The sequence below is a fragment of the Nitrospira sp. MA-1 genome, assembly GCA_032139905.1.
GTDB lineage: Bacteria > Nitrospirota > Nitrospiria > Nitrospirales > UBA8639 > Nitrospira_E.
This window is the reverse complement of the sequence record JAQJDB010000006.1, coordinates 288,358-403,700: the sequence shown is the minus strand read 5'-3', so window position 1 is coordinate 403,700 and position 115,343 is coordinate 288,358. Positions and strand designations below refer to the sequence as shown.

The following is a 115,343-nucleotide window of genomic DNA, read 5'->3' as shown; positions in this document are numbered from 1 at the left end:
TTATGAATTGGCAGACCGAGTGCTGGAGGGAGCCATCCCAAGTCGACAGGAAGGCTTGGCCATTCTGGACACCCCGCAGGACGAGCTTCTCGACCTGGTGAATGCGGCCTATCGGATTCGGTCACGATATTTTGGCAACACCGTCCGCCTACAAATGTTGCTCAATGCCAAAAGTGGGGCCTGCCAGGAGGATTGTCACTATTGCTCCCAATCAACCATTTCCACCGCCCCCATTGAGCGGTACTCTCTCCTCTCTCCTGAAAAAATGCTGGAAGGTGCCAGACGCGCCGCACAAGCCAAAGCGCAGCGGTATTGCATCGTGATCAGCGGCCGCTCCCCATTACAATCAGAACTCACACACATCACCAGCGCCGTCAAACAGATTAAAGAAGAGCTGCCAATTCAAATATGTTGTTCACTCGGCTTATTAAACAGCGAACAAGCCAGCCTTCTAAAAGAAGCAGGGGTTGATCGCATTAACCATAACCTCAATACCAGTGAAGCCTATCACCCCTCTATTTGCACCACCCACACCTATCAAGATCGAATCGATACATTAAAACATGCCCGCGCGGCGGGATTAGAACTCTGCAGCGGCGGGATTGTCGGAATGGGGGAAGGGAATGAAGATCTGGTAGATCTGGCTTTGGCGTTACAGGACGTCCAACCTGATTCTATCCCCTTAAATATGTTGTACCCGGTCGAAGGGACGCCCTTTGACGAAATGAAAAACCTCACACCGATCCGTTGCTTGAAAATTCTCTGTCTCTTCCGGTTTTTTCACCCAAAAACTGAAATCCGGGCGGCCGGTGGACGGGAAAAAAATCTCCGCTCGCTCCAACCCTTGGCACTTTATGTCGCCGACTCCCTCTTCGTGGATGGCTATTTGACGACCCCTGGCCTTGCTCACCAGGAAGTCTGGAAGATGATCGAAGACCTCGGCTTTACGGTGGAAGTGAAATACGAAGGAGCCGAAACGGAAAAAGCCGAAATCTGCTCACACTGAACCTCTTGTCACATTGTCTTAAGACTTTTTTCAGCACGACCATTCACACATTTCATTCATACCTTAAATCTTCAGCAATCGATTGACGGCTGGCCCATCTGGCCGGCCCCCACGCGCCTAGAAACGCCGCCAACAACGCCACGAGCACAGCCATCCCCAACGTTTCCCATGGCAGTGTGAATTGAATGGTCCAGCCAAATGATTGCTTATTGATTACGTTGATCAGTAGCACCGACAGCGCCAATCCCACCAGAATTCCTAAGCCGGCACCCAACCCAGCCACATAGCAGGATTCCCAAAAAATCAGGCCTTGGATTTGTGGGCGACTCACACCCAACGCTCGTAGCGTGGCCAGTTCCCGCCGGCGTTCCGCGATGGCGGTCATGAGGGTATTGATAATCCCCAGCACGGCCACGCTCAGGGCAATCAACTCCAACACATAGGTAACTCGAAACGTCCGATCAAAAATTTCCAGAATCTCTGTCTTCAGTTCCCCGTTACTGATCGTGACGATGGGGATGGCATTTTTTAACACCTGTTCGATTTCACGTCGCACAATCGGGAGCGCCTGACCGGCCTTGAGATACACCGCAAAGATGGTCGCGTCGGTCTCCCCCCAATGCCGACGAAAGAGTTGGTCGTGCATGACCACTTTTCCCCCATCGGTGGCATAATCATAAAAAATGCCCTTTACGGGAAAGGCCTGTTGTCCTAAAGGCGTCTTCACGTCTAAGTGGCTTCCTACCGCCAACCCCAGCCGCCCGGCTAACACTTCAGACACGATCACGCCTTCATCTTCGATCGTTTCTTGTAAAATGGGAGTGGAATCACCTGTCACAAACAGATATCGGCTGCGCTCGGCATGAAGGGCCATGTCGCGTGCGACCAATGACACCGCCTGCCCTGAAACCTCCCCCACGGTTTCCGTGTAGGGATCAACCGCCTCAACTCCTGGTATCGACATGACCGTTTTGACCAGAGTCAACGGCAGACCCGTGGTATTATTCTCGACCTCTTGTTCCCCCAACCATGACACTGGAGCCACGATGATATCCGCCAGCATCGTTTGCTCAATCCAAATTTCTACGGTGTGCCGGAAACTTTGAATCATGATGCCCACTCCAACCATAATGGACAACCCGACCACAATCGCCGCCATAGTCACACTGGTCCGACCGGGATTGCGGCTGAGCTGTTCTGCCGCAAGGGACGGCAAGAGGCTCCATTGCCCGCTTTGCCATGTGCCCCTCCCCTCATGAATTAACCCGCAGAGTACAGGTCCCAGAGCGGTTCCGCCCACCAGTAAACAAAATGCCGCAGCATACCCTCCGGCCGGAATGCCATCCAACGGGGCCATAGAACCCAAGGCCACACTTGCACCAAATGCGAATATCGCGATCCACCCTGACGTCCTGTACGAACCGGTTTCTTCATCTTCTGAATGGCCTACCGTTAAGGCTTGAACCGGGGCTATCGTGCTGGCATCCCAGGAAGGACGGAGCGCTCCGAGGAGGGAAACCCCAGACCCAATCGTTATCGCCTCCGCTAACAGCCAGGGATGAATCTGCGAGACAGCCAAAGATGTCACGCCATATAATTCCCCAACACTCTGCCCTATGAGCGTCGTCAACCCGCTGGCCAGAAAGACCCCGAACCAACAGCCCATGACTCCCCCCACAATGCCGAGCAGACTCGCCTCCAAGAGAAACAATCCCGTGATGGCTCGCCGTTCCATGCCGAGTGCCCGAAGAATGCCAATCTCCCGACGATGATGTGCCACCGAAAATGCCATCGTGTTATAGACCAAAAACACCCCCACTAATAGCGCTATTCCACTAAGCATGGTGAGATTAAACTGGAAGGCCTTCAACATCGATTCCACTTGCCCCGTCCGTCGCGAGGACTGACTGATTCGAATATCCGGAGGCACCACGGCCTGCAAGGCTTGGATGAGCGTGGCCCCCCCCACACCCAACTCAGGAACCACGGCAATGGAATGCAGACGTCCCAACCGACTGAACAACCATTGGGCTGCAGCAATATCCATGATCGCCTGTCGTTCGGTTCCTTGCAGAAGAGCATCAGACGATCCCAAAAGGCCTCCCACGACCAGATCATGGGAGACGCCCTGACCCGTCACGGTCAGCGTCTGCCCTTCCCTCATCCCTAATTCTTTGGCAAATTCTTTCCCTAAAAAAACCGTCTGCGGAGAAAACAGCTGTTTCCACCGATTGTCCGGAATCGATGGGGTCGAATCCTCTGATAGCCTGACTTTCTCATAATTCAGAAGATCTACCCCCCAAATCACGAGCGTCTGACCCGTGGAGAGGCCTTCTTGTTGGATTGTGACAACAATTTTAAGAATAGGATGAGCCGATTTGACCCCAGGATGACGTTGAATCAGCTCGATGATCGCTTCATCCATCCCTTCTGTGCCTCGGGACAGGGTGATAGACGCCTTTCCCACGACGGAGTCTACCGACTGTTCAAAGGATTGATAGACTTCCCCATTGGCCAGACGAATGGCCAACCAGGCCGAGACTCCAATTGCTACCCCGACCACCGTGAGAAAGGCTCGAAAAGGCCGATGGCGAACATGGTCAAGGACCAATAGGAGAAGGATTCGTATCATGAGAGCGGTTGTCGGAAGTAAGGGACGTATGTTAAATTTACTAGAAAAATATGCGTGGGGTTGTGACTCAATATGCCAAAAGGGAAAGTGACTGAATCCGAATCAACAGAAGAACTCTTGGAACCCAATTCCGAGGGCCAATCTCTCACCGCCCGACAAAAGGAAATCCTGAGCCTGGTGGCTCAAGGCTTTACTAATCGTGAAATTGGCGAACAGCTAGACATTAGCGTGCGAACAGTCGAAGTCCACCGCTTCAACTTGATGCGGCGTCTACGGGTCAGAAACGTAGCTCAGTTACTCCGGCAAGCCATTGCGCTTCGAATCATTCCCAAAGGCCCACCAACCCCGACCACAACGGCCTAGATGAGGCATCTCTCGCCTATCCTGTTATAAAAATGTCAAGAGCGCAGTAGCTGTAGCTCATTTTGACTTTACCTATTCAGGCAGATCAAAATTCGTACTTTTTCAATCCATCTCCCGTAATTTCCCTCGACATGCCATTAACGACGGATAGCCTTTCCGTTGCAAGCAGTCAGCAATTTCCCGTTCGAGCCTTGCAAACACCTCGCAGCCTTCCTCAACCAGCACCGTGCCTATCTGAACTGCTGAGGCGCCACACAACACATGCTCGAACACATCCACTCCATTCTCCACCCCGCCTGTACCAATAATAGGAATCCGATCACCCCAGATCTTCCAAAACGCGCGAACATTGGCCAAGGCTACGGGCTTAATCATCCTACCACCCAATCCGCCAAATCCCCCTTTGGGCTTAATCACCACCATTTCCCGTTCCGGATCAACGACCAGGGTATTCCCCACTGAATTGATGACCGTCACAAAGGCCACGCCACTTCGCTGAAGCACCTCGGCAATTTTCTGATGATGGATCGGATCAAAGTATGGCGGGAGTTTCACGCCGAACGGCACGGTCAGCAGCGCACGGATCTCAGTCAATAACCGTTCTGTTTCCTCAAAGTCATACCCGATTTGTGGCTTACCGGGAATGTTGGGACACGATAAATTCACCTCCACCAAATCCGGTTGAGCGGTCTCCAAGGCCTTCGCGCCTTCGAGAAAATCATCAGGATGAAGACCGGCCAGGCTGGCGATGACGGGTTTCCCAAACCGCTTCAACTCTGGAATCAGTTTCGCATAAACGGGGAATCCTAAATTGGGAAGGCCCATCGAGTTGATCGAGCCTCCGTCAAAGGCCACATACCTCGGTTGGGGATTGCCCTCACGGGCATGAGGTGTCATGGATTTGGTCACAATCGCGCCGGCATGTGACCTGCCAAGTGCCTCCAGCTCTTCCGGCGTCACGCACAAGGCCCCTGACGCGTTCATTACTCCACATGGAAACGATACACCGGCAATTTCTGTTGAAAGATCCATTGCGTATTACTCCAATTGTCCGTCTCGAATCGCGACGATCCGATCCGCCGCCTGAGCGGCGTGTAATGAATGGGTGGCCAAGAGCACCGTCTGGCCGAATTCCTTCGCACATTGACGCAGCAACGACACAATGCTCGCCCCGGTTTCACCATCTAAATTGCCGGTGGGTTCATCGGCCACGATCAGTCGAGGGCGATGCACAAAGGCACGGGCAAGCGCCACCCGCTGCTGCTCTCCTCCGGATAATTCATGCGACCGGTGACCCAGCCGATGACTCATCCCCACCCTCTCCAACATGTCGGCTGTCCGGGTTCGCACCGACCCGGATACCTCACCTCGTAAACGCAAGGGAAGCGCTACATTTTCTTCAATCGTCAATCCCGGGATCAGATGAAAGGCCTGAAACACGACCCCAACCTGTTCCCGACGCCATCGGGTCCATTCCTGATCACCAAACGCCAGGCAGGATCGCCCGTCAAGCAGGATGTCGCCGGATGTCACCCAGTCCAGCCCCGCCACCAAATGCAATAGCGTGCTTTTTCCGCTCCCGCTGGGTCCCATGATCGCACAAAATTCTCCTTGCTGAATGTCCACACAGACATCCCGCAACGCCACAACCGGAGTGGATCCGCGCGGGTATTCCTTATAGACATGTTGAAACTGAATCATGGGCACCCATCCGGAAATGCTGCAGTCAGGAACACACTTGAATCATGGTATATTTGCTACCCCTCCTATATCATACCGAAGGTAAATGGACCAAGGCGCCCCACGAATATTAGGCTTACATCCCTGTCGGCCTCAGCTCTGAAAGTTCGCCTCCATGGCTCCACGACTTACCTCGACTCGCCTTCTCCGATCGCTCCTGCATGTCATTTTTCCCACCGCCTGTGCCGGCTGTCAGAGTCCCTTATGCGACGATCCCGTTCCATTTTTTTGTCGCCGATGTTGGGATGGGCTCAAACCTATTCCAGACCCCGTTTGTCCGCGATGTGGACGCCCTTTTGCTTCTTCCATTGCCCTCCTTCATAGCCCCGCCCATCAGTGCGGAGCCTGCCGCGCACGACCATTGGCCCTCACGCAAGTCTGGAGTCTCTTTCCCTACCAATCCCCACTCAAAGAAGCCATTACCCTATTCAAATACCGTGGAAAACTGTCGTTGACTCACCCACTCGCCCAAGCCATGATTGAGGCGCTGCCCGCTTTACCACCCTTAGATGCCATCATCTCCGTCCCCCTTCATCCGCAACGATTACGGGAACGTGAGTACAATCAATCCCTGCTGCTAGCCAACGAACTCCATCACGCCACTGGGATTCCTCTGTTACTGGGATGCCTGCTCAGGATCCGACCCACGGTCCCCCAAACTTCATTATCAAGAAAAGAGCGACTCACGAATCTGCGTCGAGCCTTTTCCGTGGCCAAGCCTGCCCACATTCAAGGCAAACGAATTTTATTGGTGGACGATGTCTTTACCACTGGCACAACCTTGCATGAATGCGCGAAGACGCTTCGGCGTGCCGGATCAGGCCCGGTGTATGGGCTGACACTCGCTAGAATGGTGTAGGGGAATTAATTCCCAATACCTGCATCAAGGCGAAGAGGTTTCCAGTAAGGTTCTTCTGCTGGTTGTTTTATCTAAATGAATCTGCAGATCCTTTTCTTCTCCCTTTCCCTCACCTTTCTCAACAGCCCTTTTGACCATCTTCTTATCTTGAGACTTCCCAGAATGAGGGAGAGGGATTCGCTCTATTAAATCATATGAGATCTTTCAATTCTCAGAAACCAAAACCCCACTCTTCCCAAATGGCCGGGTTTGCGATATATACAGCCCGTACATTGCGATCAGAAGGAGAACGACTCGATGCCCATTTATGAATACCGTTGTCAGGATTGCCGGAAACGTAATTCCTTTTTAATCCTCACCTCAAACGCTCCAGTCCCATCCTGCAAGCATTGCCTGAGTGCCAATCTGGAACGCATCATGTCCCGCTTTGCTGCACCCAAATCGGAAGAAGCCAGAATGGAAGCCTTGGCCGATCCCAGTAACTTCGGGGACCTGGACGAAAACGATCCACAGAGCATGGCCCGCTTAATGAAAAAAATGGGAAAGGAGATGGGGGAAGACCTGGGAGATGACATGGACGAGGCCATGGACACGATGGATACCGACGATATGGATATGGGGATCCCTACCACAGAAGACGACTAGCTCGACTACTCAAGCAAAACTACTTGACTTTTCTTAAACATTCGTTAAGCTACACTCACAGATAGGACGTTCAAGAGATCCAAGGAACATTTTGCATGTTTGCTGGGCAATATTACTGTAAAATTGACGAAAAAGGACGATTTGTTGTCCCGAGTCCTATTCGTGAAGAAATCGAAACTCACGGGAATAGCCTGATGTTCCTCAAGGGGCAGGATATGCCCGTTTCCGCCTACACCAACCCGGAATGGGCCAAGATCTTAGAAAACGCCAAACAATCTCTCGATGAAGACCAACGACGCCTTTTCATGTATCACATGGTCTCGGAAGCCTCAGCTTCAGAAATGGATAAAGCCGGTCGCATCTTAATCCCTGGCCGATTTCGCAAACTGGTCCCGGTCGATGAGGATCAGGAAGTGGTGTTAGTCGGCATGTTTCATCGCCTTGAAGTCTGGAATCCATCAGAATGGCGACGTTTTGTCCATATAAACGAAGACACATTTGAACACAGCATGAGCAAAATTCAGAGCCTCCTTTAACTGGCCATCCTACTCGTCCCACGACCAACGCCACACCCCCTATAGAGTCCCATTGAGAACTATTCGTATCCCTTCCCTTCCCAAGCTTTTGCAGTCAGAAGTGAGGGGTGGCCTTGTACTCCTCTCCGGCCATAGGAAACTAAATGCTAAGACCGCAGGATCCCAAATGCATTGGGAACATCTTGGAGGCGATACTCTATCACCTTGCGAACTCTTGGTTGTCTTACCCCTGCCACCCAGCGTTAATCATCAATATGCCACCGTCAACGGGCGAAGAGTTCTGGCCTCCACCGGGCGACTTTACAAAAAGGCCGTGGCTAGCCACTTACTCACTGTGTTGCGGCAATCTTCTCATCGAACCGAATTTTTATCGAAATTGGAGACTCACGCCCTCAGCCTTTCCCTCCGCTTCTACTTCAAAACGGCTCTGCGGCGGGATCTCGATGGCGGTCTCAAAATTGCGCAGGATGCCATTTGCCAGTCCATCGATTTAAATGACAACCGCATTACCGAAATTCATCTGCACAAGGACCTCGATTCGGTTCGGCCACGCCTGGAATGTCTCTTAGCCATTCAGGAACCCATTACCCGTTCCACGCGTGCTTCTAGATCTCTCTCGATGGTGCCCAAGACAAGTCACCGCAATTCCCCTCAATCCTAAGCAGCCCGCAACATACGCCCAAAGTGGGCCATGCTGGCATTCTCTATCCTCGGGGAATCCATAAACAGTTTCCCATCAACCTTCCTTTCCCACGACTTCACGCCTCCTCAAGAACCTAAAGTTAGGTGCTTTTAGGGATGGCATGGTGGACCAGGAAGACCCATTTTGTCGTTTTGCTCGGTATTAGATGAATACTCGCGCACGGTTAGGAATATGGCTGAATTGGAAAGAAAAGAATGTTATCGAGAGGTGACTGCGCGGGAGAGAGAATGTAGAACTATGGTGAGTGGGTGCTTGGCCCCTCTTGTGGGATGATTGGTCAGGGCGGGGAACAAAAATCCAATCTTTTGGCCCTTGCAATGCCGGACAAGCCCAGGCAACCAAATACTGTCACCGAGGTAATGCAGCTTGACGGACACCTGGGTCCCTCTCAGCACTGGAGGAATTTGATCGTCGGGAAATTCAACGAGCATGCCTTGATGACTGAGATTAAGCACACGACCCTGACACACCGTGTCTGGTCCACAACGAATGGCTACCGGTAGCACCTGGTGGGGTTTGACGAACATCCGTCGAAAAGATCGTCGATTTTTTTGGGGGATGGGTAACGGTCGACAGACATCTTGTTTTAGTGCGGTCGATGTTCCCATCGTCACGGCTCCGATGAATGCTCTTTAGTAGATTCAAAGGTCTTCAAGGCTTCATCTTCGCTGGGAAAGATAGGGATCCATTCCCCAATTTCAGTGATCTCCAGGACATCGCGAACAAATCCTATCGGAGAAATGATGGCAAGCTTGCCCCCAATTCGCTGAAAACGCCGTTGAGCAAGAACCAACCACCCGAGTGCGGCACTGTCAATAAATGACACGGCCACCATATTTAACATGACAAACCGATAACCTTGCAGAATGGCATGATCAATCCGCCATTTAAAATCCTGTCTGGCATGTTGATCAAACCGACCTGCAAAAGTTTCCACGAGGGTATCGTGATTGAGACTACGTTCGGAAATAACCATAGAAGACTCTTTCGGTATGATATCCGTTAGTGTCTTCTTTTATCGGTTTTCCTCGCTCCACTCTTAACCCGGGAGGCAGGCAATGGAAATCCTTTTTTTCAAAAAATCAAAGGACCCCTTATGGTTGGGGAAAGAGTTCCACCATGACATCATCGACAAACTGAACCGGCGCCGGCTTGCCGGCACCGCTCTGAAAGGGGCGGGTCACGCGAAGCTGGATGGAATGACGACCTGCCGCCACAGGGACTTTTCCACTGAATAGCTGCTGAGCCGTGTCACCATCATCCACCGGACCGACATCGAGATCCGCTATGACTTGATCATCAACAACCCATTCAAACAATCCCCCGTTCAGATTCCTTTTATAATCTGGAGAATGGTAGGTCACCCCCACATGGGCTGAGAGCTGCATGAGGCCGGAATTAGTCATTGTGGTGAGCCCAATCCCTCCACCTTGCTGCAACTCACCGGTAGGATCGTAATGGAGCTGTCCCACTTGGATCTGAAGACAATAAGACGGAGAGACCGGGGTCCCATGATTACACAAGTCGACCGTAGGAAATCCCTTTCCCCCTAAAGTTCCATTGGAGGTAGAAAACACGGTCCAGCCAGAAAGGTTCCCAGATTCAAAATCCGTGGCCAAAAGGACTTCGGCCGAAACAGGGTAATTTCCAATCGACAACATGCCAATGAGAAAAGCGAAACCCCATCGTTGAGCACAGTGTAACCACCATTCCATTTTTGAGAATACCGCAATATTTTCTTCCATGATCTGCCCCTTTTCATCTTCCATATTTTTTTCAGACTCGAATGCCTGTCCAGTATAGGTGAAAATGAAAAATGGAGTCTGTCCCAGGATTCTTCGTATGAGTCTCTCTCCAGACCACAAATTCCCCACTTAGAACCCTTTTGCTTCGGTCCTTGCGATGATTTCACGAGAAGAATGGATTCGTGCCCGACACATTTCATTTTTTGAGTCACCCGAATATCAAAGGCCGTACAATACGAGCACCTTGTTCACACCTCTGTTCGTCTTTGGCAAATAGTCTGAAGAATTTTTTATCTGAGGGGACGAATAGGGATTTTAATAATATTCCCAATTGACCAACCCGGAATCAGGCAACTCGTGAGGTTGATTACGAAAGGTCTCGGGATTAAGAGAGACTTATCGGAAGCTAATACGGATAAAAATATCCATATGACTCAAGTCTAAAGTGAAAAAGCGGAGCCAGTCTCTCAAACTGGCCCCCCAGCAAATCTGCACATGGGGGATTTGGAAAAATATGTGAGGGGTTCTAAAAATGAACAACCGAAGATGGTGCGCCCGGCAGGAGTCGAACCGGCAACCTCTTGATCCGTAGTCAAGTGCTCTATCCATTGAGCTACGGGCGCTTTTACTGTATTTTCAATGAGTTAGGTGGGTTCGTCAAGCAGTACCATCTGCCTGGCATGAAATAAATGCTACCCCAGCAAAACTATCACGCTCATGGTCTTAATGAAATGCACTTTACCATTTATTATCTTTTCATGTCTTAATTTTTGGTGCGATAATTTTTAAATCCGTTAGGTGGGCAATCTCTTTCCATCCTGTAACAACCAGCCTTATACCGGTTCTTTCCTAAACGCGTCAATTCGGTGGGTACGAAGAAGTGGACCCCGATTTCTGGACAGGGCGCTAAGTGAAACTTCTGCTGGGCATTATGCCGCCTTCGTTGCCATTGGACCTGCCCAATATACGGTATCCGGTGTCTGTCGATTCAAGGACTGGTGACGGCGTTCCGTGTTATAGAACGTGAAATAGCCAGTCAGCCCAGCCCGTAGCGCTGCGGGCGTCTCATAGGCTCGCAGGTACACGTCCTCATACTTCACACTGCGCCATAGTCGTTCGACGAATACGTTGTCGACCCAACGCCCCTTACCATCCATACTGATTTGCACCCCACGATCTTTGAGTGTCGCGGTGAATGCCTCACTGGTATATTGGGCACCCTGATCCGTATTGAAGATCTCTGGCGCCCCATAGCGCAAGAGGGCTTCTTCCAGCGCCTCCACACAGGCATCCGTTTCCAGCGTATTCGAAACGCGCCACGCCAACACCCGACGTGAGTACCAGTCTATGATGGCGGTGAGATACATGAACCCCTTGGCCATCGGGATATAACAGATATCACTCGCCCACACCTGGTTTGGACGTTCAATTCTCAGGCCTCTTAATAAGTAGGGATAAATTTTGTGCCCCAGTCCTGGTTGACTCGTTCGCGGCTTCGGGTAAATCGCTCGGATCCCCATCTTGCGCATCAACCGTTGAACGCGTTTACGATTCACTCTATGGCCCTGTTGTTGAAGCTCAACACACAGGCGACGGCTGCCATAGAACGGCCATTTCAGATAGAGCTCGTCGAGTTGGCGCATCAAAACAAGGTCTGCCGCTGAGACATCCTGGGGCCGTGCATAGGCACTCGAACGCGGCACGGCTAACAGCTGACATTGACGAGTCACCGAAAGTCCTTGCTGGGCCTTGAGCATCGCTTTGCGCTCAGTCATCGGCCGGGTCCGAGCGCGGTGGCTAAAAAATCCTTCTCCATGGTCAGCTGGCCAATCTTGGCATGCAGCTTCTGCTGGACCTGTTCATGGTCGGCAGCAGCAACGAGACTGGCGCCAAAAACATGTTCTGCCTTGCTCAGCAGCTGCTTCTTCCAATCTTGGATCTGATTCGGATGTACGTCAAACTGCTCGGCCAATTCCGCCAACGTGCGTTCGCCCTTGACGGCGGCCAAGGCCACCTTGGCCTTAAACGCTGGGGAATGATTCCGTCGGGATCGTCGTGCCATCTTCTGCTCCTTTCGTTGCAAACAAATATAGCGCAGAAGATTTCACTTAGCATCCTCATTATTCTGTCCAAGGACTGGGGACCACTTCTCGAATAAGACCAACCGTCCCTTGTAAACTCTTATGCTTTAAACATCCGGTTGGTATTAAGATGGTCGTGAATAGCAAGAAGGCTCGGATAGGAGAATTCTTGTGTGAGGGGCCACAATTTAATAAATGAAGGTTGTCGGATCTTCTTGTCTGGAGGTTCATTATGGTGTGAATGATTAATTTTTCGCCTGAGATGATTCTTCGCTTGTTCCGCGGTTAATCCGCCTCATCCCCCGCCGCCACCGCCTGACCTTCAAGCCTCGAGGCTGGAAACGCAAAAATCCTGCTCAAAAAATTTAGACTCGCCGCACATAATGGGTCCCTTCTGACCATCTGATGGCACCCAGGTTATTTGCCATATCCCCTATGAGGAAAACGAGATTTCTACGAAAAACCAGCTTTCCAGATGCTTCGTTCAACAAGAGATTTTGCGTTGTGACGGGTCTTTTCAACCAGGACGCTGAGCTCCAACCTAACAAACGGGCAATTTCCCATTAAATTGGCACATGGGTTAGTCCTTCCATCTCTAACCAGATTAGGGAGACGGGAAAATTCCCATGTAGTTCAGCGAGCGGACGGAATGCCATTTTTAAACTTAGCCGAATTCCATGGCTTTTCATTGCTGAAGCTTCCCATGACATATACGTATTTCATTTTAACCTGTCTGGGGAATTGATGCCCCTCTCCCCGGAGCGTCAACTGTTCAAGAAAAGGCAAACAAGATCTATTCACTATCAGCAGCCCAGAAGTCAGTAAAATCGGCCAACTAATTTCCGCTAAACCTAAGGGAATCGAAAAAGAGGGAGGAGGAACCCATGCTTGCCGTTAGAGAGCATTGTCAGCAGAACACAAAAATACTGGACCTCTCAGGAAGTTTTGATGCCAGTTCCAAGTTAGGCCTTGAAGTCGCCATCCTCGGAGCAAAGGAAATGGGCTGTCAACATATCATCCTGAATTTTGCTGAGATTACCTGGATTGATTCGATGGGACTTGGACAATTGTTCCTTTGGTATCACAAGATGAGGCCCAATCACGTTCACCTCAGCATCGTCAGCCCGCAACCTACGGTCAAATATCTCTTAGAATCGACCCACCTCTCAGAGATTGTTCCTATCTATCAATCTGAAAAAGAAGCCGTGGAGGCCCAACCGCAGACTTCTCTTACATGAACAACACCATATTCAGGCTCTCAGAAAGGGGGGGCGGAACTTCCCTTGAGTTACGCGCCCCACTTTTTTGGTATAGGTATTTCCCCTCCACTTGATTTTACTGATCAAGAAACTTGAGGACATTTCATGCGGCCAGCAGAAGTGAGCCATCCACTTTCCCGGTTGTTATCCAGCGACCCCCCGGACAAATTCACTGAACGGCTTTGTTACAGATATTCCAGGGAAAAGGTTTAAAACCCGCTAATAGAATTCTCGATTTTAATAGGTATGATCAATCGGAAAGAAAGGACATTCATGATGCACCTGCATTCCTCTTCCCATTGGACGGATGTATGGGAAATTCCAGAACTTGAGACACCAGACCCAGCACATTGCACCTTAAATATCACCTAAAACCAGCCGTATATTTTGGTGGTTGAAGATGATCCTTCAGTGGCAGGGTTACTAAAAACTGTCCTTGAAGATTCGGAATATCACGTGTATGTGGCAGGAAATGGACGGGAAGGCCTGGACGTGGTGATGAATTATAGGGTCGATGGAATTTTGTTGGATATGCATATGCCCGTGATGAACGGGCGAACCATGCTCGATGAATTACGATGGTTAGAGTACCAAATTCCTGTGCTGGCAATGTCCGATGCGTTAGATCTCCCAGCCCTTCGTCAGCTTCTATCGGAAGGAGCTCAGGGCTTCTTTTTTAAGCCGTGTAATCTGCAATCCCTCAAACAATCCTGTCATCAGATTTTCAAAAATGATGGAATGTCCGGTTCTTTCCTTCAACCCTTTCATACCGGATAAAACCCAGGTGGGAATGATTTTGTTGTTTGCCTTAATGATCATGACAGAAAAATCGAGTACGACCCTCTTAATGGGGATAGCAAGAAATTAATGGACCGTATTCAACCAGGAAGATGTTAACGCCAACTGTCGTAGCAGATAGGGGGCAGTAGTTGGACAAAGTGGCATGATGGTTTGGACATTTTTTCTACAAAGGCTCCCTGTGCCACAGGTAGTCTTTTCATGCGCCCCATTCTACAAGGGTGCATTTCTACAAGAGATTAACGCCCATGAGAATTGTGTCCTACAAAAGGTTTATTTTTTGCTTATTTCAGACTCAACGGTGGAAAGCAACTGTCAGGGATTCAACAGGAGGCATTTCACATGAAGCTCAAAAATTGGACATATTTACCGGTGATCCTGGGTTTAGCAAATGGATTACTTTTTCTGCCTTTGGCCATAGAGAGCCTGCATGCGGGGACAGTGCCGGATATTCGAGGCACCTGGACAGATGGCCCCAGTAGCAGCTCAACAACGGGATGTCAGGATCCAGATGATAACGGTCCCGACAACGATCCTGGAGGGGATACTTACACTATTACCAATCAAACTGGCGCCAATTGGGGCCTCACACAGGTGGATACCGTGGTTGATAACGGATTTTCAGCTGTACAAACAGTGACCTGCTCAGGCTCCGTTTCACCTGATGGGACGGTGAGCGCCTCATGCCCCTATGTGGTTACCCTCAACGGCGGGTTTTGGTTTAGCGGCACATCCACTTTAACGGGTTCCCTTGCGGGCAATACCTTGACCTACTCGTTTGCTGGTCGGGATCTCGTTGGTGATACCTGTCAGTGGACTCAGACGGGAACAGATACCAGGAGTGGACCAGTCCCTCCTCCAATCATGTTGCCCACGAATTCCCCATATGATCTCAATGGGGACGGGAAAGCCGATTTATTATGGCGTAACGCGACTACCGGGAGCACGGCCATCTGGCTGATGAATGGGACCGTCCGGACCTCGGTCGGCTTCCCGGGTGGGGTGCCGCTCAACTGGCAGATCGCGGGAATCGGCGATGTAACAGGGGATGGCAAGGCCGATGTCATCTGGCGCAATAGCACCAACGGCACGGTGGCGATCTGGCTGATGAACGGCGCGACCGTCACGTCCACGGGTTTTCCCGGCAGTGCGCCGACCACCTGGGTCATTCAGGCCGTCGGGGACGTCAACGGCGATGGCAAAGCCGATTTGATATGGCGTAACAGCAGTGACGGTAACACGGCCATCTGGCTGATGAATGGGACTCTCCGGACCGCCGTCGGCTTCCCGGGCGGGGTGCCGCTCAACTGGCAAATCAAGTGGGTCGGAGATGTGACTGGGGATGGCAAGGCCGATGTCATATGGCGTAACGGCAGCAATGGAGCCGTGGCAGTGTGGGTGATGAATGGAACCATAGTGACCAACACGGGCTTTCCCGGCAGCACCTCCACGGATTGGAAGATTGCCGGTATGGGCGATTTCAATGGCGATGGGAAGGCCGACCTTATCTGGAAGAATGACACAAGCGACATCGTGTCCATCTGGCTGATGAATGGGACCTCTATTGCGTCGTCTAAAGTTTTAGGCGGCATCGCCTCGGCGTGGGAGATTGAGCAGGTGGGGGATATGAGTGGAGATGGGAAAGCGGACGTGGTCTTGAAGAATACAACGACAGGTGAGGTGAAAGTCTGGCTGATGAATGGGGTAACCCTGATTGGAATCAGCTCCCCTGACACAGTCTCCACCGACTGGGACATTCAACCCTAAAGTGGTGAAAACCCTTCACTGAAACATTGAGGAAGGATAAGAGAAGAAATCTCAGGCAAAAAAAAACAAAGTTAACTTCAGGTACTTTTCCCAGAGCCTGCCCCGCATCGGGCAGGCTCTTTTTTGTTTGACCCAATTGCTCATTGGGAAAGGCCCATCCCCCAACAGACCCGGCCTCGAATGTAGGTCGGATGTGTAATGGTCAGCATCAACATACCCCTGTATTTTGAAAATCATCAACTGAGGAGATGTGAGATGAATAGACGATTTTACTACCAAAGCGAGGGAGAAAAGTTCTCGTTGAGTGTTCGGTGGTGGCTCATTCTCTTTGCCGCGATTCTTGTGTGGATTGTAAAATAATCCTCACGGTCAATGAAAATCCTATCTTTCTTGACGCCATTAAACTCCCGGCGTATTGCTAAAGGCGTCATAGTTTACCTTCATTTTTACATGATGAGTCTTTTTCATGTGAGCAACTCTTTTCCAATCCCAATAATGAAAGTAAAAAGATCGGACCTACAACCAATTCTTTCCTCTTTGACTCAATAGTCCCTCCTCATATTCATAGCTCTCCTTTCAAATTCAACATGGCACCCTTCTCCTTTTCCTTATGAAACGGAATAGGAAAGAGTCCTCCTGTTTGATCACCTCTACATCTCCTAGTTGGCCAATATTTTGGAGGTCATTCCCCGCTCTTCTGTTGGGGCAAGCAACAACACCGCACCAAGACAACATGTCAATTAGCTACAAATCTTTCCATGCATTTCCTTTACCCTCGAATTTTTGTATGGTGTATGGACCGTTGCTTGATCGGAGTTGGTTCAAGCTCTATGCAGCACACCCAAGAGAGGACCCTGTTGAAAGAAATAGACCAAAGGACATTGTTTCGAGAGAGAAGTCACCATTTCTCCCCCTTAAATCAACGGAAAAGGTACGACTGAAGCATGTCGGAACGAAAAGACCGGCAGAACATCGTCATGCCTGATGGCATTTCTTTCTTGCCACCAATCCCAGTCGGGTATGAAGTCTACTATGAAAACCTTGAGATTCAGGGAATTCAAGATCGGCAGACCATTGTCTGGCAGTTTATCCAAGGTTCCAATCATCTGTTGGACTGGGAACAAGAACCGAGCAATCCCCAGGACCCTCATGCCATCAAAATATTTGGGGTATCGGAGCAAATCTTTTCTACAAAACGGGATATGTTGGGGTATGTTCCGGGTGATGTAGCCAAACAGATTGTGACTGGGGGGATCTGGCCATTTTTGCAACTCAGGCTGGATTACATCTCTGTCGCAAATCAAGGGTTCATTGCCATCCGGTTTCAAATCCTTGGGCCCATCAGGAACACAACCGGTGAAGAGAAAACACTTAGTGGACCGGGCAAAAAGGGGGACCGACGGAACACCCAGGCCACGAGACCAACACTTTTGTTCGGTAGAGAGGCAGAACCTCCAAAAGCGTATCGAAGCAAGTTCAAGCAGTTCCCATTCTTCATCCTAAGGATTATCCTGATCTTACTCGGCACCGCGTTGGCTTTTGTCGGCGGGACAATGGGCACAGCAGCCTGGCAAGCCAAGGGGAACCTCTTTGTATTGATGCTCGTTCCATTGGCATTGATCATGAGTGGAGGCCTGCTCATCTGGACCGGAATTAAACCTTCAAAACCAAAAGAAAAAATCCCTACTTAAAATACTCCTTTGGGCCATAAAAATGCGTTATTCCGACGCTTCTCAACAAATCTGAAAGGTGTATGTGGCAAACACCTATCACCTCTGGTTGGCACCTACTGGTCCGGCCTACGACATTCTCATGGAGGCCATTACCGATTTGAGCAGAGCGTATCACGCTCCAGTCTTCGAGCCGCATGTGACGCTCTTGGGTTCTCTTCCAAGCACAGAAGAGGATATATCCGTTCGGTGCTTGGAACTTGGTGAATCGCTTTCACCTATCGATATTCTTCTAACCGAACCAGGCCTTGCTGATCAGTATTTTCAATGTGTGTTCTTAAAGACCCAGGAAACAACAGCACTCATGAATGCGCATGAACTGGCAAGAAAAATGTTCGTCAAGGATCCCAGCCCCTATATGCCCCATCTCAGCCTGTTGTATGGTCATTATTCCCTTGAACTGAAAGATAGAATCACGTCAACTTTATCTCAAAATTTGCGCATCAACTTTACATCCGACATGATCCATCTTATCCGCTCCAAAAGCGAACATCCCGTTGACTGGACCTCAATTCTGACAGTCCCCTTGAGCGGATAAATTCTCTTTCCCTCTACACGATCCCGAGTGAATGTCGCCTTATGTCTCAAGACCTCCTAGGTCAGGTCTTCGGCATTTCCTGGTAATTCGACGGACTTATCCCGCCATCCACCTGACATTGGAAGTCACGGGCAAATACATTCGCATAAAACTGGAGCTAAACTGATTGAATGCTGAGGTAGACTGCGGAGAAACCTTGGAGGAATCCCGGCCTTATAAGGCAGGGATTGGTTCTGACATTTCGGATGGAGAGATACCCGTGACGATTTGCTCAAGATTATCCAACACTTTTTGAATGTCATCGGAGTTCCCCAAGCTGATTTGGAAAAAGCTGGACATATCAGGAATTCCATCAGCAATTTGTTTGGCGACTTCCACAAGTCCCTCAGGTTCAATATCCAAAAGCTCCTTTGATGATTGGATAGCTGCTTGAATAGCCATCTCCGGCTGTTGGTGGCACCACATATCAGCTAACCGCCCCGAAAGGGCTACACATTGGATAGTTAACCGGGAAACTTCATCGCTACTGGATGCCAAGGAGGGATCATGACTCCCTTTGACGGATTCTCGCAATAATTCTGGCAATTCCCAGGTCTCAGCCAACCATGCCCCGATCTCGCAATGATCCGTTTTCCATCGATCCTGTTCTAACGTCTCCAATACCTGATGATCCTGCGCAGCTTTTTTATATATCAACCCATACTCCATGCCTAAAGCCTCGCTCATCACCAACACGCCCAAGTCCTGCAATAATCCGGCAAGGAAAATTTCTTCTTCGTTCGTCACCCGGACGCGCTTGGCCAATACTTTCGAGGCCAAACTCGCCAAAATACATCGATGCCAAAAATGGGTATGATCAAACGCTCCGCCACCTTTTTTTCGTAAATCCCGATATAACGAAAAACAAAAGGCTAACGTGGCAATAGAATTCATGCCCAATAACGTCACCGCATGGGTGACCGTCGTCACTTTATGGCGACTGCCCCCGTAAAAACTGGAATTTGCCACATTCAACAGTTTGGCGACAAAGGATGGATCTTTACTAATGACGTCACCAATACGTTGAGCGGTAGTCCTCTCATCCCGACACAGTTGAAGTACTTGCAGAGGCAGCGCGGGAATCGCCGGAAGGGTCTTGCAATTTTTTATACGCTGCAGAATCTGGGCATCCATTGTTCGCTACACCTCAGGCCTTTTATCGCCATCCATCACAACGACATTCCTTCGAAAGCCAATCATCCAGACGTAACACGATATAGGCTGGCCTCCATTGCTCGTTTGTATGGGGAGTTTTTTCTAAATGAGCACCAGGAAGTTGAAAGACATTCCGTTCCGCCATGCGACCGGAAATCTACAAGTAATCAAAGGTTTTATCGGACAATGAGCAACTGACTTGAGGTAGAAACCAGCGTACGATTGGGCCGGATTCTCCCAACTAAACACGACGGCAAACTCAGTAAAATTTCAGTTTGGGAGGATTCACACAAAAGGAATCGCAGAAAAATCAGCGATTTAGGGAATGAGGATGGGATAAAGAATTTTGGGTTACCAGAAACCCACAAAATCCATCAGGATTGGGCATGACCATAAAGGGTGGAAGGCGAAGCATCACTGACCAGAACGTGCACCAGGTCTCCTGGTTGGCGGACTTCGTTATCCTTGGGCCAGACAACCGTCACATTGTGGTCGCTATGCCCCATCCATTGCAGATCGGATTTTTTGGAATGCCCTTCCAGCATGACTTCTACCTTGGTGCCGATGAGTTCTTTGTTTTTTGAAAGGGAAATTTCTTTTTGCAATTCGACGATCTGATTCGTCCGAGCCCCCTTCACCTGCTCAGGGACATCATCCACAAATTTTCTGGCCGCAATCGTGTGCTTTCGTTCAGAATATTTAAATACGAATGCCGCCTGATATCCCACCTCTTGGATAAGACGATAGGTCTCCTGGAACTCCTCATCGGTTTCTCCACAAAATCCACAAATGAGATCGGTGGTTAAAACAAGAGGGCCTTTCTTTCGAATGGCCTCAACCAGCTTACGATACTCTCTTTGAGTGTATCCCCGACCCATGCGTTCCAGAATTCGATCATTAGCCGATTGCAGGGGCAAATGGATGGTTTTACAGATGGCGGGATGTTCCGCAACGGCTTCAAGCAGGGCTGGCGGAAAATCTTTGGGATGGGGAGACATAAACCGCACACGCTGAATCCCAGGAACATCCCCAACCGCTATTAACAATCGGGCAAAATCCCACTCTCCCGACCGGTAGGAATTGACATTTTGTCCCAATAAGGTGATTTGCCGAACTCCCTGACTGACCAATTGATGGGCTTCCTGAATAATCCCCTCCGGATCTCGGGAACGTTCTCGTCCTCGCGTATACGGCACCACGCAAAAAGAGCAAAAATTATCACAGCCCCGCATGACCGCAATCCACCCATTAATTCCAACCGGCCGATCCGGAACGATATGGGCATACGTTTCGTATTCAGACAGATCAACGGCCAACCCTCGTTTGCGATGCTCCAACGCATCCATGAGAAGATCGGGCAGTTGTCGGTATCCATCTGGCCCGACGAGCACATCAATGAATGAGCGCGTATCCATCAGCTCTTGTTTCAGATTCTGAGCCATACAGCCTAATACCCCGATAACTAAGCCTCGTTCCTGTTTTTTATTGGTATACCGGGCCAAATGGCCATACACGCGATTATGGGCATTCTCTCGAATGGCACAGGTGTTAAACAAAATAACATCGGCTTCATCATCATACGGAGTAAATTGAAATCCCCGGGTTTTTAACAGAGAACGAACGATTTCCGAATCATATTCATTCATCTGACACCCGAAGGTCTCCATATACACCTGATAGCGCCCTTTATCAGGCAAATGGGTCCGAGCCTTCAAGCTGGTAGGGATCAGTAAAGAGGGTCCGCTCACAACTATCGCCTTTCTATGAAACGCTCACGAGTGAAGAAACAGAATACAGATCCTTTGCCGTGGGAGAGAACTCAGAGGATGGCTCCAGCAATCCCAACGTCGTACCCGACATGATGCCGGTTACGACAACCGGTTGAATGGTATTACGTAGCGGATGTGGAGAACGAACGGCCACTCGAATATAATTATCCGTCAGCCCCGGCCAATAGCCCTCGGCTTCGGCTGCTTCAAATAACACCGAGACTCGTCGCCCTATAAACCGCTGTTGGAAAGCCATTCGCTTGTGATCGGATAATTCCCGCAATCTCCGACTCCGCTCTTTTGTCGTTATTGGAGACACGGCATGTGGCAACTTGGTCGAGGCGGTCCCTGGCCTGGGCGAGTAGCTAAACACATGCAAATACGCAAAAGGAAGATCCCGGATCACCGCTTCCGTATTCGAAAATTCTCGTGAGCCCTCCCCAGGAAACCCCACCAGCACATCCGTTCCAAAGCACAGATCTGGAATCCGCTTCAGAGCAGATTCCATTGCTTCCGAATACTCTCGCACCGAATATCGCCGATTCATGGCCTCCAGTATACGATCATCTCCGCTCTGTAAGGGCACATGCAAATACCGGCACAGCTTGGTGGAACTGCTCATATAGTCCAGAAGACTCTCAGGAACTGTCGTGGGTTCAATTGAGGAAATACGGATCCGCTCCAGGCCTTTAATGGCCTCAAATCGATGAAGGAGCACCAAGAGGTCGGCAGCTCCATCCCGATATTGTCCGATGTTCACTCCCGTCAGCACTAACTCACGATGCCCTCTTTCCACCAATTCCTCGGCCTCACGAACCGCATCCTCCAGAAACCGACTCCGCTCCCGGCCTCTGGCAAAGGGAATCAGGCAAAACGAACACATAAATTGACACCCGTCCTGAATTTTCACATTTGCGCGAGTCGTGGTATAGGCTCCTACGCCTTCTATCAAAAAATTCTCAGGATCAATCCGCCCATGATGCACCAGTGGCACAGGCTGTTTTTTAAGCTGAGAAAATGGTGGAATGATCTCAGGCAGCTGCATTTTGAATTGATTGCCGACAATGAGGTCAATATCGGCCATGCGGCGGAGCACTTCAAGTCCGGTCTGAGCATAACACCCGGTGACCGCCACAAAGGCGTGGGGCGAATGACGGAGGACCTGGCGAACGATTCGTCGGCAATCGACCTCGGCCCCTTCCGTGACAGTGCAGGTATTGATCACAAAAACATCCGTTTCCTGACCAAATTCAACCGGGAGAAACCCGCTTTGCTGAAACCCGTCCTTAAGGACAGCCGTTTCAGCCTGATTGAGTCGACACCCTAACGTATAGAACGTCACCCGTGGTTGGGGTTGTTGGAAATCCTCAGAATTCATAGGCATGTCATTATAAAGAAGGCCTTTCCGCACAACAAGACAACAGGAACCCAGGTTTCCATTGCCGGGCGAACATGCTAGTATTTTTCGATTATCATCATGCAGTCTGGCCCAGTCGGGGATTACCCGAGAGTCATCTATCGTCTTTCAATTTTGTCTCCCACCTCATTCCTATTGTTTCTAACAAAATGGCTGCGCTTGGACATGAACCAAGCCTGGCATTCCTGATGGTTCGAACCAGATGCCCCTATCCGCCCATCCTGATTCACATTCAACCGAACCCCCTTCCCTTACCCAATGAGTGACGGTTTCGGAAAACTCCTGATAGCCCGTTGTGTCGGCTTTCGGTTACTACCTGGCCAGATTGTGGCATCTGCTGCCCTCGGACTCATTCTCTTCGGTGCCTGCCTGCTCATGCTTCCTATCGCCACTCATCCAGGAGTTCACATCTCCTTCCTTGATGCGCTCTTTACCGCAACCTCCGCCGTCTGCGTCACGGGTCTCATCGTCATGGATACCCCACAGGATTTCACCCTGTTCGGGCAAGGAGTAATTCTCGGGTTGATTCAGATTGGAGGATTAGGGTACGCGTTGATGGCCACAATGATTTTACTCATATTGGGGCGTCGCCTTGGGTTACGAGACAGGATGATGCTCAGCGAATCGATGAATACCATGGATTTACAGGGATTAGTCCGGTTCGTGAAACTGGTAGCCATTATTACCTTTGGATTGGAGAGCCTAGGTGCGGTGTTGCTCACGCTTCGCTTTGCCGTCGACTTTCCGTGGTGGACAGCCGCCTATTACGGAATATTCCATGCCATTTCGGCATTTAACAATGCAGGGTTTGCCCTTTTTTCTGATAGCTTTAAAACATTTCAAACAGACTGGACCATCAATGGAATCATCACCATTTTGGTGATCTTTGGAAGCATCGGGTTTTTTGTCTTTGAAGATATTCTCGGCAATATTCGTGGGCAACGTTTTCGTTTACAGACACACACCAAATTGGTATTAGTAACCACCGCCCTGCTTATCGTGGGTGGAACAATAGGGATTACCATATTGGAGTGGAACAATCCCTCCACATTCCAATCCGCCTCCATCGGAAAAAAGCTGACGATTTCCTACTTTCACTCAGTTTCCCGTACTGCAGGATTTACATCGATGGACATCATCGACATGCGGGATGCCACACTCTATTTTCTGTTATTACTGATGGCCATCGGAGGATCACCCGGCAGTATGGCAGGAGGCCTCAAAACAACCACTGCCGCCATCGTCTTTCTGACCATCTTAAGCATGCTGCGTCGAGATAAAGACGTCGAAATCTTTAACCGGCGAATCCCCCAGGATCTCATTACTCGGGCTCTTTGCTTCACCATCCTTGCTTTTGTCATGATTACCGGCATGACCCTTCTGCTGGATTCTACCGAGTCGCAACCGTTTTTATTCCTGATGTTTGAGGTCACCTCGGCCATGGGCATTGTGGGCATGTCTTTAGGAAACGGCGAAGCACTCAGCTTATCGGCACTCTTTACCGATTTTGGGAAAGTCATGATTATGCTATCCATGCTCTTGGGCCGGTTCGGCCCATTGATGATCGGATTATTTGCCATCAAGACCATCGTCAGTAAGCCCTATCGATATGCTAAGGCCCGAGTGATTATCGGGTAAATCTGCTCAGGCAATCCGCCGCTGAAGCCTGAAAATAAAAAAGGCCAGTGTCGGCAGTGGGAACAAAGCAAAGGGCAAGATCCACAACCACACATTTTTTCCCCTCACCCTTGCTTGATCATACATCCAGACAAAGATCCAAATCATTAATAAGACATAGTTGGCCGTAATCCACTGAGTGGTTCGAACATGCAACTGGCTTTCCCCTCCCTCCCCGATCATGAGGAAAAACATTCCCTCCAACAAGACCAACGCCAACACCAACCCGAGAACCAAGGGTTTACTCCACACATACATGATTCGGCTCCTTCTTCAAAAAATAGGCCTCCTAATCTCCCATGGACCATATCTGATCCACCTGCCACAAACCCATAAGGTGACATAGGATACCGCAGCAAATCAAAATGTTCGCACAGAGACTTACTGCCGATCCCGTCGTGACTGCTTTCAATCTGAACACATTTTTTCCTCTATCACTTTCCTGATTATTCATGTTTTACGAATGGTCGTGAGAACCATAAAAGGCCATCTGAAAATTTTTATTAATTTTTTTCGTCTTGAATAATCTTCGTGTGCATAACTTGTTGGGCTAGAATTTCAGGCTGTTGATAACCATGAAAATTCATTCGGAACTCCGCACGAAATATTAGGTTTTTTGAACTCACATGTTCTGCACAGAAATCCCCATCAAGTGGGCACCAGTCACAACATTTAGTATTGACATTTTATTCTATCCGCTATAGATTGTGGGGCATTGGTTTATACCAATTATTTCTTCCGGTTTTATTTTTCCTATTTTCCTTGATGTGTGCAGGCATTTGGCATAAGCCAATTCTTCCCTGCTAGAGGCCAGTCATTCGCCGATATACTGCATTGATGGCTTCTGGTTGCACTGCTTATTGTATGAACTTCACGTTCCGTGAGACCATACTTGGCAGTAAAGAGGCACAATTCTAGTGCGCCCTCTTTGGAAGACAGGAATGCCAGATGAGGCGGAAAAAATGACCGAAGAATTACCCCTCAGGTTTGCAGTCTCTTCCAAAGGAGTCCTACATGAAAATTGACCGTCGATTCACAAAAACGGGTGAAAGCCCTTATCAGGCCATCCCATTCTCAACCCGATCCTCAGAAATCCGAAACCCGGATGGCTCAGCCGTGTTCCATCAAGACAATATTCTGGCCCCGGAACATTGGTCCCAACTGGCAGTGGACATTTTGGCCCAAAAATATTTTCGTAAAGCCGGGGTTCCCCAATTTGACGACCAGGGACATCCACTCCTCAATGAGAAAGGCGGCCCACTGCTGGGAGGGGAACGTGATGCCAGGCAAGTGTTCCATCGACTCGCCGGTTGTTGGACGGAATGGGGCAAAACTCATCACTACTTTGATACCCCGGAAGATGCCGAAACCTTTAAAGACGAACTGAGTTACATGTTGGCCTGGCAAATGGCCGCGCCCAACTCTCCCCAATGGTTTAACACCGGACTCCACTTTGCCTACGGCCTGTCTGGACCTTCACAAGGACATTTCTATGTTGACCCGAATACCCACCGGGTCAAACAGGCCCGCAACGCGTATGAGCGCCCTCAAGTCCATGCCTGCTTCATCCAATCGATTTCTGACGATTTGGTCAATGAAGGCGGGATTATGGATCTGTGGGTTCGGGAAGCTCGCCTGTTCAAATACGGGTCTGGAACCGGTACCAATTTCTCCAAGTTACGGGCCGATGGAGAATCCTTATCAGGAGGCGGTCGCTCGTCAGGACTCATGTCCTTTCTCAAAATCGGCGATCGGGCCGCCGGTGCCATTAAATCGGGAGGCACCACTCGCCGCGCCGCGAAAATGGTGTGTCTGGATTTGGATCATCCCGACATTGAAGAATTTATTGACTGGAAAGTCATAGAAGAACAAAAAGTCGCGGCCATGGTCACCGGATCGAAAGTCTGCGCACGTCATTTGAATGCCATTTTAAAGGCCTGTCACGTCCCACGTCAGGACGGGACCACGCAAGTCGATACCAATCCCCGGGATAACCATTCCTTACGTGAGGCAATCCAAGCCGCACGGGAAGCCGCCGTGCCGGAACCCTATATTCACCGGATGTTCAGCTATGCCCAGGAAGGGTTTACCCATTTCGTGTTCCATGAATATGACACCAATTGGGATAGCAAAGCCTATCAGACGGTCTCCGGGCAAAACTCGAATAATAGCATCCGAATTCCGAATGAATTTTTTGAGACCCTTCAGGCAGGCGGGGATTGGAAGTTGACCAGGCGCACCGACGGTGCGGTCTGCAAGACCATGCCGGCAAAAGAATTATGGGATCGAATCGCCTGGGCAGCCTGGATCTGCGCCGATCCCGGCGTGCAATACGACACAACCATTAACGAATGGCATACCTGTCCCCAGGATGGTCGGATTAATGCCTCGAATCCTTGCAGCGAATACATGTTTTTGGATGATACCGCGTGCAATCTGGCCTCCATCAATTTAGGGCGATTTCTGACATCGGAAGGACAGTTTGACATAGACGGATTTCGACATGCCGTCCGGTTGTGGACAATTGTCCTGGAAATTAGCGTGCTGATGGCAGGATTCCCGGGCCGCGCAATTGCTGAAAAAAGCTTTGCCTATAGAACGCTCGGCCTTGGCTATGCCAACTTGGGTTCCATTCTGATGAAAATTGGGATTCCCTACGATTCGCCGCAGGCCTTAGCCTGGAGCGGGGCCATTACGTCACTGATGACCGGGGAATCCTATGCCACATCCGCAGAAATGGCTAAAGAATTAGGTCACTTTAACGCCTATCCACGTAATGCCGAAGCCATGCTTCGAGTGATGAGAAATCATCGCCGAGCGACCTACAATGCCTCGGCGGATGAATATGAAGAGCTCACAATTCCCCCAATGGGCATTCAACCGGACCAATGTCCCCAACCCCTCTTACAAGCCGCGCAAACATCCTGGGACCGGGCATTGGAACTGGGTGAACAGTACGGGTATCGAAACGCACAAGCCACCGTCATCGCGCCAACCGGCACAATCGGCTTAGTCATGGATTGCGATACCACCGGAATCGAACCCGATTTCGCCCTGGTCAAATTCAAGAAACTGGCCGGGGGTGGCTACTTTAAAATCATCAATCAAAGCCTTCCTCCGGCTTTACGGCATCTGGGATACAGCTCAAGCCAGATTCAAGATATCATCACCTATGCGACGGGGACCCGAACTCTTAAACAAGCTCCATTTATCAACCATGACACGTTGCTGGCCAAGGGATTCGACCGCGAGGTGCTGGAACGCATGGAGGCCACGCTGGACGGAGCCTTTGATATTCACTTCGCGTTTAACAAATGGACCCTCACCGAGGAATTCTGTCGTGAAAAATTAGGTCTGACTGAATCTCAACTTCAGAGTCCTCAATTAAATATTCTCAAAATTCTCGGATTCACTCAGGAAGAAATTCTTGCGGCAACGGACTTTTGCTGTGGCACCATGACCGTTGAAGGCGCTCCACATCTCAAACCGGAACATCTGCCAATTTTTGATTGTGCCAACCGGTGCGGGCGCATAGGACAACGATTTATTTCTCCACCGGCCCATATCCGGATGATGGCAGCCGCTCAGCCATTCATCAGCGGGGCCATTAGCAAAACCATCAATATGCCGGCCGAGGCGTCCGTGGAATCGGTTAAGGAGGCTTATATGCTGTCCTGGACTTCCATGGTCAAAGCCGTAGCCCTGTATCGGGACGGGTCGAAACTCAGCCAACCGCTGAATACCGTCAGCGAATGGGGCGATTTATCTGCCTCAAATGAGCAAATTGCCTCCGTGGCGAAACAGGCCGCTTCCCGCGTATTGGTCCGTTACCTGGCGAAACGCCGTCCCCTCCCAACCCGTCGAGGCGGTTATACCCAAAAGGCCATTGTCGGGGGCCACAAAATCTATCTCCGAACCGGCGAATATGAAGACGGCACCCTGGGCGAAATTTTCCTGGATATGCATAAAGAGGGAGCCGCCTTTCGAAGCTTGATGAACTGTTTCGCTATTGCGATTTCTCTTGGATTCCAACATGGCGTCCCTCTTGAAGAATATGTGGACGCATTTGTGTTCACTCGATTTGAGCCAAACGGGCCGGTCAAGCTCAACGACCACATCAAAATGTCGACCTCGATCATCGACTACATTTTCCGTGAACTGGCGATCACCTATCTGGACCGTCACGACCTGGAACAGGTGGCTCCCGAAGATCTTCGAGTGGATGCCCTCAAAAAAGAAACGGATATGCCGGATGAAGGCGAAGAGGGTTTAGTGGACCCACGCTCACTCAGTTCGACTTCAATTAGTCCCGAAGTATTCCCTTCTCGAAAATCGGTGGGCAACGGAGTTGGGAAAAACGGAGAACATGGGAAAGTCGCCAGAAAAGTGGAAATGAAGCGCGAGACCCTGACCATCACGGAAGTACAAGAGGCCCGGCAAAAAGGCTATGAAGGCGATCCATGCCCGGAATGTAAACAATTCAAAATGGTGAGGAACGGGACCTGTTTAAAGTGCGATAACTGCGGATCAACCAACGGGTGTTCCTAGTCATCATTGGGAAAATGATTAAAGGAAATAATGAAATGCCGCCCAAAAGAAAATGTCAATGCCCTTGTGGTTTTGATTTTACTATCGATCATCATAGATCAGCTTCGTTTTTTGGTTTATTGGTTAAGGATTCCAAAAATAATGATTTGGATAGCACCAATTGCCCTAAGTGCAGGAAAAAGCTTTCATTAAATATTCAAGGATTTAATCCATTAAGCCTTGAAAAATAAGACCTATTGGGAAACATGAGGGTGAGTTCATTTCTCTTAAGTCACACCTAATCCCTAAATAAAAAACAAACTCATAGTCAAAAGATGAACTCTATCCGGCGTCCTTTGAATTCAAATGACGCCGGATGGTCAAAAATTCCATAGATGCATTTAATCTCTAAAGTCATGACCGCAAGGGAAGTGGCAGCTCTTTCGGTGCGGGTTTCTCTTCAGGCTTTCTGACCAGATCCGGTCTGGCCTTCAGTATCCAGGCAACCGCCTGCTCGTTATAGTTTCTGAGCTGGCCGTACACGATCCACCGCATGCTGTGAACGGTATCAATGTAATCATTAAAATGGTCCTGGGTAATTTCTTTTGGGGCCACTTTTAATAAGGTTGGCAGCAGGCAGCTTTCACAACCGGAAGCTTGCTCCTGGAATGAGGGGTATACAAAATGTTTGGCTAAATCAAGCCGGTGACACAAGATGCGCGCGAGTTGGTTGTAATTTCTTTCTTTGTTCTCCTTCCCGGCAACCCCAAGGATTTCTTCCCCATAGAGATAGATCTTTTCCCAGGTCATTGCGTACGGCGCTTTTTCTAGAAGCGTATTGAGTAATTGGCTGTTGGCTCCTAACAGTTGCTCATCAAACGCGGACGTTACTACATGTCTAGCCATTTCAGGACGTTCACATAAGATATCGGTCATCCAGACAAAACACGCTTCCTGGGTGTTTTTATCAAGATAATCAATGATAGATTCGATGAGTTTCATCTCTTCTCTGGTAATGAGCGATCTATCCCTGAGAAGGATCTCTTTGGCTCTTCTGACCCGACTTCTCACGAGTTCATTTTTTGACCCGCCATTCAGCATATACCCATTATCGTAATCAGCCCGCTTTTCTTCGTGACTGAGCACGGCATAGGCTTCGTTGATCCTGAACATCCTTTCCTTGGCGGCCTGTCGTTCCGCTTGTGGGACGACATCCTCATGATTTTCTTTGACAAATTTCCGCCATGCGCTCTGCACTTCCTTCAGGAGTGCATCTTCAGGAATCCCCAGAATTTGGTAATAGTTCAATCCGTCAATCATGATCTTGTTCTAAGAGTAGATTAAAGTTCGATGCGGACCACAGACCATATTCGTGTAAAAATATACGCGAAGGACAGGGCCCCACACCAGAGATGACAGTGCCCTGAATAGGAAATCAGCCATTTTCCCCAATTACTTTAGATGCCGCAATAGTGTTGCCCCATGGACCGTGACACCACAAACCTTATACATCAATGATGGATTTTATTTGGCTTCGCACTCTTTTATTGAACAAAGCCGTCAAAAAAATATTTATCCCCATAATCCACATAGTGAATTCCCTTTTCACAAAGGAATTCGTGATTTCACGGTGAATTTATCCACCATCGTTCACACCTTTTCCACAATTTGTGACATTGACAGGGGTATGTCCCCTCTATATAAGTGGACGCATTCGGAGGAAATTTCACTCTCTTTCATTCTCTTCTTTCTACCCCCATGAATGCACTGCCGGTGCTTTTCCATGGATTTCCTTCAATACGAGTGACTGGCGCATGTCCTTGTCACTTGCATCCATCTCCGCACTTCTTCTTCGGCAGGAATCAATGGCTCCATTGCGGCGATCGCCAGCTTATTCATCGGAATTTTTTATAAGTCTTTTATCCTCTAAGAGGCCTATCATGAAAAGCCACCCCATCATTGATCGCTCAACCGTTTCGAAGAATTGGCATGCTCGTGGATTTTCCTGTGGGGTGTGGATTGATCATTCCGGACGAGAATGGAGAGCCGTCACGCAGGATATGGAAGAAATTTTTATGGCAATGTCAGGAGAATTGGAATTGGAGATAGCGGGAGAGCGGGTTCACCCATCCGTGGGAGAAGAAATTCATATTCCAGGCGGTGCACCCTATACCATTCGGAATATTGGAGGAACAACCGCTCGTTGGCTCTATGGGCAAAAACGAGTCCCTTCCACTCCAATTCAATCGGTTGAGTCACTTCGCGATCTCATCCAAACCCCACGGTAAAAGTTTACCGGGTGCGGCCACTGTTACGAGTAGTCGCACCATCACTTCGTATCCTTGGCACAACGAAATCCGGTTGTTAGGTCCTGAAAATCAACTTCCCCTTTTGAGCGGGCGGTTACCCGTAAGTTTACAGGCTGGTCCTCCCACGAGCCCCCGCGTAATACTTTATAATCGCCTTCCTCCGGCCCTTGAGGATTCTTCTTGGGACTCTCTTCATAATAAAAACGGTCATACCAATCATTGACCCATTCGGCAGCATTCCCTGCCATATTATACAAGCCATAGGCGCTTTTTCCGCCCTGTTTTAAGCCATGACGAATACTCATGCCCTTGGTCCCACTCGTGACCGGCGAAAGGGTCAGTTTATAACTCACCCACCCCGTCGTCCCCTGGTTATAGTTAGCAATATCCACAAAGGGCTGCATGTGACCCCATGGATACCTTCGCCCATCCGTGCCACGGGCGGCTTTTTCCCATTCGGCTTCTGTCGGCAAACGTTTTTCCACCCATTCACAATACCGTTTGGCATCGTTCCAGGAAATTCCCACAGCCGGTCTGATCCCAAATTCTCCCGTGGCAATACCATCATCCCACAGCGGCGGAGGTTCAATACTATAATCGGTATCCAATAATTTCTGGTATTCCGCCATGCTCACTTCGTACCGATCGATAAAATAGGCATCCAGCCAAACCGTATGTTCCGGTCGCTCGTTTCGAGAGCCGTCATTATCTCCCATGAGAAAATCCCCTTCAGGAATGGGCACCATTGAACCCGGCGGGCCATCATCCTGCTCTGGAGCCTCTCCTGGTTTGGACTCTTGAGACCAGGCAGGCTGGCTCAGACCATTTATGATGAAAAGGATTCCAACAATTCCCCAAAACCATGTACGCGTCATACAATCCTCGCCAAAGATTAGGAATGATTAAGAGTACGAGAATCTGTCAGGGACCATCCGCCAGGACAGAAAAAGTTTCGCACCATTAGTGGCATACTCACTTAAGAATTAAGCTCTGGTCTTGTGTTTTACCATATCGAACTTGAGTGGCTGAGTGAAGGGGGCAAAGCCACATTCTTATGAAACCTAATATACCGCATAACAAACCCATACCTCTCAACAAATCTTCAACAGTTTGAGCCTTGGCGTACCCAATGGGATTCAATGAGGGGCGGCATTTTCCGAATATCTTGACGATTACTTATGCTAGGCATAAAGCGGCCTGTTCAGAATGTGGAAAAATTGGGAGTGTTAGGCTCAAGAATCAATATTCCATACATGACTTGGCACAGAATCATGACATTCCGAGTACTCACCATTACAATTCCCTACTGAAGTATCGGTGATCGGAGGAGAGCCAGACAAGAGAGACCAAAAAACTATGCTTTTAAAGTGCCTCCCCAAAAAAATAGCGAGTTCAAGTTTCGTGACCACACGGATTCCCATCACCCCAATCTGCAAAAATCCGGTTCAGTTGAAAATATCAGGGTTGAGGCGGTTAGCTCAAACCGACTATGCCTGTGGCAAGATCATAAACTCCAGCTTCAACCTTTAGTTTGCCGGCCTTAGCAGCATCCCGTATGACTGTAGAGGACGTGCGTAGCAATTCGGCCTGAAACCTTGCATTGGCCTCGATGGCTTTATTGAGATTATCGCCAGACTGTCCCATTTGGCAGAAGATATTGATACAACACGCTGATTTGTTCTGGTACCGTGTCGGGTTTCATCGCAGCTCTTACTGCCCCGCAGCCACTATGACCAACCACAAGAAGAACTTTGAACCCTAGGACAGCCACTCCAAATTCCAGGCTGGCGATAATCTGCGGTGTCACCACATTCCCCGCAACACGTGTGACGAAGATGTGACCGATCGTCTGGTCGAAGACGAGTTCCACAGGTATGCGAGAATCGGCACAGGCAAGTATGGCCGCAAATGGCTCTTGTTTATCAACGTTATGCACTTTCAAGATGGCCAGATCGGGCTCAATCGATGTGAGTTGATCTGCCGCGAACCGCCGATTGCCTGCGAATAATTCCTGCAAGTCTCCATCGGGACTAAGATTGGTCTGGGCGCGAAGATCTTGAAGAGAAACAAAATTGATTCCAGCTTGCGCCGCAACCCCAACGACAGCACCTGAAATAACCCTGTGAAGAAATTGTCTCCGGCCTAATCGGAGTGAGCACCGGAATGATCTGGCATTTCTTGATGGATTCCTCAAAATTACAGGTGAATAGGGCGAAACGGATATTGGTGAGGTATTGTGTAGAACAGAATATCTGTGACGATTCGACTCAGAACAACATTCTTCAGGCACACACGACATACCCCATACTTAGAATTTCAGATTCCTAAGAGCCTATAAATGATTATCCATAGGAGAAGCGTCCTATGAACGAATTGGGAAGATACCACATTAATTTCTGAAAACGGGTGGCGCGTTCCTGAAAGGTCAGGGCAAAGAGCGGAAACTACATGAGGGGACTTGCTACGTTACTGTGCCACGTCCTCAGGGTCTTTAATAGCCTTAAGGGCGAAGGCTTAAACGCAAGCATGAGCTTAATATGCTTGAAATACAAAAGAAACCAGACGATTCAGCAAAAATTCATTTTCTGAATCCTGCCAACATCCTCGTGGGACTAATTACGGAAAAAAATAGGAAGTGGCGTCCCCAACGGGATTCGAACCCGTGTTGCCGGCTTGAAAGGCCGGCGTCCTAGGCCAGGCTAGACGATGGGGACGCAATATTTCAGGATAGGTATTTGGCCTTTTATGAACAATACTGAAGCGATGGACCCGACATTCTATCAATGAGGAAAACACGAGTCAAACCAAGAAGTTATTCTCAACCATTTAGATGCCATCAGCTAACAGAACAATACGTGGCTTAGTCGGTACTATTGTCTCCTCGCATTCGTGAAACCTTTCAGACCATGGCTCATCAATCGGTAAAAAAAACCACCACAATATTTGACAACCACTTAAACCGTAAAGATGGTGAGGGAGTGGGCCTGTAAGCCGGATTCTGTACTGGATGAAACGAGTTTCATCCAATGGTGACCATTTCTCTGGAACCTAGGTTACCCTAGGCTTCAAGCAACCTACCCGAGAACCTCGACCGGGCCGGTCTCTCTCCCGATCCGGGAAGGAATCGCTTCCTTCGGCAAACCGGGAATCGTCCCCCTATTTGGTTTTGCTCCAGGTGACGCTTACCCTGCCACCTGTGTCACCACAGGCGCGGTGGGCTCTTACCCCACCATTTCACCCTTACCTGGCAAAAACCGAAGAATTTGCCATTGGCGGTATATTTTCTGTGGCGCTGGTGTCGGATCGCTCCGCCTGGGCGTTACCCAGCACCTTGCCCTTTGGAGTCCGGACTTTCCTCTCACGGAAAATTCCGTGAGCGGCCACCCGGCCCACTCGCACCATCTATAGCTAGTTATCGTAGGTTGAGAAAAGGATGAAAGCAAGAGACGTGGCGCATATAGAAATAGCTATTCAGTCGTTTCTTCATCAAGATGCCGAGCCAGATAGAGAATGCGGTGGCAATAGGAACAATCCATGAGTTCATCACCACGCTTCACCTCCGCGACCAGTTGAGGAGGAAGCTGAAGCTGACACCCCCCACACGCTCCTTCACGAAGCTGGGCAACAGCATACCCTTTCCTCAATGTTTTTAATCGGTTGTATCGAACCAGCAGTGGCTTGTCCACCAGTACGGAGAGTGTTGTTTGCTGACGGTTTAAATCGGTTAACTCATTCTCCAAATTGGCAAAATGCGTTTCCAGTCTGGCCTTTTCGGTATCAAAAACTTTCTGGGCTTCGGTGCTTTGCTCTTCAAGCTCCTTGATGGCCTGCTCGTTCTGTTCCACCCGCTCCATCATTTCCAGCACATTCTCCTCAATCGAATCTTTTTTCTTTCGAGCTAACTCTATTTCGAAGAGATGCGCCTGGTATTCTTTGTTCGTTTTTAATTCAGAAAGCCGATTTCTGATTTTCTGAAGTTGCTCTTCTTGAGTAGCGAGTTCCCGTTCCGAACTTCGTCGTTGTTTGACGAGAGATTCACCGGTATTTTTAAGGACTTGCAGTCGGGTGAGAATATCTTGAAGCGGAGATTCAGCGAACTTGAGAAGCTCTGGTGCCTTCCGCAATTGGTCTTGAATCTGAAAAATTCGAAGATCAAATTTTTGAAGATTAATCAGGTATTGCAACTGCAAATTCACAGAGTCCTCAATATCCTAAATCACGTTTACCCACCCGGTCATTCAAGTCCGGCCCTCGCTCATGGTGGGCCCACCAGGACTTGAACCTGGGACCAACTGATTATGAGTCAGCCGCTCTAACCAACTGAGCTATGGGCCCGAGATCATAAAGCCGCACACACTCTTTTACCATAAATGGTGCTCAGGAAAAACTACCCCTACGAATTTTATTCCATCAGAGGGTCCAAACTCATGGAGAAGCTGTTAATAGGGACTTTTTCTGGCGTAGCACATTGGACTCCGCGACCAAAGCATCGACCAAGTCCTGGCGTCCTTCCCGTTGCGCAACCTTGAGTTGACTAATCACCTCATCCATAAGACGTTGGATCTGTTTTTCCTTTAAAACACGGAGACATCCGACGACATGAACAAACACTTCCTCACAATAATATTCCGCCACACTCAACCGGGAAATGACCGGCTCATAAGCCGGATCCCCACTGAATTCCGCATGCAGGGCATCAAGGTTCACATTCCCTTCTTCATCCGTATGCTGAAAAGCCTTGCGAAGAATATGGCGATACAGTGGGACAGTAAACGCATCCTCATCGAGTTGACGAATCTGATTCGATTCCAGTCGTCCTTGAAGTAATAACACAATAAGATCCCGTTCCTCCGGCTTGCCTTGAGGAATGGCCAGATTCGTGACAGCTTGTTCCTGTCGCTTAACAGACGGGGCGGCATTCATCGGCCGGGAAAGCGTCGGAAGGCGTTTACTGAGTAAGTCCGGTCGAATACCCAATCGTTCCGAGACCACTTTCAGATATTCTTCTTTTTCTATGGGATTTTTGGTCTTTTGAAGAATCGCAAGTATTTCATCCGCCCGCTTGACTCGATCTTGAATGGAATGCATTTTGGCTTTGTTCAAGACCGACATGATGGCAAAATCCAACAACGTTGCGGCCTTCCCCTCCAACTCACGAAACGCCGACACCCCGTTTTTCCGAATAAATGTGTCAGGGTCTTCGCCAGCCGGAAGCAGCAGCACCCGGACTTCAATGCCGGAATTCATGAACAAATCAAGCGTCCGTAACGCCGCGCCGATGCCTGCGGCATCTCCATCAAAAACAAGCATGACCGACGGGGCCAAGCGGCGTAAAATCTGGACATGATCAGCGGTTAACGCCGTCCCTAATGGTGCCACGGCATTTTCAATCCCGTTTTGGTGAAGAACGATGACATCAAAATACCCTTCTACCAAATAAAACCTTCCGGAAGCGGTGGCTGATTGTCTGGCCTTGTCCATTCCATAGAGGGATCGCCCCTTAAAGAACAAGTCGGTTTCGGGTGAATTCAGATACTTGGGAGAGGCCCCATCTTCCAGGATCCGCCCACCAAATCCCAATACTTGTCCACGCGGATCAGTAATGGGAAACATCACCCGGCCACGAAATCGATCATACGTGGATACCCTGGTGCCGTCCTCAGACTCTTTCCGCGCCAGCAATCCAGCCTGAACCAGTTCTTCAGGCTTAACGGATTGCTGTTCCAGCCATTTGGAAAGGCCATTCCATCCTTCCGGAACGAATCCCAACTGGAATGTGCTCCAGGTTTCCCTGGCAATCCCCCGTCGATCCAAATAATCTCGAGCCACCTTCCCTTCAGGAGTTTCCAGAAGATTGCGGTGATACCAGGATGCTGCCAATTGATACACATGAAAATACCGCTCACGAGATAAGCCTGAAGAGGGCTTCGCCCCTGATTCCCGACGCTCAGGCAGAGCCACTCCTGTCCGTTGGCTTAACTCACGCAGAGCCTCCATGAAATCCATGCCCTCTTGTTTCATCAAAAAGGTAAAGGCATCTCCTCCGACACTGCAGCCAAAACAATAAAACATTTGTCGAACGGGGTTGACCGAAAATGAGGGGGTTTTTTCTGAATGAAAGGGGCACAGCCCTTTAAAGTTTTGCCCCGCCTTGGAAAGACTTACGTAGGTGGAAATGAGATCAATAATATCAATGCGATCTCGAATTTGCTGAAGAATCTCTGGAGGGACCCCTCGTTTTTCGCCAGTCATCTCACTTCTCACCACAAACTGTGTTAGGGACACATCACGAATTTCATTCCCTTGGGATACCAAATATTATCGGAGCGCTTTTTCCCCGGCAAGCCGGCATTAACCCGGAGGCCACGAAAATGTCCGCCCACCCATGACGTGAAAGTGCAAATGAAAGACACTCTGCCCGGCTCCAGGTCCGGTATTCGCAACGACCCGATATCCGCTACCGGAAATTTCCCGCTGTCTGGCCATCTTGGCACAGACGACCATCAAGTGGCCCAATAAGGCAGCATCCGTCTCTTTCGTATCATCCAAAGACACCACATGCCGCTTGGGAATCACCAACATATGCACCTGCGCTTGAGGATTGATATCGTTAAACACGAACGTGTGCTCATCCTCATACAGCGTGTCAGCGGGAATGGCCCCCTTCACGATTTGACAAAAAAGACAATCACCCATGAGTAGGGTCTCCTTCCGGCTGTCGAATTCCTGATTTGCCAAATCGCTTGCCAAGCTCTTGATAAATCTCTTCAGGAGGAATGGAAAAATGCCCGAGCATGATGAGGGTATGAAACCACAAATCAGCCATTTCATAAATAATTTCTTCCCGATCGCCATTTTTTCCGGCGAGCAGGACTTCGCCGGCTTCTTCCACCACCTTTTTCAAAATACGATCGAGGCCTCCTCCCATTAATTTCGACACATAGGAATCAGGACTCGGGTTGGTTTTCCGATCGTCGACCATTTCATACAGGCGTCGAGTAATTCCACCCCAAGCCGTACCGGACAAGATGGCGGCTTTCTCTTCAGAAGTCGAAGAAGGCATGGGAGAAAAAAAACATGAACGGTTTCCGGTATGACACGTCGGTCCAAGGGGTTGGGCTTTCACCAAGATCGTATCCCGATCACAATCCACAAACATTTCCTTCACGAGTAACTCATGGCCGGACGTCTCGCCTTTTTTCCATAACCGTTTTCGGGATCGACTCCAGAAATGAACCCGTTGGGATTCACACGTCGCTTCCCATGCTTGTTGGTTCATAAACCCCACCATCAACACCGTCCCATCCAACCAGTCCTGCACCACACAGGGGAGCAATCCTTGTTCATCAAACTGCAATGGGCTCATCGAAGAGACTTCGCTCATGGGTGGTTATGAAATTGAAACCGGGACGGTTCCCAGGCGAACAGGGATACCCTGTTGAGCCAAATAGGATTTGGCTTGCCCGATTGAATACGTTTGATAATGAAAAATCGATGCCGCCAGCACCGCATCGGCCTTCCCCACATGGAACGCCTCATACAGGTGCTGAAGGGTGCCAGCCCCTCCGGAAGCAATGACGGGAATGGAGACGGACTCGGAAATAGCCTCAGTTAAAGCTAAATCATAGCCGTCCTGTTGTCCATCCCGATCCATGCTGGTCAGAAGAATTTCCCCGGCTCCATAGTCCCTCATCCGCTTCCCCCACTCAATGACATCCAGGCCGGTCGAGTTCCGCCCTCCGTGGGTAAAGACTTCCCAACCGGGTTCACCTCCTTCACACGTGGTCGCCCGTTTCGCATCAATCGCCACGACGATACATTGCGATCCAAAACGATTGGCAGCAGCTTTCACGAATTCCGGGTGCTCCACAGCAGCCGTATTAATGCTGACTTTGTCCGCACCCGCCTCTAATAATCGGCGAATATCCTCAATTGTCCGGATCCCTCCCCCAACCGTGAGAGGCATAAACACCTGCTCCGCCGTCCGAATCACCACATCTAAAATCGTATCCCGCTTTTCATGTGAAGCGGTAATATCCAAAAAACACAGCTCGTCCGCACCTTCACGATCATACACCTGCGCCACGTGAACCGGATCTCCCGCATCACGCAAATTCACAAACGAGACCCCTTTCACGACTCGCCCGTCTTTGACATCCAGGCAGGGAATAATTCTCTTCGTCAGCATGATGTTCGAGACGCTTCTGCAGAGGCCACCATTTCAAGAGCCGCTTTCAAATCCAAGGTCCCTTCATACAAGGCCTTTCCAATAATGATTCCGGAAATCTTGCTTCCAAGGTTCTGAATGGTCTGTACATCCTTCAGTACCGTCACTCCACCAGAGGCAATAACGGGAAACGGCGAGATAGCCACTGCATCCCGTAGAGCTGAAATATTTGGCCCTGCCAACATGCCGTCCCGAGAAATATCCGTAAAGACCATGCCTCCCAAAGGTAAATCCTTTACCGACTCAAAGACCTGTTGTGGGGTCAGACTGGACACGGTTTTCCATCCATGCACCGCAACTAAACCCTGCTTGACGTCAATCCCGATCAACACTTTAGAAGGAAACTCTTTCGCGGCTGCCGCCAAGAACTCAGCATCCTGTAAGGCCGCTGTTCCAATCACCACCCGGTCAACCCCACAGGACAAGTAGGCACGAATTGTTGACGTGTTTCTGATGCCCCCACCGACCTGCAGGGGGATCGCCAACCGTTTGGTGATGGCTTCGATGTGAGACAGATGCTGAGGTGTTCCGGTCACCGCCCCGTCTAAATCCACCACATGAAGGTAGCGGGCACCAAGACCCTGCCAATGTTCCGCCATCGCCACGGGGTCATCGGAATACCTGGTCACCTGATCCATCTCGCCCTGTCGCAACCGGACACATTTCCCGTCCTTCAGATCAATTGCAGGAATCAGTAGCATTAGTCAGAGCCCTCTCTCAAAGACCGAGCAGGGCCAGGATCGGCCAAACCGACCGGAAAGGCCTTCATCACTTTTTGTACCCCCAATTCGGAAAGTTTCTCGGCAGTCACAAACCCTCCACCTTTTTCAAAAAACCCTACCACATCCTGGTTAAGAGGTTTTTGTTCTTCAAAATATTCCCCTGTCCACAAGATGGTTCCATCCGAAGGCCTCACGAGATACACTTCAAAGCCCACCGCCGCAGGGTTAGCCCCAAGGCTACTCCCTTCGCGTTCCCGGTATGTGCTAACGAGCCCCGTCAGGACTCCATCAACCTTTAATTGCGTCCCAACCTCCTGGGCCATGACCGAAAATGACCGCTCACCTTCCTGGCTTCCCCTGCCTAACACGGCGGAGGACTCCTCTGGGCCAATCACCCGTAAAGAAGGCCGGTTGGCCAACACAGAAACTACCTGTGTCGTAATTCGATGTGCAGCCGTGGCAGGCACCACAAAACGAACTTTTCTGGAATCTGCTCCATTCCCTTGATCAGTTCCCGGCAACCGAAATTGTGTACGGATTTCTTCCGGATCCCTCACGCCTCCACGTATCGAGCTACTCCCCAATTGAGGCGTTTTGATCGTCTGAAAAGGAAGGATGGCGAGACTGGTTATACGGGAGGGATCAAATTCAGGAGAAGCCTGAACCTGAACTTTTGAGGGAACACAGCCCACACCGAAACACCACCACCCGATCAGGCTGATGACTAGAAACCTGGCAGGCAACGGTGTTGACCGTCCATTGATCGCAAGACACAATCCCCTCATTGCCAATCCCCGAAATTCTTCAGAACCTGCAGTCCAACGGCCTGACTTTTTTCGGGATGCCATTGGGTCGCAAAGATATTGTCTTTCCAGACACTACTTGCAAAGGGAATTCCATATTCGGTTTCGGTACTGACGAGGGCACCATCAGCCGGTTCAACATAGTAGGAATGCACAAAGTACACATAGGAGTCCGAGGGAATGCCACGTAAGGGCGGAGCGGCCCTGTTGACCTGAACCGTATTCCAGCCCATATGAGGAATCTTGAACGACACTTCCTCACCATCGGACGGACGGGGAATCGCTTTCACCTTTCCTGCAAGGATCCCAAGTCCTTTATGACACCCAAATTCTTCACTTTCCGAAAACAATAATTGATAGCCTAAACAAATGCCGAGAAATGGTTTTCCCGAGGAAATAGAACGATGAATGACGTCCGTCAGTTCAAAGCGAACCAGGTTGTCCATGCAATCCCCAAACGCGCCCACACCCGGTAACACCACATGACTGGCCTGATCAATTACGCGAGGGTCTCGAGTTACGACCGCTTCATGCCCCACACATTCAAACCCTTTCTGCACGCTCCGGAGGTTTCCCATCCCATAATCAATAATGGCAATCATCTTTCGGTCGCTTCCTTCTCTGCCGATCCACTCATTGTCGCCATTTATAACGATCCTTTAGTGGAGAGGACTCCCTGGAGCCTTTCTTCTCGTTTTACGGCCTGGTCCAAGGCTTTGGCAAAGGCTTTAAAAATTGCCTCCATTATGTGATGAGGATTTCTTCCGTAAGGGACATTCACATGAAGATTTAACCCTCCCTGACTCACAAAAGCCTGAAAAAAATCTTCAAACAGCCCCAAATCAAACGTCTTAATATACCTCGCAGGAAGCGCCACATTGTACACAAGGTACGGCCGGCCACTCAGATCGACCGTCACCTGAGCCAACGTTTCATCCAACGGCACCGCTGCCCACCCGAACCTTGCAATACTCTCTTTCGTGCCAAGAGCCTTGGTGAGGACTTGCCCCATGACAATGCCCACATCTTCAATCGTGTGATGGTCATCAATCTCGATATCCCCTTTCGCTTCCACCATCAGATCAAAAAATCCATGTTTACCGAATAAATTCAACATGTGATCTAAAAAGGGAATTGAGGTCTTAATCTGATTATTGCCACTCCCGTCGAGGCCCCATTGGACTCGAATAGCCGTTTCTGCGGTTTTTCGTTCCTGAGAAGCCGTTCTGGGAACAAGATGTTGGTTCATGTCCATCGACTCTCCATTGATCGCCCATGTGCATCCAGGCCTTCCAGCTTAGACAGCCGCATCACTGAAGCATTGGCTTTGCGCAACGCGGCTTGCGAATAGGTCACCACGTTACTGGTTTTCATGTACTCATCCACACCCAAACACGAAAAAAATCTGGCACTGCCCCCGGTTGGAAGGACATGATTTGGCCCTGCCACATAATCCGCCACTGCAGGAGGGGTATAGCGCCCAACAAAAATGGCACCCGCATGACGAATACGGGACACATAGTCTCCCGCCCGATCCACATTTAATGATAAATGCTCAGGCGCAATCCGGTTAGCTAATTCAAAGGCATCATCAAATGTTCGCACAACAAAAGCCAGGGCATGGTTTTGAATTGATCGGGTCGCAATCGCCTGGCGTCCCAACTGTGCGAGTTGGCTGGTCACTTCCGTCACAACCCGTCTGGCCAGAGTCAGAGAAGTCGTCACCAGATAGACACAGGCTTCCTCATCATGCTCAGCCTCACAAAGAAGATCGGCCGCAACATGAAGCGGATTACTGGCGGAATCGGCAATGACCAGCAACTCACTCGGCCCCGCAATCATATCAATGTCGACTTGGCCATAGACTAGACGTTTTGCCGTGGCCACATACAAATTCCCTGGACCCACAATTTTATCCACGGGCCGGATTGTCGAGGTACCAAAGGCCAAGGCCCCAATGGCTTGGGCTCCACCGACCCGATAGATTTCATCCACTCCTGCCACATCCGCCGCCACCAATAAGGCGGGATGGATAATGCCGGTCGGGGTCGGCGTACACATGACGACTCGCTTCACACCAGCCACCTTCGCGGGAATGGCATTCATCAGCACCGATGATGGATACAGTGCTTTTCCGCCTGGAACATACACACCGACGGCATCTAACGACGTGATCCGTTGCCCTAGTTGAATTCCCTCTTTACGATAGACCCAGGATGCCCTTCGTTGTCGACGATGAAAGGTCCGAATACGATTCGCAGCATATTTCAAGGCTTTAGTATCTGAAGACGGAAGTTCGGCATACGCACGTTCGACGTCTTTCGGCGTCACACGAAGACCGTCAGGACTAATTCGGACGTGATCGAATTTGTAGGTCAATCGCTGGAGGGCCTGGTCGCCCTCTTGCCGAACAGCCTCCAAAATTGTCCTGACGACTTTTTCAACTTTGGTATTTTGTTGAGCTCCCCGCTGACATACGCGATCCACCGCCTGCGAAAACCCTTGGTCCTTGTGGGAAACAATTTTCATACGTGGACCTTTTTGGAGCGAGAACGGGAAAGAATTTTCTTCACCCGAGCAATCAGTTCTGTAATCACGGCATGTTTCATTTTCAAGCTCGCCCGGTTCACAATCAATCGGGCGGATGACCAGGCGATGACCTCTTCCTCTACCAGATTATTGGCTTTCAAGGTGCTTCCGGTCTCCACAAGGTCCACAATCCGATCAGCCAACCCGACCAATGGGGCCAACTCGATCGACCCATAGAGCTTAATCAATTCCACAGGCAACCCTTGTTGGTTAAAATAACGTTCGGTGATCGTGGGATATTTTGTGGCTACCCGAAGCTTGGAAGACATCCGTTGTCCAAGCTGTGGCCCGTTCGGCCTGGCGACCACCAGCCGACAGACACCCAAGTTCAAGTCAACCGGTTCATAGACATCCGGGCTCTGCTCCAACAAGACATCTTTTCCAACCACTCCTAAATCGGCGGCGCCATATTCAACATAAGTCGGCACATCGCTGGGGCGAACAATTAAGACCCGGTGCCCGTGCTCAGAGAATTCCAAAATTAATCGACGGTCATCCGCTCGCACATGATATCCCGTATAGCCTGCCTGCCGGAACAATTCAAGAGTCGGATCAAGAAGTTTACCCTTGGAAAGGGCAATGGTAATCACGTCACTCATGCCACCTCGCGAACCCGCTCAATCTTCGCACCCAGGGCCTGAAATTTTTCTTCCAGCCGCTCATAGCCACGGTCTAAATGATAGACTCGAGACACAGTCGTTTCGCCATCAGCGGCCAATCCAGCCAATACCAATCCTGCGCTGGCGCGCAAATCCGAGGCCATGACGGGTGCACCGGTGAGCAACGGCACACCTTTAACCACGGCATGTGGCCCATCAATCTCAATCGACGCGCCCATCCGGTGAAGTTCCGGGACATGCAGAAATCGCCCTTCAAAAATGGTTTCAGAAATCACGCTCACTCCCTCTGCCACCGACATCAACGCCATCATTTGGGCCTGGAGATCGGTCGGGAAGCCGGGATAGGGGAGAGTTTTCATCTCCACCGCTTTGAGCGGACCGGAACGGCAGATTCGTACGCCGTCATGGCATTCGGTTAATTCAGCACCCATTTCCTGTATTTTTTTCAGGACGCTGCCTAAGTGATCCGTCATACACCCCTTCACCATGACATCACCTCCGGTAATGGCTCCGGCCATCAAATAGGTGCCGGCTTCAACTCGATCGGGGATCACCCAATGCCCTGCCCCATGAAGTTCTTTTACCCCTTCAATCGTAATGGTGTCCGTGCCCATCCCATGAATTTTGGCGCCCCGCTTGGTAAGGAATGCGCAGAGATCCGTGATTTCCGGTTCCCGCGCAACATTATGCAAACTCGTGGTCCCTTCCGCCAGACAAGCCGCCATGATCAGGTTTTCCGTTCCCGTGACAGTCGGGAAATCCAGGTCAATTCTTGCCCCTTTGAGACGACAGGCTTTCGCATGGATATATCCATGCTCCACCTGAATTTCAGCCCCCATCATCTCTAATCCTTTAAGGTGAAGATTGACCGGTCTGGTGCCGATCGCACATCCGCCAGGCAGAGAAACCTTGGCTTCTCCCAGCCGCGCGAGTAAAGGGCCTAGGGCTAAAATCGAGGCTCGCATCGTTTTGACCAAATCATACGGCGCTTCAATCGATTGCACCTGAGCCGCATCCAGTCTGATTCTGTCGCCTTCCTCTTGAACCCTCACTCCCAACAAGGCCAGTAATTTCCCCATCGTCATCACATCACGAACGCGTGGAACATGGTCGATCACGCATTCCCCACCCCCTAACAACGTCGCTGCTAAAATGGGCAAGGCGGCATTCTTGGCTCCGCCGATTTCGACGGCCCCCTTTAATGGCAATCCTCCCGTGATTCGAATTTGATCCATTTACAATATTCCGTGTCTACACAAGACGCTGTTGCACGCACACCACTCGTGGAATGCCTTGGGAATCCGGCCGGACCTTTACCGTCTTAAACGCATTCGTGAGTGAAGGATCCCGGCACAGAAGGTCAGCCTGGCCGACTCCCACTTCCATGAGGATAAACCCCTTTGAGGAGACAAGTCCCGGCGATTCATCCAATAACCGCCGGTACACATCGAGCCCATCCGGCCCTCCATCCAACGCCAGCCGTGGTTCAAAATCTTTGACATCCGGAGAAAGGTGTTCCCATTCCGCATGGGAGATATACGGCAGGTTAGCAATAATGGCGGTCACTTTACCTGCTAAATTTCTGGATAACAAGTGGGAAAGGAGGTCACCGGCCACCCACAGGATTCGTTGCGAAACCCCATGGCGAGCGGCATTTATCTGCGCAAGATGCAGCGCCGTGACTGACCTGTCTGATGCAATAATCATTGCGCCAGGAAGGTGGATCGCCAGACTGATCGCCAAACATCCGGAACCCGTCCCGACATCAAGAATCACCGGCCGCGCGTCACCACCCAGAAGCCCAAGAGCCTCCTCCACCAGCAATTCTGTCTCCGGTCTTGGAATGAGCACCCCTGGTTGTACGAGAAAATCCAACCCACAAAAATCTTGGGTTCCCAATACATATTGAAGTGGCTCATGTAACGCACGGCGCTGAAATAAGGCCACAGCCCGCTGACAAACATCCGCCTCTACGGGAGTATCTGGATTCGCATGCAGTTGCAGTCGCGTAATGCCAAGGGCATCCTCAAGAATCCACAGGGCTTCATGGCGGGCATTGGCAATCCCCGCTTGAGTCAGCGTCTCAACCGCACCACGATATAACTGGGAGTAGGAAGTGAAGGTGGGCATCTGAGCCTCAAAAAGCGCACATGCGTTGAACAGGTGAAGGAGAGGGATCGGGTGGTTACACGAAAGGCATCATTGGGCTTTGAGGCCCGCGATTAACCCATCAAGATCGCCTTCCATTACCCGATCCAATTTGTGCAACGTCAGCCCAATTCGATGGTCGGTCACGCGATTTTGTGGAAAATTATACGTGCGGATTTTCTCACTCCGCTCCCCTGTCCCGACTTGGGAACGGCGTTGTTCCGCAATGGAGGCTTCTTGTTTTTCTCGCTCGGCATCGCCAATTCGCGTCCGAAGGGTTCTCATGGCCTTTGTACGATTTTTTAGCTGTGATCGCTCGTCCTGACAAGTTACCACGACCCCCGTCGGGATATGAGTGATCCGGATCGCGGAATAGGTCGTATTGACACTCTGTCCACCAGCCCCTGATGAACAGTAGGTGTCAATCCGTAAATCCTTCGGATCAATGTGCACTTCCACTTCTTCAACCTCTGGCATCACCGCTACCGTGGCCGTGGACGTATGAATTCGTCCATTCGCCTCTGTCGTGGGAACCCGCTGCACTCGATGCACCCCACTTTCATACTTGAAATTCCCAAAGGCTCCCTTGCCTTCAACCAGCAATACCGCCTCTTTGACCCCTCCAAGACCCGTTTCCTGAAATTCCATCAATTCAACTCGTAACCCCTTTGCTTCGGCAAACTTCGTGTACATACGAAGAAGATCGCCAGCAAAAAGTGCCGCCTCACTCCCCCCAGTTCCAGCGCGAATTTCAATGAACGAATTTTTATTATCCCCTTCATCCGCCGGGCAAAGTAACTCAATGACCTGAGCCTCCATGGCTTCGCGTTGACTTTCCAGACTCTGCAATTCTTCGCCCGCCAAGCGACGCATGTCGGGATCCAATTGCAGATCTTCCGTCATCAGCCGAGCCTGAGCAATCTCCTCGACAACCCGTCTGTATCCACCGAATAACTGCGCAATGGGCTCAAGCTCCGCCCGCTCTTTATTGAGCGCAACCAGAAGGGTCGATTGAGACAGGATAGCCGGATCCGATAACTGATCGTTGAGGGTGTCATACTTATTCGCAATGGCCTCCCATTTGCTAAATAATCCGCCCTCTTTCAGCTCTGCTTTAGTAACTGCTGACATATACGTAGCTTAACAGGAAATCAGATTACCCAACAGGTCTCTTTCCTGAACAACCGTGACCGCCATCCTCATGCGAACATTTTCCTGTCAATGGTGGGATTATATCGAGGAACCCTTGTCAGCATTTTGGTGCACCCATGCTGAAAAACCCCGTCTTGTCGACCGCAGATGGAGAAATAAGGGCAGACAGGGCTCCTTCAATACCCTGCACGGACGTTATCCCCTCCAGGATTGTAAAGGCAGGACAATGGAGAAGAGGAAAAAGGCTTTATGCTTTGGCTTTGGGCTTCGTCAATTTGGCGTATTTTTTATTGAAACGTTCTACCCGTCCTTCAGCATCCACAATTTTTTGGGTGCCCGTGAAAAACGGATGACAACTGGAACAGATATCGACCTTCAAGTCTCCCACGGTCGTCCGAGTTTGATAGGTCATACCACATGCACAACTCACATTTGCAAATTCATAAGCCGGATGAATGCCCTTTTTCATACTACCTCCTTCAACGCCATCCCTCGATTCAAAATCTCAATCTTCAAAAGCCTCAACACGAGGCCCCTATTGTGAATTATCGATTCATAGATTGCAAGAACTCATTATTGCTCTTGGTTCCCCCGATTTTGTCCATGAGAAACTCCATCGCCTCCATGGTCCCGAGAGGACTTAATACCTTTCTAAGAATCCACATTTTGTTCAGGCGGTCGCGATCAACCAGTAACTCTTCTTTCCTCGTGCCGGATTGACTGATATCGATGGCAGGGAAGAGCCGTTTATCCGCCAAACGACGATCCAAATGCACTTCCATATTGCCCGTGCCCTTAAACTCTTCAAAAATGACATCGTCCATTCGACTTCCGGTATCAACCAATGCTGTGGCCAGAATCGTCAAACTTCCACCAAATTCGATATTTCTGGCGGCACCAAAAAACCGTTTAGGCCGTTGAAGGGCATTGGAATCCAAACCACCTGATAACACCTTTCCACTGGGAGGAGAAATCGTATTGTAAGCACGTGCCAATCGAGTCACACTATCTAATAGAATGACCACATCCCGTTTATGTTCAACCAACCTCTTGGCTTTTTCCATGACAATTTCTGCCACTTGGGCATGGCGCTGGGGCGGCTCATCAAACGTGGAGCTAATCACTTCGGCGGCCTTGACCTGGCGCTGCCAGTCAGTGACTTCTTCAGGTCGTTCATCGATCAGGAGAACAATTAAAACAATTTCCGGATGATTCGCAATAATGGAACGCGCCACAGCCTGTAAGAGCATGGTCTTTCCCGTCCGAGGAGCCGCCACGATTAATCCTCGTTGTCCTTTGCCAATTGGCGTCGTGAGCTCCATCACTCTGGTGCAATATTCTTCAGGATCAAATTCCAGGTTAATCCGTTCTTCAGGATAGAGCGGCGTGAGATTATCAAACAAAATTTTATCCCGCTGCACCTCAGGCTCGTCATAATTAATTTTTTCGACTTTCAAGAGCGCAAAATACCGTTCTCCGTCCTTCGGCGGACGAATCTGGCCTGAGACAATATCACCCGTTCGCAAATTAAATCGTCGAATTTGAGAAGGGGAAATATAAATATCATCGGGTCCTGGCAGGTAGTTGGAATCCGGTGCTCTGAGAAATCCAAATCCATCGGATAGAGTCTCTAGGACTCCCTCCCCGAATATGACTCCGTTCTTGTCGCTTTGCCCCTGAAGAATAGAGAAAATCAGCTCTTGCTTACGCAAATTTGGCGCACCATCTATTTTTAAGTCGCGCGCGATTTCATTTAATTCTCCAATGGACTTTTGCTTCAATTCGGCAAGATACATTAGGTTACTCCATTCATTGGCCGGAAGGGTTTTCTCGTGGGCTTAGCCTGTTACGAGGGGTGGAAAGAATACGAACATTCTCATAATGGTTGTGCGCTGCAAATTTTGGCGATCCCCGAAAAGGGAACCACTCCTGACTTAATTAAAATAAAAGATTTAGACCGCTGTTGTGTGTTTAGGAAGAATGTTTAGAGAAACTGAAGAACCACACTTGTCAAAACCACCCGTGTTGTCCTATCTACGATTTGAAATATTACGTGAAGTCCGAGAAGTTAATTGGCGGAAATGGATGTTGCTATCAATTGGGCAGGTCTTAAGTAATTATTTATCTCACTCTTGAATGTCTTGTCAATAGGTTCCTTTCGGAAGTTACGACAAGAAACTCAAATTTTTACCCGGACCACTTATGGAAAATTCACCATCTTCTCTCATGGTTGGCACCCTTCTTCTTATTATGGTAAACCATCATGATGGTAATTGAAAGTCAACAAGGAAGGGTCCTCTCCCATGTCTGATTCAGGTTTTCCCTTTTCCAGTGAACGGATTTTCACCCTCTCTGAAGCCAATGGATTGATCCCCGAGCTGGAACAATTTTGGGGCAACATTAAAGCGGGGCGACAAATACTTGTGGACACGAGGGAAGAAGTCAAAAAAGCAAGCGCAAAAGCGTCATTGGGCGGAGGAACCGTCGTGGGTGTCCAATATATCAAAGGGTTACAAGACATCAATGGCAGCCTGCATGCCATTCAAGAACTCGGGGTAGTGATCAAAGACGTCGAAATTGGATTATGTGATTTCCCGTTTCTCCTTAATGACCGCCTGGTATTTTTATGTTGGAAATCCGGAGAAGAACAGGTTCGCTGGTGGCACGACATCGACAGCGGATATGGAAACAGACAACCCATTGAAGACCAGAATCCATAGACCTGCCCCGCATTCGCCTATTCGTTTCAAGTCCATTATCCAGACCACCAGATCTTCTTCCGACGAAAAATAACCATACGATTGCCTTCTGAAAATGATGAAACCCTCATGGCCCTTGCCTTGTAAAGGGGAGGCAATTCATGCGGCTTCGGTAAAGAAACGAGGAAAAAGAATGAAATTCGTGATTCTAGGAAAAGATGGTCCCGAGGGGTCCCAAAAACGCCCACTTTATCGAGACGCCCACCTCAAACGGCTTGAAGCATGGGCACAACAAGGCAAAATTATTTTGGCTGGTCCTCTGACCGATAAAATGGGAAGCCTAATCGTCGTTGAGTCAGAATCACTCGAAGAAGTCCAAGAGTTTGCTAAGAATGACCCCTATACCCTTTTTGGTGTTTTTCAGGAAGTCACCGTTCACCCTTTTTTACAGGTATTTCCCACAGCGAATCATTCACCAAAACCAGGAAAATAGAGGAAGAATTCAGAAAAAACCTTGTAAAAACCCTGAGTAGCTACCTTTTGGCAGGCTCGGTCTTTTTCGAAACAAAATCCAATACTCGTTGCCATTCATCCGGACGCACTGGTTGAACCGAGAGCCTGGAACCTTTACGAAGAAGTTCCATGTTCCCTAGTCCTTTAATGGCTCGCAACTGATCCAAAGGCAAGGCCTGAGGAAACTTTTTCACGAACCGCACATCCACAAGAAACCAACGGGGTGATTCCAGGGTACTGCGCGGATCGAAATATCGGCTCCTTGAATCGAATGCAAATGAATCTGGATAAGCGGCCTTAACCACTTCAATGATTCCGACTATGGCTGGTGGGTCCGTATTGCTATGGTAAAAAAATCCTAAATCTCCAACATTCATGGATTTCAGGAAATTTCTAGCCTGGTAATTACGTACGCCTTCCCAACATGTGGTCTGCCGTGGAGATTTAACAAGATCATCAATGGAAAATGTTGTCGGCTCTGATTTGAACAACCAATACTGTGACATCATGTCTCACTCATGGTTTTGAAAACCACAAACACCCAATTGAATTAATACAAATACCATTGAGCAATTATAAAGTGTATATTTTTCCGAGTACAACCGACTCTTATCTGATGCATCTACCGTAGGATTGCTTAATATGTATGAAAAATGGTTCCAACAATGATTGATCAAATAATTCAGTATGCCGAAACTTGGGTTCCCCGTGAAATCTGGATCGGCATGATCACCTTTTCTTTCATTGCCTTTGTAGGAACCCTCATTGCAATCCCTGCCATATTAATTCGCCTTCCACCGGATTACTTCGATAATCATGGCCATCGCAAGTGGTTTGCCAATCATCATCCCATAATTCGCACCCTTGGGTTGATGGTGAAAAACGGCCTGGGACTCATTTTTCTGGTAGCTGGAATCGCCATGCTGGTTTTACCAGGACAAGGAATCCTCACAATGGTCCTGGGAATCTTGTTTCTGGATTTTCCAGGAAAACACCGGGTCGAACAAAAACTCATTCGGCAACCACAGATTCTCAACGCCATCAACTCCCTGCGAAAAAAAGCAGGCAAACTCCCGTTTGTGTTTCATGAAAAATCACCGACCTAATCACATGTCGACCTGAACACCTCTCCGTCGCCACCCGTTTACACCCTTTTCTCCCATTGCTAGGATGCCCCGCATGTCATTGTGGAATAAGATCGGATGGCTAGGAATCGCCGGACTTTGTGCCGTGGGATTCGGCCATGTGGTGGGCATTATCAATCCTCACGAAAAAGTTAACGGGTTGTGGCTCGTGGTCGCTGCCTCATGTTTTTATGTGTTGGCCTATCGGTTCTATGGCCGGTTTTTAGCGCAGCGAGTCATGAACCTGGATGACCGTCGCCGGACACCTGCGCACAGACTGGAAGACGGCACCAACTTTTATCCTGCCAACAAATACATTCTCTTCGGCCATCATTTTGCGGCCATCGCCGGAGCGGGCCCGTTACTCGGTCCGGTCTTGGCAGCACAATTTGGCTTTCTCCCGGGGTTTTTATGGATTGTCATCGGTGCGGTTCTGGCAGGCGCGGTCCAGGATTTTATTATTCTCGTGGCCTCCATGCGGCGAAATGGTCGTTCACTTCCGGAAATCGCCCATGCTGAATTGGGTCCCATTACCGGCCTGGCCACAGCCATTGCCGTGCTTTTCATCGTGGTCGTCGCCCTGGCCGGGTTAGGACTGGCTGTGGTGAACGCGCTTTACCACAATGCCTGGGGCACCTTTACCATCATCATGACCATTCCCATTGCCGTGTTCATGGGACTGTACCTTCAAAAGTTTCGCCAGGGGCAGGTGGGGGAAATGACCCTCATCGGATTAGGGCTGTTAGTGCTGGCCATTATCGTCGGCCGAACCGTGGCCCAATCAGATTGGGCAGAATGGTTCCTCTGGGATCGCACGACGCTCACCTGGAGTCTCGCGGCTTATGGGTTTCTTGCATCAGTCCTCCCCGTCTGGATTTTATTAGTCCCGCGAGATTATCTCTCAACATTTATGAAATTAGGTGTGATCGCCCTTTTGGCCGTCGGCGTCATTGTGCTCGCCCCCACCATTGAGATGCCTCGCACCACCATTTTTGTGGCCGGCAATGGACCAATCATTCCTGGAACCTTATTTCCTTTTCTCTTTATCACCATTGCCTGTGGGGCTATTTCAGGATTTCATTCCCTGGTCTCTTCAGGGACCACGCCCAAGCTGATTAGTCTGGAATCTCAGGCAATTGTCGGGTATGGCGCCATGCTCCTGGAAAGCTTTGTCGGCGTGATTGCACTCATTGCCGCCTGTCTCCTCATTCCCGGCGACTATCTCGCCATCAACACCAACCTGTCCGCTGAAACCCTGGAAACCATGGGATTTCCGACCGCCCACATTAAGGAACTCTCCGCGCTTGTTGAAGTCGATGTGTCTGGCCGTCCCGGAGGTGCCGTGTCCTTAGCTGTTGGCATGGCCTCGATTTTTTCCAGCTTGCCGGGAATGTCCGGGCTCATGGCTTACTGGTATCAATTCGCCCTCTTATTCGAAGCTCTGTTCATTTTGACCACGATTGATGCTGGCACCCGAGTCGCCCGATACCTGGTACAGGAATTAGGGGGACGGGTCTATGCTCCCCTCAAACAGATCAATTGGTGGCCCGGGGTATTGGGCGCCAGTCTGTTCGTCGTTGGAGCGTGGGGATATCTCATCGGCACCGGATCCATTGCGACCATCTGGCCCATGTTCGGGGCGGCCAATCAATTACTCGGCATGCTTGCGCTTTGTATTGCCACAACCGTCCTCATCAAGATGAACAAAACATCCTATCTGTGGGTGACGGTGATCCCGATGGTGTTTGTTGGGGTTATCACGCTGGCCGGATGCTATGAACTCCTGGTGATCTTTATCGGTCGGGCACTCTCAGCCGATGGGTCGCAAAGCCTGACCATGGCCATCAATGCCTCACTCGTGGGCCTGGTGGCCATACTCGCACTCATTGTCCTCACGGACAGCGCCAGAAAATGGTATGGCTATCTTGTGCACAAACAGCCATTGAACAGCACTGAAGTCATTGAAGGCGAAGGCATTCAACTTCCCGCAGGACGGTGCTGCTGAACCAGGGACCTGCAACAACAACGTGTAAGGAGGCTTATGGCAGACAACTATTCCTTCGACGTCATTTCCCGAATCGACATGCAGGAAATGAAAAATGTGGTAGATCAAACCGAAAAAGAAGTCGGGCAACGCTTTGATTTCAAAGGATCAAAAACCGAGCTCACGTTAAAAGAGAAAGATAAACAATTGGTAGTGATCTCCGATGATGACTACAAACTCAACGCGGTCTTGGATATCCTCAAAGGCAAATGCGTCAAACGCAATGTCTCGTTGAAAGGCCTGACGTATGGGAAAGTGGAAGAAGCGCTAGGGGGAACCGTCCGCCAAACCATTACCATTCAAAGCGGGCTTCCCGAAGAAAAAGCCAAAGCCATCACCAAATCGATCAAAGAAGCCAAATTCAAGGCTCAGGGACAAATTCAAGGGGAACAAGTCAGGGTGCAAAGCAAAAGCAAAGACGAACTGCAAGCGGTTATGAAGCATCTGAAAGAGCAGGACTTCGGACTCGATTTGGAATTCGAAAACTATCGGTAAAACCTGTCCGCGCTTTCTTCTCGATCTGACAAGCCGACCCCAAGAGATCAAGTGCCCGGTCCAGAGCATGTTGACCCGCTTGTGCCCTCAAAATGTCACGGGCGTCTATTGGGGAAGGACGATTTGACCCAATTGGCACATCCAATTGTTCCAAGCTGTCGGTTCCCCGCCCGACTGTCCAGAAGACCATGTGGAAATCCGATACCTGAAGAACTCCTACCTCAGCCAGCGATAAATTTTCTAAGACAGTTCCGCTCATTAGTGTCATCATCGTGGCTTGCCCAATTTTTTCAGGGCCGGCCTGCTCCCGACTTGAAAACACGACCACGATTTCATAGGGAACGTGTAAGCGTTGTCCTTGGACTTTCAGTTCTTCAGCAAGGTTAACCGGATTGGATAACGGTGGAACGACCACGATCTCATGAAAAGCACAATGCTGCTTGAGAAATTTTTCCGTGCGTCTGGTGAGAATTTCAAGATACTCAGAAATGATCGCCGGAGCGGCATTCTGTCCCGTGGCATCGGAAGACACCACCAACCCGATTCTTGACTGCTGTCTCCACTCATTATTCTGAAATGGATGCCCCCCGTCCGCAAAGGCATCTTCTCCGACAAGGTCAATCATCCGGGGTGTGGGACCTGCCCCACATCCCACCAGAATAGAAGTCACCAGACAAATGAACCCTATTCTGAGAAGGATCATCGTGATCAGGAATTCGCCTGGTTCTTTTTCCATAAGATTTCTAAGTGCATCACGGCCTGGGCAATGGCATCCTGCCCGGAAACCCAGCGAAGAGTCTCATACTCCTCACTCTCTGAATTGGGGTAAATAGGTGGTTGATTCTGATACCTACGGACAACGGGATAGACATTAGATTCAAGCGGAACATTTAATCGTTCAAGGGAGGCCCAAGCTTGACCGTCCGTAGAGACCAACGATCGGCCGGTTTGGCCATCAAGCAAGGCTAATTCCACCCGGGCGTAATTTTCGGCACGATAGCCTGGGAGCCCCATACTTCGCAGCCCCCCACCTTGGTTGCCCTGCAACGGAAGATGGGCAAATACTTCCCACTCTGAACTGGACAACACCGCCAAGAGAAGGTAAGGAGCGTTCTGCTCCTTTGCCAATTGAATGAATTGGTCAACAGAGCCATTGGGCTTTGAATCCTCAGGATATACGACGGAAGTGATTTGAATCGGCACTTGTTTCTGAATTTCCGTTTTCAGATGTTCCCCGAGATTTTCCAGCGTCCCACGGCGAAGCACGGGAGCCGATTTTTCAAATCCCGAATCGTTCAGAACCACCAAGATACTAGTCACGCCTTCGGCTGGAATCGCCGTTTTTGTCACGACTCCTTCCTGAGCGGAGGATTGAGGGAGATAAGCCCCCAGACGCTTTGGTGTATTGTCTAACGAACAGCCAAAAGAAGAAACCGAACACAGCAACCCGACAATCAACCAGATGTGACGCCACATGGTGAAGCCTCCAACGGTTAAGGTAACATTTGTAATAACGATTAATTGTCTTCTCCCGGATCAGGAATCGTCAAGAACAAGAAAGTGAGAAACCCAATAGGTGTTGTTTCGAAGAACAACAAAGAGAGCGAGACGCAAGGCGGATTCCAGAATTCATCGTTCCCTCTCTGGATCATTTCTGTTATGCGGAGAGAAGTCCCTTGCCCACTGTCTCATTATCTCTCCGTCTTTCCCAAAGCCTGTTATCCGGAAATTATGTTCGGTGTTTCTTTTCAATTAAAACCCGTCTCGGATTTCAATCAACGGGAAAGACCGCCTACGAGCAAAATGCAGGATCTTGTTGCCATCTTTCAAGATCTTGGGGTAGGGTAGATCTGTGTGCCCAATCATAAATAAAATCTTTCATTACAGCCTATTAGCTGTTTTATTGTCCCTCCTTTTCGCCTGCGACAAAGTTTCCATTCCCCGTTTGACTTTCGACGATCATTCAGAACCAAGAATTCCTTTCCCGATTACCTATGCGTTTTCGCCCAACCTCGTGAACCATACTCAGACGGTGGATGCGTGCGGGTTGCCCTATACGATTCCGGTAGGTGAGATCATCACCAAAACCTTTCTCAAAGTCGGCCAAGATCGCTTCAATGGAGTCAGGGCGGAACCTCCGGTTGGTGATGCCCAAGGCGCTCCTCCCGATGGCTATCGCGTAATCGTAGATCTCAATCAATTTCTTTTTGATCCAGTAACCTTAATGGCGACAGAACCCCGGTACGAAGCCGATGTGGATCTGAAACTTCTTGTTGTCTATGAAGATCCGAAAGGCACCGCCCTGGCTCAAACTCCCTTGTCCTACCACGAGAAGGTCAGCATGTGGGTTCCCGCCCTCTCCAGCTCAGCCAGCTCATGCGCCACACAGCAAATTGATGGAACAGTGGAAGATGCCACCGAAGCCCTAGCCAAGGAAATGGTAAGCGTGATGCCTCGCTTGGGGCAGGTATTGTCCCCGGTTTCCACCAATCCATTCCCCAATGCCGGACCGTCAGGTACCACACCATCTTCTCCCCTTCCTATGCAGAATCCTGCCCAAACAGCCACGCCTCCCAAACCTGCCATAAGCCCTTCCGTCCAATTCCGAACCAAACTGGTCGATGCCAACCGAAATCTCATTTTGGAAGGAGGCGAGGCGGTGATCCTGTTAATCGAAACCACTAATGTCAGCGGATCAACGATTCCTTCTGCCTACGTGGAGCTGCGCGGCACACCCATACTAGTCGAAGCCTTCAAACGTGTGGCTCCTATTCCTATGCCGATCGGGGAATTGAAAGCCGGCGAGAAACGAACGGCTGAAATTCGAGGGCGCATCGGGGAAGTCAAGGAATCCCTAAAAGGAGAGCTGATCATCGGGATTATCCTATCCGAAGGCCTGCCACCCGGAACCCATACCATTCTGACTGAGATTCAACCAAGGTCTTCATTAAAAAGGCCTACCCGGTAAGATCCCTCCCGCCTATAAATAGAATTCCACTATAACGCAGAAGCTTATTGGGAAAGGTGGTGCAGAGATGAGGGAATTCTTTTGCATAAAAATCCTACACACACATGAGTATCGAAAAACCAGAGACTTCACCCCAGGGTCTGGATCAACGGCATTCGTCCCTAAAGATAGCCAGGGAGATGGCTGAATCCCAGCAACTGGCGAGACAACTGGCAACCCAAATGTTGTTCGCCGCCCGGCATACCATTTGGCAACTCAGCCGGAACGAAAATATCCCTGGCTTACGCTGGCGGGATCTGTCGAAGGGGATGAATTGGTCTGGCTAATACCCGGCCTAAGCTCAATGCTATTGCGCATCGCTTGAACACTCGAGGAGAACATGTCTGGACTGGGGGAGGCCCTTGGAGGTGTTTATACAACTGCGCCACCAAACAGTCGCTGCACTTGGAACTTGAATCCGCCGATTTAACTCCGAAATGAACGGAGGGATCATTGAAGAAAATCGAATTATTGTTAGCATAGGTGTATCGATTGAAGTCCTGGTGGTTGCCTGGATTTGGTATGAACACATCCGCTGAGAAAAACCGACCGAGGGTGCGTCGTAGTTGCGAGCTTCATAAAAGTAGAGTCTCATGCTTTCATCCAATTCCTTGCCCGTATTGGCGAATCTATTCCCGTAGAAAATGCAACCAAGTTTTTTCCTACTCCCCCCAGACATATATTTAAGAAAGATTAACCCAAGTATAAACCGAATCAGGGATGATGAATTCAGGCCTGAGATTCATGGGAAAAGCAGAAAAAAGGCCATCCGAAGCAAATAACCCCGCCAGAAAAAAGCCCGGCTGGATTAATCCAGCCGGGCTTTTCAGGATAACGGGGAGGGTTAAGTCCCCCTAAGATATGGATGATTAGAAGTTGATCCAGAGCTGGGTGTAGCCCCAGTTCTGATCGGCGGTGCCAAATCCATTCTTCTTCAAGTAATCGCCAGTAAAGAAGTGGCCGTAGCCCACTTGCCATCCCACTTTATTGTTTTGGAAGAACAAGGTGTACACCACGTCAATTTCACCACCGAGAGACTTCTCTTTATTGTTGGCAGGAGTGTTAAAGAAGGTGGCCTGAGAAGCCGTGTACCAGTTGTCCTTCTCGTTCGCCAATCGCATGATATGCCCGGCAATTTCGAAATGGCTTTCTGCAGTCGGACGCAATTGCAAATTTCCGCCATAGGTCAACATATTCTGCCAGGACATCAAGTCCATGTACCCGAAGTGAATGTGGTTCGTCGGGAACAATTGGCTGAACGTATGTCCACCATTCTTAGGATCGCTACCGGTCGCATAGTTGATTTCCGCTCCGATACGGGGTTGCATGGGAACCGGTAAGGTGATACCACCATCCAAATGCCCCGCCAACGCATTAATTCGCGTGTTACTGGGCTGTCCCGGGACTCCTAACTCTCCGAACTGCCAATACCCTTCACCGGTGGCATCAAACATTCCCTGCTTGAACGCGACACGACCACCGACCGTGCTTCGTTGTTGATTGGATTGCTGACCACCCACTGGGCCCGTGGCCGTTCCTCCAACAGATGTCCCCGGCCCACCAGTGGTCGAACCACCATCTTCATAAATATAGGCAGGCTCTATGGCTACCGAACCAAATTTCATCGGCATTCTCACAAATAAGATATCCCCATCACCCTTCGAGGCCTTGCCATTCGTGCATCCACCGGCATTCGGAACGCAGTTGCCTTCCGCCACGCGCAACCAACCCAATTCCACAGGGAATTGCGCATGGTTATACCGCATGGTCACCCCGTCAAATGCAAACCCGACGTTGTTCCAATCGAATGTACCGAAGATCCGATGATCGCCCCAGGCCAGTAACTGTCGACCGGCCTTCAATGTTAAATTCGGAAGCACGAAGTTTCTGACCATCATATATCCTTGACGGAGAAACAGATCGGTTGCGGTACTACCTGGATTACCTGCACCGGTTATATTTCCGGCGGGATTGTTGCCAGATGGGCTATCACTCCCCCAATTATTTGAAACCTGGGGCTGCAGGAAGAATACGACATCGGGAGAGACATCATAGTTGAATCCTAAGCGGATTAATTGACTGGAGAAAAATGCGTTGCTATCCCCATTGTTACTAAAATTTCCGTTTGTTCTGAACTCTGGTCTCACACGCATGTCACCGGAAAGTGTTAACTTGCTGGCATCGAATACGCCCTTAGGTGGATCAAATGCGGTGTAGGGCACTAAATCGGGAATGGCCCGCGGGATGGCCGCGACATCGGTGCTTTTGTCGGTCGCCGGAGTCGTCTTGGCGGCCAACCCTGGCGCTGCAGACATTGCCACAATCAACGCCGCTGCTGTCAACCTGGTAAAGGTTTGGTAAAAAGTCCTCATTGCACTCCTCCTGTTGGTGAAAAACCCCTGGACTCAAGCGCCAACATTCTGTACCCCAGATTTTTTTCAGAACTGTTGGACTCTCTCATCCGCTTCCTTCTTGACTGCGTAATATTTGCCGTCTCAAGCACTAGGATGCCTTCTGCAATCAAACAGTTCCCTATTCTAGGACTCCTCGATTTTGTTCCTGTTTGCCATTTAGATGCCAAGTCTCCTTATTTGTTGTAAATCATTAAAAAGCAATGTCTTTTACATAACTTTCTTCATGATTTTATTTCTTTGCCCTATCGCTTGAATGCTACGATAGTTGCAAAAGCACAACACGACAGAAGATAGCTGTAGACCCGCCCGCAGTACGTACGATGAACAGTCTGATGACCGTCCGGAAGGAATTCGTGATGACACGAGAGAAATTCTAATAGCTGCAATAATGCCTGAGTACCAACCAACGACTTAGCAATCAACTCCTTCATGGAGCCGCACCTAACCGGGCTATCCCATTTTAGACCCACCGGGCTCTGTGGCTTGTTCTGTCGCCCCTTTGATCTCTTCTTCGGCTTCTTTGATTGACGATTCTAAATCTTGTTCGACCGATTTGAATTCCTGCGTAATCATATTGATCTCCGGCTCAACAGATTGCCGAAGATCTTCAGTGGTTTCTTTAAACCCTTTGACCGCTTTCCCGATCTGCTTGCCAATTTCGGGTAATTCCTTGGGACCAAATAGCATGAACGCGATGACCAGGATGATCAAAACCTCCATCGCTCCTAAGCCAAACATCTTCCCACTCCTCTATGGTCTGCCCGCTAAATGTATACCTTGAGCGTTGATCAGGATTTGGTTCCTGTTGTCTGTCCCGTCGGTGGGCGGTCTTCACCGTATCAGTCTCACCCGAGAATTAACTCTGTTTGGATTGCGTAGATTCCGTTGGCTGCGGCACCCCTTGCGCCTGTGGCGGAGGGGGAACCTCTGCTGTCTGGTGTTGGCTCGGCAGTTGTTCAGGTTGGGGTGGTGGGACCTGTCCACCTTCGCCTTGCTCATTAGGCGTCACGTCCATGGCATCCGCTTCGGCCACAGACTTTTTAAAGCCCTTGATCGCTTTGCCCAAGCCCTCACCAAGCTGCGGTATTTTTCCTGCACCGAAAATAATGAGCACAATGATGAGGATGAGCATAAGCTCCATCCATCCAAACGATCCAAACACAGCAACCTCGTCTTATGGTAAATGAGTGTCTACGTTATTAGAAAAATCCGCCGCAGTATACACAACACATTTAAAAAAATCTACCTGATTGCAAATTTCCTGCATCCGCCATTATTTTTTTCCGATTGGGGATATGCCTTCACAGTATCCACTCCCGCGCGGACAGTCTTTTCAACCCCACCATCATTAACCGCGTTCTGCCTTCATCATTCCAACTCGACAAGAAGTTTCTGGCGGCAGTGAAAAATGATTAGGAACCGTTAGAGGAGAAAAACATGTGGGTGTAATCCACCGGTTGTGGTGGAAGTTGCAACATGTCTTTGATCCCTTCTGAATCGTATCCTAATTTTTGCAAATCGGGCATGGCCTTCCAAATTTCTGATTCCGTGAGATACGCGATGGTATCCGGCACACCATGTGGCGGTAATGAGCGCACCAGATTCTCTAATGCCGCGCGTTCCTGGGCCGGGGTACTTTCAGAAAGAGGAAAATCGATATGGCGTTGGTATGGGCTCACGTAGGTGCGGTTCAGTGCCTCCAGGGTACGAAGAATTAACGCCTCCACTTTCCAGTCCTGGCCTTCCGGCGGCGAAGGATGTGAGGCCAGCAGATCCATGACCGTGAGCACATTGGTCGACAAGCTCCGTCCCATAAAGTCGCGTTGCGATTCGATCATGCCGGTGCGAATATCCACATGTCTGGCCACGTCTAGCAGCAACTGAAAGTTCACCATAAAGCTGAATTGGCCACCCTGTACCGTATAACAGGGCTTTTCCGGGTCATTCAGCACACGAGGATCGACCGTCCCTGCATCAAAACTGCTAAATCCGATTGCATTCGGGGCCAACAATCGCTTGGCTTCCTTGATACTCTGACATGCCCCCACGTTGTAAGGCACGAGGACTTCTTCATCGATGTGCTTGAGAAAATCCGCGACCGTTCGGCGAAACGGAAAGGCTTTGGTCTCAATGGGGCGATATTCCCGCTCCCAGACAAGATCTTCGAGAAACGAGGGTAAGGCGTGAAGCGATTCGATGTCCTGCTGATCAAATGCCTCAACAAACTGCGTCCAATCAGGGAAATCCGCTAACCGCTTTTCGTTCAGATTGGGGCGAAGCTGCTCTTCATGAATTTCACCACCTTTTCGCAAAATGAGCTTCGTTGGCAACTCGCTCCACAATTCATTGCAAATGATCCGATCAATACTTCCATCCGGATAGGCAGACAGGTCCTCAATAGAAACAGGTTCAAACGTGACCCGGTCACGATGCTTGGCCAAATCCGGATTGGCTTTGGCCTGTTCCAACAAGACCGGCTCGCGCTCAATGCATCGATAGCTGATTCTTGGAAATATCCGTTGTTCTTGATCGAGTTCCTGAAGACGATCCAGGAAACAGGCTGCCAGATTTCCATTTCCGGCGCCCCATTCCATCACGATCAATGGTGCGGACGCTTGATCGGCTACTTGCGTCTTCGCTCGTTGTCCACACCGACGCCAATAGTCTTCGGCCAAGGCAAACCCCAACCGGAAATCTGCCGAGGCCACCGTTTGGTAATACTCTCGAACACGACTTCCCCTCAACCCGTAAAATATTCGATTAATGTGGGCTTGCCACATATCTACTGGTTGAAAATCTCCTACGAGTTGCGGCAATGCATCGGGATCAATACTTGATGAAGCACCCATAGTTCTAACCTATTATTCCTTAGACAGAATGAATGATAATGCCTGTGGCAACGAAGTAGATGAAAATGCGTAGAATCGCTCGGAATCTTAGCAAACACCTCCTGGTGCCGCAAGGCAAGAACGAAAGTCCTTGACTCGATGTCGCCATCAAAGGTAGAGAACGTGGACTCATCAGGGACAGCATAAAAAGAATGTTGGAAATTACGAATGTGGAGTCAGACAACCTCTACACCAGGACCAACATGATCCATCCTTTGCCCCTCATGCGGTGGACCTTCCTCTTGGGCACCGTGATCGCGATCGTTCACGTTTCAATGCCCGGCACCGCTTTTTGCGATGATCCTCCCCTCCCGGCCAACTCCCCATCCATGTTGCAGCCAAAAAACACACAACACGGGTTTTTCCAATACGATACTCCTCCCGATCATTTCTCAGATGGTCCGGCCCCTTATGATAGTTACTCGCAATCGCCGCTCCTTCCTTCATTGGATCAAAAACCCGCCGGCGTGTTTCTCAGTTTAGATTTCGCAGAAAGCTTCGAGGTCAAACCCACCACGCGTGGCGGCTATACACACATCCCCGTCAACCCTACCGAGAGGTTCTTGCCACACGTTCCCTCCGTGTACCTGGTGTTTTCTGTCCATGAACATTTGTCGTCCTATCAAATCATTGGCCGCCTGTTCTCTGAATCGGAAACCGTGATGGACTCTCCTCAATGGCTCGACGAAGACATCGTCGATCTTGCCACGGAAGACGAGAGCGGATTTTTAAAGTTTTTTCCACCAGACGGAATCTGGCAACCAGGCCGGTATCGCGTCGAAATCTTCGTGGGGTTCATTGCCAATGACGTCAGCAAAATGGGCACCATGCGATTTACAATTACTCCTCCCCCTTTGGCACCCCCCTCACCCTAAACGCACCCGTGTAGCCACAGGCCTTTCGCATCAGGCTATTTCTTGACTCAACTTCAGCCTTCTTGTAATGTATTCAGGAGTTTACCCTAAGCATATTTTTGGTCAATTCCAACCATCGCGTTGTCCGACCATACCTTGAACAATGAACATTCCAAGCGTTCATGCACAGGCAATTCCCTGATCTCTAACAATCCGCCAGGAGGCAATGGGTGTTAAAAAAGAGTGGGAGCTATTTACTCTTATTTATTTTTATTGGCGGACTGTTAGGCAGTATTTTAGGGGAAATTCTTCAGGTCGTGGCTCCTCAGGGAACCGTACAAAATGTTTTTGTTCAGGCGTTGAACTTGGGGTTAGATCCACCGGTAACCGTCAATTTGGTCTTGATAAAATTCACCCTCGGGTTCCTCCTGAAAATGAACCTCCTCACCGTCCTGGGTATGTTCCTCGGCGCCTACGTGTATAAACACATCTAGCAGGGAGTTAAGAAAGTCCGCCAGCAGCGTTCCCGGCCTTCGTTGGTCCTCCTTCGCCGAAGTAGCTACGCAGGCTGAAAGCGGCTTCATGTCTAGCGCTTCGCCGCGCAAGGGTCCAGGCAGGCTCTTTGTGGGACTCACGTACTCATTTCCACGCTCCACCCACCAAAGTGCCTGCGGCCTTCCCGTCGAAAGACCCAAGGGCAGGTGTAGAATTTTCGAATTAGATACCGACCTGGATCTGCTTTTGTCGGAGAACCCGAATGGTATCCCGTAACTGAGCGGCTCGTTCAAATTCCAAGGCCTTGGCTGCCGCCTTCATATCTTTCTCCAATGCCGTGATGCTCTGTTCCAAATCTTTCTCCCCTCCATAAGCCGCGATAGCTTCTGCCGCCACAGACACATCCACATAATCCGCCTCTGCCAATTGGTACTCCAAATCATGGATACGTTTAATGATCGTCTCAGGGGTAATTCCATGCTCAGCATTGTATGCCAATTGAATCGTTCGTCTACGTCCGGTTTCGTCTAACGTTCTACGCATCGAATCGGTGATCACATCTCCATAGAGAATCACGGTGCCATCGCGATGACGGGCAGCGCGGCCGGCCGTCTGCACCAGGGCACGATACCCCCGCAGGAACCCTTCCTTATCCGCATCCAACACCGCCACTAAACTGACCTCGGGCAAATCCAACCCTTCCCGCAAGAGATTAATACCGACCAGGACATCAAAGACACCACGGCGCAGATCCCGGATGATGTCCGCCCGCTCAAGCGTTTTGATATCCGAATGCAGATAGCGCACCTTTAATCCCTGATCGTGATAATACTCGGTAAGATCCTCCGCCATGCGCTTGGTCAGAGTCGTCACCAGGACCCGATGTCCCTTGGCCACTCGCAGCCGGATTTCCCCGAGCAACTGTTCGACCTGGCCCTTTGCAGGCTTTACCTCCATCACCGGATCAATCAGACCGGTGGGTCGAATGATTTGCTCAACCAGCGCCTTTCCTGCGTGCTTCAGTTCATACGGTCCCGGAGTCGCGGAGACATACACTACCTGATTCATGCATCCCTCAAACTCCGGAAATTTCAAGGGCCGGTTATCCATCGCCGAGGGCAAGCGAAACCCGTATTCGACCAAGGTGTTTTTGCGTGAACGGTCTCCTTCGTACATGCCCCCGAACTGTGGAATGGTGGCATGCGATTCATCCGCTATCAGCAAAAAGTCTTTGGGGAAATAATCCAACAGTGTCGGTGGCGGCTCACCCGGCGCCCGTCCGCTCAGGTGACGGGAATAGTTCTCAATCCCGTGGCAATACCCCATGGTTCTAATCATTTCCAGGTCAAATCTTGTCCGTTGTTCAATCCGTTGGGCTTCAAGCAATTGATTCGTCCGGCGAAAATAAGCAAGACGTTCCTCCAGCTCTGATTCAATGCCGGCAATGGCCTGTTCGTAGCGATCGGGCGCAATCACATAGTGGCTCTTGGGATAGATCGCGATTTTCGGAAGCTTCCGCAAGGCGTTGCCGGTCAACGGATCGATTTCATACAGGGCTTCCACTTCGTCGCCGAACAACTCCACCCGGACCGTATTCGAATCGGACGAAGCCGGATAAATCTCAATGACATCCCCCCGCGCCCGAAACATTCCACGCTGCAACTCCAGGTCATTCCGGGAATATTGAATGTCCACCAGCTTGGCCAGAATGCGCTCACGGCGAATCTCCATGCCGGGTTCCAGATACAACAACATATCGTGATAGACCTCAGGCGATCCGAGGCCATAAATACACGATACGGACGCCACAATAATAATGTCATTGCGTTGCAGGAGCGCCGTCGTGGCCGAATGGCGCATCTGGTCGATAGTGTCGTTAATAGCGGAATCTTTGGCGATATAGGTATCCGTGGTCGGAATATAGGCTTCCGGCTGATAATAGTCGTAATAGCTCACAAAATATTCGACCGCATTGTCGGGGAAATAGGATTTAAACTCTTGATAGAGCTGGGCAGCCAACGTCTTATTGTGGACAACGACCAATGTGGGTTTTTGCACGTTGACGATCACATTGGCCATGGTGAAGGTCTTCCCCGAACCCGTGACCCCCAACAACACTTGATGCTTAAGCCCTTGCTCTAACCCAGCAGTCAACGCGGCAATCGCATTCCCTTGATCACCTTTGGGTGTGTAGTCGGACTTGAGAGAAAAGGTATTGATTGCTTGCATCGTGGCAATGTATCACAAGGCAAACAGGAGGGGCAGGGAGGGATTCACACGAGGTGATTCACCAATCTCTCGACTCCCGCAGTTTTACGGGGCAAGTAAATTTAAATGAACTCAATTCCCAAAGGAAGGACTGCGAACCAGCGAGAGAAGTTCTTCATAGACATTCCGACGCTGCCCTATAAAGATCACGTCAATAGTCCGTTCGTCGTCATTGAGTCGATAAATTATTCGGTAGGACCGCATACGGTAGGACCGATAGCCAAAGAGTTCTTGCTGAAGAGAATGTCCTGTTAATGGTGCATCCTGAAGTGTTCGAATGGCACCCCGGATTTCTTGTTTCACATCAGGATGCAGTTTGCGAATGCGACCGGCAGCCTCTGGGGTATACCGAACACGATAGGGCGTCATTCACTCTCGCCGGCAAAGACGGATTCATGTGTCTCCCAACGACCGGATTGGGCTTGCTTAAGTGACTTCCGTAGGGGACGCATGGTCTTCTGATCACTTAAAATATCAAGGGTTTCCATCAATCCTTCGAAATGCTCCATGCTGAGAAGCACGGCCGTGGGCACCCCATCCCGCGTAATGCCCACCGTATCCTGGCGCTTCTGAAGTTGACGGATGAGATCAAGGAGCTGGGCCTTGGCTTGCGTCACTGACACATATTGATCCACATGCGGCATGAGAAATCCTCCCCTTCAAATGGTTCGATATCTAACCATTATACTGGTCATCCTAAAACCAGACAAGACAATCCGAAGACAATCGAACAATGGGGACAGCTCTTCGGAAGGTTGAATCCTTCCCTTTTTCGAATACTCCCCTCTGTTCACTTCGCTGAAACTTCAAAATTTCCCGGTCGATCATTCATCAACCGTCCATTCCGCCTGATCGGGAAGCACCGCTCTCTTCAAATGGAAAGCGAACAGGGTAGAAGTAAAGAAGGTTTGCGCGGCGACCGAGGAGTAATGCCGTGGATTCTCTTGACGCTTTTATGCTGATCAGTCCAGGATAATTCGAGACCACCGGGTGCCCCCAGCTTATATGAGAGGAGAACCTATGGCCACAACCACTATCGCGAAGTTTATGGGACATGACCATGACCGTCTGGATGAGATATTTAACGAGTTTCACAGAATCAAAAAGCAGGATGCTCAAAAAGCCCTGGCACTGTTTCAAGAATTGTTCAACGGACTGCACCGCCATATCACGTGGGAGGAGGAGATTCTTTTTCCGGTCTTTGAGGCTCAAGCGGACATGGTCAGAGAACATGGGCCGACGGAAGTCATGCGAAATGAACATCGGCAGATCAAGTACTTTCTGGAACAGATTCAGACAAAAGTCGCAGAAGGAGATCTTCGCACCGAGGAGGGGGAAGAAGGCTTGCTCCAGGTTCTCACCGCCCACAATGTGAAAGAGGAAAAAATCCTTTATCCCTGGATTGACAATTGTGTCAGCGACGAAGAGCGGGCTTCCCTGCTCGCCCGGATGGGAAATTGATTCCCGCGGCCGGTTCCCCTTCTGCCACCCACGTTCACGTGCTCCTTTTCAAAACAACCCGACAATGTCTCCCTTTGCGTCAATCCCGATCGATTGACCCGCCGGAACACGCGGCAAGCCGGGCATCGTCATCATATCCCCGGTAAGGACCACCACAAATCCTGCGCCCATGGCGAGGCGAACCTCGCGAACGGGAAGCGTAAATCCGGTTGGGGCTCCTTTTTTGGTGGGATCTGTGGAAAAGCTGTACTGCGTCTTCGCCATACAGATGGGGAAATGACCAAATCCGTGTTTTTCGAGTTCGGCAAAACGGGCGTGGACAGCCGGCGGAATCTCGACATCCTCAGCCCGATAAATCTCTCTGGCAATGATGCGCACTTTTTCTGCCAACGGAATCGTATCAGGATAGAGAACGCGAAAGTCGGCGGGTTCTTGTTCGATCACCTCACGAACCGTTTCGGCTAGGCACAGCGCACCGGCTCCACCCTCAGCCCAATGATTCGCCAGGGCCATTTTGACCCCAAGATCCGCACAAGCCTGTTCCACCAGTTCCAACTCCCGCTTGGTATCACTCGTGAATTGGTTGATGGCCACGACCGCCGGGACACCGAATTTTTTCACATTTTCCAAATGGCGCAATAAATTCGGCAACCCCTGCCGGAGGGCATCCAGATCTTCCTGTTCGAGTTCTTTTTCTTTCGCCCCGCCATGAAGTTTTAAAGCCTTGATCGTCCCGACCACCACGGCACATGCCGGCTTGAGGCCGGATCGTCGACATTTAATATTAAAAAACTTCTCGGCTCCGAGATCGGCGCCAAACCCTCCTTCGGTCACCACATAGTCCGCGAGGGTGAGAGCCGCCTTGGTCGCCACGACGGAACTACACCCATGGGCAATGTTCCCGAACGGTCCGCCATGCACCAGAGCCGGATTATGTTCCAAGGTCTGGACAAGGTTGGGATTGAGCGCCTCCTTGAGTAAAACCGTCATGGCACCCTCCGCCTGGATATCTTTCGCAAAGATCATCTCGTTGTTCACCGTCCGCCCCACTTTGATATTGCCCAAGCGCTGTTGAAGATCCTGGAGGTCCGTCGCCAAACAGAGAATGGCCATGACCTCTGAGGCCGCAGTGATGTCAAACCGTCCTTCCCTCGTAAATCCATTGGATTTTCCGCCAAGCCCTGTGACCACGGATCGCAGTGACCGATCATTCACATCCAGCACCCGCCCCCACGTGACCCGACGGGGATCAATCTGGGGTTTGTGCCCCCAATGCACATGATTGTCTACCAGAGCCGCCAACATATTGTGGGCAGACGTGATCGCATGGAAATCCCCCGTGAAATGCAAATTGATCTCAGTCATGGGAACCACTTGGGCATACCCTCCCCCACATCCACCGCCCTTCATCCCGAAGCAGGGACCCAGACTTGGCTCCCGAATTGCCGCAACCGCCCGTTCGCCGATCTTATTCAATCCATCCACCAGACCGATGAGCGTGGTGGTTTTGCCTTCTCCCGCCGTCGTTGGACTCATGGCGGTGACCAGAATGAGCTTGCTCTCCGGCTTGCTCGGAAATGGTGGGAGTGACGCTAAAGGAATTTTAGCCTTATACCGCCCGAACAATTCGATTTGACTCGCATCCAGTTGAAGTTTTTCCCAGGCGACTTCGGCGATGGATTGCAATGGTATGCGGTTGGCGACGTCGAGATTAATGGAAGAATGACTCATCAGGCTGACTCCTCAAATAAACGTGATGGGAATACGGTCTCAATATTTCATGCATTATGGCATACTCGAAGCGGACATCCGACCTTCTCCTGCCCTGGCGCCTTCTTGCATGAAACCATGACCTCGTATCGACATGCTGTGGTGCCAGCCCGGTGGATTGGCTCTGGAATTCCCGGACAACACAGGAAATACAACCGATCAATTCCCGGTAACTGCGATGGGATCTCGCACAGAGGAAAGAAGAAGGGATATCAGCTCAAGGACTATGACGGAGACTCCAGGTCTCGCTTGGTATTCTCCCTCAAGTTTTGTTAAGTAGAAGGCATGCGTAAACTTTTCATTACAGTCTTTCTTTTCACGTGGTTCACCCTGTGTGGCTGGTCCATCACCTTCGCCCAGGATTTTCAGGTAGGACAATCGGTGATGCTTGAAGCCATGAAGCCTATTGGAGTCCCTCTCCATCGCAACCCGTCACCGAGCTATTTGAAGCATGTTCCGTCGGGGACTTCGGCCACCATTGAACAGACCGCACAGAACGGCCAATGGCTCTACCTGCGGTTCCCTAACGATGACAAGGCCTGGATCCATAAAAAATATCTCAAAGCCGGTTCACCACAGTCGAGACCACCAGCCAATCCCAAAATTCCCCGGACTGCGGAGGGCGGCGAGCATGCCGTCTGGGCCAGCCGGGATCAGTGCGAGGCGGTCGTCAAGCAAGGCAATCGTATGGCTGCGGAATCTTCTTCCAAGATCCGGCTTGCCACATGGAATATACGATGGTTTCCCATCGGCCAGCCCACTGATCAAAGTGAGGATCATGCCGAGCCGACTGATCTCGAATGGCTGATCTGTGCGATCCGTTGGATGCAAATCGATATTCTCGCAGTCCAGGAAAGCTTAGCCACCCCGGAAGCTAACAAGGCCTGGAACACGATCATCACTTCGCTGAATCAACAGACCGGGGACACATGGCGGTGGTATCGCCAACCGTGCGGCCGGCCCGAGGACCATCATGTCGGTCTCTTGTGGAACGACACCCGCGTATCCTTGTCGCAATTTGAAAGCTTATGGCAATTCAATGCGAAAGCTCGATCGGCCACCCAAGCCTGCACCTTCGGATTACGCCCAGGGCAATATGCATGGGTGAAAGCCAGAGAACCCGAGGGAGTCGATTTTCATCTGATCGGGCTCCACTTAAAATCAGGTCCCACCGTATTTGCCGTGGAAGATCGGCATAACGCGTTGAACGGGATTGATGAAGCGATAGGTCCCCTCCTCGCTCGCGATCGGGATGTGGTCATACTCGGGGACTTCAATACGATGGGTGCAGGAGATTGGCAATCAAGGGACTCCGAACTGAAAAACTTGCGCCGGAAAGTTGCCAAGGAAAAACCCGGTTTTACTGACCTGACTTTACATCCGCAATGTTCCCACTATTTTCGCGGACGCGGAGGCTGGCTGGATCATGTGCTGGTTCCACAAGAGATGCAAGAAGTCACCGTCACCACAGTCCAGGTCACCGGCTATTGCGCCGTGGCAGGCTGTGAACGAATTCGAGGAAACTATCCGCTTGCCTACCGTCATCTCTCGGATCATTGCCCTGTGGTGTTGGAAATCGAGAATACAGATAAAGATTAAGCGGTGGGAGTGAAGGGGCAAATCGGCATCCACGGAGCACATGCCCCATACTTGCGCAACCTCACGCACAACAAGGCGTCATGGATTACTCCAAAACTTTCAGAATCCGCCGGGCCTCGGCCTCGACAAACACCCGTTTCACAAGAGGGTGCTTCACTTTAATATCCTTATCCAATGTGGCCACGCCGCGCTCCACCTCTTCGGACGTGACCCCGTCTCGAAAGTCCACACTCAGATTCACCAAAATAAAATTCGGCCCCATGTGCATGGTCAAGACTTCATTCACATGCTCAACGCCTGGGAGTTGTTTCGCCATGTCACGAATACTCTGAACCACTTCCTTATTGGCGCTTTCGCCAATCAACAATCCTTTCGTTTCATACGCAAGCCACATGGCGATCCCGGCCAAAATCAACCCGATGATACAGGTCGCGATGCCGTCAATATAGACAATACCGGTGACCTGTCCCAACCAGATACCGACAAAGGCCACAGCCAGACCCAGCACCGCCGCCGAATCCTCAAAGAGGACCATAAAGATCGTCGGATCTTTTCCCCGTTGAACCGCTTCCAAATACGACCACTTTCCCTTGGCACGGGAAAATTCACGGAATGCCATGTACCAGGCGGCACCCTCAAACAGGAGGGAGAGACTCAACACGATATAGTTGACCATGGGGTTGATAATCGGTTCGGGATACAGAATGTGCAACACACCCTCATACAAAGAGATCCCCGCGCCTAGCGCAAAGACCATAATGGCTACCGCAAAACTCCAAAAATAGATTTCCTTCCCATACCCGAACGGGTAGCGCTCATCAGCCGGACGTTTCGCACGATGGAGACCATAGAGCAAAAGACCCTGATTGCCCGTATCCACCAGGGAATGGATGCCCTCGGCCAACATCACCGAACTGCCCGTCATCGCCGAGGCCGCAAATTTGGTGATCGCAATAAGGCTATTGCCGATCAACGCCGCATAGATAACTTTTTTATTGGATGAGGCCATCAGACATGCAAGCTATTGGTGAAAATCTTCAACGTGAGAATTGGGAACTGTACCCGATATGCCAAATAAAAATCCGGTCTTTGGTCAAGTCGACGGATGAACATGACATGGACGTATTTTCAATTTCCCGACAAAAGGTCTGTACATCTGGGAATGCCCGGGAGCATCCATCGTTCTTCACGCATGCTTATCCCTTTGCCTTACCCACCGGCAGCTTGCTCAGACGATCGGTGATCGCATTTTTGACTGATGTGTGAATGGCCGCGGGAAATTCCACCGGCAATTCGCTTTCAATTGTTTCAATCGCCTTTGGAGCCGTATCAGCCATTTCCTCGATCGCCTCGCGTACAAGGTTTTTCGGGAGCCCTGCCGCTTCTCCGGTTTGAATAAAATGCCGCCAGAGTATTTCGTCAATTCGATAATGACAGCTCGTACCGACCGACATGGCCAGCTTCATCTGCTTGCGTTCGATCTGGTGCGCATCAAGACTCGGCTGAGCGGTCAGCACGTCATATAGCGGGGTCAGGTGAAAACTGCCACCGGGACTGAGAAAGATACTGAAATTCTTGGCATGCCCGTCCGTCGCGCCAATCATCCAGAACAGGATTTGGGCCTTCAGCACAATTTTCTGATCACCGGCCGGGGTATCACTCCCCTTCAGCAGATTGAGAATCTGCACCATTCCCGGCCCCCCGTGACTTTGATATTTCCGGGTGGGCGGTACCGACAGGGCCTGGCAACAATCCTCCTGCGGCAGTCGCAGCAGACGGTTGTCTTTCGTCCAGAGCCGGTCGAACCGCTCAATGACCAGGGCGCGCGTGCTCCCGAACATGGACATGTCGGCCCGTGCGACCGGCAACCCGAAGGCGGCAGCCAGTTGAAGGCAGTAAAATTCATTTTCGACGCTGTTCGAAAGATCGAGGCCGTTCGGTAACCGGCCAATCGGCTTTTTAAAGATATGAGTGGTCGGTGTCGTCCCCTGCGGTTTGTGCCATTGACCTTTATGACGGAGCAGCGCCGTCTTTTCCTGTGCCCCGGCAATCGATATCCGGAATGCATCATCATGGGTTAAACCTAATGGAGCCTGAGCCAGTCCGTTGAGCAGTGTTTCAATGGCGGCATCATTCAGTGCATTACCCCTCATGACGGCGGCATCGCCACTTTCGTGGCCAACATCATCGGCGCTCACAAACTGCAAAGCCCCGACACAGTCGCGGCCAATGGCCGCAAGCAGGCTATAGGCATCCGTCCCGGCAGCTCCCACTTTTTCCGCCACACGTCGGCGAAGCATGTCCGAGTCGGGCAACAGGTTTTCAAACACGGCAACCACGGGCTCTCCTCTAAATGCGTCCTCCCGCAAAGGGAGGGACAGAGAGATCGGGAGCGCATGTTCCCATTCCAACCAGCTGTGATCATACTGAAAACCGATGGCACCGCTCACAGCCTTATGAAGTTGACCGACAAGACGGTTATTCAGAAGCACATGAAGCGGCGGTCGGCGCGGACGGGGCATCAGAAAATATCCTCGATCTCGGCGGAGCCTCCTTTCGACCGTGGCACGATCCGGAACTCCAGATCGAGGGCGGCCAGGACCGCAAGAATCGTCTCCAGCTTCGCAGCCGGATTGCCCGTCTCGATCAGGGAAATCGTCTCCTGCCGCAGGCCGGTCTTCTCGCCAAGTTGACTCTGGCTTAGTCCGAGATTCTTGCGGGTCCGGCGAATCAGGTTGCCGATCTGTTTTGGATTGCGTGCGAGGTCGGTCATCATCACTTCCTTAACCATGATTATGCGACAAAACCGATAAACTTACAATATCGGAATTGGCGTATATTCAAATTTTATGTGACAAAGCCGATAAAAACAAATTATCGGAATCGACACATAAAGCTCATCCTGCCTTGGAATCGGGAAAGTGGGAAAACGCTGTTTTTAAAACCAGAGGCCTATCGTGAATGCAAATAATTTCCAAGCATTCCTGTCTTGGGGTTAAGCCAGTAGAGGTGGCATTGTCATATGATTTTTTTTGTCGTTTCTATTTCTCCCATGATCCGACGCCTGCTGCCCGGCCCTATGGTCGGACGCTCTCATCTCTGGCGGGCCTTGTTTGAGCCCTGCGAGTTGGTCCGCCCTCCTATGCCTTGCGTCCGATCAATCTGATGTGACCGGGCCGGGCGTCACTGGTTTTGAGTCCTTTTCCCGAAAGAAAAGGACTTCGGCTGCCGGGCCGAAACCCGGAAATTTCGTTTTTTTTGATCTAACAATGCGGAAGCTTATGGGAATAACTCTATAGACTGCTCTCCTCCCTTTTCCTTATTTCCTTCCGCTCCTAAGGCTATCCCTGCGCATTCTACCTTGCCATTCTCCCGGTGACTTTTAACACAATCAACCAGAGAACAACGGGTATGCCAATCCACACCAATTCACTGAGGAGCACTCGCATTCCCTCATGGGAAACAAAGGCCGAGATTCCAATTGGCGAGACGGATATAGGTCTCCAGGGAAAGAAATATCTGGTCGAGTCGAATGGTGCAAAAAAGGCAATGCCAAAACCACCATCGGTCAGGGCATCCAGGAACCCATGGGACAGGGTGACGAGAAAGAAATACACGGCAAACAGCCAATACCGCCTGGTTCCATACCGGATGGTGGGGGCAGCCAACCTGGGCACCACCAATCCCAGCAGCATCGCAAACGCAATGGAATGTGTCAGGCCACGATGCCCCAACATATGCTCATACGGAATCCCGAACATCAATCCCAGCACATCCGCATCCGGCAAGAGACAACAGGCCATGGTGAACCACCAAAACCGAGAGGTGTGGAATTGGGAGGAAAGACTTTTGCCCATGGCAAACGCTACTGCGACATGTGCAAATGCTGAGGCCATTACCTTCTCCTTCTCTTCACGCTCTTGCTATCATAAAGCCCATTGATATTTAGAATAGAACATTCATGTCGCTCTTTCGTGTAAGTCTCACCCAATCAATTGGCAGTGGCCACCAGTGTTCGGCAATGTATCGACGCCTGCCGACTGGCCCTCAAAGAGGGACGCCCTTATCTCCCGGCGGGCCTTGTGTGAGCCCTGCGAATTGGACCGCCCTTCCCATAGTCGGCGTTCTTTCTCTATGAATTAAGCCAGACGGGGCGTCAATGGTTTTGGGTCCTTTTGCCGAAACAAAAGGGCCTCGCCTGCCGGGGCGAAACCCGGCAACACGGAAAATCACATTCACACCTGAGTTGTAAAAACTAACACGAGGAAAAACTAACACGAGGCCTTCTCCTCACGACGCGTTTTTACTGGTAAACTCCAAGTTGGATCTCAGATACAAGCCGTCAAGCTCTAAGACCAGAACCAATACTCGTCCACTCCATATGTTCAGAAGAACCCATCTCCGATTCCGATCTGCCAGCCGTTTCTCCTCTCTCCCCACCCCGGGACTTTTCCGCTTATGGGCTTTTCTCATACTTCTCGGGCTGGCACTGCCTGTCTTTTCAGGATGTGCGCCAAATACTGTAGAGCACTCTGACCCGGCGGCAGCCAGCCCGCTATCTTCACCTATAAACGTTGGGGAACCTGGCGGGACATTTCACCGTACCTCGCAGTATCTCACGATGCGGGACGGGGTCAAGCTTGCGGTGGATGTCTATCTCCCCGCCGACCTGAAGTCAGGGCACACCATTCCTACCCTCTTACACCAAACCCGGTATTGGCGGGCAATCGAATATCGATGGCTGGTCTCCGCCTTCAAAGATGACGGTCCACGGGGGCTCATCGGGTCTTATGCCAAACGATTCCTTCAACAGGGCTATGCGTGGGTCGATGTAGATGTTCGTGGGTCCGGGGCGTCATTCGGGAATAGACCGATCGCCTATTCCCCTGAGGAAATCAAAGACGGCGCAGAAATTGTGGACTGGATCATCGCCCAACCCTGGTCGAACGGAAAGGTCGGGGCCATGGGTATTTCCTACAGTGGCGGGACCGCTGAAATGTTACTCATCAATCAGCATCCGGCCGTCAAAGCGATTGCCCCGATGTACTCAGGCTTCGATCTCTATTCCGAAATTATCTTTCCAGGTGGCATCCACCTCAACTGGTTTACCAAAACCTGGAGTGCGATTACTCATCGTCTTGACCACAATCGCCTACCCCACGGTGGCGTCATCGCGAATCTCTTTGTTCGTGGAGTACGACCGGTGGATGGCGATAAAAACCTTGACCTCCTATCACTCGCCCTGCAGGACCACGAGACCAATTGGAGTCCATACCGGGAAGCCTCGGAAATTGTCTTTCGAGATGACCCTCCACCATCGGGACAGGCCGCCAACATCGACGCGCTCAGCACGCAAACCTATGCCGACGACATTGCCAAATCAGGCGCAGCCATCTACAGCTACAGCGGATGGTTCGACGGGGGATATCAACTGGCCGCCATCAAACGGTACCTCCACCACCAACAACCGTCCCACCGGCTCATAGTCGGGCCATGGGACCACGGAGGCAAACGCCGGATCAGTCCCTACGCGCTGGGACCCGCGCCATTCGATCATGCGGCCGAACTGCTGAAATTTTTCGATGTCCATCTGAAAAACGTGGACACCGGCCACCCGCATGATCCACCGATCCGCTACTACACCATGGGCGAAGAACAATGGAAAACATCGACTCGCTGGCCGCCTGAGTCCACTCCGACGTCAATGTATTTCCAACAAGAAGGCGGACTCTCGATGAATGCTCCACCAGCAGCAAACAATCCCGATCGATACCAGGTGGATCTCACCACGGGAACCGGCAAGCATTCCCGGTGGAACACTCTGGTGGGTATTTCTCTGAACAATCCCTACCCCGATCGGAAGGAACGAGATCAAGATTTGTTGCTCTATACGTCTGAGCCCCTTTCAGAGGCCCTCGAAGTCACAGGGCATCCCGTAGCTACCGTCTACCTCTCTGCCACCACCCAAGACACAAACCTCTTTGTCTATCTGGAAGATGTCACACCAGAAGGGGACGTGCACTACGTCACCGAAGGCGAGTTGCGCGCCATCCATCGACGATGGCACCCAAGCGACACCATCTTCACCTCCGCAGGTCCACTTCCCGTTCACACATTTCGCCGTGCCGATGCCGCTCCACTCATTCCAGGTGAAGTAGCGCCACTGCTGGTCGAGTTACTTCCCACGTCCTATCAATTCAACAAAGGGCACCGCATTCGCATCGCCCTAGCAGGAGCCGACAACGATCATTTCCAAAACCTGGATGGACCGGCACCCACATGGGAAGTCTGGCACACACCCGATCGACCCTCACACATTGAACTGCCGGTGGTTCGTTGAAAATTCCCAACCCTAACAGGCTGTTGGAAAAGTGTAATCGAGAAAAGTTGTCATCTTGAGTGAAACGAAAGATCTGAGCCCAGCCAAACTCGCATTCGCGTTTTAAATCGTCGAGAATCCCTCTTGGGTGTTGCCCGTAAATTGTGTTGGCGGGTGCACACATTCACGGTGTGTACGCACTCTCATGTCCTCGTGATGTTCTGTGTTGCCGGGTTTCGCCCCGGCAGGCGAGGCCCTTTTGTTTCGGCAAAAGGGCCCAAAACCATTGACGCCCCGTCTGGCCTTAGGAGAGCGAGTGGACGCCAGTCTTAAGAGGGCGGTCCAACTCGCAGGGCTCAAACAAGGCCCGCCCACTGGGGAGAGCGTCCCTTCCTTGGGCCAGACGGCAGGCGTCGGAGCAGAGGTGAAAAAGATCAATGCCGATCAACCAGACCTGATTGAAAGCCTGCAAGATGCCGGTGAGGCCGAAGAATACTTGAACGCGGTGCTGGAGGAGGGCGATTCCGAATTGTTCCTGCTGGGGTTAAGGAATGTGGCCGAAGGTCAAGGCGGTGTGGCCCAACTCGCCGAAAAGGCCAAGGTCAACCGCGAAAGCTTGTACAAGATCCTCTCCGAACAGGGCAATCCTGAACTTAAAAGCCTCGATGCACTCCTCCACGCATTGGGATTCCGCCTCGCCGTCACGGCAAACCGCTAGGCTTGACTCATTAACCGCGCAAAGATCGCCACGCTCCACGACAAAATTTCTAGACATTGGTTCGAGAAATCTGCCCTCAAGCTTCTATTCGAGTTCCTTACCTTGTCGGATCAATTCAAACAGGGTCATTTCATCCGCATCGCCCTGCGGGAGCCGGCTACGATCATTTCCAAAACCTGGATGGCCCGGCACCCATATGGGAAGTCTGGCTCACACCCAATCGGCCCTCCCATGTTGAATTGCCGATTATTGTTCGTTAAGACCCCCCAACGGCCTTAGTGAATCGATGAGCTAAGAAATTATGCTTTTCTGAGAATTTCGCGCGATCGGCGTTGAAATCGAACAATATCTTCTTTCGCACCAAGTTTTTCAGCGATTTTCAGGCGCAATCCCAACCATTGTGCATTGTCGATGGTGAGTTGTGGTGAGGTAAACCCATCAAGAACGATAGCTGCATGGGAGGCATCGTCCATTTCTAAGTCGATGGCAGCTAGTTCCATTCCATTAATCCAAGTGATCCGGTTGTTTTCCCCCATAACTCGTCGAAACCCATTCAAGCTCTTTTGATAAAGCTCTCGTGCAGGAGAAAGCTCCCCTTGTGCTTGAAGCATGTTGGCGAGATTACTCATGGCAGTGAGGGTACTGGGATGCTCCGCCCCAAAGACGCGTTGACTCAGTTCTAAGGCCTCCCGTTGGAGCGCGCTAGCTTCAGCATACTTACTCTGCGCCAACTGCGTCATTGCGAGATTATTCATGGCGATGAGGGAGTCGGGATGTCCGTCCCCGAGGACGGACTTTCTCAGCTCCAAGACCTGTCGTTGGAGCGCGATAGCCTCGGCATACTCGCCTTGGTCGGACAGCGTCAACGCGAGATTGTTTATGGCTGTGAGGGTACGGGGATGCTCAGGCCCGAGGACACGCTGGCTCAATTCTATGGCTTGTCGTTGGAGCGTGATAGCCTCGGCATACTCGCCTTGGTCGGACAGCGTCTTCGCGAAGTTAACCATGGCTGTGAGAGTAAAGGGATGCTCAGGCCCGAGGACGCGCTGGCACAATTCAAAGACCTGCCGTTGGAGTGTGATAGCCTCGATATACTCGCCTTGGCGATACAGCGTCAACGCCAGATTGCCCATGGCCGTGAGGGTATTGGGATGCTCCACTCCGAGGAGGCCCTGGCTCGACTCTAAGACCTGCCGTTGGAGTGCGATAGCCTCGATATACTCGCCTTGGCGAGACAGCATCATGGCGAGATTGTTTATGGCCGTAAGGGTGTCGAAATGCTCCGGCCCGAGAAGGCTCTGGCTCAACTCCAAGGCCTGTCGTTGAAGCGCGATAGCCTCGGCATAGTCGCCTTGGTCGGACAGCGTCAACGCCAGATTGCCCATGGCCGTGAGAGCAAAGGGGTCCTCCGCCCCAAGGAGGCCCTGGCTCGACTCTAAAACCTGCCGTTGGAGCGCGACTGCCTCGGCATACTTGCCTTGGCGAGACAGCATCATGGCGAGATTGCCCATGGCCGTGAGGGTGTCGAAATGCTCCGGCCCGAGAAGGCCCTGGCTCAATTCCAAGGACTGTCGTTGGAGCGCGACTGCCTCGGCATACTCGCCTCGGTCGGTCAGTGTCAGCGCGAGATTGTTCATGGCGGTAAGGGTACGGGGATCCTCCGCCCCAAGGACGCGCTGACTAAGCTCTAAGACCTGCCGTTGGACCGCGCCAGCCTCGGCATATTGTCCTTGGCGGGACAGCCTAATTGCGAGATTTCCCATGGCCGAGAGGGTATCAGGGTGTTCGTTCCCCAGCGTTTCCTGATTTAAACTGACAAGTTGTTGTAGGGCGAGTTGCTCCATATCTTGCCACCCAGCTTTATTTGCCAATTGAATTATTGTCACAAGCCAGATCCGTCTTTGGCTCCAAATTGCCTGCCAGCGAGATACAAGTTGCTCGAACTCCTTGATCCAGGCCTTGCGTTCGGATGTTCTCAAATCAGCAGGGGAAAGATTTTCGATCCATAGAGTCAGAAGTTGCATTGGTGCAGAGTTGGGAATGGTTGAGGCTACATCTTCACTGTATGAAGACATCGCTCTTTTTAGCCAGTTACTCGAAGAACTAAAATCCCCCTTATAGGCATAAGCAAGCGCCTGTACTAAGTTTGTATCAAAACGCAGGTCAGGTGACAGCAGAGATTGCTGGATCAGCACGGGGTACTCGGCATTTTCGATCACTCCGGAAAGCCGCTTGAACCATTCAAACCATCCTTCGTTGCTTTCCGGAATAGTGTCGACCCCTAAATCATGAAGCCATTCGGAGGCCTGCTGGGCTAGGAGTAGTTCCCCCGGACGCTCCCATGGCTGTGCTCCAGTCACGAGCCAGGGTAAAAACTGCTCGTAGCTTCCACGGAGGGATAAGCTGTCACCTGGTGCCGAGGTTTGGAAACACAAGCGTTCACCATACGAATAGTCTGCGCTGTGGGGTACTTGTATTACATCGAAGTATTCCGCTAGGCGGTGTGGGGCTTCTTTTCCGTCCATCCCAAGAGTGAACTCAAGCACTTCCTGGAAGAGGGGTTGATAGCCTTTCACTGTTCCAAATAATTTATTTTGGGAATCTCCCATCCTCCAGACATGCCTGAAGTGTTCTACCTGATTATCTACTCGAGAAGGAAGCGGATAGACCCGCAACTCGCGAGAGTCCGAGGCGCTCGAACGGTAATCCACGGCCTTTCGAACAAGATGCTCAATGCCGGTCAAACTTTGATTGTTCGGCGTGAATACCACCACCAGGACGTTCGGCAACAGCATAGTGCAAATGCCACTGGTATCGCTGAGGCCCGTGCGCGAATCCACGAATGTAAAACTGTATTCACGTGCCAACCGATCTGCCAAACAGCGGAACACCCCTGGTGCCTTTGCAAACAAGTCTTCCCAATTAAAGTGCGAAAGCCGCTGGGCATATGTGTCGTCGAATTGCCCTGCCATGATCAAGTTCAAGCCGGTGACCGTTGTCTGGATGGTAAATGGCGCCAAATCTAGATTACCGATGATTTCAGCTGTTGTCTCATCATCAAGCCGACGAATTTCGCTCAGCTCAGATTTCGGCAAATCTGACAAATTTCGATCAATTTCCAAGAGCAAAGCAGCGAAGAGTTCGAGTAGGCCTTGTTGGGGCGTGCCGGTTTCGTGTGAAGGGAGAAACGGCGCCAAATAGCGATGGAGTCCCGGTGCCTCAAGGTCAAAGTCGATAAGTAGTAACGGCTTCGCGTCTGTAGGTAAATTCTGAGCAATTAGACCTGCGCAATTCACGAGAGCCATAGTTCGTCCAGTCCCTCCTTTATAGGAATAGAAGGTCACGATATCGCCCCGGTCGGCCAAGCCAGTCCGCACCAACCAGTGACTACCAAATCCCGAGTTTGGATTCGGGCTAGAAATATTCATGGCACGGCACCCATATAAGGAAACGGGTCTGGTGGTGCAGGTTGAGTGCTTGGCATCACAAAATTCGCGCAGATGTTGGCAGCAACAAGTTTGATGTTACGACCGTCACGATGCAGCCAACACCAGTGGTTGTAGACCCGATCGGCAAGCTCTTCCACAATCTTTCGGTACTTATGCGTGCGTCTAACCTTTTCCGGTGAGGCACAGCAATCGAGGAAATCTCGAACATCATATGAATTTAATGCAGGCATCGGTATTTTATCTTTCAGCCGCAATCCTAAAAGCCAGTTGTTGGATCCCAGTTCACCAAGGGCATTAGTCCGTTCGATGATCAGTGCCTCCATACCTTTAAACTCGCTAATGCAGCCTTGACTGCCATTAAAGTAATTGGGAGCGCAAACGGCAATCATCATCGCACTATCGCACAATTCGCGTTGGATCCAGAGAGTCCAGTCGTCACCTCTCCGACGATGTTCACAGCGGTCGTACTTGAAGACCGACAAATTTTTGTCGATGGCTGCAAGCTGTTCGGTAAACTCGTTGTAAAAGTGGTTTGCGAACTGGCTATCCTTACCATTGCCTTTTGGGAAACTGATGAAACACGCGTGTTCGATCGACATAATATGTAGATTCCTGCGTCTCTAAATCGGCATAAATATCCCAAAATTAATGCGAAATACAGAATGAGGATCAGGCATTGAAATCATAATAAAATGAATAACAATTGGGTCAGGAGGTTCTTGACAGGAAGATTAGAATAAAATGCGAAAAAAGGCTACCGCGATTTCAGAATAGATTTAAATCTAAAGAAGTTACTTTGTGGAAGTGTCTTCGACCCTTACCTACCGCACCGCGAGTAGAGGGACCGACCAGGCCCTCTCCCCTTTGTATCGGTTATAGTAAACTTATGGGGTTGAAGCCCAAACGACCGACTTCCAAACAACCTCACCCACGAACGAGGCGCAAGCGGGGGCTCACATTTACTCTGCTCTGGGGTTTCGTGCGCCAGGGGTGGCGTGTGCTCCGCGCGGTCATGCGAGGGGTTCTGGCCTCCCATCCGATCGTTCGGGTGGTCGTGATTCCGACCCTCCTTTTTCTACTGTGGCTTGGCCTCAACTGGGCGTTTCATACGTTCCATAAACCCACCGAAATTTTCTTTCCCTTGGACCAATCCCTCAACAAGAGCCCGGTCCAGACCTGGAAAGAATACGAATCCCTCTTTCGGGAGCATGCGACCGCGGTCATCACACCTGAGTTTCTCGCCGCGCTGGCGCAGGTCGAGGGCGGGGGGAATCCTGTGGCACGGACCTACTGGCGGTGGCAACTGACCTGGAATCCTTTGGAGCTGTTCAAACCGGCCTCCAGCGCGGTTGGCATGTACCAGATTACCGACGGGACCTTCAGCGAGGCTAAGCGCTATTGCATTCACGACAACGTGGTGGTCGAGGACGGCCCTTGGCACGATTGGAAATCGTGCTGGTTCAACAGCCTCTATACCCGCATCCTGCCGAGCCATGCCATCGAGTTGACGGCGGCGCTGCTCGATCGCCAAGTCACTCAGACGTTAGGACCGAAGCGGATCGGCAAGGTCACGCTCCAGCGGAAGCAGGATCTGGCCGCCGTGATTCACCTCTGTGGAGCGGGAGCCGGCCGCGCCTATGCCGCACGCGGACTCAAGTTGACCCGGAATCAACGGTGCGGCGATCACGACGTGAGCAACTACCTGGCACGCATCAATGAGTTGAAGTTCGAGTTTTCCAAGCCGGCGGCAGGAGATAAAACAATCCGACAGGGGCGTTAAAATCCATTATGGGAGAACGATCTACACTTTACCAATCAGACATTGGCGGAAGATATGGGAAGGACACCCCATCCTCAAGCAAAGTCCACAACGGAGGATCGGTGCCCAGGTCGAAAATCTTACTGCTATGCTAGATCCTTCGTTCCACTTAGGATGACAATGTTGTCAGACCTTGGTCTATTGGTATCACACACTTGGCGGGGCTTTTGTTGCTGACCGACGCCTGCCGGATGGCCCAAGGGAGGGACGCTCTCATTCGTTGGCGGGCCTTGTTTGAGCCCTGCGAGTTGGACCGCCCTCTTAAGACTGGCGTCCGTTCGCTCTCCAAAGGCCAGACGGGGCGTCAATGGTTTTGGCCACTTTTCCCGAAAGAAAAGTGGCTCGGCTGCCGGGCCGAAACCCGGCATGTCTCATACAATCAACAAATTCAGGGTTAGTGAAATGTGAGTACAACCCTGAATGTTTGGCTTCGTGTAAAGCGGAAATGTATTGATTTTTTTAGGCACGCCCTCTTCATCATTCTGAACGTGCCCACACATCCCGTCGTTCGTTGATTCTGTGATTCGTTTTATTACCGGCAGGTTTTGAGTGATCATCCCGGGAATTCTACTCCTGCAAAGGGCAGGAGATTCTTAAGACCGGGAGATTCCTTCGTGTTTGCCACTTCCCATTCATGTGCCTTCCGTCGTATTCGTGCAATTAAACCAGCGATTTTTTAGCCTCACTGTTTTCCGCTACGACCACATGAGGGACGTCGGTTAAAGAGTCCGGCTGTCGATCCATGTGACGTTTCCTGATCTGCGTTTCACTTCTTCGTGCATATGCGCCGTACCGCCCTTTCCATCTCCCCCGCCTCCATCCCACAAACAGATGAAGTGCACCTTTTCCACGCCATACGCCAGCGCGGTGTAAAGCAGCCATAGATTGCACCGTTCATACGGATCGACACCTTCGGGTAGTGGGCCAAGGAGCTCGGGAGCGGAGCGGATTGCGGTCGTGAGCCTGGCCTTGGCCGCTAAATACCGATCGCGCCAGGTTTCGCCTCTACAGATGACGGATTTCTGGATGAACTCCGGCTCATTGAACGGCTGCAGCCACTGCATCGTCACATTGCGGTGCTGACAGGCCTCGGTGAACAGGAGATCGCCGCCACAGGCGCCTTGCGTGAGCGCAAGATCATCAGGGCCTGCACTCAGCTCGTCTAGGACAGCACAGATTTTCTGTGCCGCCACGGCTTCTTTCTCTCTTGGGAAACGCGGAGGCTGTCCTCCCGGGGCATCGATCATGTGCCCGCTAAAGAGCAAAACCTGCCGAGGCTGCCACTGATCTTCAGGCTCCACAATCGGGTGTCTTGCAGAGTCAAGATTTGCTTTACCCATGTTTGTCTGATCTACCTTGTCCTGTGCGATTGCCTCTGGATCGGATTTGCTAAGAGACCCGTCAGTGCGAGAAGCCCCTCAGGGAAATATGTCATTGTTGGACTTGCTGTTGCGCTTGGTTGTTTCCCCTTAGGAAGGATTGTGGTTTAATCAAGAATATCCCATCGCGAATGGTCAACAGGACCGCTGAGACCCGCGGCTCGGCATGCACCACTCTATTGAGTTCTTGAATGGCCGCCGTATTGGTATCCGGAGCAGGATGTGTCAGCACATCTCCATTCCACAAAACATTATCAATGAGAATGACGCCATGATCCGATATTAACTCTAATGCCTGACGAAAATAATTCACATAGTTGGCTTTGTCGGCATCGATGAAGATCAGGTCAAATGTTCCAGTCAATGTCGCCATCGTTTCCAAGGCGGGACCGAGGCGAAGATGAATCTTCGTCCCATGAGTGCTTTGAGCCCAATACTGCTTGGCCATAGCCGTGGACTCAGGGTCGATATCACACGTGATGACCATCCCATCATCCGGAAGACATTCCGCCATACAGAGGGCGCTGTACCCGGTAAAGGTGCCGATTTCCAACACCCGCCTGGCTCTCACACTCAACGCCATGACCTTTAAAAACGCGCCTTCCAATGGCCCGACCACCATCTGAGGGCAGTCCATATTCCGATACGTTTCCTCCCGAAGTCGCCGACACACCTCCGATTCCGGCAAGGAGTGTGCTTCGGCATAGGCTTCAATGTGCGGCAGCACCAAGGATTTCATGTTGTTCCCCCTTGCAGTTAATCATCGCCTTACTATGTTCTTCCATCCCACACATTGTCCTTTGCCCTGCTGTCCTCCCGCAACCCATCCCGACTATCATCTTAATTTTTTCTCTCATTGGTTCGGTAGTCTTTGTGTGTCTGAGCAAACGGTCACAGCCTCCCACCATTCGGCATTTCTATTCACTCATCGGCGAAGGCTTCTTGCCAATTTCTTGAGAGCTGCCTTACAGTGGTCCGGTTATCCGCTGAACTTTTTACCACTCTTTGAGGAAACTGCTCATGTCCGCTGACGCTGCTCTTGATCCCCTGAAACAGACCTTGCGACAGATCCATCACCTGCATGATGCCGCAGCCGTGCTCTCCTGGGATCAGGAAACTTATATGCCCTCTGGTGGCGGAGCGGTTCGAGCGGAACAACTGGCCACCCTTCAAACCCTAGCCCATGACCAATTTGTTTCGACTGAGATGGAATCCCGGCTTGGAACCTTTGTGGATCTTTCAACCGGCGCGGTTCACACACAGTATGCATCCGCCTTGGATGAACCCTCACACGCCCTCCTTCGCGAGACCTGGCGGGACTTTTCCCGTGCGAAAAAATTGCCGTCGGCGTTCGTCAACCAACTTGAGCGGGAATGCTCATTAGCTCAACAAGTGTGGGCGGAAGCCAGGAAGACAAATGACTTCCAACGGTTTCTCCCGAATTTGCAACGGGTCGTGAAACTCAAGCAACAAGAGGCAGAATACCTGGGATACACGGATTCTCCTTACAATGCATTACTGGACACCTATGAACCGGGTTCGACCGTGGCGCAATTACGACCACTTTTTGCCATACTGCGGACGGAGCTGATCCGTCTGCTTGACCTCATTCGACAGTCCCCGGTTCAACCCGACACCCAACTCCTGACACAATCGTATGGACATACACCACAGATGGACTTTGGAAAGCTCGTGCTCAAGCACATGGGCTACGATTTTCAACGCGGACGCCTGGATTTGTCCGAGCATCCCTTTACGACGGCCTTCCATCCCACCGATGTGCGGGTCACCACGCGCGTTTTCGAAACGGATCTCCCCTCCTGTCTCTTTAGTTGTATTCACGAAGGCGGGCATGGCCTATATGAACAAGGGTTACCGCCCAAATACTATGGCACACCATTAGGCGAAGCCGTTTCCCTGGGTATTCATGAAAGCCAATCCCGTTTGTGGGAAAATTGCGTGGGACGCTCCCGCGCGTTTTGGCAATATTTTTACCCGAAACTTCAAGAGGTTTTTCTAGCACAGTTGGGAGAGGCCAGTGCGGAAGATTTTTACCTGGCGATTAACCGAGTGGCCCCGTCGTTTATCCGGGTCGAAGCCGATGAACTGACGTACAATCTGCACATTATGGTGCGATTTGAAATTGAGCTGGATATCATTGAAGGCCGCTTGCACGTTGACGACCTGCCGGAAATCTGGAACGCCAAAATTCAGGAATATTTGGGAATCGTTCCGTCCTCCGATGCGGAGGGCGTGCTGCAAGACGTGCACTGGTCCTTTGGAGCGTTTGGCTATTTTCCCACGTACACGCTTGGGAATCTGTATGCGGCCATGCTCTTTCGGCAGGCACAAACGGATCTTCCAGACCTCGACCAGAGCATCAGTCAAGGCAACCTGCTTCCTTTGAAAAGCTGGCTGAATGACCGGGTGCATCGTTGGGGACGACAGTATACGGCAGCCGACTTAATCACACGCGTGACAGGGCAAGCCCTGACACCTGAACCCTTTATTCAAGACCTCAGACAGAAATTCGGCACCTTGTATCAATTTCCGACAACACCCCCTGCCTCCAACGCTGAATAATCCATCAGATTTTATCGGCGTTTTGAATTTCCGAGGCAACCTTTTCGACAGGTTGCCGCTAATTTGTGCACGTCCCTAACCTGGCACTCATTCATTCGTTGCCTGTTCCCATGGGGGTACCACGTGCAACGACGCGTTTCAAACCTTTTCCAAGGAGCGTGTCCCGTGATGCTAAATTCACAACAGGTTTCGGCCTTCCTATTTTCTCTCGTTCTTTCCGTTGGCCTGTTATTCCCCTTGCCCTGGGCAGAAGCCAACGTGAACAAGATCGACATTAACGCTGCCAGTCTGGAACAACTCGAGGCCGTCAAAGGGGTGGGACAGGATATCGCCCACAACATTCTCACCTACAAAAAAGATCATGGAGACTTTAAGTCGTTGGATGATCTGGGGAAAGTCAAAGGCGTGGGGAAAGTCAGGCTGGAAGCGCTGCGGGAAACCTTTACCGTTGGCTCAACAGCCTCTCCTGTCGAGACATCACCTACCAAGTGATTTTAGAATTTTCGATGCACAAGCCCGAGGCCGAACCCGGTTCGGCCTCGTAATTTCGTTGCCTCTCTTAACCGATCACAACCATACCGCAGGGATACACCGTCATCCAAAAGCCGATTGGGCGTTAATACCCCATCGCCGCATTCAAGGTTTTGACTTGTGCGGGTGACAGCGTGATGGCCTCGGTCACTTCTATCCGCGAAGGCACCAGCATGATGGTATGGAAGGAAATATCCCGGATGGCAAGTTTTTGCTCAGGATTATCGGCTGGACCTAATTCCACTGCCTCCACAGCACTCATAATAGCGCTGGTATCCATGGGGCCATATTTCTCAACCACCGTGTGAATAATTTCCATGACCTGTTGATTGGGTTCGGGTTCCTTCATTATCTGATCAACCAAGGTGACGACTCCCTGGGCCTGTTCCGCCACATCAAAATTCTCTATCCGTTCCTTCCTACGCAAGAAGAGTAAGTCATTATCCACATCCTTGCTAAAGGCCCCATAAGGGAACCGGACGAATTCAAAATGTAACCCTTTCAATCCTTTCCCCAACATTTGCAATTCACAAAGGAATAATAATTGTTGAAGCTTGACGTCACTCATCAGCCCCATGGATTCGGTCAAATGCAACGTATAAATGAGCAAAGCGCGGTCACCGGTCACTTCTGAGGGTTTTCTCATACGTTCTCCCTAAATTTCCTCATTAATGCCAAAACAGACAAAATAATTCTTGACCCCTTAGCCCGATTGGGGTTTAATATCTTTCTTCTTTCATTCAGAAAGTTTTTACTATGGCTAAACCAGTCAAAGAACTCGAAACACTCAAGCATCATCTCCAAAAAAACAGTCTCAAACTGACTCGTCAACGCGAGTTAATTCTGACGACTTTCCTCAAAATGGAGCATGTCACTGCCGAGCAGTTATATCATATCCTCGCCAAAAAAGACCCGCATATTGGCCTCGCCACCATCTATCGCACTCTCAAATTATTCTGTGAAACCGACCTGGCGCAGGAACGGCATTTCGGCTCACAAACACAATTTGATAATGTGTCCCACAAGGGTCATCATGATCACCTCATTTGTACCTCCTGCGGAAAAATTGTCGAATTTCAAAATTGCCAAATCGAAAGCTTACAAGAGGAGGTTGCAAGAATTAACGGCTTTACCATTCAAACCCACAAGCTCGAACTTTACGGTCTCTGCCATACCTGCCAATCCGCCTAATTGAGCCGACTTTCCCGCTCCCTTCGTCCACAGCCTTTTCCTATTGATAACGAATACTTCTCATCTAGATTGTTACTCAAATCTATCGGCGCAAAAGCTGAATCACCCACGCTCCCAACTGCTTTCCTCCAGCCGGAGCACAGCCTTATACCAATAGCGTTGCTTGGCTTCATGGCTTTTTTTTAAGATATGTCAGTGATTCACGCACCACATTTCCCCATTCCCGTGTATAATAAGAGCTGGTTCAGGGAACTCACAGATCATGACCTGTCAGCTTATTTCTTCAACCCTAGCTTTTATCCTCATAGCGAAAGGAGGCTGTTCACATGACAATGAAAGGTAGAACCAACCACAAACGAATGATCCCTCTCTGGTCCGGTGTTTTGTCCCTCATTCTGGGATTCCCCGCGATGGGTTTGGCCACAGGGTATGGAGGAGATGCGCACCATTCATCCGGATACAGCTCCTCCCCCCACGGGACCGGAACCTATGGCCATGCCCAGTCTCCGCATGGCACAAGCCTGTCCGGTGTCCATGGCACGGGAGGAAGCTCCCATGCATCAGGCCATGGTCCTCATCAAAGTGCCTCTGAATTTATTGAACACATTTTGAAATTCAAAGAAGGCATGGCCATTACCGATGATCAGGTCGCCAAACTTCAAACGATTAAAACCGATTTTGAAAAATCAAAAATTAAAATGAAAGCCGACATGCAACTGACCAGCTTGGATTTGCACGAGTTGTTGCGGGATGACCAAGGTGATTTGGGCGCGGTTGAATCAAAGCTCAAAAGTCTTTATGAGATTCGTGCCGGGCTTTACCTGGCGTCAGTAAAAGCCGGGCGGGACGCCAAGGCCGTATTAACGGATGAGCAACGCTCTCGCATGCAAGCGGTCCATGACCGGCTCGACTCGTATAAAGAAGGCGGAATGACGAAGGGTCATCCAGGCGGGTATTCCCACCATTCCAAGGATAAACCAAGCTAAGCAGTCCTCTCGACAACCATGCTCAATAAAAAAGGAGGCTTCATGCCTCCTTTTTTTTGATTGATTGAGGTTGAGACCACTGTTACGGGTCAAGGCTCAAGCGCCCCTTCAGACCGGAGGAGACAAGAACCGTTCCTTCCTGATCAACAATCACCCCTTCCACATCCGGCAATGACTCAATGAGGGCCATGCCTTTTTTTGGACCCATGACAAATATGCCGGTGTCCAACCCATCGGCCATCACACCATCTTTGGCTATGACCGTGACGCTTTGACATCCGCGAGCGGGCAGAAGAGTGGCCGGATCCAAGATATGATGATACCGAACGCCATCCTTCATGAAATAGCGCTGATAGTCTCCCGCCGTGGAGACCGCTTCATCTTCCAACTCGATCCGTCCTAAGACCTCCCCCTGTTCTTTTCGAGGATGTTGAATGCCAAAGACAAACCGCTGCTGATCCGGCATGCGTCCGAAGGTTTTAATATCTCCGGACAGGGCAACCACGCCTGCCGTCGCCCCTGCAGCCTGCATTACCCTGGCAGCGAGGTCAGCTGCATACCCTTTTCCGATCCCCCCCACATCAACTTGCATACCCGCCAGCTTTAACCAAACTGTTCGTTTCTTTTTATCCAGTTGAATTTGGGATAAATCAATCTGCGGGCGGAGCGCAACCAGATCTTCCTGAGGTGGAACATGGCCTTCCCCGCTGGCATTCCATGCCTTGACCGCCGGACCAACCGCGATATTGAACCCGCCCTGCGTGAGTTGAGCCATTTCCAGCGATCGCGTTAAGACCTCAAACGTTTCCTGACTCACCTGAATTGATTCACGTCCCGCTGCGGCATTGACCTTCGATAATTCACTGGTTGGAATCCAGGTACTCAGCAACTCTTCCAATCGCCGGATCTCATCGAGCCCCGCCTTGACCGCCCTCTTCGCACTCCTCTCATCTTCTCCAACCGCCGTCACAAAAACCACCGTGCCCATCAACATCTGACTGCGCTTGATGAGGGCACTTTCTGCCAGACAGGCATCCAGAGTTACAAGCGTAAGTGCAACAGAGAAAAAAACAATGGCAAAACGACAGGATAAAGATTGATTCATAAAATTCCTAATAGCCGCCATGCGACTGCTCTAGCATACGATAAAGAAGGGAACAACCGGATCATCAGCGATAAAAGTATGGGACCTTTGGAAATGGAGCCACGACATACATCCTGGCTTTGTGAGTGGTAAGTTCCGGGAACGAGTTCACAACAGATTTGCCTTTCAGGATTGGATCAGCTTCAAAGGCTTCCTCCCAATTCGGATTTCTCTGGGGAACCTCCATCCGGACCATCCGCTGAGTCCGGGGTGTATCAACCTTCAACTGCCATGTGCCTAAGTAGGTCAGTTGATTGGCGGGAATATAAAACCTCATCGTGACAGAGACCTCCGCCCTAAATGGGCCTTCATTAAATTGCAAGCGAATAACCTCATAGTGCCCAGGAAAAAGGGATACCGAGAATGTTTGCGCCTCAGCTTCGACCATGACACGAGTTCGCTCCTGCGTTGAGACATGGATCACATCAAAAAAACGCAACCGAGCAGGAAACTGCCGGGGATTCGGCCCTATGGTTTCGATGTTAATCCCCCCAAATACCAGCGATTGGTCTCGTGGCTCACCGGTCACATTCTGAGCTCCCAATGTGACACAACCTGAAAGGAACATGCTCAAAATCGCAATAAAAAAAAGAACTCTCAACGACCCCCAAACAAGATGACGAGATGTATTGCAACAGGGAAACAATGACTCACCTCCCCTTAGGTTTAAGAACCCGCTGATTGGTCGACCATTTTGGTCCAATCCCCGCATCACCCCTTCCTCATAATGGCAATTCATGTGATGAAATCCCGCCCACGCTTCGACCTTCGCCAAGCCTGTTATATAGCCTATCAAACGGTTCGGGCTTAGCACGAACGGGGTGGGAAACACCTCACCCTCTTGGTGAGTATCCGTTCGCCATACCTACCGCGCCCGGCGCTAGTCATCGGGGTGAGGTGAGAGGACAAATGCCGTATTTAGCATTATAGGCCATATTTGTTACTGAACCCTGAATAAACGGGGCTTGACAAATTGTGGCGAGTGAGATATTACTGCTCCCGCTTTACAGATATTAATAATAGTTATCAATATTATTTAAACGTTTAAACTTTAATCAAATTCATGGAGGTGAGCCAAAATTACACCATGGTCAAAGGGGTCGTAAAAGAATGTTCTGAAGCTCGATGTGAATGTGGTCAGTTGGTCGCAAAAATTGGATCTACCGGGGTTGAGTTGAAATGCAAACGTTGTAAACGCCTTATTCTCATACCTTTCTCTACTCTCTCTGATTCCGAAATCGACATCCAATTGTGCGCGACCTCACCACCTGTCAGCACTCCCTCATAAAGAAACCGGGAGACGCTTGTCCTCTCTATTAACCTGAGGGCCTTTGAGTCCCACACTATCTCAATAACCTCAGAGGACCCTTTGAGTCCCCATCCGTTTGATTGGAGGAAATGCAATGAAGTCAAGATTGCTCATGGGGGCTCTAGTAGCCTTGACATGTATGTTCGGACAGTATGGTTTTCAAAACATCGCCGGAGCCGAAGAACTCACGACAGCGGAACAAGAGGCGATCAACAAAGCCGTTGATCAAAGGGTACAAGAGCTTATGAGGGGAGGCGGAAGCGCAACACAGATGGACGGCGAACCGGTCTCTCCTACAGCCAGGAACGTTCGAGACCTTGGAACCTATTTTGGTAAGAGTCAAAAACCCAATTCTGCCATGCAAGGATCAGGAGGATTGATCTATGCCCGGCCTTTCGTGTCCAGCCCAAAAGCCATCGTGGGTGGATACATGGACATTGAATACTTCAATCGAAAAAATCAAGGAAACAGTAAATTCGACCAACACCACTTAGTACCCTTTATTTATGCAGATGTCAGTGATCGGGTCAAAATCGCAGCAGAAATTGAATTTGAGCATGGGAACGAGCTGACCGTGGAATTCGCCACGATCGATTATCTCATTCAGGAACCCATCAACCTTCGCGCAGGAATCATCCTTGTACCGATGGGTAAATTCAACCTCCTGCATGATGCCCCCCTTCGTGACTTAACCGAACGCCCCATCGTGGACCAACGGATCCTCCCATCAACTCTTCACCAACCGGGTGTCGGAGCCTACGGCACATTCTACCCCTCAGCTCTCTCAAAGCTGGATTACGAGTTCTATGTACTCAATGGTTTCACCAACGCCTTTGGAGGCGAGGACAATCCCAACAACACGTCCAATATCAACCAAACAAACGGACTCCGCTCCGCCCGCTCAAGCAGTACCGAGTTTGACAATAATAATGGTAAATCCGTAACCGGGCGTATAGCCTTCAGTCCTGTTTTAGGAGTAGAAGTCGGTGGTTCCGGATTTTACGGGAACTATGGCACCCGGAAGGGTGATAATTTGGCCATTGTAGCATTGGATTGGACATTCCAACGCGGGCCATTTGAATTAATCGGAGAAAGTGCCTGGTCTCACATCGGAAACAACGACAAAAATCAAGACGGAACGAAGAACGGCAACCCAGAGAAAATGCAAGGGTATTACATCCAAGGGAATTACCATTTCCTTCCTGAATGGCTGAGCAACATGGCCCCGAGCTTCTTCAAAAAGGAAGTCTCCACATTTACCGCCGTGGTGAGGTGGGAAGAAACGGAACTCGGAAAGGATTTAAATGGTGGAGCCAGGAAAACCGGGGAATGGCAACGTTGGACCTTCGGCTTAAATTTCCGTCCCACGGAAGATAGCGTCTTTAAAACCGACTTCCAGTACACGCCTGTAGGCCTGGATGACAAAGGTAATAGGATCCATGACACGGCCTTTGTGGCATCCTGGGCGACGTATTTCTAACATCTTTCGAATTAGAGGCGGGGAAGATCCTAAACCTTTTCCCCGCCTCTACAAATCTGCTAAAAACCAGAATATTATGGAAATACTAAGAAAAATCAGCATAAACATCCACATTGACCCCCTTCAAATTCCACTGGTATAATCTGGTTTCAATTTCTCATAATGAGAATCAAATTCAAATAAATCGAAAGTCATTCTCGTTTTTTAATTTATCAATCTCGTTATTTTTTTAATTTTCATTTATGTTGACTCTATCTCTTGCTTCCCAGCTTCGTGCAATCTCTATTTTGGCATGCACAACATTTTTTCTGGGCTGCAGCTTCCTTACCGGTCAAGACTTGGTTGTCGATCGATACATGGCCTGTCCAATTGATTCCGTATGGGATTCCACCTTGGAAACTCTCAAAGCCTATCCCGTAACGAAGAAAGACAAGTTCAACGGAGTAATTGAAACCGGGTGGAGGGTGGAATATGTGCAAGGCGCCGCGTATGGCCTTTTTCAACGGGAAGGCATGGGCGACAAAGAACGATCTCAACTAACCCTCACGATGAAACCTCTGGAATCCAATACCGTGCGACTGCAAATTGCCGAACGACGGCAACATTGGGGATTCCGTGGTGGCAGCAGGCTTTATGATTGGTATCCGGTTGAGCCATCACAAAAAGCCGTGGATTTTATTATGACCAACTTAATCCAGAAACTCGAGGCTGAAGGATGTTTCGTCGAATCCTGACTATCCTCTTTCTCAACGCACTCCTTTTTCTTGGTCTGACCTCGGGAGGCCAGGCCCAAGACGAGCAAATCTGGGATCAGGACTTGAACCGATACCTCACGCCCCAGGAAATGGTCCAGGAAGACGTCTACCTGTCTCCGGAAGAGGCCGCTAAATTGACATTTCCTGACTCCGACACCATCCGTTTAGAGGTCATCGCCCTCACTGTAGATCAAAAACGCCAAATTGAAGAACGAATCGGATGGCAATTTCCGGAATCGAATTTTGATTGCTTTATTGGAGAAACAAATGGAGAAATCGATGGATGGGCCTTTATCCAACATACAATCGGCAAACATAAGGCGATGACCTATATGGTTGGAGTTGACCCCGATGGGGAAGTCACCAACGTTGAAGTATTGGTATATCGGGAATCACGGGGAAGCGAAGTGAGAAAAAAACGCTTCAACTACCAATACCATGGAAAATCGATTGAAGACCCCATTCGGATCAACCGGGATGTCATCAACATTTCCGGCGCCACCATGTCCGTGCGATCCATGAGTGCCGGCGTTAAGCGCGCCCTCGTCCTGGCCCATGAACTCTACTTACAATCCAAGAGCCAAGCCCCCATCAATACGGCCAGTCAAACGAACAAAGGTTTTTTGGAGTCCCTGCTGGGGTTCTAACCTCCTGCAGTAATGGAATGCGAAATTTTAATGCCCGTTTCCGGCTTCGTGATACCGACCGCCATATCCGCTTAGTCTATACCTGGTTTCTCCTGCTCATGCTCGCAGGATTTATTTTCACCTTCTTCTGGGCTCATAGCATGACCGAGTTAAGCCTTAAAGGCCTTGCCGAACATTATCGAGGATCTGATGCGACCTTTGGTGAACCAATGCCCTTTGGCCAACTGGCGGAGACCACCCACTTTCATCTGTTTACCATGCCGGTCACATTCATGATTTTGGTCCATGTCCTCTATCTCACGATGGTCAGCCCCACCATAAAAGTGGTTACGACATGGATGGCCTTTGTCGGGGTCACCCTGGATCTGGTTTCACCGTGGCTGATTGCCTATGTTTCCCCAATCTTTACCATTGCCATGCTGACCGGAGACGTCCTGATGGTTATTGGGTTTCTCATCATGTTCTTCATCCCCATGTATGAAATGTGGTGGCAAAAATCCGCCTTTATGATGCCGGAGTCGGATGACTGATTTATGTTTTATTCCCAATTAGAAAAATAGGCTTTACCTGGATCCATGCCTAGACACGGGTCACTTCAACCATCCAGTCGGCTTGAAAAGGCTACTGGACTTTATAATGGACCGCGACAAAAACCTTCGCACTCAATCGAACCAGCCGGAAAAATTTTCATGAGAAAGGAACAGACGCTTTGTCCACATCGTGCATCAGCCTGGTCAGGGTTTCCTCACCATAGCTCTGGAACGTGGATAGGCATCAGCCTCTTTTCTGTATTTCTTTCTGCCTGCTCCCCGGAGTTGTATTGGGCAAAACCAGACGCAGGCGAGGGTGAATTCGAACAGGATCTGCGCTCATGTCGGGAAATCCTGATCAATGACGTTCATTCCGAGTCCTCATTGAACCCCTTCAGCAAAGGAATAACCGATGATGCCTTGGCACAATGCATGAACAGCAAGGGCTGGTTTTTAGCTCAAAAGCCATAAATTCTGCCATTTTTTCTGGCTTATGTTCCAGATGTCACCCGTGTTTGTCCTAACTTGGTGACTGGGGATTTTCCAACAGGCATTCGATTTTTCATGATGTTTTTGTACTTATGAATGAAGTGCGGTCGCAAAAGACCGCGTTAATGATTCCAAAGTCTGACGACTAGGTACGTTTCAACACAGATTTAAGGCCAGAGACTTTTAGAGTCCAGAGCCCATGAGCTGCCATTCTACGCTCATGGGCTTTTTTTGTGGCGAAGGAGTGAAATGTTCTGATTCTTTACTTATTCCGAGGATGAATACTCGTGCATTCATCCTCATGTGCGCGAGGGGGTTGGTCTCCTCCTGTGCCCTCCCCTTGCTTCTCCTCAACACATGACGTGTGAGGTTACATTCACCATTCATCCATAAGAGAGAAATCAAAGAGGATTTCTCCGAAAATGAATTCATTTTAAAGTGAGGTGCCCCCATGAACGTCTGTAGAGTTATTATTTTTTCTTGCGCGCAGGTCTTTTGTATTTCCTTACTCACATCAACTCTATCCTTTTTCATTAATGCACCTCTGGTGTTAGCTCAGGAAGCCGAAGAAGCTGATCCTCCGGAAGTTACCAACGGTGAACGGTTATTTCTGGAAACACGATTTGCTCAAATATTTAAAGTTTTTTTAGATGACGGAGGGGATGTCAATGATCCCTTGCCCCAAGGTGATCCCTCCCTAGACAAAGTGACAAATTGGCAACTCCCACCCGATCAATTTGCCATTGGCCCGTTTGCCGGTCAATCCAGGAATTGTCGAAGCTGCCATTTTGTGGATGAACAAGTCGATGTTCCACAATACGGGATGAATACTTATTCGGATTTTGCGCGTCGCAGCCCTCTTCCAGCCCGTGAAGACGGAAAACAGACCACTCTTCGAAACGCGCCCCCTATGGTTAATGCGGCTCTTCCCCGACCGAAATTTTTTATTCATGCCGATGCTGAATTCCCGACGATGCTGGAAAACGTCAAAGGCACACTCACCGGGCGCGACTTTGGATGGCTTCCCGATGAACAGGAAATCGCCATCTCACATATTGCCCGAATCATTCGGGAGGACTCCGGAACGGGAAATCTGGCCCAGGAGTTTGGTGGACTGTCCTACCCTGTTCTCTTCGCTGGAACCGATCCATCTATTCCTCAAGAATTTCTGATCCCTGAAAATTTTCGTGTCGAGGTTTCTACGGCCACTGATCTGCAACTCGTGCAGGCAGTCTCCCAACTCATCTCCGCCTATGCAGACCAACTTTTGTTTTCACAGGATGACGAAGGGAACTACACACTCTCTCCCTATGATGTCTTTCTTGAAATTAACGAGTTGCCACGCCGACCGGATAAATGGGAGTCTCCGCAGTCATATACTCGTCGGTTGCTCCAACAGATTCAATTTCTCGAATCATACGATTCGCAAAATTATTCCCGATGGCCCGCAAATTCTTCTTCCGATAGCCCGTCCCTGCACTTCGTTGAGAAAAATCCCCATACGGCAGATGGCAAGTTTCAATTCCATGACCAACCGTTCACTTTTGGGCCTGAAGAATTAGCAGGGCTGAAAATCTTTTTCGCTGAAAAGGATCAGCGTAAACATCGCCATAGAGGCCGCCATGTTCGGCCCAGTGATTTGGCTCAGGGAGGAATTGGGAATTGCATTGCATGTCATACCCCACCAAATTTCACCGATTTCCGGTTTCACAACACTGGAATTGCTCAGTTGGAGTATGATCGGATTCATGGACCTGGTGCCTTTGCGGGCCTTGTCATTCCCGGGCTGGAAGAACGAAATAGCAACCCGGACGCATTCCTCCCGGCTACCTCACACCATCCCCATGCCCAAGAAATTTTCCGGGCTATTCCCATAGCGGATAACTCGCAATTGACCGATCTCGGGGTGTGGAATATCTTCTGGAATCCCGATTTCCCTGGATCTCAGCTGTCCATTTGGGAAACCCTTTGCGAAGACGTATTGAATGAGCACTTTGGCGTATTTCGTGGATTCCGGGCTTGTCAACCTGAACGGCTCTTACCTAAAGCGATTGCCACTTTTAAAACTCCCGGGCTTCGCGATTTGGGCCATTCGGCGCCATATAGTCATACCGGTATTACCGATACGCTGGAAGGGGTGATTCAAGGGTATATGACAAACTCGGAATTAGCGCGAAACGGAAAACTTCGCAATGGTGCTTCCCAGCTCAAAGACATCGTCTTACTCCCAGAAGACATCCCGGCCTTAACGGCTTTTTTACGATCTTTAAACGAAGACTACGAATAAACGACTAAAATATCGTCGAGACAAGACCTTACACATGTAATCCTAATAACTGGAAGAAACTGAACTTCCTTTAGCCCACGGTGAGTCATTCACCGTGGGCTTGTTTTTTTGAATGCCTCTTCTTGCAAGATGGTTCCTTCCCTCCCACGATTCCGAAAGCAGCGAATTTGAGAAATCACCTGAAGTCATACTACGGGAGGAACTTTCTTTGAAGGGTGATTCATCCCGGTTCGTTGCACTTCCCAATCCAATTCAAACCGATTTTCCTCATTAGGAGTGGTCTATTTTTATAGTGAGACAACTTGCCGTACAAAGTGAGTCGTTCTCGGAAGGAGGGAACGGCATGGAAGAGAAGATGATTCTGAGGGGCTTCACCCCTGACCAGAAGCGTGAGATGTTGCCGACAGAAAAGTTGTTATATGTCCTCCTCGGCTGTCTATGGCCCCAAAAGTAGCATGGCCAAGTCGAGCCCTAGGCTCGGCGTGAGGCTCATGGAAGGAATTGCGCTAAGAGATCCGGGAAAGGAATTCCTTGTGGTACAACGGGTACAACGATTAGATGAAGGTGCGCATCGGGCATGTGCGATGATATCTGCTTACGGTCACTGATCGATCCTCCCGGTTGTTTTTATCCCCTTTTTTCTCTCGAGAACTTTCAAGGAAGTTGTTTTGGTCGAGGTGTTGCCTGTGACCACTACCAGTCAATGATCCTTGCCGATTCTCTCTTTCTATCAACGTCATCAGCCTTATAGACTCCCCGTCCATCCAGTCAAACCGTCTATCCAAATCATGGGCTCACCAGGAGGACCCGTCTCACCCTCGTAAATCACGGTCAAAGCACCAATTATTTCCAGGCCAATGGCTCAGGCTGACTGGGGATGCCTCGACATAAAACCCTCCTGGCTGAAAGGGAATCGCTTAATTTCAGTTATAGACAAAAAACATGGTTTTTCTGTTATTTGAACATGGGCAAAATATTTATTTTTATCTATTATTGAAAACATAAATGATTTTCATTATCATTAAATAACCGATTACAGAGACGACGGATATTCCCAATATAAATTCTCTTAAGATTCCTCTCCAGACCAGTGACGTTATAGGAAATAATGAAGAAGACAATATCCAAACCAACTAACCCTCAACAATCTGATTGGACCTGCCACGGTGGGAGGCCTATTGCCAAACTTCCAATACAAGGCACTGAAGTCCAATGTGGTCGGGGCGCCCAGACCATGAAATGCCAACGAGAACAACAAAATTCACAAGATCACCTGGAAAAGCTGATAGAGGAATTACGCTGTTTGGCGCGAGAAGGGACTCACGTGAAAATCGGGACAAATCCAGTCGAAGAACGATCTTCATTTATTTGCAAAATCCTTCAAGACCTCCTCTCCGGGTTAAAGGATACCCGGGCATTTTCACATTCAACAGCTCAACAGATTCACACCTTCATGATCTCACATCTGCATCAGGGACTTACCCTCAAAGACATTTCCCTCTTCTTGGGGTATTCGGAAAAGTACTGTTCGCAACTCTTTCACACGGTTATCGGTGAATCATTCCGTTTCCATCTCAAAAGACTGCGAATAGAACGAGCTAAATTTCTGTTACAGGAAGGGCATGCCAACCTCAGGGAAATTGCGACAGCCCTTGGGTTTAGCGACCAGTTTGCCTTTAGTCATTTTTTCAAGAATGCGGCAGGTTGCTCTCCCTCAAGTTTCCGGGCTCTGTTTGAGGATGTATCTGAAGTCCAGCCCACACAAAATGCCAATGAACATTAAAAACCATCAATACAAACTATATTTCAGGGCGAGCTACCCAGTACCTGCCCAAAAAGGTTGGGCGCCTTTCCCTCCTCCCGGGCGGCCAACCCATCTTTTCGGTAGGAGGACACACACAAACACAATGGAGGCCATTCCCATGACCATAGGACATTCCACTATTCCACGTATGCGAGTTCCTGCACTACTGAAGGGGAATATGATCGATGTGGACCTAGCCAGTCTGGAGGGACAATGGGGCATGCTATGTTGCCTGCCCCGCCTAGAATTTTGTGATGCCGTGTTTCTCAATCAGTTTCGCAGAGCCGTTCAAAAACAGGGCGCCGCCCTTTTGGGTATCCAACACCCAGCTCACCCGTTTCTCGCTGCCCACCTCCCCAAAGCCAAAATCCTTTCCATCCCTTTATTGACTGACTCCGCACAACGCATAGGTCGAGCCTTGGGCTTATCGAGTGAAGCTCACTTAAACCAATGCCAGAGCTTCATCTTCGATCCAGAGGGAGTAGTCAGAAACAAACTGACTCATTCGTTCAACTGGCATTGCATGACCCTCCTTTTGGGCATATTGAAGCAATGCCAAGTTTTTCATCCTCAGGCCACTCAAGAACATATCGACTTTCCTCCAACCGACAATTTCATATTTGCTGAACAGGGCCTGAATCCAAGCCTCTGCTGACACTCACTAACAAATCAACCTCATACCACTCAGGAGACACCTATGCCACCAAGTCAACAACTCAAATTGAATGTCTGCGATTGCAGTCGAATTCATCTCACCTATAAGTCAGTCACCCTTCATTTTGAAAAAGAAGAGTTCCTCGCCTATGCCATGCAAATGACTAGAATGGCAGCTCAGGTATCAAACACCGCTGGGTTACGAAGGGCACCCGATCTTGTTAACGCAGCAATCTCCAATTGCCATTGAAAAAAATGTTCGTCATCCATCAAGTATGATCATGGAAAACATCCGTCATGCCTCTTAACTGAGTTGACGAAATCAAAGGCACATCTCAAACCATGGGCAAAGCGTGCCGGATCCCCATTTAAGCAGTGAAATCCGAAACGATGCCACATGAATTGGTGATCCTCCGTACTGCCCTGAATCCGGCCAACCTTGCGCGGATGAAGGAGAAGGATAATAAAGGAACTGTCACCTGGCAACAGCAGGAATAATAAGGTACTCCTGGATTCAAGCCGTTATGTCCTCTTCTGTAACGTCCCCGAGCATTACGAAAAAAAATGTATCCTCGTTTCATGTGACAAAAGAACAGGTGTAGGCTCACACAAATCATAACAGCGGATTTCCACGAACAACGGCGGGAGAGAGAAGGGTTCCTCTTCGGAGGCAACGGGACATCACTCTCAAACTAAAATGACAGTTTACTTATGTGACAAGCAAAAAGCCGGTTCATCTCCCTGATGGGCGAGGCGCCTGTTGAATACAGGCACTTCGCCTTATGCAGATATATTGGAAAGCTCGCGGACGGACTAAAAACTACCATCCTCTTTCGCCTGACGCCAAACAATTAACGTCTTACCCCTCATTCTTGATTTGCTCGCTCAAATAATTCTCCAGGCCAATCTGCTTGATTGTTTCCTGCTGAGTTTCAATCCAATCGATATGTTCGTCTTCATCTGCCACCATATCTTCGAGCAGATGCCGCGTCGTGAAGTCTCCAACCTTTGTACAATGTTGGATAGCCTCAGTCAGGAGGGTGACCATCTTTTTTTCTTTCGCTAAATCCGACTTCAGTTGTTCGGGCACGGACTCGCCGATTTTCACCGTTCCCAATCGCTGGACGTTGGGGACGCCTTCAAGATACAGAATATGTTCAATAATTTTGTCGGCGTCTTTCATTTCGCTAAAACTCCGTTCTTTCACTTTATGCTCCAACCGGTTATATCCCCAGTTATCACACATTTTGGCATGGAGAAAATATTGGTTAATAACCGTCAATTCCTCGGTTAAAATTTGATTCAAAAATTCCACAACCCCCTTTTTGGCTTTCATTACACACCTCCCTTTGGTGATTAAATAGAAATGAATTAAAAAAGCGGGGCCTCAAAGGGCTCACTGCCACTCCATGTGATAGCCGCCAGAGTGAGACATTATCCGTCGGATCTTCCACCAACGTCAATATAAATATCTAGGAATAAATACCTATTAATGAGATTCAAAATCAACTTCGATGAAACAAAAACTCAACCTCAGTCCATGCCCTTTAACCCAGCCCGCCTTCATAAGATTCTTATTTCCATTGACCAAATTTTCCCTTACGGAACATCAGAAATTGATGTTGGCCTGAGTTCTCTTTCTCTTAAGTAAATTAATCTGGCTAAGTACCTTCCATCAATACATCTATTTTTATGAAGATGACTGAGCACGCGGTTAAGGAAATGCCTTTCTTAAACATGCATTTTCTAAACATTGGTCATGGTAAGAGGAGCGAGAAGAGTGTTACCTTATTGATATTGAGAGTGAGTTTCACTTAAAGAAAACTCATCGCCTCCCTCTCATCCTGTAGCAAGAAAACCATTTCCAGGAGGATCTCCCATGAACGGGCATTCTTTTATCGTGGAAGGCGAAAAACCCGTGTTCATCAGCTTGTTGATATCACTAGGACTCGTTTTTCTCAGTATCATTGGTCTATGGGCATGGCCCGAATTCATGATGGCCATAGGCCATTAGGAAAGGATTGAAGAATGGGAAAACGTTGGCTGCAGGTCTGTGTGAGTATTCTGATCTATTTGGGTGGCCAGGCCCAAATCGTTCACAGTGTTCAATCAGGAACTCCGGATCATCCCATAGCCTGGGAGCCCCTGCCCAATGGCCTGATTTCCATGGCCTATGACGGCACGGGAGATGGCATCCCGGACCATTTCACTTTACACCCCATTACGTGGTCCGGATGGTCGGCCCAAGCGATCAAAGAAATTGAACATCAAGCCTGTATGGATGACCAATGGGTCTTCATGGTGGAGTATGCCCAGGATCGGTACGTCTACTTTGCCCAGCAGACTCCCGTGTTGGTTGGGGATGATCCCAAACAAACAGGAAGGTGGATGGCTCAAAATGTGAGGCCCACTGACGTGAAAGAATTCCAACACCTCAACCAGACAGCCCATCAACCTAACAATGTAACATGCCCCATTGCCGTCCCCAGGCAACATCAAAAGCCATGACCCATTTCTTTTCCGAGGATTGCCCTGGGTCGTCGTGACGTTGCAAAAAGTTCGCTCTCTTTCTTCACATACATCAATGTCCTTCTTTACCGAACGAACTAACCAAACAAAATAACTTCCGCACCAGCCCACGAGTAAACCATAAGGCAGGAAGAACCCTGCGGCGTTCTACCGCCCCTTCCTCATCAATACCTTTCGCCAGATTCTTTCATAAAACCATTTGGTGAGCATTTAATAAATGCTCATTTTCAACTTCAGTTTCACACAATTTTCAAGATGGAGTGAATGTTTAATGGACGCGAATGTGGGTAGAGAGGAATGAGTGAATCAGCCATTCCAGGCACCGCGGTCATCCCATAACGGTGCATTAATTGGGGGGATTACGTGGATGATCAGATACTTGCAAACCGCCAGGATAATTAAACCCACACATAGGAGGCCACAGCACCATATCCCATTTCAGGAAATACAGGAAAAGCTCTCTCAAGGAAATCAGCTTTTTGAATCTCCAAATCGTGGAATTGGAGGAATAAGGAGGAAAAAGACCGACAAACCTTTGCCCTCCTCTAAATTGATCAAAAAACGAGATGAAAAACACGGGGAGACCGGAATGACTGACGAGAAGCAGAACGCAGCTACTACAACTTGATTGAAAAACCTGACTGCCAGGGGACATCCCATTTAAAAATCAACCCAGAGAGCAGCGTCCATCCAGTGGCACCATTCCTTATATTCATCCAATTATTCTTTCATTCAATTCAAATAAATAAGATGTAACCTCCCGGCAGCCGTCTTTTCCCACTGATCACTTGTTTTCACCAGCCTGTTTTCCACATTAAATGATTCATTTCCAAATGAGTATCCTTGAAATTGACAATACTTGGTGGTTTTATGTACCATAATTTGATATTGATAATGGATCTCAAATTCATATAAATAAGAGTGACCACCTGACTCTACCCAGGATGCCCGTAAGTGCTCAGACACAACATATTCATGGATCAATTTCTCAAACCCGGCATATTTTTCACTGGATACCAAGGAGGAAATAACATGAAGATCGGAACACGTGCTCCAATGTGGAAAACCCCCTGTCTGTTAAAGGGAGGATTGCAGTATCTTCCCTTAACAGCATTTCAGGGATCCCAATTTGTGTTGTGCTGCTTGCCCGCCTTTACTGAAACCGATGCCTGGTTGTTAGAACAACAAGCCGACCGGTTTCATGCAAGTGGGGCCGTGCTCGCGGCCTTAATATCTGACAAAGCCTTACTTGGGAATTCTTGGTGTCGTCCTCCTCGGGACTTTGGTCTTCCGTTATTGACTGATCCTCTCAGGCGCTTGGAACGTTCCCTGCACCTCACCAACTCTTTACCACCCCATCGATGCGAAACATTATTTTTTGACCATCGTTGCTACCTACAATTTCGTCTATTCCATGATCTGAACCTCCGAGGGATTACCACAGTGCTTGAGGTTGCAGAAAGTGATTTCTGCCAGAGATCTGCTCAACCTGTTCTCAAGTCCAGGCTCACCTTCGACCATTCCCCGGCGCATTGTTTACCACTTGAGGCTCCAACGGGATGAATCTCCTCCCTCATTTATCGAATTAGCAGTAACCTTTGAAGGATATACTCTATGATGATTGCACCAGCCTCCACAGTACCCGTTGTTTCAAAAACGCCCTTTCTTTCCGTTCACCAATGGCTGTTTCTCATTTTGTGTCTCATGGTAGGAATGCATGCCGGCCTAGGACATGCTCCTTCTCAATGGACCGATGCCCTTCCAGACATCGTGCTGTTGGGAGCCACCGGCTTGGCAATCGGCTGCATAGGCCTATTGATAGAACGACAACTCATGTCATGCCGCCGCTCCACCTTGATTGGTGGTAGCATAGGACTTATTGTCGCCCTGGCAGGAATCGGTTTTTTATCGATCATGGGAATGGGATCAGGTCTCCTCCAGATGTCTTCCCTCACCCCGTGGATTGGACTCCCTCTGTTTCTTCTCTGTCCCTACATCGGGTTGATTGTCGGTATTCACATCTCCAACACACTGGTGCCGGCCCCTATCGCTGAACAACCAAAAATATCTTCTCCCCACACTTCACTTACCCCATCGAACACCGTTCAAAAATTGCTGGATTCTAGCGCCATTATCGATGGCAGAATACTTCCTCTCTGCACCACAGGGTTTTTGGAAGGTCCTTTCCTGGTTCCCAAAAGTATTCTTCATGAACTCCAAACATTAGCCGACTCCGCTCACCCCTCTAAACGAATTAAGGGGAAGCGTGGCTTGGATATCTTATCTCAACTCCAACAGTTGCCAAACATGGAGGTGGTGATAATTGAGGACTGGGAACCCGAAATATCCGCAGTTGACCATCAACTCATCGCCATAGCCAAAAATCGCGAAGCTAAGATCGTGACCAACGATTGGAACCTGGCAAAAGTCGCATTACTTCAAGGTGTATCTTCCCTCAATGTGAACGAATTAACCTATCAATTACGGCCTTTGGTATTGCCTGGGGAAACGATTCGGGTTTTCATTCACAAGGAAGGGCAAGGGCAAGGGCAGGGGATTGCACATCTAGATGATGGCACGATGGTCGTCGTTGACCACGGTGCCACTCTGGTCGGTCAAGCCATTGAGGTGGTGGTTACCCGATTCATGCAAACCAGCACGGGAAGGATGATTTTCTCAACTCCCCAAACCAACACCTCTTCAATGCTTTTCAATCTTCAACCGCTCCCCAATCGCTCAGAGGCCGCTCAGGAATACTCTCGTAGCCTCGTGGAAGACCAGGGATGAGGATGGACAAATGACCAAATCACCCAAACATGGTGTCGTTAAACGTCCTCAACATTCATTTATCCGGATATCTCCGCTCATCGAACTGCCCGCCTACCCCGGAGAGGACTCTTCCCCTCTCCAAGCTAGTAGGGGACCCATTCGCACTCCTGGGTCCCCTACTTACTTTGATGCTGCTTTTTGACACAATTAGCCTTAAGAAAGGAACCAACCATGCCATTTCAACGCTGCCCAAAATGCCAGAACAGTACACTTGCACCAACCGGAGCCTTTTGGTGTTGTACGAATTGCGGATCTGCAATCACATCCCAGGCACTAGCCGCCATGAAGGAATCCAAAAAAATCAAAAGCCATCGGCATGCCCACCTCGTTCACCAGACACTTTAATGCTATCTAGGACAAAAATGCTTTATCCTATACCGTAAGTTCACCACATCATTAAGTCACGGCAGAACCCTGGTAACCATGAAGGGGGGCAATAACTACACACGCCCCCTCCCGTTATTTGCCCATATCGCCCACCGCTATGGGAGGGTAGAACCGGTTTGGACTAAAGCTACGTTCCCTGACGCCCCTGACCTGTTGGATGAGACGGCTTCTCTATGCCCAATTAGACCTGTTTGTTCCGCTAATCACCAAGAGTGGTTTCCTTAACCCCCTTCTACCGGCATGAGAGAATGTTTACCGGATTTCCCTTCCTTAACATTGGATGAACACCTCAATATTAGGCTAAATCTGATGCCCGACTAGATAAATGTGAGGAGGATGTCAAGCAGTGCCGCCAAGCATTAATATCCAACCCTGACAATAATAAGGGAATTTCCGAAACCCTCTCCCGTGAATTTAAATTTTCTGAAGATGCAGCAATGGTTAATGGCCAAAAATTGGTTTCTAGCTGAAAAGCCGGAGTCTACACCAATGCCCTCTTCCATCACTCACCGTGCCGGTAGATGGTGCATGATACGCAAGAACCACCTACATTATTCATCCAGAAATTGATCAACAGCGGCATGAAGAGTATGTTGAATTTGCTCACAGTTTTCAACGGAAAGAATTTTTTCTCCATGGGAGTCGGTTACATAAAAGACATCAGCCACCTGATCTAACCTAGTCCCGATTCTCGCCATATGAATTGAGAGATCCAATTGAACCAGCGTTTTAGCGATCACAAAGAGTAGCCCTTGCTTGTCATCGGCAAAGATGTCAATCACCGTATAAGCATCGGATACCCCCTGATCAATATGGACTTCCGTGGGATGCCGGCCAGTTGGAAAGGGACGGCCAAAGGCCATGCGCCGTCGTCGTTCAACCAATTGATGCACTGATTGCCTTCCCTCCACGACCTGTTGAATCTCCTTCGCCACCTCCTCTAGGCGACCGACAGATGGCGGCCCTTCATAATCAGAATCGTAGACCGAAAACACATCCCACACCGTGCCATCCTTGAGTGTCATAATTTGCGCTTCCAATACCTGCAATCCCATGGTGGCTAATACTCCCGCCACTTGCATGAAAATTCCCGGCTTGGTCTGTTCCCGCGTGATCAGCACGTACTCCGATACCCCTAACGTTTGATTGAATCTTGCCTCCACTTGGGTCGACTTTACAGGCAGAGATTGAATGGCTAAAAGATACGCAGCCATCTGGCCAACCGGTGTCGATTGAACATACCGACCGGGAAGTTGTTGAAGTGTGGCATTCACCCGTTCCGTCCAGTCGAATTCAGGATAACGTCCTTCGCCTCGATAATTCCTTAAAATCCCGATAAGTTCATTTCGAGCTTCGGGCGAAATATTCTTACTCCAATCACCGGAATTAGATGGACCTGTGTCCCCGGCGAGCTCTGCGTAGGTCAGGGAATACAGTTCACCCAACAGGGACTCCTTCCATTTCGTCATCACCTCAGGTCCCACCGCTGATATATCTGCAATCGTCAGAATGAAGAGCTTCTGAAGGATCCCGACGGTTTTCACAGTTCGAGCGAATGTGACAATCGTTTTCGGATCGTTCAGGTCTCGACGAAAAGCCGTATGAGACATCTGCAAATGGTGGCGAACCAGGAATGCCAGAGCCTGTCGTTCCTTCTCAGACAAATCCAACCGATCAGCCGTTAGGTGGGCAATCTCCTGGCCGACTTCACTATGATCCCCAGGACGCCCTTTGCCTAAATCATGAAGCAACAGTGCCAAATGCAAGATGTCTTTATCAGGGATGTTCCGGTAGACTTCCCCTATTATTCCTTGATGATTCTGGAGGCGCTCCGCTTCCCTCACTGCGAGCAGACTGTGCTCATCAACCGTGTATTTATGATATTGATTGAACTGCATGAGGCCACGTACTCTGGAGAAAGCTGGCACGAGTTTTTCCAGTAGACCGGCCTGATGCATGGCCTCAAGAGTTTGAGCTATCCGACCAGGGGTTGACAAAATGTGTCGAAAAAGTCCACTCACCGATTTGATATGAAACTGTTCATTGGGTAGGGTTCCCATGTGCTGGGACAATTCATTGAGAATGCACGAATCGATGGGGACAGCCTGACGATGAGAGACCATAAATAACTTAAGAAGCAACATGGGGCTTTCCATCACCTCAAGTAATTTATCGGTCTGAATTGTCAACCGATTTTCTAGAATACGGAAATGCCCTTCGATTAATGGGGAAGGGCACCATCGCCGGACCCGGTCAAGCCAAGTTCCCTTTCTGGCTTGATCAAGAAACCGCCGCCCACGGTCAAACAATCCGGTCGTATGACGGAAATACACTTGCATAAATTGCTCAACGGCCAGCAAATGAGGATGATCCACAAATCCCCAAAGTGCAGAGAGCCGAACCTGATCGTCAAACGTGAGGATATCTTGAGCCCGTCCCGCTTCAAAATGTAAAAAACACCGAACTCGCCATAGAAATTCCTGTGCATCCTGCAGAACCTGATAATCCTGAATAGCAATTATTCCCCGATTCGAGAGTTCTTGAATCGTCCCCGCCCCATATCGAGCCTGGCCAATCCATTGCAACAAATGCAGATCACGTAGCCCCCCCTTACTTTTTTTAATATTCGGCTCGAGCATAAATACCGTCTCACCAAATTTGGCATATTCTCTCTCCCGCTCTTGGATTTTATCGAGAACAAACCGTTGCGCTCGCTTCTTGATGATCCGACGTGCGAATTTTCGTTGAAATTCCTGAAACACTGAAGCACTGCCAATAAGAAATCGTGCTTCCATCAGTGAGGTACAGGCAGCGAGGTCGGCCTCTGCGATCGTCAGGCATTCTGCGAGGGACCGCACACTATGCCCAACTTGAAACCCAAGATCCCAAAGCCGGTGAAAAACTCCGGTTGAAAGCGCCTCAGCGACTTCTCCTTGATTGCCCTGAGTGAGAATCATGACATCGATGTCGGAATATGGAGCTAACTCCCGCCGCCCATACCCCCCCATGGCCACTAAACAACACTGCTGCCAGCCAGCGCGTACACCGGCATTGCCTTGCTGAATGACCTCACGAAACCGCGTGATTAGTAAGGCATCCATAAAATCTGAAAAAGCCTGTGTGATTTCACTGCCCATCGCCCCTTCGATTAATCGTTGCCGAAGAAACTCCCGCTGTTCCTGGAGAAGGTGAAGCCCCAGATAGGAGTCCTTGTGTTCCGTTAAACCGGGAGGGGTCAAAGGAAGGTCTTCACTCACAGAAGGTAACTCCACTAAAGCTGATCATGTCAGGCATTCAGGTTAATCTCCCGAAACATATCGGTTCGTAATCGGCATCCGCCGATCTTTTCCTAACGCTCTCGAAGTAATTTTAATGCCCACTGGCGCTTGTCGACGCTTGTACTCGCTGCGATCTACCATCCCCATTACCGTTCGGACAACATGAGAATCATAGCCCATCTTCACAATCCTACTCATTGACTCATTGTCCTCAACATAGGCTTGAAGAATGGCATCTAACACCGGATAGGGAGGGAGGGCATCCTGATCTGTCTGATCAGGCCTCAACTCAGCGGAAGGGGCGCGCACCTGAATTCTTTCTGGAATAATCACTCGATCAAAACAAGAGCCCCTATACTCGCTTCGCCATCGAGAAAGCTGATACACTTTTGTTTTGGGAATGTCTTTGATAACGGCAAACCCTCCAGCCATATCCCCATACAGTGTGGCATACCCCACACTCATTTCGCTTTTATTCCCCGTCGTCAGCACTAAGTATCCGAACTTATTGGAAAGAGCCATCAGCAGGGTTCCTCGGATGCGGGCTTGGAGATTTTCTTCTGTCGTATCAGCCTGACAGCCGTGAAAGGATTTGCCCAACACCCGAAGAAAAGTCTTGAATACGCCTGATATTGAAAGACTCCGCATATCGATTCCTAATTTTTTCCCTAGCCGGCGAGCATCCTCACGACTTTCCTTAGAAGTATAGGGGGATGGCATCATGACACCCATGACATTGGACGCGCCTAAAGCATCTCGGGCAATCAATGCGGTCAAAGCCGAATCAATCCCTCCGCTGATACCGACAAGAACCCTGGAGAAGGCATTCTTCCTCACATAATCTTGCACTCCCAGCACGAGTGCCCGGTAGATTTCTTCCATCTCTCCGATTACCGGTGTGAGCCTTATGACACTTGGAACTCCAGACTTCGGCCACGTTGGTGTCCATCCCATGCGAATCATCGGAATCCGAACCTCATCGGCATCGAATTCAGGTTCTTTTCCAGACCTTTTGAATTTCCCCTTTCGTATTGACGGAATATTGAGGTCGGTAAGCAAGAAATCTTCTTTAAAGGCTTTTGCCCGCGCAAGTATTCGACCGGTGGAATCCATGACGAGACTATTCCCATCAAAGACCAATTCATCCTGGCCTCCAACCATATTGGTATAACTAACCATTACATTGTTAGCCTTAGCCCGAACCGCCAACATGTGTTCACGACTTTGGGTTTTCCCAATGTGATAAGGAGAAGCATTGATGTTTAGGATAAGCTGAGCACCGCCATACGCTGCCTGCTGGCTGGCCGGACCATTGGCAAACCATATATCCTCACAAATATTGATTCCGATACGTAACGGGCCCAGGCAGTAGACCGGACTGGTTCGTCCCGGTTGAAAATACCGTTCTTCATCAAACACTCCATAATTGGGCAACTTTGATTTGGCATATGATCTTTTCACCTGTCCATCGACCAAAACCCACGCCGCATTTAAGGGCTTCCTTCGATCAAGCCCGGAGCCCAGGATGGAATGTTGAGCAGGACGATCAGATTCGATTACGCTTCCCACTACGGCCATAATCCCCTTCGTGACCTTGGCAATACGGTCCCGCATCCGACTTATATTAAATAGAAACTGGGGCATGAGGAGAAGATCTTCTGGAGGATATCCACACACCGCCAATTCCGGAAAGACCACCACATCCGCTTTGGCTTTTTTGGCCTCGCGAATCCATCCGCAAATGGTGCGCGTGTTCCCCTCTAGATCCCCAACGACCGCATTCATCTGCACCATTGCTAATCGAAGCATCATGATAAAAAAAACGTCCTCTGTCCCAGCGGAACCGAGGACGCCATTGTCCTTTGAGCTAACATATACAGGAAGACGTCGTTGTCGCCCTTCAGCGTATTATACAAGTGATGAAGAGTCCGTTCAAAAAACCTTTCCTCAAATTCCTATGTCCATGATGAATCGTCCTAGGGATGCCTACTGAGTCGCCCGTTGAAGTTCCTCCGCGAGGATAATCGCATCTGCAATTTCTCTCATGGATTTTCGAAGATTCATGCTTTGTCGTTGCATAAGACGAAACGCTTCAGGTTCTGACAATCCCCTAGACGCCATTAAAAATCCCTTAGCACGCTCTACCAATTTTCGCACTTCCAGGGCCTCCTGCATCTCAAACGATTTTTCCATAAGCCGAGTGTGCTCTATGGCGACGGCGGATTGATTCGCAATGGCTTGAAGCGTGATCACTTCTTCATCTGAAAACGCATGGTAACTGGAAGTGTATACATTTATCACCCCAATCGGATTTTCTTTCATGAGCATGGGGATGGACAATAAAGAATGCAATCCTTCCTGTTTCGCCAAATCCCGATAAAAATATCCCTCTTCCGCCTTTACATCCGAGACATACACCGGATGGTGATCCTGCACAGCCCGACCACTCATGCTCTGCCCAACCTTCAAGGGTGGCTTCCGCCGGTACGCATCGCTCAGACTTTGAGTGGCAGCAATGCGAAGTTCCCCAGAAGCCTGGTCGACCAGCATGATCGAGCAGATCTTTGAATTCATCAGCTGAGCGGTCATAGTCACAATTAATTGCAGCACATCCTCTATCAGTCGATTAGACGCCACAGTTTCCGACACTTGGGAAAGAGTTTCAAGCCGGCGCGCTTTTTGCCGCATATCATCATACAATCTGGCATTGGCAATGGCTCCGCCGACTTGATTAGCAATGGTCAGTAAGAGGGCTAGCGTTTCTTCGGCATACCGTTTCGGCCGCTTATGCTGAACATTGATGACTCCGATCATTCTCCCCTTACTTGTGATGGGAACTGACACAAACGCCTGAAAACGATCTTCCGGCAGACGATGAAAAAACTTAAATCTGGCGTCATCACTTGCATTGCGGGAAATCACCACTGGAACTTTTTCTCGTGCCACCCATCCGGTAATCCCTTCACCCAGACCAATAGATATCCGCCCGATGAGCCGGGGATGAGGATTTTTTGATGCACGCAGAATAAGTTCGTCTGTTGTTTCAGAGATCAAATACAACAGACAGGCATCCCCCTTCGTCACTTCAACAACCACCTCCACTATTTGCTTTAATACTGTTTCCAGCTCCAAAGAACCACTTATGGATTCGCTGATTCGGTGAAGAATCTGCACTTCACGGCTCCGTTCCCGAACGAGGTGCTTCAGGTCTTCTATGGTCGAAGGACGGACATGAGCCATGTTATTTTTGTTTCCTGGATAGACGTGGACGACTCAATGTCTCTGGAACGGACTTCAATCGTTTCACGCGGGAGGACTGACTGGCAGTGAACCATTGACGAATACGTTGCCGAACAAGGGGCACAACTTGGACATTCCCAATTGAGGTGGGTACCACGCAATTGATTTGGCCCTTTACCACCTTTTTGTCATGTTGCATGGCCCCCCAGAGATCCATGAATGTCATTGAAGGCATAGCAATGGGCAACCCGACATCCTGAATCAAATCACGTTGCCGCTCAACAAGCTCATTAGTACACATCCCTAAAAATTGCGCCATTGCGGCTTCCTGCACCATGCCGATTCCCACAGCCTCTCCATGAATCCATGTTTTATAGCGTCCCCAGGTTTCCAGTGCATGGCCTACGGTATGGCCATAATTCAAAATTCGGCGGCGCCCCGATTCCCGTTCATCTCCACCCACAACTTCGGCTTTAATTTCACAACACCGCCGAATGACGGTAGGGATCACATCCTCTGCTTGTTCTCGTAAGCCATCTATGTTTTGCTCTAAATATTCAAAAAATTTCGGATCGGCAATCATGCCATACTTAATCACCTCCGCTAAACCTGCGACCCATTCACGTTTCGGAAGAGATTGCAACGCCTGCGGATCAACGACAACGACACGTGGCTGATAAAATGCGCCGACCAAATTTTTTCCTATTGGATGGTTGACCCCTGTTTTTCCACCCACGCTCGAATCTACCTGAGCCACCAATGTCGTCGGGACTTGGACGAAGGGAACACCGCGCAGATAGACAGAGGCCGCAAATCCAGCCACATCTCCCACGACCCCCCCACCTAACGCCAACACCACTTCCTGGCGCTCAAGTCGTTGCCTGACCAGTTCATCCAGTATTTTTGACAGCCAATACATAGATTTAGCTTTTTCTCCATCGGGAATCACAACAAAAAATGGAGAAAACCCGCACCGCTTCAAGGACCGGAAAACGACTCGACCGTAGAGCTCATTGACGATTGAATTGGTCACAATGGCAACTTGACCGGATAATCCAACATCCTGAAGCACACGGCCAATCTGAGGCAGAATATGCGGTTGGATAAGAACGTGGTAGCTCCGGTCTCCTAAAGAAACCGGAACGTGTTTCGAGAGTTCAGAGATATTCATCTAGCGGAAATCACCAGAAAACGGTCTCATTACAAGCAACGAAAAAAATCTGCCACGATAGGAGCTCAGGCCAAAGCACTTAAAACGTGCGGACATACTCTTGATAAGCCTCAAAATTTTTTTTCATTTCATCCAACGTATCTCCACCAAATTTTTCAATTAAGGCATTGGCCATTTCATATGCAATCACCGCTTCTCCGACAACACCGGCAGCCGGTACAGTACAAATATCCGAACGCTCCACGGTGGCCTCAAACGATTCTTTAGTTTCAATATCCACACTGTCTTTGGGAGTGTAAAGGGTCGCAATGGGTTTCATGGCCACTCGCAGGACAATCGGTTGCCCATTAGTAATACCGCCTTCCAACCCACCAGCATTGTTCGACTTTCTGATAAATTGTCCTGTGGCTTTATCAAAGTAGATATCGTCGTGCACTTCAGAGCCAAAACGGCGGGCCGACTCAAAACCCATTCCAATTTCGACCCCCTTCATAGCTTGAATACTCATCGCAGCAAATGCCAAGCGAGCACTCAGTCGCCGATCCCATTGAGCATAAGTCCCTAGCCCAATCGGAACGTTCGTCACTACGACTTCAAAAATTCCACCCAAGGAGTCCCCTTTATGTTTGGCTGCCCGAATCTGTTCAA

General features: G+C 49.9%; 103 protein-coding genes, 3 tRNA genes and 1 other RNA gene (2 of these 107 only partly in view). 45 read left to right on the top strand and 62 right to left on the bottom strand.

The genetic code is table 11. From position 1 onward, the window contains the following. A protein-coding gene (bioB, locus tag PJI16_09335) for a biotin synthase BioB (protein MDT3777755.1) crosses the window boundary here: on the top strand, window positions 1-1,006 show its 3' portion. Its footprint begins 11 nt before the window's first position; the window shows 1,006 of its 1,017 coding nt (coding positions 12-1,017); the start codon falls outside the window, past its left edge; its stop codon occupies window positions 1,004-1,006. A 52-nt stretch (window positions 1,007-1,058) separates the two neighbouring features. On the opposite strand, the gene PJI16_09330 is transcribed toward bioB, so the two are convergent. Continuing rightward, window positions 1,059-3,638 carry an FtsX-like permease family protein gene (locus PJI16_09330; GenBank protein ID MDT3777754.1) on the bottom strand — a complete coding sequence of 860 codons (2,580 nt, stop codon included), beginning with the start codon at window positions 3,636-3,638 and terminating at the stop codon, window positions 1,059-1,061. A gap of 72 nt (window positions 3,639-3,710) precedes the next feature. On the opposite strand from PJI16_09330, the gene PJI16_09325 reads away from it, so the two are divergent. Beyond that, window positions 3,711-4,001, top strand: coding sequence for a LuxR C-terminal-related transcriptional regulator (locus tag PJI16_09325; GenBank protein MDT3777753.1), 291 nt, complete (start codon window positions 3,711-3,713; stop codon window positions 3,999-4,001). 102 nt (window positions 4,002-4,103) lie between these two features. Here the strand turns inward: PJI16_09325 and PJI16_09320 are convergent, their stop codons facing one another. Both PJI16_09320 and PJI16_09315 read right to left on the bottom strand, forming a co-directional pair. After that, window positions 4,104-5,033: a dihydroorotate oxidase gene (locus tag PJI16_09320; protein MDT3777752.1), complete on the bottom strand. Its 930-nt coding sequence runs from the start codon at window positions 5,031-5,033 to the stop codon at window positions 4,104-4,106. Window positions 5,034-5,039: 6 nt separating this feature from the next. Then, the gene (locus PJI16_09315; GenBank protein MDT3777751.1) at window positions 5,040-5,702 is read right to left on the bottom strand and encodes an ABC transporter ATP-binding protein; all 663 of its coding nucleotides are present in this window, start codon (window positions 5,700-5,702) and stop codon (window positions 5,040-5,042) included. 154 nt (window positions 5,703-5,856) lie between these two features. Between PJI16_09315 and PJI16_09310 the strand changes: the two genes are divergently transcribed. The 4 genes from PJI16_09310 to PJI16_09295 all read left to right on the top strand — a co-directional run bounded on the left by PJI16_09310 (window position 5,857) and on the right by PJI16_09295 (window position 8,442). Continuing rightward, complete coding sequence (locus PJI16_09310; protein ID MDT3777750.1) at window positions 5,857-6,600, top strand: ComF family protein; 744 nt, start codon at window positions 5,857-5,859, stop codon at window positions 6,598-6,600. Window positions 6,601-6,897: 297 nt separating this feature from the next. Then, a complete protein-coding gene (locus PJI16_09305) occupies window positions 6,898-7,245 on the top strand; it encodes a zinc ribbon domain-containing protein (GenBank protein MDT3777749.1) in 348 nt (115 codons plus the stop codon). Window positions 7,246-7,340: 95 nt separating this feature from the next. Then, window positions 7,341-7,781 carry a hypothetical protein gene (locus PJI16_09300; protein ID MDT3777748.1) on the top strand — a complete coding sequence of 147 codons (441 nt, stop codon included), beginning with the start codon at window positions 7,341-7,343 and terminating at the stop codon, window positions 7,779-7,781. Between the two features lie 166 nt (window positions 7,782-7,947). Continuing rightward, window positions 7,948-8,442 carry a RusA family crossover junction endodeoxyribonuclease gene (locus PJI16_09295; GenBank protein ID MDT3777747.1) on the top strand — a complete coding sequence of 165 codons (495 nt, stop codon included), beginning with the start codon at window positions 7,948-7,950 and terminating at the stop codon, window positions 8,440-8,442. A gap of 239 nt (window positions 8,443-8,681) precedes the next feature. Here PJI16_09295 and PJI16_09290 read toward each other — a convergent pair whose 3' ends face one another. The 5 genes from PJI16_09290 to PJI16_09270 all read right to left on the bottom strand — a co-directional run bounded on the left by PJI16_09290 (window position 8,682) and on the right by PJI16_09270 (window position 12,291). Beyond that, window positions 8,682-9,092: a PilZ domain-containing protein gene (locus PJI16_09290; GenBank protein ID MDT3777746.1), complete on the bottom strand. Its 411-nt coding sequence runs from the start codon at window positions 9,090-9,092 to the stop codon at window positions 8,682-8,684. A gap of 2 nt (window positions 9,093-9,094) precedes the next feature. Continuing rightward, window positions 9,095-9,460: an STAS domain-containing protein gene (locus PJI16_09285; protein MDT3777745.1), complete on the bottom strand. Its 366-nt coding sequence runs from the start codon at window positions 9,458-9,460 to the stop codon at window positions 9,095-9,097. A gap of 118 nt (window positions 9,461-9,578) precedes the next feature. Then, on the bottom strand, window positions 9,579-10,229 hold the full coding sequence (locus PJI16_09280) for a hypothetical protein (protein MDT3777744.1): 651 nt from the start codon (window positions 10,227-10,229) through the stop codon (window positions 9,579-9,581). Between the two features lie 547 nt (window positions 10,230-10,776). Next, window positions 10,777-10,852 (bottom strand) — tRNA-Arg (locus PJI16_09275). 306 nt (window positions 10,853-11,158) lie between these two features. Then, a protein-coding gene (locus PJI16_09270) for an IS3 family transposase (GenBank protein ID MDT3777743.1) occupies window positions 11,159-12,291 on the bottom strand; the annotation gives its coding sequence in 2 pieces (ribosomal slippage) (window positions 11,159-12,027 and window positions 12,027-12,291; 1,134 coding nt in all). Window positions 12,292-13,194: 903 nt separating this feature from the next. Here PJI16_09270 and PJI16_09265 point away from each other — a divergent pair. The 5 genes from PJI16_09265 (at window position 13,195) to PJI16_09245 (ending at window position 18,402) form a co-directional block, all read left to right on the top strand. Then, on the top strand, window positions 13,195-13,548 hold the full coding sequence (locus tag PJI16_09265; GenBank protein ID MDT3777742.1) for an STAS domain-containing protein: 354 nt from the start codon (window positions 13,195-13,197) through the stop codon (window positions 13,546-13,548). Between the two features lie 411 nt (window positions 13,549-13,959). Next, the gene (locus PJI16_09260) at window positions 13,960-14,346 is read left to right on the top strand and encodes a response regulator (GenBank protein MDT3777741.1); all 387 of its coding nucleotides are present in this window, start codon (window positions 13,960-13,962) and stop codon (window positions 14,344-14,346) included. A 363-nt stretch (window positions 14,347-14,709) separates the two neighbouring features. After that, window positions 14,710-16,134 carry a VCBS repeat-containing protein gene (locus tag PJI16_09255; protein MDT3777740.1) on the top strand — a complete coding sequence of 475 codons (1,425 nt, stop codon included), beginning with the start codon at window positions 14,710-14,712 and terminating at the stop codon, window positions 16,132-16,134. A gap of 944 nt (window positions 16,135-17,078) precedes the next feature. Next, a complete protein-coding gene (locus PJI16_09250) occupies window positions 17,079-17,825 on the top strand; it encodes a hypothetical protein (GenBank protein ID MDT3777739.1) in 747 nt (248 codons plus the stop codon). 64 nt (window positions 17,826-17,889) lie between these two features. Continuing rightward, the gene (locus PJI16_09245; protein MDT3777738.1) at window positions 17,890-18,402 is read left to right on the top strand and encodes a hypothetical protein; all 513 of its coding nucleotides are present in this window, start codon (window positions 17,890-17,892) and stop codon (window positions 18,400-18,402) included. Window positions 18,403-18,615: 213 nt separating this feature from the next. On the opposite strand, the gene PJI16_09240 is transcribed toward PJI16_09245, so the two are convergent. From PJI16_09240 to mtaB, 3 genes are all read right to left on the bottom strand, one after another. Then, window positions 18,616-19,575, bottom strand: a complete 960-nt coding sequence (locus tag PJI16_09240) for an HDOD domain-containing protein (GenBank protein ID MDT3777737.1) — start codon at window positions 19,573-19,575, stop codon at window positions 18,616-18,618. A 395-nt stretch (window positions 19,576-19,970) separates the two neighbouring features. Further along, window positions 19,971-21,344 carry a tRNA (N6-isopentenyl adenosine(37)-C2)-methylthiotransferase MiaB gene (gene miaB, locus PJI16_09235; GenBank protein MDT3777736.1) on the bottom strand — a complete coding sequence of 458 codons (1,374 nt, stop codon included), beginning with the start codon at window positions 21,342-21,344 and terminating at the stop codon, window positions 19,971-19,973. Between the two features lie 13 nt (window positions 21,345-21,357). Beyond that, a complete protein-coding gene (gene mtaB / locus PJI16_09230) occupies window positions 21,358-22,743 on the bottom strand; it encodes a tRNA (N(6)-L-threonylcarbamoyladenosine(37)-C(2))-methylthiotransferase MtaB (GenBank protein MDT3777735.1) in 1,386 nt (461 codons plus the stop codon). A gap of 366 nt (window positions 22,744-23,109) precedes the next feature. Here mtaB and PJI16_09225 point away from each other — a divergent pair, with 366 nt between their 5' ends. Further along, a complete protein-coding gene (locus PJI16_09225; protein ID MDT3777734.1) occupies window positions 23,110-24,420 on the top strand; it encodes a TrkH family potassium uptake protein in 1,311 nt (436 codons plus the stop codon). Window positions 24,421-24,426: 6 nt separating this feature from the next. Here the strand turns inward: PJI16_09225 and PJI16_09220 are convergent, their stop codons facing one another. Further along, window positions 24,427-24,717 (bottom strand): hypothetical protein, encoded by a 291-nt coding sequence (locus PJI16_09220; GenBank protein MDT3777733.1) that lies wholly within the window; start codon window positions 24,715-24,717, stop codon window positions 24,427-24,429. Window positions 24,718-25,473: 756 nt separating this feature from the next. On the opposite strand from PJI16_09220, the gene PJI16_09215 reads away from it, so the two are divergent. Continuing rightward, window positions 25,474-29,007 carry a vitamin B12-dependent ribonucleotide reductase gene (locus tag PJI16_09215; GenBank protein MDT3777732.1) on the top strand — a complete coding sequence of 1,178 codons (3,534 nt, stop codon included), beginning with the start codon at window positions 25,474-25,476 and terminating at the stop codon, window positions 29,005-29,007. Window positions 29,008-29,400: 393 nt separating this feature from the next. Here the strand turns inward: PJI16_09215 and PJI16_09210 are convergent, their stop codons facing one another. Beyond that, on the bottom strand, window positions 29,401-30,306 hold the full coding sequence (locus PJI16_09210; GenBank protein ID MDT3777731.1) for a DnaJ domain-containing protein: 906 nt from the start codon (window positions 30,304-30,306) through the stop codon (window positions 29,401-29,403). 620 nt (window positions 30,307-30,926) lie between these two features. Between PJI16_09210 and PJI16_09205 the strand changes: the two genes are divergently transcribed. Continuing rightward, on the top strand, window positions 30,927-31,274 hold the full coding sequence (locus PJI16_09205; GenBank protein ID MDT3777730.1) for a cupin domain-containing protein: 348 nt from the start codon (window positions 30,927-30,929) through the stop codon (window positions 31,272-31,274). Window positions 31,275-31,315: 41 nt separating this feature from the next. Here the strand turns inward: PJI16_09205 and PJI16_09200 are convergent, their stop codons facing one another. The 21 genes from PJI16_09200 to rho all read right to left on the bottom strand — a co-directional run bounded on the left by PJI16_09200 (window position 31,316) and on the right by rho (window position 49,352). Then, the gene (locus PJI16_09200) at window positions 31,316-32,170 is read right to left on the bottom strand and encodes an SUMF1/EgtB/PvdO family nonheme iron enzyme (protein ID MDT3777729.1); all 855 of its coding nucleotides are present in this window, start codon (window positions 32,168-32,170) and stop codon (window positions 31,316-31,318) included. Window positions 32,171-32,919: 749 nt separating this feature from the next. After that, window positions 32,920-33,312, bottom strand: coding sequence for a carbonic anhydrase (locus PJI16_09195; protein MDT3777728.1), 393 nt, complete (start codon window positions 33,310-33,312; stop codon window positions 32,920-32,922). A gap of 619 nt (window positions 33,313-33,931) precedes the next feature. Continuing rightward, window positions 33,932-34,009: transfer RNA gene (locus tag PJI16_09190), tRNA-Glu, on the bottom strand. Between the two features lie 257 nt (window positions 34,010-34,266). Then, window positions 34,267-34,691, bottom strand: an RNA gene (gene rnpB / locus PJI16_09185) — RNase P RNA component class A. Window positions 34,692-34,762: 71 nt separating this feature from the next. Beyond that, window positions 34,763-35,491 carry a C4-type zinc ribbon domain-containing protein gene (locus PJI16_09180; protein MDT3777727.1) on the bottom strand — a complete coding sequence of 243 codons (729 nt, stop codon included), beginning with the start codon at window positions 35,489-35,491 and terminating at the stop codon, window positions 34,763-34,765. 62 nt (window positions 35,492-35,553) lie between these two features. Next, window positions 35,554-35,630 (bottom strand) — tRNA-Ile (locus PJI16_09175). Window positions 35,631-35,720: 90 nt separating this feature from the next. Next, a complete protein-coding gene (dnaG, locus tag PJI16_09170; protein ID MDT3777726.1) occupies window positions 35,721-37,547 on the bottom strand; it encodes a DNA primase in 1,827 nt (608 codons plus the stop codon). Window positions 37,548-37,646: 99 nt separating this feature from the next. Further along, window positions 37,647-37,991: a histidine triad nucleotide-binding protein gene (locus PJI16_09165; protein ID MDT3777725.1), complete on the bottom strand. Its 345-nt coding sequence runs from the start codon at window positions 37,989-37,991 to the stop codon at window positions 37,647-37,649. After that, window positions 37,984-38,661 (bottom strand): bifunctional phosphoribosyl-AMP cyclohydrolase/phosphoribosyl-ATP diphosphatase HisIE, encoded by a 678-nt coding sequence (gene hisIE, locus PJI16_09160; protein MDT3777724.1) that lies wholly within the window; start codon window positions 38,659-38,661, stop codon window positions 37,984-37,986. The genes PJI16_09165 and hisIE overlap by 8 nt, the downstream gene beginning before the upstream one ends. 24 nt (window positions 38,662-38,685) lie before the next feature. Then, complete coding sequence (hisF, locus tag PJI16_09155) at window positions 38,686-39,483, bottom strand: imidazole glycerol phosphate synthase subunit HisF (protein MDT3777723.1); 798 nt, start codon at window positions 39,481-39,483, stop codon at window positions 38,686-38,688. Then, window positions 39,477-40,223 carry a 1-(5-phosphoribosyl)-5-[(5-phosphoribosylamino)methylideneamino]imidazole-4-carboxamide isomerase gene (hisA, locus tag PJI16_09150; GenBank protein MDT3777722.1) on the bottom strand — a complete coding sequence of 249 codons (747 nt, stop codon included), beginning with the start codon at window positions 40,221-40,223 and terminating at the stop codon, window positions 39,477-39,479. The genes hisF and hisA overlap by 7 nt, the downstream gene beginning before the upstream one ends. After that, the gene (locus PJI16_09145; GenBank protein MDT3777721.1) at window positions 40,223-41,029 is read right to left on the bottom strand and encodes a hypothetical protein; all 807 of its coding nucleotides are present in this window, start codon (window positions 41,027-41,029) and stop codon (window positions 40,223-40,225) included. The genes hisA and PJI16_09145 overlap by 1 nt, the downstream gene beginning before the upstream one ends. Beyond that, window positions 41,026-41,649: an imidazole glycerol phosphate synthase subunit HisH gene (hisH, locus tag PJI16_09140; GenBank protein ID MDT3777720.1), complete on the bottom strand. Its 624-nt coding sequence runs from the start codon at window positions 41,647-41,649 to the stop codon at window positions 41,026-41,028. Before hisH ends, PJI16_09145 begins: the two co-directional genes overlap by 4 nt. A 44-nt stretch (window positions 41,650-41,693) precedes the next feature. After that, window positions 41,694-42,296: an imidazoleglycerol-phosphate dehydratase HisB gene (hisB, locus tag PJI16_09135; GenBank protein ID MDT3777719.1), complete on the bottom strand. Its 603-nt coding sequence runs from the start codon at window positions 42,294-42,296 to the stop codon at window positions 41,694-41,696. Beyond that, window positions 42,293-43,576, bottom strand: coding sequence for a histidinol dehydrogenase (hisD, locus tag PJI16_09130; GenBank protein MDT3777718.1), 1,284 nt, complete (start codon window positions 43,574-43,576; stop codon window positions 42,293-42,295). Before hisD ends, hisB begins: the two co-directional genes overlap by 4 nt. Continuing rightward, a complete protein-coding gene (hisG, locus tag PJI16_09125; GenBank protein MDT3777717.1) occupies window positions 43,573-44,235 on the bottom strand; it encodes an ATP phosphoribosyltransferase in 663 nt (220 codons plus the stop codon). Before hisG ends, hisD begins: the two co-directional genes overlap by 4 nt. Continuing rightward, window positions 44,232-45,491 carry a UDP-N-acetylglucosamine 1-carboxyvinyltransferase gene (gene murA, locus PJI16_09120; protein ID MDT3777716.1) on the bottom strand — a complete coding sequence of 420 codons (1,260 nt, stop codon included), beginning with the start codon at window positions 45,489-45,491 and terminating at the stop codon, window positions 44,232-44,234. The genes hisG and murA overlap by 4 nt, the downstream gene beginning before the upstream one ends. A 16-nt stretch (window positions 45,492-45,507) precedes the next feature. Then, window positions 45,508-46,386, bottom strand: coding sequence for a peptide chain release factor N(5)-glutamine methyltransferase (gene prmC / locus PJI16_09115; protein ID MDT3777715.1), 879 nt, complete (start codon window positions 46,384-46,386; stop codon window positions 45,508-45,510). A 69-nt stretch (window positions 46,387-46,455) separates the two neighbouring features. Continuing rightward, window positions 46,456-47,535 (bottom strand): peptide chain release factor 1, encoded by a 1,080-nt coding sequence (prfA, locus tag PJI16_09110; GenBank protein ID MDT3777714.1) that lies wholly within the window; start codon window positions 47,533-47,535, stop codon window positions 46,456-46,458. Between the two features lie 268 nt (window positions 47,536-47,803). Next, window positions 47,804-48,025 (bottom strand): 50S ribosomal protein L31, encoded by a 222-nt coding sequence (gene rpmE, locus PJI16_09105; GenBank protein MDT3777713.1) that lies wholly within the window; start codon window positions 48,023-48,025, stop codon window positions 47,804-47,806. A 76-nt stretch (window positions 48,026-48,101) separates the two neighbouring features. Further along, a complete protein-coding gene (gene rho, locus PJI16_09100) occupies window positions 48,102-49,352 on the bottom strand; it encodes a transcription termination factor Rho (GenBank protein ID MDT3777712.1) in 1,251 nt (416 codons plus the stop codon). 507 nt (window positions 49,353-49,859) lie between these two features. Between rho and PJI16_09095 the strand changes: the two genes are divergently transcribed. Together PJI16_09095 and PJI16_09090 are read left to right on the top strand one after the other, a co-directional pair. Next, the gene (locus PJI16_09095; protein MDT3777711.1) at window positions 49,860-50,276 is read left to right on the top strand and encodes a DUF2203 domain-containing protein; all 417 of its coding nucleotides are present in this window, start codon (window positions 49,860-49,862) and stop codon (window positions 50,274-50,276) included. A 172-nt stretch (window positions 50,277-50,448) separates the two neighbouring features. Beyond that, on the top strand, window positions 50,449-50,748 hold the full coding sequence (locus PJI16_09090) for a YciI family protein (GenBank protein MDT3777710.1): 300 nt from the start codon (window positions 50,449-50,451) through the stop codon (window positions 50,746-50,748). A 40-nt stretch (window positions 50,749-50,788) separates the two neighbouring features. On the opposite strand, the gene PJI16_09085 is transcribed toward PJI16_09090, so the two are convergent. Then, window positions 50,789-51,274 (bottom strand): EVE domain-containing protein, encoded by a 486-nt coding sequence (locus tag PJI16_09085; GenBank protein ID MDT3777709.1) that lies wholly within the window; start codon window positions 51,272-51,274, stop codon window positions 50,789-50,791. Window positions 51,275-51,433: 159 nt separating this feature from the next. Between PJI16_09085 and PJI16_09080 the strand changes: the two genes are divergently transcribed. The 3 genes from PJI16_09080 (at window position 51,434) to PJI16_09070 (ending at window position 54,431) form a co-directional block, all read left to right on the top strand. Continuing rightward, the gene (locus tag PJI16_09080) at window positions 51,434-51,874 is read left to right on the top strand and encodes a PGPGW domain-containing protein (GenBank protein ID MDT3777708.1); all 441 of its coding nucleotides are present in this window, start codon (window positions 51,434-51,436) and stop codon (window positions 51,872-51,874) included. A 73-nt stretch (window positions 51,875-51,947) separates the two neighbouring features. Continuing rightward, window positions 51,948-53,897, top strand: a complete 1,950-nt coding sequence (locus PJI16_09075; protein ID MDT3777707.1) for a carbon starvation CstA family protein — start codon at window positions 51,948-51,950, stop codon at window positions 53,895-53,897. A gap of 36 nt (window positions 53,898-53,933) precedes the next feature. Next, window positions 53,934-54,431, top strand: coding sequence for a YajQ family cyclic di-GMP-binding protein (locus PJI16_09070; GenBank protein MDT3777706.1), 498 nt, complete (start codon window positions 53,934-53,936; stop codon window positions 54,429-54,431). Here PJI16_09070 and PJI16_09065 read toward each other — a convergent pair. Together PJI16_09065 and PJI16_09060 are read right to left on the bottom strand one after the other, a co-directional pair. After that, window positions 54,370-55,167, bottom strand: a complete 798-nt coding sequence (locus PJI16_09065) for a hypothetical protein (protein MDT3777705.1) — start codon at window positions 55,165-55,167, stop codon at window positions 54,370-54,372. The genes PJI16_09070 and PJI16_09065 overlap by 62 nt on opposite strands. After that, on the bottom strand, window positions 55,140-55,907 hold the full coding sequence (locus PJI16_09060; protein ID MDT3777704.1) for a hypothetical protein: 768 nt from the start codon (window positions 55,905-55,907) through the stop codon (window positions 55,140-55,142). Before PJI16_09060 ends, PJI16_09065 begins: the two co-directional genes overlap by 28 nt. Window positions 55,908-56,283: 376 nt before the next feature. Between PJI16_09060 and PJI16_09055 the strand changes: the two genes are divergently transcribed. Continuing rightward, a complete protein-coding gene (locus tag PJI16_09055; protein MDT3777703.1) occupies window positions 56,284-57,399 on the top strand; it encodes a hypothetical protein in 1,116 nt (371 codons plus the stop codon). Window positions 57,400-57,503: 104 nt separating this feature from the next. Next, complete coding sequence (locus PJI16_09050) at window positions 57,504-57,725, top strand: hypothetical protein (GenBank protein MDT3777702.1); 222 nt, start codon at window positions 57,504-57,506, stop codon at window positions 57,723-57,725. A 582-nt stretch (window positions 57,726-58,307) separates the two neighbouring features. Here the strand turns inward: PJI16_09050 and PJI16_09045 are convergent. The 4 genes from PJI16_09045 to PJI16_09030 all read right to left on the bottom strand — a co-directional run bounded on the left by PJI16_09045 (window position 58,308) and on the right by PJI16_09030 (window position 62,701). Continuing rightward, window positions 58,308-59,810, bottom strand: a complete 1,503-nt coding sequence (locus PJI16_09045) for an alginate export family protein (protein ID MDT3777701.1) — start codon at window positions 59,808-59,810, stop codon at window positions 58,308-58,310. A gap of 492 nt (window positions 59,811-60,302) precedes the next feature. Beyond that, complete coding sequence (locus PJI16_09040) at window positions 60,303-60,590, bottom strand: twin-arginine translocase TatA/TatE family subunit (GenBank protein MDT3777700.1); 288 nt, start codon at window positions 60,588-60,590, stop codon at window positions 60,303-60,305. Window positions 60,591-60,708: 118 nt separating this feature from the next. Continuing rightward, window positions 60,709-60,993 carry a twin-arginine translocase TatA/TatE family subunit gene (tatA, locus tag PJI16_09035; GenBank protein ID MDT3777699.1) on the bottom strand — a complete coding sequence of 95 codons (285 nt, stop codon included), beginning with the start codon at window positions 60,991-60,993 and terminating at the stop codon, window positions 60,709-60,711. Window positions 60,994-61,264: 271 nt separating this feature from the next. Next, complete coding sequence (locus PJI16_09030; GenBank protein MDT3777698.1) at window positions 61,265-62,701, bottom strand: SAM-dependent methyltransferase; 1,437 nt, start codon at window positions 62,699-62,701, stop codon at window positions 61,265-61,267. 191 nt (window positions 62,702-62,892) lie between these two features. Here PJI16_09030 and PJI16_09025 point away from each other — a divergent pair, with 191 nt between their 5' ends. Together PJI16_09025 and PJI16_09020 are read left to right on the top strand one after the other, a co-directional pair. Continuing rightward, window positions 62,893-63,615, top strand: a complete 723-nt coding sequence (locus PJI16_09025; GenBank protein MDT3777697.1) for a hypothetical protein — start codon at window positions 62,893-62,895, stop codon at window positions 63,613-63,615. Between the two features lie 209 nt (window positions 63,616-63,824). Beyond that, window positions 63,825-64,088 (top strand): DUF4321 domain-containing protein, encoded by a 264-nt coding sequence (locus PJI16_09020; GenBank protein ID MDT3777696.1) that lies wholly within the window; start codon window positions 63,825-63,827, stop codon window positions 64,086-64,088. A 223-nt stretch (window positions 64,089-64,311) separates the two neighbouring features. On the opposite strand, the gene uvrB is transcribed toward PJI16_09020, so the two are convergent. The 3 genes from uvrB to PJI16_09005 all read right to left on the bottom strand — a co-directional run bounded on the left by uvrB (window position 64,312) and on the right by PJI16_09005 (window position 67,001). After that, window positions 64,312-66,318, bottom strand: coding sequence for an excinuclease ABC subunit UvrB (gene uvrB, locus PJI16_09015; protein ID MDT3777695.1), 2,007 nt, complete (start codon window positions 66,316-66,318; stop codon window positions 64,312-64,314). A 111-nt stretch (window positions 66,319-66,429) separates the two neighbouring features. Next, entirely contained in the window at window positions 66,430-66,726 is a 297-nt protein-coding gene (locus tag PJI16_09010) for a type II toxin-antitoxin system RelE/ParE family toxin (GenBank protein MDT3777694.1), read from the bottom strand. Then, the gene (locus tag PJI16_09005) at window positions 66,723-67,001 is read right to left on the bottom strand and encodes a type II toxin-antitoxin system Phd/YefM family antitoxin (GenBank protein MDT3777693.1); all 279 of its coding nucleotides are present in this window, start codon (window positions 66,999-67,001) and stop codon (window positions 66,723-66,725) included. Before PJI16_09005 ends, PJI16_09010 begins: the two co-directional genes overlap by 4 nt. 376 nt (window positions 67,002-67,377) lie before the next feature. On the opposite strand from PJI16_09005, the gene PJI16_09000 reads away from it, so the two are divergent. Beyond that, window positions 67,378-67,818: a hemerythrin domain-containing protein gene (locus PJI16_09000; GenBank protein MDT3777692.1), complete on the top strand. Its 441-nt coding sequence runs from the start codon at window positions 67,378-67,380 to the stop codon at window positions 67,816-67,818. Window positions 67,819-67,866: 48 nt separating this feature from the next. Here the strand turns inward: PJI16_09000 and PJI16_08995 are convergent, their stop codons facing one another. Beyond that, a complete protein-coding gene (locus tag PJI16_08995) occupies window positions 67,867-69,549 on the bottom strand; it encodes a formate--tetrahydrofolate ligase (protein MDT3777691.1) in 1,683 nt (560 codons plus the stop codon). A gap of 324 nt (window positions 69,550-69,873) precedes the next feature. On the opposite strand from PJI16_08995, the gene PJI16_08990 reads away from it, so the two are divergent. Further along, window positions 69,874-71,187: an endonuclease/exonuclease/phosphatase family protein gene (locus PJI16_08990; protein ID MDT3777690.1), complete on the top strand. Its 1,314-nt coding sequence runs from the start codon at window positions 69,874-69,876 to the stop codon at window positions 71,185-71,187. An 85-nt stretch (window positions 71,188-71,272) separates the two neighbouring features. Here the strand turns inward: PJI16_08990 and PJI16_08985 are convergent, their stop codons facing one another. The 4 genes from PJI16_08985 to PJI16_08970 all read right to left on the bottom strand — a co-directional run bounded on the left by PJI16_08985 (window position 71,273) and on the right by PJI16_08970 (window position 75,083). Next, window positions 71,273-72,196, bottom strand: coding sequence for a cation diffusion facilitator family transporter (locus tag PJI16_08985; GenBank protein ID MDT3777689.1), 924 nt, complete (start codon window positions 72,194-72,196; stop codon window positions 71,273-71,275). A 187-nt stretch (window positions 72,197-72,383) separates the two neighbouring features. Beyond that, the gene (locus PJI16_08980; protein MDT3777688.1) at window positions 72,384-73,709 is read right to left on the bottom strand and encodes a type II toxin-antitoxin system HipA family toxin; all 1,326 of its coding nucleotides are present in this window, start codon (window positions 73,707-73,709) and stop codon (window positions 72,384-72,386) included. Further along, window positions 73,709-73,960 (bottom strand): helix-turn-helix domain-containing protein, encoded by a 252-nt coding sequence (locus PJI16_08975; protein ID MDT3777687.1) that lies wholly within the window; start codon window positions 73,958-73,960, stop codon window positions 73,709-73,711. Before PJI16_08975 ends, PJI16_08980 begins: the two co-directional genes overlap by 1 nt. 583 nt (window positions 73,961-74,543) lie before the next feature. Beyond that, window positions 74,544-75,083: a metal-dependent hydrolase gene (locus PJI16_08970; GenBank protein MDT3777686.1), complete on the bottom strand. Its 540-nt coding sequence runs from the start codon at window positions 75,081-75,083 to the stop codon at window positions 74,544-74,546. Between the two features lie 725 nt (window positions 75,084-75,808). Between PJI16_08970 and PJI16_08965 the strand changes: the two genes are divergently transcribed. Further along, on the top strand, window positions 75,809-77,527 hold the full coding sequence (locus tag PJI16_08965; GenBank protein ID MDT3777685.1) for a CocE/NonD family hydrolase: 1,719 nt from the start codon (window positions 75,809-75,811) through the stop codon (window positions 77,525-77,527). A gap of 373 nt (window positions 77,528-77,900) precedes the next feature. Further along, window positions 77,901-78,224 (top strand): putative addiction module antidote protein, encoded by a 324-nt coding sequence (locus tag PJI16_08960; GenBank protein ID MDT3777684.1) that lies wholly within the window; start codon window positions 77,901-77,903, stop codon window positions 78,222-78,224. Window positions 78,225-78,523: 299 nt separating this feature from the next. Here PJI16_08960 and PJI16_08955 read toward each other — a convergent pair whose 3' ends face one another. After that, window positions 78,524-81,652 carry a tetratricopeptide repeat protein gene (locus tag PJI16_08955; GenBank protein MDT3777683.1) on the bottom strand — a complete coding sequence of 1,043 codons (3,129 nt, stop codon included), beginning with the start codon at window positions 81,650-81,652 and terminating at the stop codon, window positions 78,524-78,526. Further along, window positions 81,649-82,272 carry a hypothetical protein gene (locus PJI16_08950; protein MDT3777682.1) on the bottom strand — a complete coding sequence of 208 codons (624 nt, stop codon included), beginning with the start codon at window positions 82,270-82,272 and terminating at the stop codon, window positions 81,649-81,651. Before PJI16_08950 ends, PJI16_08955 begins: the two co-directional genes overlap by 4 nt. 197 nt (window positions 82,273-82,469) lie before the next feature. Here PJI16_08950 and PJI16_08945 point away from each other — a divergent pair, with 197 nt between their 5' ends. Next, a complete protein-coding gene (locus PJI16_08945) occupies window positions 82,470-83,453 on the top strand; it encodes a transglycosylase SLT domain-containing protein (GenBank protein ID MDT3777681.1) in 984 nt (327 codons plus the stop codon). Window positions 83,454-84,211: 758 nt separating this feature from the next. On the opposite strand, the gene PJI16_08940 is transcribed toward PJI16_08945, so the two are convergent. Both PJI16_08940 and PJI16_08935 read right to left on the bottom strand, forming a co-directional pair. Further along, window positions 84,212-84,832 carry a hypothetical protein gene (locus tag PJI16_08940; protein MDT3777680.1) on the bottom strand — a complete coding sequence of 207 codons (621 nt, stop codon included), beginning with the start codon at window positions 84,830-84,832 and terminating at the stop codon, window positions 84,212-84,214. Between the two features lie 91 nt (window positions 84,833-84,923). Next, window positions 84,924-85,610 (bottom strand): class I SAM-dependent methyltransferase, encoded by a 687-nt coding sequence (locus tag PJI16_08935; GenBank protein ID MDT3777679.1) that lies wholly within the window; start codon window positions 85,608-85,610, stop codon window positions 84,924-84,926. 281 nt (window positions 85,611-85,891) lie between these two features. Here PJI16_08935 and PJI16_08930 point away from each other — a divergent pair, with 281 nt between their 5' ends. Together PJI16_08930 and PJI16_08925 are read left to right on the top strand one after the other, a co-directional pair. Then, window positions 85,892-87,454: a carboxypeptidase M32 gene (locus PJI16_08930; protein MDT3777678.1), complete on the top strand. Its 1,563-nt coding sequence runs from the start codon at window positions 85,892-85,894 to the stop codon at window positions 87,452-87,454. Window positions 87,455-87,622: 168 nt separating this feature from the next. Then, complete coding sequence (locus tag PJI16_08925) at window positions 87,623-87,946, top strand: helix-hairpin-helix domain-containing protein (GenBank protein ID MDT3777677.1); 324 nt, start codon at window positions 87,623-87,625, stop codon at window positions 87,944-87,946. A gap of 124 nt (window positions 87,947-88,070) precedes the next feature. On the opposite strand, the gene PJI16_08920 is transcribed toward PJI16_08925, so the two are convergent. Beyond that, the gene (locus PJI16_08920; GenBank protein ID MDT3777676.1) at window positions 88,071-88,631 is read right to left on the bottom strand and encodes a hypothetical protein; all 561 of its coding nucleotides are present in this window, start codon (window positions 88,629-88,631) and stop codon (window positions 88,071-88,073) included. A gap of 110 nt (window positions 88,632-88,741) precedes the next feature. Here PJI16_08920 and PJI16_08915 point away from each other — a divergent pair, with 110 nt between their 5' ends. Both PJI16_08915 and PJI16_08910 read left to right on the top strand, forming a co-directional pair. Beyond that, window positions 88,742-89,176 (top strand): transcriptional repressor, encoded by a 435-nt coding sequence (locus PJI16_08915; protein MDT3777675.1) that lies wholly within the window; start codon window positions 88,742-88,744, stop codon window positions 89,174-89,176. 326 nt (window positions 89,177-89,502) lie between these two features. Further along, window positions 89,503-90,162: a Spy/CpxP family protein refolding chaperone gene (locus PJI16_08910; protein ID MDT3777674.1), complete on the top strand. Its 660-nt coding sequence runs from the start codon at window positions 89,503-89,505 to the stop codon at window positions 90,160-90,162. Between the two features lie 82 nt (window positions 90,163-90,244). Here PJI16_08910 and PJI16_08905 read toward each other — a convergent pair whose 3' ends face one another. Then, on the bottom strand, window positions 90,245-91,267 hold the full coding sequence (locus tag PJI16_08905; GenBank protein MDT3777673.1) for an FAD:protein FMN transferase: 1,023 nt from the start codon (window positions 91,265-91,267) through the stop codon (window positions 90,245-90,247). Between the two features lie 64 nt (window positions 91,268-91,331). Continuing rightward, window positions 91,332-91,835, bottom strand: a complete 504-nt coding sequence (locus tag PJI16_08900) for a hypothetical protein (GenBank protein ID MDT3777672.1) — start codon at window positions 91,833-91,835, stop codon at window positions 91,332-91,334. Window positions 91,836-92,709: 874 nt separating this feature from the next. On the opposite strand from PJI16_08900, the gene PJI16_08895 reads away from it, so the two are divergent. The 8 genes from PJI16_08895 (at window position 92,710) to PJI16_08860 (ending at window position 101,511) form a co-directional block, all read left to right on the top strand. Next, window positions 92,710-94,095 carry a hypothetical protein gene (locus PJI16_08895; GenBank protein MDT3777671.1) on the top strand — a complete coding sequence of 462 codons (1,386 nt, stop codon included), beginning with the start codon at window positions 92,710-92,712 and terminating at the stop codon, window positions 94,093-94,095. A 287-nt stretch (window positions 94,096-94,382) separates the two neighbouring features. Further along, complete coding sequence (locus PJI16_08890) at window positions 94,383-94,829, top strand: DUF3576 domain-containing protein (GenBank protein MDT3777670.1); 447 nt, start codon at window positions 94,383-94,385, stop codon at window positions 94,827-94,829. Continuing rightward, a complete protein-coding gene (locus tag PJI16_08885) occupies window positions 94,811-95,497 on the top strand; it encodes an FMN-binding protein (protein MDT3777669.1) in 687 nt (228 codons plus the stop codon). The genes PJI16_08890 and PJI16_08885 overlap by 19 nt, the downstream gene beginning before the upstream one ends. A 17-nt stretch (window positions 95,498-95,514) precedes the next feature. Continuing rightward, window positions 95,515-96,027 (top strand): hypothetical protein, encoded by a 513-nt coding sequence (locus PJI16_08880; protein ID MDT3777668.1) that lies wholly within the window; start codon window positions 95,515-95,517, stop codon window positions 96,025-96,027. A gap of 940 nt (window positions 96,028-96,967) precedes the next feature. Next, the gene (locus PJI16_08875) at window positions 96,968-98,803 is read left to right on the top strand and encodes a hypothetical protein (protein MDT3777667.1); all 1,836 of its coding nucleotides are present in this window, start codon (window positions 96,968-96,970) and stop codon (window positions 98,801-98,803) included. 1,234 nt (window positions 98,804-100,037) lie between these two features. Then, window positions 100,038-100,586, top strand: a complete 549-nt coding sequence (locus PJI16_08870) for an AraC family transcriptional regulator (protein MDT3777666.1) — start codon at window positions 100,038-100,040, stop codon at window positions 100,584-100,586. Window positions 100,587-100,725: 139 nt separating this feature from the next. Then, complete coding sequence (locus tag PJI16_08865; GenBank protein MDT3777665.1) at window positions 100,726-101,262, top strand: redoxin domain-containing protein; 537 nt, start codon at window positions 100,726-100,728, stop codon at window positions 101,260-101,262. 42 nt (window positions 101,263-101,304) lie between these two features. Continuing rightward, entirely contained in the window at window positions 101,305-101,511 is a 207-nt protein-coding gene (locus PJI16_08860) for a hypothetical protein (protein MDT3777664.1), read from the top strand. A gap of 609 nt (window positions 101,512-102,120) precedes the next feature. Here PJI16_08860 and bfr read toward each other — a convergent pair. Next, window positions 102,121-102,597 carry a bacterioferritin gene (gene bfr / locus PJI16_08855; protein ID MDT3777663.1) on the bottom strand — a complete coding sequence of 159 codons (477 nt, stop codon included), beginning with the start codon at window positions 102,595-102,597 and terminating at the stop codon, window positions 102,121-102,123. 543 nt (window positions 102,598-103,140) lie between these two features. On the opposite strand from bfr, the gene PJI16_08850 reads away from it, so the two are divergent. From PJI16_08850 to PJI16_08830, 5 genes are all read left to right on the top strand, one after another. Continuing rightward, entirely contained in the window at window positions 103,141-103,275 is a 135-nt protein-coding gene (locus tag PJI16_08850) for a hypothetical protein (GenBank protein ID MDT3777662.1), read from the top strand. A 14-nt stretch (window positions 103,276-103,289) separates the two neighbouring features. Continuing rightward, window positions 103,290-103,769, top strand: coding sequence for a hypothetical protein (locus PJI16_08845; GenBank protein ID MDT3777661.1), 480 nt, complete (start codon window positions 103,290-103,292; stop codon window positions 103,767-103,769). Between the two features lie 322 nt (window positions 103,770-104,091). Next, on the top strand, window positions 104,092-104,418 hold the full coding sequence (locus PJI16_08840) for a hypothetical protein (protein MDT3777660.1): 327 nt from the start codon (window positions 104,092-104,094) through the stop codon (window positions 104,416-104,418). 404 nt (window positions 104,419-104,822) lie between these two features. Beyond that, complete coding sequence (locus PJI16_08835; protein MDT3777659.1) at window positions 104,823-105,353, top strand: hypothetical protein; 531 nt, start codon at window positions 104,823-104,825, stop codon at window positions 105,351-105,353. A gap of 51 nt (window positions 105,354-105,404) precedes the next feature. Then, window positions 105,405-106,577, top strand: a complete 1,173-nt coding sequence (locus tag PJI16_08830; protein ID MDT3777658.1) for a TRAM domain-containing protein — start codon at window positions 105,405-105,407, stop codon at window positions 106,575-106,577. Window positions 106,578-107,557: 980 nt separating this feature from the next. Here the strand turns inward: PJI16_08830 and glnD are convergent. From glnD to aroC, 5 genes are all read right to left on the bottom strand, one after another. Continuing rightward, complete coding sequence (glnD, locus tag PJI16_08825; GenBank protein ID MDT3777657.1) at window positions 107,558-110,263, bottom strand: [protein-PII] uridylyltransferase; 2,706 nt, start codon at window positions 110,261-110,263, stop codon at window positions 107,558-107,560. Window positions 110,264-110,305: 42 nt separating this feature from the next. Then, window positions 110,306-112,099 carry an NAD+ synthase gene (locus PJI16_08820; protein MDT3777656.1) on the bottom strand — a complete coding sequence of 598 codons (1,794 nt, stop codon included), beginning with the start codon at window positions 112,097-112,099 and terminating at the stop codon, window positions 110,306-110,308. 171 nt (window positions 112,100-112,270) lie between these two features. After that, the gene (locus PJI16_08815) at window positions 112,271-113,524 is read right to left on the bottom strand and encodes a GAF domain-containing protein (protein MDT3777655.1); all 1,254 of its coding nucleotides are present in this window, start codon (window positions 113,522-113,524) and stop codon (window positions 112,271-112,273) included. Between the two features lies 1 nt (window position 113,525). Further along, a complete protein-coding gene (gene aroB / locus PJI16_08810; GenBank protein ID MDT3777654.1) occupies window positions 113,526-114,695 on the bottom strand; it encodes a 3-dehydroquinate synthase in 1,170 nt (389 codons plus the stop codon). Window positions 114,696-114,774: 79 nt separating this feature from the next. Continuing rightward, a protein-coding gene (gene aroC, locus PJI16_08805; GenBank protein ID MDT3777653.1) for a chorismate synthase crosses the window boundary here: on the bottom strand, window positions 114,775-115,343 show its final stretch. The gene runs 592 nt beyond the window's last position; the window shows 569 of its 1,161 coding nt (coding positions 593-1,161); the start codon falls outside the window, past its right edge; the stop codon is at window positions 114,775-114,777.

Excerpts from the sequence above, each read along its gene's own strand:
- PJI16_08910 (MDT3777674.1), top strand. The coding sequence starts at position 89,503 with ATGACAATGAAAGGTAGAACCAACCACAAACGAATGATCCCTCTCTGG.
- murA (MDT3777716.1), bottom strand. The coding sequence starts at position 45,491 with ATGGATCAAATTCGAATCACGGGAGGATTGCCATTAAAGGGGGCCGTC.
- PJI16_08850 (MDT3777662.1), top strand. The coding sequence starts at position 103,141 with ATGAACGGGCATTCTTTTATCGTGGAAGGCGAAAAACCCGTGTTCATC.
- PJI16_08915 (MDT3777675.1), top strand. The coding sequence starts at position 88,742 with ATGGCTAAACCAGTCAAAGAACTCGAAACACTCAAGCATCATCTCCAA.
- PJI16_08815 (MDT3777655.1), bottom strand. The coding sequence starts at position 113,524 with ATGGCTCATGTCCGTCCTTCGACCATAGAAGACCTGAAGCACCTCGTT.
- PJI16_08880 (MDT3777668.1), top strand. The coding sequence starts at position 95,515 with ATGCGAAATTTTAATGCCCGTTTCCGGCTTCGTGATACCGACCGCCAT.
- PJI16_09025 (MDT3777697.1), top strand. The coding sequence starts at position 62,893 with ATGTTGGAAATTACGAATGTGGAGTCAGACAACCTCTACACCAGGACC.
- rpmE (MDT3777713.1), bottom strand. The coding sequence starts at position 48,025 with ATGAAAAAGGGCATTCATCCGGCTTATGAATTTGCAAATGTGAGTTGT.
- PJI16_09280 (MDT3777744.1), bottom strand. The coding sequence starts at position 10,229 with ATGGAAGAAAATATTGCGGTATTCTCAAAAATGGAATGGTGGTTACAC.
- rho (MDT3777712.1), bottom strand. The coding sequence starts at position 49,352 with ATGTATCTTGCCGAATTGAAGCAAAAGTCCATTGGAGAATTAAATGAA.
- prfA (MDT3777714.1), bottom strand. The coding sequence starts at position 47,535 with ATGTCAGCAGTTACTAAAGCAGAGCTGAAAGAGGGCGGATTATTTAGC.
- PJI16_09085 (MDT3777709.1), bottom strand. The coding sequence starts at position 51,274 with ATGTCACAGTATTGGTTGTTCAAATCAGAGCCGACAACATTTTCCATT.
- PJI16_09000 (MDT3777692.1), top strand. The coding sequence starts at position 67,378 with ATGGCCACAACCACTATCGCGAAGTTTATGGGACATGACCATGACCGT.
- PJI16_09050 (MDT3777702.1), top strand. The coding sequence starts at position 57,504 with ATGAGTATCGAAAAACCAGAGACTTCACCCCAGGGTCTGGATCAACGG.
- PJI16_08995 (MDT3777691.1), bottom strand. The coding sequence starts at position 69,549 with ATGAGTCATTCTTCCATTAATCTCGACGTCGCCAACCGCATACCATTG.
- hisB (MDT3777719.1), bottom strand. The coding sequence starts at position 42,296 with ATGAACCAACATCTTGTTCCCAGAACGGCTTCTCAGGAACGAAAAACC.
- PJI16_08845 (MDT3777661.1), top strand. The coding sequence starts at position 103,290 with ATGGGAAAACGTTGGCTGCAGGTCTGTGTGAGTATTCTGATCTATTTG.
- PJI16_09255 (MDT3777740.1), top strand. The coding sequence starts at position 14,710 with ATGAAGCTCAAAAATTGGACATATTTACCGGTGATCCTGGGTTTAGCA.
- PJI16_08870 (MDT3777666.1), top strand. The coding sequence starts at position 100,038 with ATGAAATGCCAACGAGAACAACAAAATTCACAAGATCACCTGGAAAAG.
- bfr (MDT3777663.1), bottom strand. The coding sequence starts at position 102,597 with ATGAAAGCCAAAAAGGGGGTTGTGGAATTTTTGAATCAAATTTTAACC.
- mtaB (MDT3777735.1), bottom strand. The coding sequence starts at position 22,743 with ATGAATTCTGAGGATTTCCAACAACCCCAACCACGGGTGACGTTCTAT.
- hisG (MDT3777717.1), bottom strand. The coding sequence starts at position 44,235 with ATGAGTGACGTGATTACCATTGCCCTTTCCAAGGGTAAACTTCTTGAT.
- hisD (MDT3777718.1), bottom strand. The coding sequence starts at position 43,576 with ATGAAAATTGTTTCCCACAAGGACCAAGGGTTTTCGCAGGCGGTGGAT.
- PJI16_08875 (MDT3777667.1), top strand. The coding sequence starts at position 96,968 with ATGAACGTCTGTAGAGTTATTATTTTTTCTTGCGCGCAGGTCTTTTGT.
- PJI16_08930 (MDT3777678.1), top strand. The coding sequence starts at position 85,892 with ATGTCCGCTGACGCTGCTCTTGATCCCCTGAAACAGACCTTGCGACAG.
- PJI16_09200 (MDT3777729.1), bottom strand. The coding sequence starts at position 32,170 with ATGACGCGTACATGGTTTTGGGGAATTGTTGGAATCCTTTTCATCATA.
- PJI16_09320 (MDT3777752.1), bottom strand. The coding sequence starts at position 5,033 with ATGGATCTTTCAACAGAAATTGCCGGTGTATCGTTTCCATGTGGAGTA.
- PJI16_08940 (MDT3777680.1), bottom strand. The coding sequence starts at position 84,832 with ATGGGTAAAGCAAATCTTGACTCTGCAAGACACCCGATTGTGGAGCCT.
- PJI16_09030 (MDT3777698.1), bottom strand. The coding sequence starts at position 62,701 with ATGGGTGCTTCATCAAGTATTGATCCCGATGCATTGCCGCAACTCGTA.
- PJI16_09240 (MDT3777737.1), bottom strand. The coding sequence starts at position 19,575 with ATGGATGCCCAGATTCTGCAGCGTATAAAAAATTGCAAGACCCTTCCG.
- PJI16_08980 (MDT3777688.1), bottom strand. The coding sequence starts at position 73,709 with ATGCCCCGTCCGCGCCGACCGCCGCTTCATGTGCTTCTGAATAACCGT.
- PJI16_09205 (MDT3777730.1), top strand. The coding sequence starts at position 30,927 with ATGAAAAGCCACCCCATCATTGATCGCTCAACCGTTTCGAAGAATTGG.
- PJI16_08955 (MDT3777683.1), bottom strand. The coding sequence starts at position 81,652 with ATGAATATTTCTAGCCCGAATCCAAACTCGGGATTTGGTAGTCACTGG.
- PJI16_09145 (MDT3777721.1), bottom strand. The coding sequence starts at position 41,029 with ATGAGGGGATTGTGTCTTGCGATCAATGGACGGTCAACACCGTTGCCT.
- PJI16_09310 (MDT3777750.1), top strand. The coding sequence starts at position 5,857 with ATGGCTCCACGACTTACCTCGACTCGCCTTCTCCGATCGCTCCTGCAT.
- PJI16_09295 (MDT3777747.1), top strand. The coding sequence starts at position 7,948 with ATGCATTGGGAACATCTTGGAGGCGATACTCTATCACCTTGCGAACTC.
- uvrB (MDT3777695.1), bottom strand. The coding sequence starts at position 66,318 with ATGCAAGCAATCAATACCTTTTCTCTCAAGTCCGACTACACACCCAAA.
- PJI16_09290 (MDT3777746.1), bottom strand. The coding sequence starts at position 9,092 with ATGGGAACATCGACCGCACTAAAACAAGATGTCTGTCGACCGTTACCC.
- PJI16_09010 (MDT3777694.1), bottom strand. The coding sequence starts at position 66,726 with ATGACGCCCTATCGTGTTCGGTATACCCCAGAGGCTGCCGGTCGCATT.
- PJI16_08975 (MDT3777687.1), bottom strand. The coding sequence starts at position 73,960 with ATGACCGACCTCGCACGCAATCCAAAACAGATCGGCAACCTGATTCGC.
- PJI16_09090 (MDT3777710.1), top strand. The coding sequence starts at position 50,449 with ATGAAATTCGTGATTCTAGGAAAAGATGGTCCCGAGGGGTCCCAAAAA.
- PJI16_09210 (MDT3777731.1), bottom strand. The coding sequence starts at position 30,306 with ATGATTGACGGATTGAACTATTACCAAATTCTGGGGATTCCTGAAGAT.
- PJI16_08965 (MDT3777685.1), top strand. The coding sequence starts at position 75,809 with ATGCGGGACGGGGTCAAGCTTGCGGTGGATGTCTATCTCCCCGCCGAC.
- tatA (MDT3777699.1), bottom strand. The coding sequence starts at position 60,993 with ATGGAGCTTATGCTCATCCTCATCATTGTGCTCATTATTTTCGGTGCA.
- PJI16_09305 (MDT3777749.1), top strand. The coding sequence starts at position 6,898 with ATGCCCATTTATGAATACCGTTGTCAGGATTGCCGGAAACGTAATTCC.
- PJI16_08905 (MDT3777673.1), bottom strand. The coding sequence starts at position 91,267 with ATGAATCAATCTTTATCCTGTCGTTTTGCCATTGTTTTTTTCTCTGTT.
- PJI16_08830 (MDT3777658.1), top strand. The coding sequence starts at position 105,405 with ATGATGATTGCACCAGCCTCCACAGTACCCGTTGTTTCAAAAACGCCC.
- PJI16_09315 (MDT3777751.1), bottom strand. The coding sequence starts at position 5,702 with ATGATTCAGTTTCAACATGTCTATAAGGAATACCCGCGCGGATCCACT.
- PJI16_08985 (MDT3777689.1), bottom strand. The coding sequence starts at position 72,196 with ATGGCCTCATCCAATAAAAAAGTTATCTATGCGGCGTTGATCGGCAAT.
- PJI16_09250 (MDT3777739.1), top strand. The coding sequence starts at position 17,079 with ATGTCGGAACGAAAAGACCGGCAGAACATCGTCATGCCTGATGGCATT.
- hisA (MDT3777722.1), bottom strand. The coding sequence starts at position 40,223 with ATGCTACTGATTCCTGCAATTGATCTGAAGGACGGGAAATGTGTCCGG.
- PJI16_09325 (MDT3777753.1), top strand. The coding sequence starts at position 3,711 with ATGCCAAAAGGGAAAGTGACTGAATCCGAATCAACAGAAGAACTCTTG.
- PJI16_09065 (MDT3777705.1), bottom strand. The coding sequence starts at position 55,167 with ATGGAAAAAGAACCAGGCGAATTCCTGATCACGATGATCCTTCTCAGA.
- PJI16_08925 (MDT3777677.1), top strand. The coding sequence starts at position 87,623 with ATGCTAAATTCACAACAGGTTTCGGCCTTCCTATTTTCTCTCGTTCTT.
- PJI16_09045 (MDT3777701.1), bottom strand. The coding sequence starts at position 59,810 with ATGAGGACTTTTTACCAAACCTTTACCAGGTTGACAGCAGCGGCGTTG.
- PJI16_09060 (MDT3777704.1), bottom strand. The coding sequence starts at position 55,907 with ATGTGGCGTCACATCTGGTTGATTGTCGGGTTGCTGTGTTCGGTTTCT.
- PJI16_09285 (MDT3777745.1), bottom strand. The coding sequence starts at position 9,460 with ATGGTTATTTCCGAACGTAGTCTCAATCACGATACCCTCGTGGAAACT.
- PJI16_08970 (MDT3777686.1), bottom strand. The coding sequence starts at position 75,083 with ATGGCCTCAGCATTTGCACATGTCGCAGTAGCGTTTGCCATGGGCAAA.
- PJI16_09265 (MDT3777742.1), top strand. The coding sequence starts at position 13,195 with ATGCTTGCCGTTAGAGAGCATTGTCAGCAGAACACAAAAATACTGGAC.
- PJI16_08865 (MDT3777665.1), top strand. The coding sequence starts at position 100,726 with ATGACCATAGGACATTCCACTATTCCACGTATGCGAGTTCCTGCACTA.
- PJI16_09075 (MDT3777707.1), top strand. The coding sequence starts at position 51,948 with ATGTCATTGTGGAATAAGATCGGATGGCTAGGAATCGCCGGACTTTGT.
- hisF (MDT3777723.1), bottom strand. The coding sequence starts at position 39,483 with ATGCTGACGAAGAGAATTATTCCCTGCCTGGATGTCAAAGACGGGCGA.
- PJI16_09070 (MDT3777706.1), top strand. The coding sequence starts at position 53,934 with ATGGCAGACAACTATTCCTTCGACGTCATTTCCCGAATCGACATGCAG.
- hisIE (MDT3777724.1), bottom strand. The coding sequence starts at position 38,661 with ATGAGCCCATTGCAGTTTGATGAACAAGGATTGCTCCCCTGTGTGGTG.
- PJI16_09300 (MDT3777748.1), top strand. The coding sequence starts at position 7,341 with ATGTTTGCTGGGCAATATTACTGTAAAATTGACGAAAAAGGACGATTT.
- PJI16_09005 (MDT3777693.1), bottom strand. The coding sequence starts at position 67,001 with ATGCCGCATGTGGATCAATATGTGTCAGTGACGCAAGCCAAGGCCCAG.
- aroB (MDT3777654.1), bottom strand. The coding sequence starts at position 114,695 with ATGAATATCTCTGAACTCTCGAAACACGTTCCGGTTTCTTTAGGAGAC.
- PJI16_08950 (MDT3777682.1), bottom strand. The coding sequence starts at position 82,272 with ATGTCGATCGAACACGCGTGTTTCATCAGTTTCCCAAAAGGCAATGGT.
- PJI16_08895 (MDT3777671.1), top strand. The coding sequence starts at position 92,710 with ATGAAGTCAAGATTGCTCATGGGGGCTCTAGTAGCCTTGACATGTATG.
- hisH (MDT3777720.1), bottom strand. The coding sequence starts at position 41,649 with ATGATTGCCATTATTGATTATGGGATGGGAAACCTCCGGAGCGTGCAG.
- PJI16_08935 (MDT3777679.1), bottom strand. The coding sequence starts at position 85,610 with ATGAAATCCTTGGTGCTGCCGCACATTGAAGCCTATGCCGAAGCACAC.
- PJI16_08885 (MDT3777669.1), top strand. The coding sequence starts at position 94,811 with ATGTTTCGTCGAATCCTGACTATCCTCTTTCTCAACGCACTCCTTTTT.
- PJI16_09095 (MDT3777711.1), top strand. The coding sequence starts at position 49,860 with ATGTCTGATTCAGGTTTTCCCTTTTCCAGTGAACGGATTTTCACCCTC.
- PJI16_09220 (MDT3777733.1), bottom strand. The coding sequence starts at position 24,717 with ATGTATGTGTGGAGTAAACCCTTGGTTCTCGGGTTGGTGTTGGCGTTG.
- PJI16_08835 (MDT3777659.1), top strand. The coding sequence starts at position 104,823 with ATGAAGATCGGAACACGTGCTCCAATGTGGAAAACCCCCTGTCTGTTA.
- PJI16_08860 (MDT3777664.1), top strand. The coding sequence starts at position 101,305 with ATGCCACCAAGTCAACAACTCAAATTGAATGTCTGCGATTGCAGTCGA.
- PJI16_09040 (MDT3777700.1), bottom strand. The coding sequence starts at position 60,590 with ATGTTTGGCTTAGGAGCGATGGAGGTTTTGATCATCCTGGTCATCGCG.
- PJI16_08920 (MDT3777676.1), bottom strand. The coding sequence starts at position 88,631 with ATGAGAAAACCCTCAGAAGTGACCGGTGACCGCGCTTTGCTCATTTAT.
- PJI16_09165 (MDT3777725.1), bottom strand. The coding sequence starts at position 37,991 with ATGGGTGATTGTCTTTTTTGTCAAATCGTGAAGGGGGCCATTCCCGCT.
- PJI16_09215 (MDT3777732.1), top strand. The coding sequence starts at position 25,474 with ATGAAAATTGACCGTCGATTCACAAAAACGGGTGAAAGCCCTTATCAG.
- PJI16_09330 (MDT3777754.1), bottom strand. The coding sequence starts at position 3,638 with ATGATACGAATCCTTCTCCTATTGGTCCTTGACCATGTTCGCCATCGG.
- PJI16_08990 (MDT3777690.1), top strand. The coding sequence starts at position 69,874 with ATGCGTAAACTTTTCATTACAGTCTTTCTTTTCACGTGGTTCACCCTG.
- dnaG (MDT3777726.1), bottom strand. The coding sequence starts at position 37,547 with ATGACTGGCGAAAAACGAGGGGTCCCTCCAGAGATTCTTCAGCAAATT.
- PJI16_09080 (MDT3777708.1), top strand. The coding sequence starts at position 51,434 with ATGATTGATCAAATAATTCAGTATGCCGAAACTTGGGTTCCCCGTGAA.
- prmC (MDT3777715.1), bottom strand. The coding sequence starts at position 46,386 with ATGCCCACCTTCACTTCCTACTCCCAGTTATATCGTGGTGCGGTTGAG.